Source organism: Mucilaginibacter sp. OK283 (genome assembly GCF_900110415.1).
Taxonomy (GTDB): Bacteria; Bacteroidota; Bacteroidia; order Sphingobacteriales; family Sphingobacteriaceae; genus Mucilaginibacter.
Map to the genome: position 1 here is coordinate 1 of NZ_FODR01000011.1, position 115,343 is coordinate 115,343.

Here is a 115,343-nt window from a genome sequence, read left to right on the forward strand (position 1 = left end):
TGTGAACTTCCTAACTTCGTTTTAATCAATAGTTCAAAGAACGGACGAACAGGCTCACGTCTGTATAATAGTCTCAATAGTTGCGCAACGACCACTAACCGGTAAATGGGGATTGTGCATTTACGGCAAGTTTTAACTTTGTGCTTTGACGCTTCTTTAGTACTTTGGAAGTTCGTTTGATCAACCATGAAACTTACACTAAGAGAGGAAAGCACCGGCGGCGAATTGCTGCTTTTTAAAGAAGAAGCGGGTTTTGACCGCCTGTTTTTTAGCAGGGATAGGTTCAATAAGTATTTTACCATCGCCTGGAACCCCGGAGAACGCCAGACTGTTACCATTGACGGCACCAAATATGATTTCCCGGCCAATTCCCTGCTGACCCTTTTGTTTAACCAAACTTTCAGCTTTGAAAATTCTGCAGGCATCGTTGCCTGGCAGTTTAACCGGGAATTTTACTGTATCATCGATCATGACAGCGAAGTAAGCTGCGTAGGCTTCCTGTTCAGCAGTACCGATCATATGTTTGTTCAGTTAAATGACCCTGCACAACAAAAGCTAAAATTGCTGTCAGATGTTTTCATCGACGAATTTCAAACCTCAGACAATATTCAGAATGAAATGCTGCTGGTACTGCTCAAACGCCTCATCATTTATGTGACCCGGCTGGCAAAATCCGGTTATATACCGGTCAAAAAGTTGCAGGACGAAAGGTTTCATATCATTAGAAAATTCAACCTCCTGGTCGAAGCTAATTTCAAAACAGAGCACTCCGTTAGTTTTTATGCCGATGTGCTTTGCAAGTCGCCTAAAACCTTATCCAACCTTTTTGCCATTTTCAATCAGAAGACCCCATCACAGATCATCCAGGAAAGGATCACGGTAGAGGCTAAGCGGCTTTTGTCCTATACCGACAGGTCGGTAAAGCACATTACCTTCGAACTCGGGTTTGAAGATGTGCCCTACTTCTCCAACTTCTTCAAAAAAAATGCCGGCCTATCGCCATCGGACTTCAGAAATTCGCCAAAAGATTCCAAAGAAGGGAAATAGTCACAACTAACCGGGAATTGTGCCTATGGTCTCCGGTCGCTTTTCACCGCAACTTTGTATCGTTGATCCAAACAAAAAAACTCAACGACAAAATCATGAAAAAGCAAACATTAAAGAATTCATTAAAAGGCGGCATTGTAGCCTTAACAGTTGCGTTAGCTACAGTAACAGGCACAGTAACTGAAGCAGCTGCACAAGCAGTAAAAAATGTAGTATTGGTACATGGTGCCTTTGCAGATGGTTCCGGGTATAGAGCCCTGTACGCCGTACTAACCAAAAAAGGATACCATGTAACAGTAGTACAAAATCCGCTGACTTCGCTCGAGGACGACGTAACTGCCACAAAAACAGCCCTGGACAAACAGGATGGCCCTGCAATTTTAGTAGGACATTCATGGGGAGGAGCTGTAATTACAGAGGCGGGTAATCACCCTAAGGTAGCTGCCCTTGTATATATCGCCGCTTTCCAGCCAGACAATGGCGAATCTGCCCTGCAATGGCTTCAAACGGCCGCTCCGGCTCCGGAAAACGGCGTTCTTGCTCCTGATGATAAGGGGATTGTATACTATGACAAAGATAAATATCACGCCGGCTTTTGTGCTGATATCAGTAAAGAAGAAGCAGATTTCATGTATGCTTCCCAGGGCGCCTTCTACGCAAAGGGTTTTATAACGCCCATTACTCATGCTGCATGGAGAGACAAACCTGCTTATGGCCTTATTGCCACAGAAGATAAAAGCATTGCCCCGGAAATTCAACAGGCGATGTACAAACGTTCCAATACCAAAGTTACCGAGATAAAGGGGAGCCATGTCATATTCATGTCGCAACCCGAAAAAGTGGCGGCAGTTATTATAGAAGCCGCAACAAAAGGCGCTCAGAAAAAATAACTTAAGCTGGTGTTAAGATGGGTGAACTGCTTAAGACAGTCACATGTTCGATATACTGACAGCTATAAACATAATTTTAAAAACTGCAGATGACTAGTTCTGCGGTTTAAATAATGGTAAAAGTCTCTCTTAAATTTCCAATTCGTCGCAACTTCTCAATAAATTGGTTAAAAAAACACCGCTCTCTGAAGCTTAAGCCCCGCACCTCTGCGAGGCTTTTTTTATGCCTTATGGATTTCTGCATTTATATCCTGCATTATCTCCCTTATTTAAAGGTCAGAACGGGAAAAGTCATTACCGAATTAAGCAATGGCAAAATTTGAGAAAATGGCATTTTATCGTGCCTCTTTTTAAGTTGCCCCAACAATGCCCCCCTTTAGGGATGGCGCTTACAAAATATTAAGCCATCCAGGTGCCTTTATTACAGTTTAGGCGCATCGTCGCGCATAAAATCGCAATCGATTGCGAAAAATAATTCAAAACCTACCTTTTTAGCGCTTCTATAGCTGAAATTAATCTATTATTTATTTTTTATTAATGATCGCCTCTTCTTTTGTGTTAGTAAAACAAACCAATTATAGCACCTGCCAGCACTCATAAAGGCCCAGGTGATTTATTAACCAACCAAATTAAGATCATGTACCGTTACGCACCTAACCCGCCGTAAGTATGCCGCTGCACGCGCTATTTATTGCCCTAACGAGGTAACCAAAACCAATTAAACTTAACCATTAACAGAGAGACAATATGAAAAAACTTAGATACTTACTTATACTCCTCTTCCTTTTCCCGCTTGGTTTGTTAGCCCAGCAAACTTCTATCAGCGGAAAGGTCATTGATTTAACCGATGGGTCGGCGCTTCCGGGGGTAAGTGTAAAAATTAAAGGCACTACCGCCGGTGCCATAACTGATGTTGCAGGAAAGTTTACCCTGAACGTTACAAACGCCCAGGTGATTTTGCAGGTATCATATATAGGTTACCTTACCAAAGAGGTAGTTGTAAAAGATATAAAAGGCGGTATTATCGCTTTAACTGCAACTAACAAAACCCTTGATGAAGTGGTAGTTGTAGGCTACGGTGTTCAAAAAAGAGCAACCATAACCGGTTCTGTATCTACACTACAAAGCAAAGAGATTGTAACAACCAAAAACGAAAGTGTTATAAACATGCTTAGTGGTAAAATACCTGGCGTACGCATTGTTCAAACAACTGCCGAACCGGGATCTTTCGCCAACAATTTAAATATCAGGGGCTTCACAAGCGCTCCATTGGTTGTAATTGATGGTGTAATTGGCGGCGACCAATCAACAATAGGCCGGATGGACCCCAATGAAATTGAAAGTGTTTCTGTGCTGAAAGACGCTGCTGCATCTATATACGGTATAAGGGCTGCAGGCGGTGCCATTTTAATAACCACAAAAAAAGGCGGAAAAAACGGCAATATCAACATCAATTACTCAGTTAATAATGCTATCCAAACCTTTTTAGGTATGCCGCAGGGTGTAGGCGCTGTTGACTACATGATGCTGACCAATGAAAAAGTTAAACGCGATTTTGCCAATAATTTTGTATCCAATGTAACTCCGCAATATTCATATGCCGATATAAAACCATGGCTTGATGGCACTTACAAATCGGCCGACTGGATAGGTATGGTTTTCAGGAAAACAGCCAACCAAATACAGCATAATTTAAATATTGATGGCGGAAACGACAAAATAAGCTATTTCTTCAACTTTGGTTATCAACGGCAGGATGGTGTTTTTAAAACCGGGGATTTAAACTATAATAAGTATAATTTCCGCTCAAACGTTACGGCTAATATAACAAAAGGGCTAAAAGCGCAGGTATTAACATCGGCCTGGATGGATGAAAAAAACATGCCTTACACCGATGAATGGACTATTTATAAATACACCTGGAACCAAATACCTACACACCAGATATATGCTAATGATAATCCTTTATACCCCGCTGTAATTGATGATAACATGAACCCTTCTATCATAACCGATGCCGACAAAGTAGGTTCAAAAAGAAGCCGGAATAAAAGCATTACCAGCCAGCTAAACTTAACCTATGATATTCCAGGTATAAAGGGATTAAGTGCAAAGGCCTTATTTAATATTGATTATGGGGTTAATGATTACAATCAAATAAAAAAGACATTCTCTTTATATACTTACAAAGCAGCCGATGATACGTATATACCAAGTGTGGTTAATTCACCTTCGGGCATAACCCGCGCTTATTATACCCACTTGAATACCTTAAGCCAGGTAACGTTAAATTATGCCCATACCTTTTTTGATGACCACCACATCACAGCTATGGCTACCTATGAGCAAAGCCATGAAACTGCCGATAACTTTAATGCTTACCGGGATACCGAGATTCCGGTAGAATATTTGTTTGGCGGCCTTCAAAATTCCAATATGTACGGTGGTATGGATGCCAACGCTTTACAGGACCAGGCCCACAGGAGTATTATAGGACGGTTCAATTATGATTTTAAAGGAAAGTATCTTGCCGAATTCAGCTTTCGACGGGATGGCACCAGTTTGTATAAACCGGGCGCCGATCAATATGGTTTCTTCCCGGGCGCGTCAGTGGGCTGGGTTTTAACCAAAGAAAACTTTTTCCGCAAACTGATTTCAGAAAACATCCTTTCCAATTTAAAGCTCAGGGCTTCTTACGGCCGGGTTGGCGACGAGAAGGGTAACGCATTCAATTATGTTAACGGTTATACCTACCCGGTAAACAACTACATTTTTGGTGCAAGCGCGGTAAATGGGTCAGCGCCAAAACTTGGCAACCCTGGTTTAACATGGCCAATAAGTACTATAAAGAATATAGCCGTTGATTTTGGTTTGTTTGGTGGAAAAGTTGACGGAACTATTGAAGTTTTCAGAAACGACAGGACCGGATTACCCGCCACACCTTCGGTTGCATTACCCGGAACAGTGGGTGCAGCTGTGCCACAAATCAATTATGAAAGCGACCGGGTACAGGGTTTAGATTTTAACCTATCGTACAGGAACACCTTTGGCCAGGTGGGCGTAAACCTTACCGGTAATATAGGCACAACCCGCCTGAAGAAAATGAAAGTTCTGCGCAGTAATTCGGGTAACGAGTATTTAAACTGGAAAGAGAACCAAACAGACAGGTATCAGAATGTTTGGTGGGGGCCGGAGTATGCCGGGCAGTTTACCACCTACAAGCAAATTTATAATTATGGCGTAAACACAGGTGGTGGCAATAACAATACAATTCCCGGCGACTATTACTACAAAGACTGGAATGGTGACGGCGTTATAGATGATAAGGACAGCCACCCTATTGCAACTACCGATATCCCCCTGTACAACTATGGTTTTACCGTAGGCTTAAGCTACAAAGGTTTTGATATGAACATGCTGTTGCAAGGCGCTGCCGGTGTTTACGTACAATACGGCGAACAATTTGCCGAGCCGCTGATGTATGGCAGAAGCGCTTTAACACGTTTCCTTGACAGCTGGCACACGGCAGACCCTTCGGCAAACGTTTTTGACCCCAATACACAATGGGTACCAGGCTATTACCCTGCAATGGGTTCGCCTGCCGCACAGGGCACAAAAGCTATACAAAACGCCAGTTACCTGCGTATAAAAACATTGGAATTTGGTTATTCATTATCTCCTGCAATACTGAAAAGCATAGGCGTTAGAAAACTCAGGGTATATGCAAACAGCTACAACCTGCTAACATTTACCGGGTTAAAGAATTACGATCCTGAGCACCAGGGCCCCAACCCAAGAGATAACGGTGATTTCAGCAAAGCTTTCGCAGGCTACACCTACCCGATGAACCGGACTTTTAACCTGGGAGCAAACGTTTCCTTTTAAACTGCTGAGCATCTCATGAGCGCTTTTAAAAAGCGAATTATTAACGAATAACTATTGACACATGAAAAGTATACATAAATTTATTATAGCAATATCTATCAGCGTAGGAGCTTCGCTAACTTCCTGCCAAAAGCTGAATATTGCGCCAACCAATATCTTTACCCCCGATATTATATATGACAGCGAGGCCGGTGTTAAGTCGTTTTTAGCAACCATATACCAGAATTTGCCTATTGAAGACTTTAAATACCGGCCCGACCAGGGATTTAAAACAGGGGGCAACGATTGGGAAAACTTTTACAATTCGGCCTCGGTTACTGGCGAAGAAGTTGGCCCTTTTGGAGGGATGGACATTGGCGGCGGCTTTGGTTACTGGCCATATGGCGATATCAGGAATGTAAATATCCTGATAGACGAACTGCCTAAACATGTGGCCAAGCTAAGCCAGCCAACTGTAAATGCCCTTTTGGGCGAAGCCCATTTTTTAAGGGCATACTATTATTTTGGCCTGGCCAAACGTTATGGCGGCATTCCTATTATAACCGTGCCACAGGATCCGGGCGCCCCGCTGTCAACACTCCAGGTACATCGTGATAAAGAACAGGCCGTATGGGATTTCATAGGGGCCGAACTTGATTTGGGTTACCAGATGATGCCCGAAACCAGTGATGCTGGCAGGGCCAACAGGTATGCCGCAGCCGCATTAAAATCAAGAGCAATGCTGTATGCGGCATGTGTTGCCAGGTACGGCTCGGTAAACTTTGTTGATGGGCCTGCGCGTACGCAAGGTCTGGTAGGCATCCCTGCAGATAAGGCAACCGCCTATTTCCAGGCGGCCTATGATGCCGCCAAATTGCTGGAAGGCCATTACTCCCTTTACAATGCAAATTCAGACAAGGTACAAAACTATGTTGATCTGTTCTTAAAAAACACAAGCCCCGAAAATATTTTTATAAAACAGTATTCTATCGCTACCCACACTGCACATAGCTGGGATGCTACCATGTCGCCGCGCTACATGACAGCCAATGCGCTTTCGCGTTCATACCCAACGTTGGATTTTGTAAGGCTTTGGGGAGAGTTACCGGTAACTAACGGCGATGGTACGCCCAAGCGTTTTGATAACCGTGCCCAATTGATGCAGGGCCTTGAACCAAGATTGCTGGCCACCGTTTATTTCCCCGGGGCAACCTTAAGGGGGCTCATGTTTGATATGCAAAGGGGCATTTATCCGGCTTTTAGCGGCACAGCTGCCGCCGAGGTTGCAAAACCGGCCAATTCCCGCTCATACATACTTGCAGGCGACACAAAAACATTGTACCAGGGCAAACAGGTAATTGGCTTTACCGGCCCATGGACAGGTGGCGACGAACTAACACGTACAGGCTTTTATGTGCGCAAATATGTTGACTATAACAAACCCCAGTCGGCAGTTGACCTTAACAGGAGCGAACAGCCCTGGATTGACCTTCGTTATGGCGAGATTTTGTTAAACCGGGCAGAAGCAGCTATGGAATTGGGCAACACCGGCGATGCATTAACCTCGGTTAACCTGATCAGGAGTCGGGCCGGTGCAAGCCCTTACGCTTCTATCGATTTGAATAAAGTCCGTAACGAAAGGCGCATGGAACTTGCCTTTGAAAACCAATACTATTGGGATTTAAAAAGATGGCGAACCGCCGATGTGGTGCTTGACCGTGCGCATTTTAAAGGCTTGATGCCATATTACGTATTGAATGAAAATAAATTCATCTTCTTAGCAGAACCCGAGTTGTTTAACCGCGAATATTCTTTCCAGAAGCAATTTTATTATGAAGGAATTCCGGGAGGCGAAATCGGAAAGAACCCTAACCTGCTCCCTAACAATCCAAATTATTAAGAATTTAAAATTTAAGATATGAAAAAACTGATTAGCAGAATTTTGGTGGGCGTAGTTATACTGGCAGGTTCTGCATGTACAAAAACAGACAATTACGATGGCCCAAACGCCTCATTCCAGGGTAATATAATTTCTTCTGAAGGCGGTAATTTACCAACGTCGGGCGGTAGCACTACAATAAAGCTTCAGCAAATTGGCTGGACCACCCCACAAACTATCCCAAGTAAGTTTGACGGTACATTTCAGGACACCAAACTTTTTAAAAGCGCATATAAGGTTGTACCTACCGGGGGCGCTTTTTGGCCAGTTTATGATACCCTGACGGTGAATATTGATAAAGGCACTAAACACGATTTTGTTGTTACTCCGTACATCGTCATTAAAAACTTTACCACCAGTTTAACCGGCACAACCTTAACCATAAAGTTTGATATTACCGCACCCGTTATTGCAGGGTTGCCAACCATTAAGGATGTGCAGCCTTATGTAAATACAACAAGGCTGGTAGGTACAGGAGCTTCTATCAGAGACTTCTCGGATTTAAATGCTGTAACCATCAATAAAGAATTTATTGACCTGACTGATGCCCAAAAATCTATCACCTTAACTGTGCCCAATCTCATTCCGGGCCGCACATTTTTTGTACGTGCCGGGGTGCGTTTAAGCGATAGTTTCAACAGCTCAAATTTTTCGGAAATAGTGCAGATAGACGTTCCTAAATAATTTAACCTTAAACCAAAAAAGGAAATGAAATTCATTAAAACAACGATGGTATGCGCCATCCTCATGGCAGGCCTTATAATTGTGGGCTGCCAAAAAGAAAAATATGTTTCGCGGGATACATCAGGCCTTAAACCGCCTCCCCCTGTTGATACAACAACACCTCCGGTTATCGATACATCTGTTGTAATTGACAATTGCGATAAAACCGATGGCTGGCAGGTAGCAGGCGGAGATCCTGTTTTAGCAACAACCGGCAAAAAGGAAGGTACAGGCTATATCCAGGCAACAATTAAAACGGGACAAGACTTTATGCAGTTTATTAAAACCCTGCCCGCCCCTGTTAACACAAAAGTAAGCTTAAGTACCGGCGAACTAAAACTCTGGTTTTATGTTCAGGATGTTTCTTTGCTTAAAGTAGATGGCCAGATACAATTTAGCAGCGCCGCCGATCCGGATAAAAAGCGCATTGGCTGGGGAATGGATAAAATTATCCCAACATTAACAAATGGCTGGAACCACCTGGAGCTGAAATTTACCGACGGATATGTATCCGGAGATGGCGGCCCGGATTTAACAGCTATGAACTTTATAAAGATATTCTTTTGGACCGCAGCCAAAGCAGCTACCGACCAGAATTTTGGTATCGATGATATCAGGGTTGCTGCCTTGCCGCCGCCGCCACCTGTTGTTTTTGATGCCTGTGACTCAAAAGACGGCTGGCAAACAGTAGGCGAGGTAAATATTACAACTACCGGCCAAAAAGAAGGTACAGGTTATATCAAAAATACCATTGCAAATGGTGGCGACTTTATGCAATTTATTAAAGACGTTGCTACACCAGTTAATACAACCTTTGCCGAAAACACCGGCAGGTTCCAGTTCTGGTGGTATGTATCTGATGTATCACTGATTAAAGCCGATGGCTCCATTGAGATTACAAGCTCCGGAAAATCGGATGCAAACGAATCGGCCTGGGATATAGCTCCGCTTATACCGTCGTTAAAAAATGGGTGGAACCTGGTAAAACTTGATTTTGACAAAGCTATAAAAACAGGCGATGGCGGTGCCGATTATACGGCGATTAACCACTTCCGTATCTTTTTCTGGACTGATAGTAAAACACATACCGACTTGGTTACCGGCATAGATGACCTGAGGTTTATATCAAAATAATTGTCCCCTAACCCTTCATTAATTTATAAACATCAAAATGGCGGAGAAAGTAATTTCTCTGCCATTTAAAAAAAGAAACAGCATCCTGATGATAAAGCATAATTTAATAAAAATATCGGCTATACTGGCCATAAGCCTGGGAACATTATCAACCTCTTTGTGTATTGCCCAGGATAAACCGGCCGATACCACAGCTGTTGGAACCCCATTTGTTACTGATATTTACACAGCCGATCCATCTGCCCATGTGTGGAAAGACGGCCGCCTGTACGTATATCCATCGCATGACGTAGCCCCGCCACGCGGCTGCGATTTGATGGACAGGTACCACGTTTACTCAACCGACGACATGGTACATTGGAAAGATCATGGCGAAATACTAAACGCCAGCCAGGTTGAATGGGGCCGCCCCGAAGGCGGTTTTATGTGGGCGCCCGATTGCGCTTACAAAAATGGCACCTATTACTTTTATTTCCCGCATCCAAGCGGCACCGCGTGGAACAGCACCTGGAAAATTGGCGTGGCCACCAGCAAAAGCCCGGCAAGCGGGTTTAAATCACGGGGGTATATCAAAGGACTGGAATCGATGATAGATCCATGTGTGTTTATAGATGACGATGGCCAGGCTTATTTTTATTATGGTGGCGGCGGCACCTGCAAAGGTGGCAAGCTAAAAAGCAATATGGTTGAAATTGATGGAGAAATGCAAAAAATGGAAGGCCTGGAAGATTTTCATGAGGCCAGTTGGGTACATAAACGGAACGGCATTTATTACCTCTCCTACTCAGATAATCATGATGTTAATGGCAAACACAACCAAATGCGTTATGCCACCAGCAATAGTCCATTAGGCCCCTGGGTTTCGAAAGGTGTTTATATGGACCCTACAGATAGTTATACTAACCATGGTTCCATTGTTCAGTTTAAGGGGCAGTGGTACGCGTTTTACCATAACAGTTCGCTCTCCCACCAGGATTGGTTACGGTCTATCTGTGTAGATAAGCTTTACTATAACGCTGATGGTACTATTAAAAAAGTAATACCAACCGGACCTATCAAAAAGTAAATAATATGAATAGGAAGATAGTTCATGCGATACTTTTAATTACCCTTGCGGTGGCAATAAGCAGTTGCTCAAAAAAAAGCAACACTACCAGCGAAACCGCAACAGTGGTTATTGAAGACCCAAAGGGCGATGGTTTTAAAAACCCTTTTATTACCGATATATACACTGCCGATCCTTCGGCACATGTTTGGGCTGATGGCCGGTTGTATATATACCCTTCTCATGACATCGATCCACCGCGTGGCTGCGATTTGATGGATAAATATCATGTATACTCCACCGATGATATGGTACACTGGCGGGATGAAGGACAGGTATTACAGGCAAGCGACGTTGATTGGGGCCGCCCCGAAGGCGGTTTCATGTGGGCGCCCGATTGTGCTTATAAAAACGGCAGCTACTACCTGTACTTCCCGCACCCCAGCGGTACCGAATGGAATACCACCTGGAAAATAGGCGTAGCAACCAGCAAAAGCCCGGCAAAGGACTTTAAATCGCAGGGATACATCCATGGGCTCGAATCATTGATAGATCCCTGTGTGTTTGTTGACGATAACGGGCAGGCCTATTTGTACTACGGCGGTGGCAACATCTGCAAGGGCGGCAAGCTGAAGGATAATATGATAGAGCTTGATGGCGAAATGAAAACCATGCAGGGCCTTACCGATTTTCATGAGGCAAGCTGGGTACATAAAAGAAACGGAATCTACTACCTGTCATACGCCGATAATTTTAACGAGGCCGGTAAATTCAATCGCATGCGCTATGCAACAAGCAATAACCCGCTTGGCCCCTGGACCTATAAAGGCGTATACCTTGACCCTACCGACAGTTTTACCGATCATGGTTCAATAGTTGAATTTAAAGGGCAATGGTATGCCTTTTACCATAACAGTTCGCTATCGCACAACGATTGGCTAAGGTCTATCTGCGTAAATAAATTATACTACAATGCCGATGGCACCATCAGGAAAGTGATTCAGACGGATATTAACGGATTGAAAAAATAAAAGATATAAACAAATAAAACAAGGGACATGAGAAGAAGATCATTCAACGCGTTGCTACTGATAACGCTGATAGCGGCGAACACCAGTTGTTCAAAAAAAAGTACTAATACCCCAACCCCGCCGGTAACGCCAACCGATACCATCGACCGCACCCCCTCGCCGGTTGGCGATGTAGTTGGCAAGGTAGTAGTAGGTTACCAGGGCTGGTTTGCAGCGATAGGCGACGGATCGCCGATAGACAGGTACTGGCACTGGGCACAAACCTGGGAACAGCAGCCATCAACAACCAATAAAGCTATTTCGGCCTGGCCCGACGTACGCGACTATACCAGCACCTTCCCTACCAAATTTGCCAATTTAGGCAATGGGCAGCCGGCAACGGTATTCTCTTCATTTTCAGACCAAACTATCGATACCCAGTTTAAATGGATGAAAGACTATGGTATTGACGGTGCTGCGCTTCAACGTTTTAACCCAAGCGGACTGGAAGGCCCTGTACGCGATGCCATGGCAGCCAAAACCAAAATAGCAGCCGAAAAAAACGGTGTTAAGTTTTACATTATGTACGATGTAAGCGGCTGGACAAACATGCAAACCGAGCTAAAAACCGACTGGACCAATAAAATGTCGCAATATACTTCGTCGCCTGCCTATGCAAAGCAAAATGGCAAGCCGGTGGTATGTATCTGGGGATTTGGCTTTGCCGATAACAACCATGATTTTACCGCGGCAAACTGTCTTGAAGTGATTAAATGGTTTAAAAGCAAAGGTTGTTATGTTATTGGAGGTGTACCTACAAACTGGCTTACGCAAACCAGCGATTCGCGCCCCGACTTTTTAAATACATATAAGGCATTTGATATGCTTTCGCCCTGGATGGTCGGCAGAATTGGCAATGCCAACCAGTCTGACGGCTTTTTTGTAACTATCAATAAAGCCGACCAGGCCTATTGCAATGCCAACGGCATTGATTACCAGCCCTGTGTACTGCCCGGCGATCTATCCGGCCGGCAGCGCGCCCACGGCGACTTTATGTGGCGCCAGTTTTACAACATGACCCGGGTCGGCGCGCAGGGCATCTACATCTCGATGTTTGATGAATATAACGAAGGCAACCAGATAGCTAAAACTGCCGAAAGCCAGGCATTTATACCGGCAGGCTCCGGCTTTTTGGGACTTGATGAAGACGGCACCGCCTGCTCTGCAGATTACTACCTGAGGCTTACCGGCGACGGGGCTAAAATGTTCAAGAAAATAACTCCGCTTACGGCAACAAGGCCTACAAAGCCGGTGTTGTAATAAAGGTTATATCTATGCAAAAAAAGGCCGCTGGAACCATTGGTGCCAGCGGCCTTTTTTTGAAAACCATTAGGATAGTTTTACTGTCCTGAAAAAGCATACCCTAATTGAAGCAAAAAAAGTGTGCCCGTATCTCACCCCGGGCACACCGGTTACCAAACACCTGGTAACATCAACTAAACCCCGGTTATTTTTTTACCGGCGGTGGTACATTTTCCCGTAAAGGCAGCTGCCGCCTAAGCATTTTGGCAGCATAACCCGTAAGGTATAAATAATAATCATTGGGGATATCATCCTCATATTTAACAAACGTGCTGAGCCCTACAGGTGGGTTTTTGGATGCTTTGAGGATGGCGGTACCCTCATCAACCTCATCAAACATGGCAACGTACAGCATGTCGGCGCCGCTTTTTATAGCACCGTTAATTTGTTTCCAGTAAAAGCTTCCCCGGTTGCGCGGAATCTGGTTTTGAGGCGCCCGCGGATTCATATTATGCCAGCTGAAGCCCGGGAAAATTGTAGGCACATAGTCCACCTTATTGGCTTTACACCAGGCAATATCATCCACTATCCGGGCCTGAAATTTGGGGTAAGCATCCTCGTTAAAACGGCCTACAAACCATGGGTGTACAATATCCACCTTACGCAACAGATCATGCAGGTGTTGGTCTTTCTCGGTATCGCTTCCAAAATCGCGCCAATAAGTTGGTACACCAAGCAGTACGGCACATCCGCCATAAACAGGGTCATTCTTTAAAAAATCGATGATTCGCTCAGCTTCGGCAAGGCCATATTTCCTATTATCGTTAAAGCCTACACCCCAAACGGCTACCAGGGGCTTACCGTTATGGTATAGCCAGGTTTGCTTATTGCCGCGGTTGGTTAATTTCATGCTGTCAACCAAATGCTTCCAATCTTTTATTACCAGCGAATCGCCTCCGGCACCCATCCCCGAAAGATCGTACATTACCGAAATTGCCCTACGATACTTTTCCGAAAACTTAAGCGCGTTGCCCAAAACCACATCATTATGGTTACGCCCTCTGCCCCGCTGTACATCGGCAATAAAACGCTGCACAAACACACCGTCTACGCCATATTGCTGCATCCATTTAAAATGGGTTTCAACCGAAGAGTCATCGTATGAACTATAGAGGTACGCATTACTGCCATCGGCCAGTTTAAAGGGCGATTTATAGGTCTTTTTATATTCGCTCACATCGGGCCATATATCAATATTGGTAAAGCCAGGTTCAAACTTACCATGTGATAAGTAATGGTTCCACCACCGGCCTGCCTCATCTTCCGGGGCATTAAACCAACCCTGGTAGCCGGCCATTACCAACCCCTTATAACTTTTAAATGCGGATGTTTTGCCGTGTTTTTGGCTATAAGCAACAGTGCATAGCAGTAGCAGCAAGATGCTGAAAACTTGTTTTTTCATCAGGATAGTGGTTAATGTTTTGTTTTGTTGATTAGATCAAATACCCCAGTCTTTATTTGGTTTTGGGCCCATTTCCAGTTCGAGGGTTCCACCGGCCGTCAGTTGCTCATGAGTAAACCATGGTTTATTTAAAATTTCGCCGTTAAACCTTGCGCTTTGGATATACTTATTAATCACCGAACAGTTATTTGCGATCAATTTAAACTGCTTTCCGTTTGGCAAACTGATAGTAACCTTACTAAAAACAGGGCTTCCTATAGTATATATAGGCTTGCCGGGTGTAATTGGATAAAAGCCCATAGATGAGAACACCACAAAGGCCGACATTCCGCCACCATCCTCGTCGCCTGGGATACCGAAAATGTTATCCTTATACCATACATCAAGCAGGAAACGGATCCGTTTCTGTGTTTTCCAGGGGGCACCTACATAATTATATAGATATGGTATATGGAAACTTGGCTCGTTGCCCATTGAATACTGGCCAACCAAACCAGTAGCATCCGGAAATTTAGCCCAGAACTGGTACTTACTGCGATCAAGGCTTTCGCGAAATGTTTGATCCAGCTTCGCCTCAAAATTAGCTTTGCCACCCATTAAACCGATCAATCCGGGTATATCATGTTGTACCTGCCAAAGGTAAGTCCAGCCGTTATTTTCATCATAAAAATCACGGCCACCCAGGCCACCATCAAATTTAGGGTCGATATTTATCCAGTTGCCGTCTTTATCCTTTGGAAGGAACATCTTTTTATCGTCGTTCCATAGGTTTTTATAGTTAGATGCACGTTTTGCGAATATGGGCTGATCATCTGTCTTTTTCAATTCAGCCGCCAGTTCGCCAACAGCCCAATCATCATAACTGCCACCCAAGGTTACCGCAACAGCTTGTCTTTTCTCGAATGAATGCACAAGGCTTACTGTTTCTTTTTCGCCTTTTTGCAGGGCGGGGAAATAACCTTTGTTGTAATAGAAATCATCCAGCTCGCATTTGGGGCCGTTCTCCCAGGGCAGCATGGTGGCCTGGGTTGCATTTTTCAGGATACCTTCATATGCTTTTTCCACATCAAAGCCACGGATCCCTTTGCGATAATCGTCCAGGAACATCACTGTAGAGTGGAAACCATTCATACAGGGGTTATCGCCAAATAAAACCGGGAAGGTAGGCATCCAGCCACTTTGCCGGTACATGTTCACGTAAGAGTTCAGCATGTCCGATTCCATGGCAGGGTTTAATATTGACCTGAGCGGGTGCAATGCCAGGTAGGTGTCCCACACCCAGTCATCTACATAAAAAGGCCGGTTACTGTCGTGCACTTTTTTATCGTAGCCGCTGTAATAATGCCCATCCTCATTAATATCAACCATGCGCTCATTACTGCGGTACAGGGCAGTATAAAACGACCGGCGCTGGGCTACTGTCCCCCCTTCAACCTGTACCTGGTTCACTACTTTTGCCCACGCATTTTTAGCAGCTGCCATTAAAGTCGCAAAGTCAACCCCGGTAAATTCATCTTTAAAATTCTGCCTTGCCTGCTGTGCGCTTACGTAAGATATAGCGTATTTAAATTCAATATTATCCGGAGCATCACCTGAAAATGTAATAAATGACCGGGCATCCTTACCTTCTATTGATGTTTGTTTGGTTAAAACACCATCCTTAATTACCCCGGCCGTTCCTTTTGCACTAAACTGCCCATAAACATATACTTTAATATCATCATGATAAGTTTCTGTGCCGGTTACTTCATTGTCACCGGTAAAGTTCCAGCTGGCCACCCCTTCGTTATATACGTTAAAGAGGATGCTTTTAGCGGCTGTTTTTGCAGGAAAGGAGAACCTGTATATACCTACTTTTTTTCCTGGGGTAAACAGCACGGTAATCTCCTTATCAATAAGGTAAGTTGAATAATACCACGGCCGCGTTATTTCCAGATCATGATCATAAGGCATTTGCTCGTTCCAGGAGTCGGCGGTGAGCGGTTTATCATCGGGCTTTATGGCAAAAACCTCGCCCAGCCTGTGCGAAACCATATTGAGCGGAAAGCTCGATACCTGGTCGTCAATATAATCGGCCCGTTTAGGGTACATCCTAATCATTTGGTTGGGCAGGTGCATGGTAGGCCGGGTGGGCTCCAAAAGTTGGCCCACATTGCCAATGCGTGGGTCAATGTATTCTAAATTACCATCGGCGCTTTGCGCATAACTTGTACCAGGGTGTGTAACGCTCAATAACGCAAATACCGGAACCGACTTTAACAATCGGGAAAAATGATTAACCATCTCAGAAAATTTATATTTGGTTTACAGTGTCAAAATTGCCCATAAAACTTAATGAACTATTAATAATTGATTAATGGGGCAAGAAAATAGCTTTTGTAACAGATTTATTCCAAAATTGAATTGAAATCGCGGTCAAAAGCTTCGCCATAAATCACTTTATACTCTTTATTAAAACTCTCAAAAGTGTTTTTTGCCAGCGAATGTTTACCAATATGTGCAAGAGCTTTACATTTCAATATCATGGCTTCCTCGTTTACAGGGTCGAAGTAGAAAATATCATTGGCCAGTTTTATTAAAAACTCGGGGTCGTCGGCAATTTGAACACTGTTTGCAAATTGAATGTATGAGTCGATGATTTCGTTAGACACTTCCGATTTAAAAGCATCAAGCCACTCATATTCAATGTTCGATAAAAAATTACCTCTTTGGGTGATATGAGTAAGCTGGATTATTCTTTGCTTGTTCAACCTGGTTTTGTTGCACACGATATTCAGGTAATTGTGATAATCAACCAATATATTGGTATAATCAATCTCTATCTTCCAATAACCGGTATCCTTTGATAAATGGCAATGCCCCATTTTATCCAGCAGCGATTTAAGTTTTGCAATATTTACCGAACGGTTGTTACGTGCGCTTTTTTCTGATTTATCAAACCAAAGTATCTCGTTCAACTTTTCGGAGCTTACCCCCCTATCCAGTTTTACCGAGTACAGTAATATCACAAGGAACAACTCTTTTAATAAAGGTGTAAAATATTTGGTTATCTCGTTCCCATCAGGGGTAAAAAGCTGAAGATCGCCAAATAAAAATATGGCATTACTGTTGCTGGTTCGCATGTGATCATCTTCTTCTACGAACTCCGGTTCGGTGTGGCGAGCAACTACAGGCAAATCGTTAACTGTCTTAGACGGTACCGGGACGATTCCTTTTTTACGCCGACGGACAATGACAGTAGCCAAAGTTAACACTAAACCAGCAGCGCATACGCCGCCTATCCATAAGAAATAATTGACGTGGCTAATCTCAACCACTTTATCTGCCAACGGCTCGGGTGGGCTTAACAGAGAATATATCTTGATTCTTGTCCGATCGTTTTCCCTGAAAAGCGTTATAGCCAAAAACTTACCGCTGTGCGGAAAATAACCCAAATCGGCATAAGAGTGAATATCATGAAAAAGAAAAGGGATAGTATCACCTACCAAATGATAGCTTGCCTTATCCAAGGATCCCTGGATAAGCTGAATGCTTGAATTAAATTTGTGCTGGGGAAAAATGAGCCCATAGTACGACCTGCTTTTTTCGTTGATGACCAAAGAGTTTGCAAATACAAAATCTTCACCTTTAACATCGATAGTAAACAGCTTTTTAAAGGATTTGTCTTTAACCGAAAACCGCATCATATCGTACAAATTGCGCGGGTTCACTATCTGCTGCCCCGAAGCACTACCGTACCCGCCTATTACATAAGCGGTATCGCCGGTTTTATTGACGCCCAGGCCCGCCAGGTATCGGGGGGTAAAGGTATCGCCTTTCACTGCTACTTTTTGCCAGCTATTGGTAACTACGTTGTAACATTTCACGCTATCCTTATATATCAGCTGACCATAGCCGCCAATGGTATAAATGCAACTATCCTTTTTATTGTAAAACTTATTCAGATGCCCATTATTGGTTGCAAGGCTTTTGAAACCTTTGTTCCACCGTCCGGTTTTAAAATCATAGGTAGCAACGGCCATCTGATCGATATACAAATAATATAGTTTGTCGTTATCAAACAGCGCCTGATCGCCGGGCACCAGCAATTGCCTGCCCGAATTGTAAGCCGTACTTTTTAACTGCGGCGTTTTATTCACCGAAAATGTAACTAATGAATCTTGCGAGATTATGTTAACAACTTCATTAGCCCCATCAAAAGCAACGCTGGCATCGCCAGGCACCGTAAACTCTTTTTCCATTTGCCAGTTACGATGGCGTGCTTTTATCCATAAGGGGTTTGTTATTGTTCCATTGTTTTGGTTCACGCTTTCATTGGCAACACAGCCCTCCCATTCGTTAAGTGGCCAGTTGGCCAACAGCGTACCGCTTTGTGTTACATTAACATCCCTTAATTTTAACGGCGGAAGATCAGTTGTTTGATATTGGCGGTAAGCATTGGCACCAAAAAGTAGTTTGTAATTTCGACTTTGCTTCAGGTGAACACCCGACTCCGAAAATGATTCCCGCCCGGAGAATATAATGATCCTATCATTCTTATAATCAATCAGCAAGCGCAATTTGTTCCAACGCTCAAACAGCATCTTATCGTCAATATTAAACGAGATTTTTGAAAGCCGGTCGCCGATGATGATCTTAAAATGCCGGGTGTTAGCCTGGTTATCATAAACTAAATCGATGTTTTGTTTATTATCGTCAACAATCCTCAATATATAACCAAAATATATTTCATGATTGGGCATGAAAGACAAGTCGAATGAAATTTCCAGGTTTTCTTTTGGGGAGACATTACTCAGGCTTAAATCTAAAGTAGTACGCTTATCCTGCACCACTTCGTGGCTATAAAACCCAAGCCCATACGATTGCGCATTAACTGGCAATACAAATAGGATATTTAATAGAATAACCGTTATAGTTCCCGATAAAAAAAATCTCATGTTGGTAAGTACACATTAAGCATTAAAACTTATGTACCCGGCGTATAGTTTATAATTCAGGTTATAAAAACATGCAGTATTATTAGGTTACATGTGATGTACCGGCTAAATTACAATAAAAACCATACAGATTCAAGGAATATAACTTTATATAAGGCTATAATGTCATTGAAATTTGAGCCAGATAACTGGCATAAATTTAACAAATAACAATACTAATTTAACATCTATTTTTCGACATTAGGCGTGGAATTTGCGCGGCTATAAGGATAATGTTTAAAACCGGGCTTATATATTTGCAGCTATGCAGGTTACTTTAATTGCAGCTTACCTGTGTGGTTAGGCATAAAACTAAAATTAGGCTCACAATAAATTTCATTCTTGTTTTATTCTGGTTTAGTCATATCAGTTACATCGGCCATTCGGCTTTCAGGGCTAACTTTCAAGTTAATCAGCTTTCCATTTTCAACCCTCCCCTCTACAGTTGTGTTATATGGTGCATTTAGTTTAAAATCGGCATCCCAGGCGGCAGGCCAGGCAGGTAAAAGCATTATCTTTTTGCCGTTAACCTGCATTAACATTTGCTGCAATCCGTTTTCGCCGTTACCTCCGTTATCTTCATCAGGCATATAATCATTACCCTTATCCCAAAATGCCGGAAACTTAAGGGTTGGGTCTTTACGTGTAAGGGCAAAACTCACATATTCTTTGGCCACATCGGCCTGGCCTAACATGGCTGCCTGTATAGGATCTTGCACCCAGCAACCTTTTGAGCGCTGTTTGCGTGCATTAAACGTATTTACAGCTACGTCAAGATCCGGCTTTCCTAAGCCATAAATACGAAACGGGTATATTGCATATAATTCTGGATTTTCACTGTTAAATGATTTTGCCGTTTGAGGCCCCGTGTAAGGCAGCAATACCTTTTTGTTGTTATTATTGGATATTGGCAGTGGCGGCAGCTCGTCATAGAGTTTTTCCCATTGCGAAAGAGTCTTTTCATCTACCATACCGCCAGGTAATTTTATCATACGGCTAAGTACAGCTTGCAGGCCGGCAATATCAGGTGCCGGATTGTGCACCTTCCAAAACATTTCTATTGCGTTATCCGGATCAAGCAACAACTTCCCCGTACTATCGCGGCCAAAATGCTGATCAAAAAATTGTAGCCCGGCAGTGGCAACTGGTAATAAGGTTTTCTTAACAAATGCGGTATCACCTGTATATTCATAGTAATCAAGCATCATCATGCTTAATTCCAATATGGGCGTAAAGTAATGATTGGTATAATTGGCTTTAACATCAGGTCCCATAAAATCCAAGCCGCCCCAAAAAGGTGCGGTTTCTGCAAAATAAGCCCCACCATGATGGTAATATTGCTGAACCTGCGCGGCATTAGCCGGCAAAATACTGGCGTACATCCTGAACAAAGGCTGCATCATATCAAAATCGCCGGCCATAAGCCTTGGCCAGTACATGGCCCTGGTGTTTTGAAACCAATACTGGCCGCCCCAGGCACGAAAATCGGCATTCTCATTTTTAGCCGGGTTATCTGCCACGAAAATAGATCCATTAAATTTTATAGGATAAGCCCCCCTACCCGCGCATGCGGTAACAAAGCGTTGCAAAACATAACCCTGGGTAACATTACTTGCCTGTTCATCGCCATGTACAAACACCCAGCTACGCTGCCAAAATTGCTGCCACCATTGCTGATGGGTTAGTCGTGTTTGTTCAAGTTTTAGCTTTTCAATCTGGTTTACTTTCCTTTCGAGATCAGACAGCCACCGGTCTCCACTGGCCGAAACCGATGTTAGAGGATAGATAGAGATTAGTTGTGATTTAACCTTTTTACCCGACTGTAAGGTTAGGTTATCCATATTCTCCAACCCTTTACCTTTAATAATTGCCCCAAAGGTAAGGTTGGCCAAATGAGGGTCAGCAGTTGATGAGTTATGATGATACCAGGCTATGCGTTTCCTTTGATTATTTAAGATGGTATCCGTTAAACCCGCGCGCCAGCTTTCAAGTTTTACCTTTATAGTTGCAGGTTTAACACTTTGAGTTTCTACCCTTATTACCGGGTTATTGGCATCAACCCAAACCCGCAAGGTTACAAGAGATGTGCCCTCGCCTTCCTGTATCACGATTTCGCCTGTTTTTAATTTAAGCACCTGTTTAAAAACCGGACTATTAGCTAATGGATCAGGGCTTATAGAAACCCTGATGGCCCCCAGCTTCATCAGCACGCCCCCCTGTTTCATCCACTCATCTTTTTGGGTATCCGGTTCGCCTCCCCATGCATCCGTTTTACTGATGTAGAAAACCAGGTCGCCGTTTTTCTCAACCCAAACGTTAAGTCCAATATCCCCATTTCCCAAAGGCATCGATTGTGCCGAACCCGGGCCCGGGGAATTCCAGCTCACGTTATATTTATCAAGCAAAGTATCAACCACAGCTCCTGGTTTGGCAAAAACCGGAGAAACTATTATCAAAAACAAGATTGTGATAATCAATAAGGTGTTCTTTTTCATTTTTTATTTGGCAGATGATCAATTGAGGAAACAATTTAGCTTGCATAACCAGCTTTGCGCAGGATGTATACAATTACCGGAATTATTTAGGTTAAAAATAAAAACCGATACTCTCCAATTTTCTCCTAACACGGAAAGAGCTCATTAAATGTAAATACAAATAAAGCTGTATAACTTAATAAATTATTAAAAAAGCATTAACAATAAAGGTTGCCGTTAGCCGGTTGCTTAAATATTGTATGCCATACGGATCGCATCTATTTGGCTGTCTTATAGTTCCCATTTTCTCCGATGATCATTGATATCCACAAGAAAATTAATGTTCAATTTTCGAACCCCTTCATAGTTTTTTATTGCCGCAGGAAATAATTACAAACCTAAAAGAGGTTAACAGCAAAAACGCATTTAAGGTTATAAAAAAATAAAAAACATTTGGAGGTGTCAAAAAACTCCTTACCTTTATTAAAGAATAGAACAGAACAGAATAACCAATTATTCAAAACCAAATCAATTATTATGAAAAAAAAAGTACCACCTAAAAAACTGGGCATGTATTTATTGTGCCTTATTTTGCTGCTTTGTTACCAGCAGGGTTTTGCCCAACAAAAAAGAAGTGTATCGGGCCATGTAACCGACGAACACGGCCAGCCCCTTCCCGGAGTAAGTATTTTGCTTGACGGAACTGCTGAAGGCACAAGTACCGATGTGAACGGATTTTACAAGATCAGCGTTCCCGAAACCAAAGCAAAGCTCTCGTTCTCCTTTATCGGTTATTTGAAAAAAACAGTCGCAGTTACCAAAGAATGGAATGGAGATGTAGCCATGGCACCAGACAAAACCTCGGGAAACCTTGGTGAAGTAGTGGTGATTGGCTATGGTACCAGGAAAAAAGCAAACCTTACCGGAGCTGTAAGTACCATTAAAGGGACAGAACTGGAGAAATCGCCCGTTGCTAACGTATCCAATACGCTTGCAGGCGCTGTACCGGGATTAATTGTTAATACCCGTAGCGGCGAGCCCGGCGCTGATGATGCCAGTATCCTGGTGAGAGGAAAAGGCACCCTGGGTAATACCAGCCCACTGGTTGTAATCGATGGTATCCCCGACCGTGGCTTTAACCGCTTAGATCCTGCCGATATCGAATCCTTCACCGTTTTAAAGGACGCTGCCGGGGCTATTTACGGCGCCAGAGCGGCAAACGGTGTTATATTGATTACTACGAAAAGAGGCACAGCAGGAAAAACCACCTTATCATTTACGTCCAATTTTTCTATGACGCAGCCTACCCGGGTCCCCAAAATGTTAAACTCCTGGGAGTTTGCTCAATCGGCTAATGAATATGACGACCTGGTTGGCCAGCAGCACGAATACACTGCTGATGATATTCAAAAGTACAAAGATGGCTCGGACCCGCTTGGTCACCCGAACACCAATTGGTGGAACGCAGTAATGAGAAACTGGGCGACTCAAACCAACAACGTGTTAACATTAAGAGGCGGGTCCGATAAGGTAAAGTATTACATCTCGGGCCAGCACTTGTTCCAGAACAGTATATATAATAGCGGCACCGATTATTACAAAAATGACAATGGCCGCGCTAATATCGACATCTCGGCTACCGATAATTTCAAGATTGGTGTGGACGTGATGTACCGCGCTGAATACAAAAACGGCGAAGCGCCAGGATACGACGCCAATGCCATATTCAGCCAGTTGTGGAATGCCTATCCTTACCTGATTCCAGTATATCCAAATGGTAAAGTCGGCGTAGGTATTGGTGGCGGTCCTGCCACCAGTATGGTATATATATTGAATTGCGACCTGGGCTATACCCATAACAATTATAACTTTTTGCAAACGAAAACATCGTTCAGTTGGGCATTGCCAAAGGTAACGCCAGGCCTGCACCTTGACGGCTATTTTGCATACGATGTAAACTCAAACCAGTATAAAGGGTTCAACGCGCTGCCCCCTCCTGCTTATAGTTATAATAAAACAACAGCCAATTATGATGAGTTTACCTCTACCGTTCCTCCTAATTTATCCATTACCAATAGCCAAACTGTAAGCAGGCTGGCTAACATTAAACTGGGCTACGAGCACAAATTTAAAAAACATGGTATTGAAGCATTTGTAGCCTACGAGCAGCAACAACAAACGTATACCGAGCTGGATGCCTACCGTACCGGGTTTTTAAGTAATAATGTAACTGAATTATTTGCGGGCAGCACCGTAGGTCAAACCAACAATTCTATAACTACACAATTTGCCCGTCAAAACTTCATTAGCCGGTTATCTTATAACTACGACGACAGGTACCTGCTGGATTACAATATGCGTTATGACGGCTCTCCTAACTTTCCGGCAGGCAAACGCTTCGGTTTCTTCCCTTCCTTATCAGCCGCCTGGCGCATATCACAGGAAAGCTTCTTTCACTCGTCTGTAATTGATGATCTGAAACTGAGAGGATCATGGGGCAAAACCGGTAATGATGCGGTTAATGCCTTCCAGTACATCCAAACCTATGGCCTTCAGGCAGGCCAGATATCACAATACCTGGGGGCAGGCTATTATTTTGGCCCCAACGCTACCCAGGTGCCTGGCTTCTCCTTAGGCCCGACACCCAATACCAATATTACCTGGGAAGTGGCCACAACCACCAACCTTGGGATTGATGCGCAGTTATTTCACGCGCTATCCATCAGCGTAGATGTTTTTCGCTCGTCAAGGAATAATATACTGGTTGCACCGAGCGCCGCAGTACCCGATTATACAGGGCTTACCTTACCCGATGTAAACCTGGGTAAAGTAAATAACAAGGGTATGGAGCTGGACCTGGGCTACAATAAAAAACTAAACGAAGATTTCTCTTTCAATATTAACGGCAATATGACCTATGCGGTTAATAAGGTGATATACGGTGCCGAACCGGCAAATGTACCGGCTTACCAGCGCGTAACAGGTTATCCCATTGATTCATGGTTGCTGTACCAGGCCGATGGCATCTTTCAAAATACCACTGAATTGAATGCCTCGCCACATCCAACGGGCACAGGTGTTGGCGATATAAGGTATAAAGATATAAACGGAGACGGTGTGATAAACGACCTTGACAAGGTAAGAAGTACGCTTTCAAACACCCCGCAGATCCTTTACGGCCTCACCCTTGGCGGGCGGTATAAAAACTTCGATCTTACTATATTTTTCCAGGGACAGGCCAAATCAAAAGCTATTTTGTTACCAAGCGGATTGAATATGGCCGAAGAATTTTTCACAGGTCGCTGGCAAAAAGAAGGGGATGATACCTACCCCCGCACATTTAATGGTCCAACAAGCCGCACTTTTGGTTCAAACGCTTATCCCTCAACTTTTTGGCTTCGTAATGATGCTTTTCTGCGCCTTAAAAACGTAGAGCTTGGCTATAGCTTTTCTAAAGACTTGTTAGCCCGGATAAAAGTAAAGGCGGCAAGGGTATTCGTAAGCGGAAATAACCTGTTCTCCATTGACAGCTTTGGCCCTTCGTTCGATCCTGAAAGTGCTACCGGTACCGTTAATAACGGCAGGATCTATCCGCAGCAACGGGTCATCAATCTTGGGGTAAATGTTACATTTTAAATGATTTACGCAATGAAAAAAACAGTCAATATATTCAGTTTAGTACTGCTGCTGTGTACAGGCATCTCCTGTAAAAAAGTACTCGACTTGCAGCCAACCAGCTCCTTTTCAACCAATACCGTTTGGACGGATCCCGCGCTTATCCAGGTATTTGTTAACCAGATATATAAAGAATCGGTATTTGCGTTTAAAGATGGCGGCTTTGGATGGGGCTCGCAAACAGATGAGTTGTACAGTAACTTTAACTGGTGCCATGAAAATACCTACGTGCTGGGGCAGGCTACTCCAGATAACCAGGGCAGCTCTTTCCCTTTAAATTACAGTTCTACCCTTAATTATTGGACAACTTTGTACAGCACCATCCAAAAAACCAACCAGTTTTTTCAAAATGTGGTACAGGCAGATACCGTGGGCCATGGTGCACAGCTCAACAATATGAAAGGTGAAGTTCACTTTTTAAGAGCGCTATGTTATTTTGAGTTGTTAAAACGTTTCGGCGGTGTACCGTTGATCACCAAAGTTTACACGGCTAATGATAATACCTTTAATGAGTCGCGGGCTACCTGGGACCAGACCAGAGATTTTATCCTGACCGATATTGCCGCCGCAGCTGCCATACTTCCAAAAAGCTACAGCAGTACCGATAATTATGGCAAGGCCACCCTGGGTGCTGCGCTCGCGCTTAAATCGCGCCTGTTGCTGTATGCGGCAAGCCCTACTTATAACACAGGCAATGATGCAGGCAGGTGGCAGGCTGCTTCCGATGCGGCAAAGGCAGTTATCGATCTGGGCCAATATTCGTTGCACGGCAATTCCTCAACCTATAACACCATTTTTACCGATTTTTTTAACAGCGAAGTAATATTTTCAAGGGTATTCAACGCAACCGTTCAGGAAGACAGGTACAACACGCTTTACCGGGATCTTAGCCCGAATGGCTATAACGGTTATAGCGCTTATAACGTACTGGAGCAAATGGTGGAAGACTTTGACATGGCCGACGGAACGCCGTTTAACTGGGCTACCAGCGGTGCTAACCCCTACCAGAACAGGGATCCACGGTTTTATGCAGACATCCTGTTTAACGGATCGCCTTTTCAGGGGCGTGGCGCACAGTTTTATGAAGGCGGCCTCGATTCAAAGGAAAGTCCTTTATCTCCCTGGAATGCTTCAAAAACAGGGTATACCATGCGAAAAATGGTTGATGAAAGCTATAATTTTAATATTCAGCCGTATAGCGCCTGCCAGTGGGTATCGTTCCGCCTGGCCGAAATTTATTTAAATTACGCAGAGGCACAAGCTGCGCTTGGCAACAGCGGGCAGGCGTTACTTTACCTGAATAAGATAAGGGACAGGGCCGGGATGCCGGCGATTACCGCTACGGGCGCCGCTTTAACAGACGCCATCCGCCATGAAAGACGAATAGAACTGTGTTTTGAAGGCCACCGTTACTTTGACCTGCGCCGCTGGGGCATGGCCGAAATTGGTTCAAAGGATGGCTTGGGCATTACTATTACGCCAACCTCGCCTGCCAATACTTCCTTTACCTATAAGGTAGTTACCATGCAAAAAAGAACATGGGTGCCCAGTTTTTATTACTATCCTATTCCCCGCAAGGAGATACAGATTAACCCTAACCTAAAACAAAACCCCAATTACAACTAAAACACAATACCAGTAAAAAAGGCAGCAAAGCAGCTGCCTTTTTTTGCTTACTTTGCCTAAAACTACACGCACTCAATGGATAGAATTTTCGAAGAAATAAGGAAGCTGGCCGAAATCCCATCTTACTCAAAGCACGACCGCTTTGTACAGGGAATTATTAATTCTATAGATGAAAAAATAATTGGCCAGGACGAAATGCTGCCATCCGTAAACCGGCTGATTAAAGAGCTTGGTTTTTCAAGGGAAACCATTGTGAAAGGCTATAAAGATTTAATTAGCCGCGGAATTGTGGAAGCGAAGAACCGTTTGGGTTATTTTGTAGGCAATGGCAATACGGGGCAAACTTTAAACGTAGCCTTGCTGATGTATAACCTGGATACCTTTGAAGAGCAGTTTTACCGAAACTTCAGGCATGAACTCGGCGAAAATGTGCAGCTGACTCCTTATTTCCATCACGGTAATATCGAAATATTTGAAACGATCCTGCTACAAATAAAAGGCAAATACGGCATGTACGTAGTTGCTCCTATTCCTCACCCCAAAACAAAAGAATTATTGGAGACCATCCCCCGCAATAAATTCCTGATGTTTGACCGCTTTGAACAATTGGACGGCGACTTTAACCACATTACCCAGGAGTTTGGGGATGCATCTTACGCTGTTTTTTCAAAGCTCGCACCGAAAATAAAACAGTTTGATGAATTTATATTTTATCATTCGGCAAATTCATTAGATCCGAAAGAGATTGTAGATTCATTTAAAAAGTTTCTGAAAGAATTTAGTATCAAAGGCCGGATAGAGGAAGAATATCTTCCGGGTTCGGTTGAAAAAGGTAAAGTATATTTTACGCTGGATAACTTTGCCTTATGGCAAATTATGCGCGATTGTAAAACCCAAAAACTTAAGCCGGGTAAAGACCTGGGTGTGTTATCACATAATGATGAGCCCGCTAAAGAGATCATCGGTATCACCACCTTTTCTGCTGATTTCTCGAACATGGGAAAAATGGCCGGCCATGCTGTTTTATCAAAAGAAAAAATACAGCTTACCGTTCCTATGAACCTGTTTGAGAGGCATACGCTTTAGGCTTTGTTATGAGCGCCAGCATGATCATCGGCTTTCTATTTTTTACCGGGATAGTGGCTTTTGCTTTCTGGTACAAATCTGGCAAAACCAAGGTCAGTACATTAAATGGCCTCTTTTTTGCCAACAGGAGCCTTGGTTTTTTAATGGTTGGCGGCGGCCTGTTGTTTACTAACATCAACACAGCATCAATTATTGGCGAAAACGAACTTACCTACACCAATAACATGACGGTTATGGCTTGGGGAGTGAGTTCGGTATTAGCCATGCTGCTGGTATCAGAATTTATTATGCCACTGTATATTAAAATGGGTATAGCAACCACGCCCGATTTTTTGACCGCAAGGTATGGGGGCGGCGTTGGCAAATTGGTTTCGGTTATATTTTTGGTCAGCTACGTATTCAACCTGCTCCCATCAGTATTATATGCCGGGGCCGTGGCCTTTAACGGTTTATTTCACTTTTCGGACGTTTGGAAAATAGAATACTCAACGGTTATCCTGATCCTGGTTTGGATCATGGGAACAATCGGCTGCCTTTTTTCTATGCTGGGTGGCTTAAGGGCAATTACCAAACTGGATATCCTGCTTGGGATTGGCTTTTTTACCTGCGGAATCCTGCTGCCATTCTTCGGGTTAAAATATATAGGCCATGGCGATATCCGGGCAGGTTTACACCAGGTGCTTACTGTGCATAAGGAGCATTTGAATAGTATTGGCTCGCCATCAGATGCTATCCCTTTTGGCACATTGTTCACCGGCATGCTACTGGTCAATCTTTACTACTGGGGTACCGAGCAATATATTATCCAGCAGGTGCTTGCCTCAAAAGATCTTAAAACTTCGCAAAAAGGCTTGGCCGTAGCCTCTCTAGGAAAACTGATCTCGCCCCTGCTTTTAAATATACCCGGTATTATAGCAGTGCATGTTTTTTCGAAAATGCATAATACTGCCGAAGTTTTTCCGCGGCTGGACAGCCTGGTATCCCCTCCTTTTATTGCTGGCTTTATTGCCGCTGTGATATTTATTGCCGCCCTTACCACTTTTAATGCGGGCCTTAACAGTTCCAGTACATTGTTTATGCTGAATATTTATAAGCCCTGGCTACAGAAGAATTCGAAACAGGTACCCGAAAAAAAGCTATTAAGAACAGCCAAGCAATTTGAAATTGTGGTTTGCCTGGCAGCCATGTTTATAGCGCCACTTATCCTGTTTGTAAAAAACGGCTTTTATACTTACGTGCAAATAGTTAACGGCTTTTTTAACGTGCCCATATTTACCATTATGTTCATGGGCTTTGTTACAACCAAGGTCCCGGCAATTGCGGCTAAAACAGGGCTGATCTTTTTTATTGTATGCTATGCCCTTTCGCAGTTAGTTTTTGATACGCATATCCATTTTCTCCATATCCTGGCCATTTTATTTGTGGTTACCTGTGGTACTATGCTGGTTATTGGCAAATTGTACCCCATGCCCGTTCCGTATACACTGAAGCTTGATAATGCGGTAGATATAAAGCCCTGGAAAAACCGGCATTATTATACCGTGATATTGCTTGTACTTATGATTGCATTATTTGTTCTTTTTTCACCGCTTATTCTTGCAAAATAATTTTGGCACTATAAAAATATTTAATAATTTTATAGAATAGAACAGAATAGAATTTTTCCAAACAGGCGGAGTTTTATTCGATGATCAAATGGCGATCATACAAGTTCAAATTTAGTTTACCAATTCACTTAACCTGATAATTATAACTTACACAACATGGTTTTGCTTAAACACAAAGCGGCTTTGCTTTTATTTCTTTTGATTGGCTACAAAACTATTGCCCAGGAAAAGGAGGTCACTTTTAACTCATCTGATAAAGAACTTGTGCAGTCATTCAACTGGGCCAAGGAAACAGCATTACATTATAAAGGCGCTGATACCGACCCAGTAGGCCCCTGGTATGAATCTGCCCTGCCGCCCAGATCAGCATTTTGTATGCGCGATGTATCTCACCAATGCATCGGTGCCGAGATATTAGGATTGAGTCGCCAAAATATCAATATGTTTAACCTCTTTGCAGCTAATATATCCCAGTCAAAAGATTGGTGTACCTATTGGGAAATTAACAAATGGGCAAAGCCGGCACCAGATGATTACCGGAACGACAAGGAATTTTGGTATAACCTGCCTGCCAATTTCGATATTTTAAATGCAAGCTGGCGGATGTACCTTTGGACCGGCGACAGTTATTATATTGATGCTCCTGCTTTTGTCAATTTCCAACAAAAAACGGTAAAAAAATATATAGACGCCTGGGTACTTTCACCAGACTCTTTGCTCACAAGGCCCACCCATCCTAATGCACCGCTGCCTTATAACGAAAACGATTCTTTTCACAGATGCCGCGGGTTACCTTCTTACTCCGAAGGCGTGCCGAATTTAAAAACCGGGGTCGACCTGGTTGCAGCCTTGTACCGGGGAATGTTTACCTATTCGGAAATTTTGACAACAAAAGGAAAGCTTAAAGAAGCGGCACTTTATGAGCAAAAGGCACAACAGTACCGGAAACACCTGGAAGCCGACTGGTGGAACGAAAAAGATAATCAGTACTACACCTATTACAGCAACAACAACCAATTTGGTATGCAGGAAGGAGAAACCTTTCTGCTTTGGTTTGATGCTTTGAAAGATACTGTAAGAACAAATAAAACCATTAAGCGTGTAGCTGCCTCGAGGTGGAATGTTGAAAACATGTCCTACTACCCTTACCTGCTTTATAAATTTGGTGAATGGGAAAAAGCAAGGGAATATATCGTATTCCTATCTAACCCATCAACAGCAAGGCGTGAATATCCCGAAGTATCTTATGGTATAATTGAAGGAGTTGTGCAGGGCTTAATGGGTATTGCTCCCGATGCGCGAACCAAAACGCTGGGTACCATTTACAAAACTAACAGTACAGGCAACGCTTCCGTTGATCACTTATCTCTTTTAAACACCAGTATCAGTTTGGCACATGTAAACAGGCAACAATCAACCATTACTAATACAGGGAACCAGTCATTTAAATGGAAAGCGATGTTTTATGGTGCATTTAAACGGGCTAATATTAATGGAAATGCTGTTATCTTAAAAAAAGGGGCTGATGACCAAAACAGGGTGATATCTTTTGTTGAAACAACCATAACTCCTGGTCAGAAAGTAAACGTTAAAGTGTATTAATCTTATCGCAATTTCCATCGTCCATCTTTATGAAATTTTCAAAAAAATTGTTTTTTTCAATTTTAGCTATCCTGTTTGCTCATTTAACAATCTATGCACAGCAACAAAATTTACCGGTACAAAATGACAGGTGGACCATCCAAAAAAACGGCGCCATATCCTGGAAAATAGATAGCAGGCTTCCGCATGCAGACAATATCGAAATGTCAGGCGAAAAAGTTTCCCTTTGGGTTGGCTACCGGGTAGATACGCCTGGTTTAGCTAATGTTACCCGCACGGTGGTTTTCCCTACCTTCAGGATGCTGCCCGATGATACCCGAAGCCATATAGCACACACCTTTCAGGATAATGAACTGCCCCATATCTATATCGATAATAAACTGCTGACAATCAATAATGCCACCCAGGGTGTAGCGGCCGATGATATATCCCTGAAGGTGAAAACCATTAGCCAGCGCGGTATTATGCGCATATCCGCGCAAGCCGGGAACACCAGGCTGGTAGATATTGAGCGGAGCCTGTTTCCATCGATAGATAAACCATTAGCCATAGAAAGATTTAAGCTGACCAACGTTAGCAATAAGCCGGTAACCGTTTCGATGGAAAAGTTAAAACGGGAGATAACAACAGACCCGCTTACCAGCAAATCATCGCCACATACCGTCATCATTAAATCGGTTAATGACGGTAACCATGTATTGCAGCCCGGTAAATCTTTCAGCTTTTCGATTTGCTTTCTCGCCACCGACCATCCTGATGCCCTACCGCCAGTGAATCCTGATCTGGAAGAAAAAGCCAGGGAAAAACGGATAGCAGAAATCGTGAAACCCCTGCAGCTACAAACCCCGGATAGCATACTAAATACCGAATTTGCCTTTGCCAAAATACGCGCTACAGAAAGCATTTTTAAAACCAAAAGCGGTTATATGCACGGGCCGGGCGGCCTATCCTACTACGCAGCTATCTGGGCCAATGACCAGGCAGAATACGTTAGCCCATATTTTGCTTTTTCGGGCGATAAGATAGGAAACTTATCGGCCATGAATTGTTACCGGTTATTTGCCCGGTATATGAATCCGCAGTATAAACCGATACCAAGCTCCATAGTTGCCGAAGGCGATACTACCTGGAATGGTGCTGGCGACCGCGGCGACCAGGCCATGATTGCCTATGGCGCATCAAGATACGCCCTTACTTATGGAAACATTGATTCGGCCAAAAAGCTGTGGCCCTTAATAACCTGGTGCCTGGAATACAGCCGCAGGCACATTAACCAGCAAGGCGTAGTAACATCCGATGCAGATGAGCTGGAAGGGCGGTTTCCTGCCGGCAAGGCCAATTTATCTACCAACTGCTTATATTATGATGCATTGATCTCCGCTGCTTTTCTTAGCGAACAACTTCATCTGCCAAACAAAATAGCTGCCGGCTATAACCAGGAGGCTGCCCGGTTAAAAACAAATATTGAGCAATACTTCGGGGCAACGGTTGATAATTACAAAACATACAGGTATTATGAAACTAACAATAAATTACGCGCCTGGATCTGCATGCCCCTGGCCATGGGAATTTTTGACCGAAGCAAAGGCACCATCGATGCACTATTTTCTCCACAGCTATGGACAGCCGATGGTTTAGCTACCGAACAGGGAAAAGATACTTTCTGGGATCGCTCTACCCTATATGCTTTACGGGGAGTTTTACAGGCTGGTGAAACAGGTAAAGCACTTACATTTTTACATTATTATTCGCGAAGAAGGCTTTTAGGCGAGCACGTTCCCTACCCCGTTGAAGCCTACCCCGAAGGCAATCAAAGGCACCTATCGGCCGAAAGCGGCTTGTATTGCCGGATTTTCATTGAAGGGCTATTCGGGATCAGACCCACCGGATTAAATAACTTTAACTGTACCCCCAGGTTGCCCAAAAATTGGAAAAAGATGGCTTTAAATAATATTCATGCTTTTGGTGCCGAATTTGATTTAAAGGTTACTGAGCGAAGCGACGGCAAAGTTGCAATATCTATTCTAAAAGGGATAAACAAGCGTACCTACATTATTCAAAACGGAGAAACTGCACATATCCAAATATAGTTTGCTTGTGTGGATAATACGATTCCACCAACCACCTATTCCGGAAAGTAAAAGATCAACAATTATAAAGCGAAAAATGCTGGTCAGTTGAAAAACAGATAGGCTACCATTAAAATGACCGGCTATTAATAAGCCGGCCATTTCAAAAAGTTTAATCCCGATCTGGTTGTTTATTGATTTACCCGAAACGATTCATAAGTCTGGGCAGCGGTGCGATTACAGGTCATGGCCTGCGTACCGTTTTCGCTCGAAACAAATTTGGCGTTGTTTCCTCTTAGCGAAAATGTGCCATTCCCATTGTTTACCCAATCAAATTGTTCCCATGCCCCAATCGACGTTCGGTTGCAATTTATTGCCTGGGTACCATTTTCAGAAGATACATATTTACCCTGGCTCATCAGGGCTACCTTACCTCCCCCGGCATCAACAATGGTAAACTGCTCCCAGCCCTGGGCGGTAGCACGGTTGCAATTCATCGCCTGGGTACCGTTTTCGCTGCTTACATAAAGGTTATTATTTCCCTTAATGGTAATTGTTTGCCCTATTGGCGCAGGAACACTGCCCGATACAACCGGTAGCGTAGGGCGCGTGGATGTAAGCCCAATCTGGCCTTTCAGCATCCTGCCACCATCGCCTGTAAGGCGCAAATAATAATCTGCAGAACAGGCTGTACCATCTTCATCCAACGAGAAAAAGCCCAAACCAGCGGGTGTGTAGGCCGACGTCTCGGTAGTTTTGGCAATCTGGTTACCCTCATTATATTCATCAAACATGGAAATATAAATACCCTGGGCGCCCAGTCTTACCATGTTATAAAATTGCCTCCACATAAAATCACCGTGTACTCTTTGGTGTTTTTGCAAATCTCCCGGCAAAACACATGGCTGGTAATCAATACCGTTAGCATTACAATAAGCCTGGTCCCCAACATTATGGTCGGTGTAGAAACCATCGGCTTCCGAGGTATTTGAAATCTTCCCAATCATCCAGGGCGAGATCATGTTCAGTGCATTATAAGTTGCTAAAAAGTCGGGCCTTACCTCGGTGCTATTTGTATCGCGCCAGTAAGCAGATACGCCGCCAATTATATAACAACCCTGGGCTTTAAACCAGTTAATAACATCAAGACATACGGCTGCCGACCAGGGGTGATTATTATCATTAAAACCGAAACCCCATATACACACAACGGGCTTGCCATTTTGTTTAGCGTAAGCCGATGATGAGGTATAGGCGGCCATTTTGTTGGTCCAATCTGTTTTAATTTCAGATTGCATGTTTGTCCACCCGCCCACATCATACATAATGTAAAATTTACGGCCATAGGTCTCGGCTGCCGTTTTAACTTTAGCAGTAATAGCATCACGGATTGGCCCTTCCTGTCCGTTGGGGTTAAATCGTTGTAAGGCCGCTCCATCAATATTGTTTTGTTGCATCCATAAAAAATGGGTATTTACTGTTTGATCATTAAACGAAGAGAACAATTTGGCGGGCTGGCCATTGCCCAGGTTGCCAAAGTTGGATGCCGTGTAGGTGCTGGTATATTCACGAACATCGGGCCAGGATATGATACTGGCATTAGTTGGCGTGGGGACACCAAAAGGGTCGCCCGAGGCATAATGCCACCAGGTATTAAGGGGCGAGCCGTCGCCGGGCGCTGCGAACCAGCCCTGGTAGCCTACGATTACTTTGCCAACAACATCGCCGACGGAAGAAGCCGTAGTTTTGAGCTTGGGTATCTTCCCATCCGAAGTTGTAGAAGGGGGACTAAGTTTGTTCTTGGAACAACTGATGATAACAGCTGCGCAAGCCATCATCAAGATAAGATTGGTTTTTTTGAAATTCATAAATAATTGGTATTAAAATTTAATAATTGGTTAAACGACGGACTTGCGTACCAGCTATGGGGGTACAAAGAGTTTCCTTTTCATAGATGCAGATTAATTTGTTTAGCAGATTTGTGAAATTTTCACATGGATAATTGATTGCTTATAAAGTAAAGCGGAGGTAATTAATAAAAGCTTAATTATTGCTTAACGTGCAAATTCGAAAAGCACGACTGGTAACCCGGCGAAATTTAGAGCATCGGGATATGCTCCGCAACTAAGAAGACCTTATTTTGGCAGGGAATTACCGCATCACTAAATGACAGCATGTACCGGCTTAATGGGGATGACAAAGATCAATACATACATTTGCGGCAAAATAGTGCGGGACTCATCTATGACTTTAAACTTAGCCAGCGATGGAAATTGAACCTGATTGCCGGTCATACTTTTTCGCAAAGACTGGAAATATTTAATATGGATCAAAAAGTGCCCTTCGAAGGGTTCTGCAAACTCAATAACCGGGTAGCCAACGTGTCTTATCGTCAGAATTCATTTATATTCCATGGCGGAATCAGTTATGAATTCTGACGAAAGGATACCTTGACTACCCAGAAAGATGGAAAAAGATAATTGTCTTACGTAATAACCCGAAAGTTCGGTCACAGACATATAGCCGGTGAAATAAAGCGACCTTATGATCACTATCTGGCAACAAGTAACGATGCCTTAAAATTGACATTATAAACCATTAAAAAGTTTATCGGCCAAATAAAGTTTAAAATCTTTAATCCTTCCGGTTTCCATATCCTGCCGCGGCAGCATTTTAATACCACTTATGGTTGTTTTACCTCCCAGGTCTATAACAACCTGGTGCGGGTGTTTGGTGGCATTATCCTTCCATTGGGTATGCCAGATACTGGTGTACTGCAGGTCGAACACGTTTTCTGATTTGCCGTCTTCGCCTTTCAGTTCTTCGCTATCGGCATAAACCACTTTCCACAAGCCGCGGGGTATTTGATTTCCGTTCTCATCCAGCAATTCGAGCTCGGCCAATGAGCTAAACTGATCGCCCACAAAGTTGTTTAAAGCTTCCAGGGCAATATAACGACCGCTTTTTATGGGGAACGTAAATGTTTGCCATTTAGTAGAATTTTCCATTACTCCCGAATATAACAAGCTATTCAAATTATTTCCGAACTGTTGCCCGGCTTTACGATGATTGCTGCTCATAGCTTTTATTTCTGTAAGACTATCCAATATTGGTTTATCCAAACCTTGCAGGCGGGCAGCAGATGGCTGGTGCATATCCAATACCACTACTTCATTTTTCCCATTATTTAGCCATACTCCGGGTACATACATGGTTTGGGTTGGCCCAATGTTCCAGTACCGGCCCAGGCAATGCCCGTTTATCCAGGTAACACCTTTTTTAAACCAGCGCATATCCAAATAAAAATCATCCTTGCTTTTTACATTAAAGTATCCTTTGTAAAACGCGGGCTCATTCAACTTAGCTACGGCATTAATTGGTTTATATTTAAATGCAGGGTTGCCTTCGCCCAATGGAATGGAATAATGTTTCCAGCCCTTTAACATCACTTTTTGCCCCCCTGTTATGTTATAAACTTCGCCTTGCAAGCCCTTACGGTCGTGCAGGTAATAACCGTAATTAACCCGCCCCATGGCTTCAACAAAAACCCTGAGCCTGGTACACTTAATAAGTGAAGGAATTTCAATTACATGGTCATTTTTTACCCGGTTTAGTACACCAATAAGTTTATCATCAATAAAAACTTCTGCATAATCATGTACTTCGGTAAAATCCAGTTTACTTTTCGGGCCAGCCGGCAATGTTGTTTCATAAACCATCATTCCGTAACCCTGGTTCAAATCTTCCATAAAAAGTGTGGTATCACTTAATACAGGTTTTCCCAGTTGACTCATTATTGGGGCTACCATGGTAAGATTAAAAGGCTGTATTTTTTGTACCGGTAACGCGGCGGGCACGTCCGTCAATACCTCGCCTGGCTGAAGATACTTTTTAAGCGTGTTACGCAACTCATCATATTTTGCAGTTGCAGAGCCATTTTCGCTTATAGGCGCATCATAATCATAACTCGATGTTTCGGGGGCATAAGGCTGACAGTTTGCGCCTGCCCATAAGCCGAATGATGTGCCGCCATGGATCATATAAATGCTAAAAGACGCCTTATGATCAAGCATCCAGCCAATTTCTTTGATAAGATGATCATTTGAGCCCGTATGGTGCGGCGCGCCCCAGCTGTCAAACCAGCCCGGGTAATATTCGCCGCACATCAGCGGACCGGTGGGCTGTACCTGGCGCAAGGCCTTAAATCCGGCTTCGGGATTATTGCCGAAATTCACGACGGCAAAAATATCTTTCTGAACATCGTTTTTTAGCTGAACAGTGCCATCGCAGGTAAACAAGGGAACGGTAAAGCCTGCCTCCTTTAAATAGTCCCTTATTTTTAAAATGTATTCCTTATCCGTGCCGTAACTTCCATATTCATTTTCAACCTGTACCATTAGTATGGGGCCGCCTTTAGTTATTTGTAAAGGGCTTAACACACGGCCAACTTCTTTTAAATATCGGCGGCAACGTTCCATGTAGTAAGCGTCCTGGGTACGTAATTGAATGTCCTTCTTTTTTAACAGCCACCATGGCAGGCCGCCAAATTCCCACTCGGCACATGAATATGGGCCGGGGCGCAATAAAACATATAAGCCTTCTTCCTGCGCTATTTTACAAAATTCGGCTGCATCAGCCTGCCCTTCCCAGGTAAACTTCCCAGACTCTGTTTCCTGGAAGTTCCAAAACAGGTAAGCGCATACCGCGTTTAAGCCAACAGCTTTCGCCATTTTTAGCCGGTGCCTCCAATACGCCCTGGGTATACGCGCGTAATGCATCTCGCCACAACGAATAACAAAGGGCTTACCGTTCAATATAAATGACTCCGTGCCAATTTTAAACGGCTCGTTAATTTCCTGCTGACCAAAGGCGGATCGGGAACTCAATCCGGCTAATAATAAGAGTAACCAAACAATACTTTTCTTCATTAAAAAAAACAATTTTAAAATCGTGTTATAAATTTATAAGGGGCAATAGCTGTATCACTATTAGCAAAATTTTAAGCCTGTAGCTATTTGATCCAAAATCGGTCAATCCTTTTTTAATTGGAGTGTTATCACAAATGGTTGGCTAAACTTAGCTTCTCCTAAATGCAGGTAATATTCGTTTCCATACGTTTTCTCGATTGTAAATTTTTGAAGGCTATCAGTTAAAAGCGAGTTATCTGCAATACTCGTTTTTTCAGGAAGCTTTAATTTTAATGCTTTTGATACAGGTATATTAAAAACTACCATGTAAAGCTTGTCATCACCCGGCTTTTGTGTAAAATAGCCCCAGTCCTGCTTTTCCAGGCCTGCGTTATCGCAGCCATATATCGCAGCCGAATTGGTTTTCATCCATGCGCCAACCTCTTTGGCCAGGTTTTGCTCATAGGTACGGATAGTACCATCGGGCTGGGGGCCAAAATTGAGTACAAAATTACCACCCATCGCGGTGCAGGTGGCCAGCATTTCTTCTATTTCGTAAGCAGTTTTTGTATGCCCCAACCATATTTTGTGGTATCCCCACTGATTTTCCGGAACGGTCATACAGGCTTCCCAGTCAAAATCAAGGCTTTTTACGTTTGATGGTAAACGACGCTCAAAGCTGCCGTCAAAATCGCCAAAATGCCGTCTTTTATAATCATGATCTACATGTCCCTGCGCATCTGTACGAATGCGGTTATTGAGAATAATACCCGGTTTTAATGCCCGGCAATATTGCTCCAGCTCATAACCCATTTTGTAGTTCTTTTTATACGATGCTTCCCATTGCCCGTCAAACCAAAGGCCTTTAATACCTGGATAAGTGGTTATCAGCTCTTTCAGTTGATTTTTAACGAATGCAAAGTACCGTTCAAAAGCCTTTTGATCATCATCCGATTGTATAACCGACCGGTAATCGGGATGATGCCAGTCAAGGATAGAATAATAGAAATAAACATCAATCCCCTCCTTTTGATAGGCCTTTACAAAAGGCATCAGTAAATCTTTTTTATAAGGTGTTGATGCTATAGAAAAATCTGTAAAGGCACTGGGCCACAGGCAAAATCCCTCGTGATGTTTAGTTGTCAGGATCACATATTTTACACCCATATTTTTAGCAATACGGGCCCATTCTGTTGGGTTATATTTTTGAGGATTAAACTGATGGATGAGTTCGGCATATTCTGCCGCGGAAATGTGCGCATCGGCTTTTAACCATTCAGCAGCACCCGGATAATCTTTACCCTTCCACTGCCCGCCAGGCACGGCATACAAACCCCAATGGATAAATTGCCCGAATCTATTGTCGCGCCATTTTTGCATCGCGGCATCGGTACGCTTGCTCAATATCGTAGCCCCCATCAATGAATCGGCAGAGGTTGTTGTTTGCGCAAATGAAACCACACTTACAACTGTGCAAATGATAAGGCTGATTATGATTTTCTTCATTTTATAAGATGATTTTTAACGATGAAAGGGGCGCCATTTGGTAAAATATGGCCTTTGAGATACAATGGTAGCAAAATAATAATCGAAAAAAATAGTGAAAACTTACGCAACCGTTTGCGCATGCCGCAACAAACGTTTGCGTAAGTTTTATGCAGCAACAGCGCCGGGCTGCGCCTTATTTTCTATTTTAATTTTAGTTAGTTTCGAGGATGTTAACCCTAAAAATCAATATTTTTATATGCGAAAACTAACTTTTCTGCTTGTTCTACTTTTGCCTATACATCTTTTTGCCCAACAATTTGAACCGGTAAAAGCACTGGTTAAAAGGCGTGCTCCCTGGTTAAGTGATCATATTATTTTCAAGACCTTAAAATCTCCCGACTCCGAAATAGCCCAGCTACAAACGGTAAAAAACAAACTGGTGATCAGCGCTTCAGGGCCTAATGCAGCGGCAGTTGGTGTAAACTGGTATTTAAAATATTATTGCCACAGATCCATGTCGCACATGGGCGATAACCTGGCACCTGTGTTTCCGATTCCGGCTGTTGGCAAAAAAGAGACTGTAAAAGCGGAGGCTAAGTATCGTTATGCATTAAATTATTGTACGTATAACTATACCATGAGTTTTTATAGCTGGGCCGATTGGGAACGGGAGCTTGACTGGATGGCGCTAAATGGTGTTAATACGATGCTTACCGTTGAAGGTATGGAAGCGGTATGGCAAAATACATTGAGGAAGATAGGGTATAACGAAAATGAAATTAACAACTTTATAGTTGGCCCCGCTTATACCGCATGGTGGCTGATGGGCAATATTGAAGGCTGGGGCGGGCCGATGCCACAAAGCCAGATTGACAACCGCAAGCTGATTCAGCAAAAAATGATAAAGCGAATGCAGGAACTGGGGATAGAACCTGTGTTGCAGGGCTTTTATGGAATGGTGCCAAGTACGTTAAAAAATAAAAGCAAGGCACACATTATAGACCAGGGTAACTGGGGGGCTTTTAAACGACCCGACATACTTGACCCTACTGACCCTGAATTTAGCCGCGTAGCGGGTATATATTACAGCGAAATGCAGGCATTATATGGTAAAAACATCCATTTTTTTGCAGGCGATCCTTTTCATGAGGGGGGTAAAACCGACGGTATTGATCTGAAAAAGGCCGGGGCAAGCATACAGGCATCAATGCAAAGTTATTATCCGGGCTCGGTATGGGTGTTGCAGGGCTGGCAGGATAACCCTAAACAAGCCATGCTTGATGGTCTTGACAAATCAAAAGTATTAGTACAGGAACTTTTTGGCGAGTTTACCAACAACTGGGAAAAACGTAAAGCCTATGATAACACACCGTTTATATGGTGCAGTGTTAACAATTTTGGCGAACGCCCCGGTGTATACGGCAAATTACAACGCTTTGCCGATGAAATTTACAGGGCCAGGGAAAGCACTTACAGCAATTATCTTAAGGGTGTTGGTATAATGCCCGAAGGCATCAACAATAATCCCCCAGACTATGATTTGATGCTCGAACTGGGCTGGCGCACAGAACATGTTGATACCCGTACCTGGATTAATAATTACGCCAAATACCGTTATGGTGTAAACAATGCGCATACAAGTAATGCCTGGCAGGGCTTTTTACAAACCATTTATCAAAGCCTTCCCGGTTATCAGGAAGGGGCCGGCGAATCTATTTTTTGTGCAAGGCCCGCGCTTAAAGTTAAGTCAATCTCCAGTTGGGGCACGCTTACCCGGAATTATGATACTGTACAATTTGAAAAAGCGGTAAAAGAATTTGCACTGGCTGCACCCGGGCTCATGAATTCGGCTACTTACAAAATAGATCTCATCAACATGGTTAGGCAGGTGCTGTCAAATAAAGGAACTCTTGTTTTTAATGACTTGGTAACAGCTTATAACAACAAGGATTTACCGGCCTTTAACAAGGCAAGTGAAAAGTTTCTGCACATGATAAAATTGACAGACGACTTGCTGAATACAGATGGTTACTTCAGGCTCAACACCTATCTCAAACAATCCATAGCCAACGGAAACACTGCTGAAGAGAAAGCAAATAACTTAAAAAACGCTTTAATGCAGATTACTTATTGGGGAGAAAACATACGTACCGAAGATAACCTGCATGAATATGCCTATAAAGAATGGGCCGGCCTGATAAATAGTTATTACCTGCCCCGCTGGGAAATTTATTTTGATTACCTGCGTGGTAACCTGCAGGGCAAAAACGCTCCCGAGCCCGATTACTTTTCCTGGGAACGCAAATGGGTGGATGAAAACCAGAAGCTAAATCCCGAAAAACCACACAGGCCTTTACAGGAAGTGGTTAACCAAATTTTATCGATGTAAACTTAGTATACCTAATTTAATTCAAACTAACAGACCGCTATGCGTCAACTCAAAAAAACAGTCTTAATTACGTTATTAATATCCCTGGTATTTTCCTCCTCGTATGCCCAAAAGAAAATAGGAACAGAAACACCCGAACAAAAAGCTAAACGCATGGCCTGGTGGACCAACGATCGGTTTGGCATGTTTATTCATTGGGGGCTTTACTCACAAGCCGCAAGGCACGAATGGGTAAAAAGATGGGAACGCATGACCGATAAGCAATACCAGCCTTATTTTGACGAGTTTGACCCGGACTTGTTTAACCCTAAAGAATGGGCAAAAAAAGCCAAAGCAGCCGGAATGAAATATGCCGTACTTACTACCAAACACCACGAAGGGTTTTGCCTGTTTGATTCAAAATACACCGATTATAAAGCCACCAATACCGCAGCTAAACGAGACCTTGTAAGAGAGTTTGTAAATGCATTTAGAGCCGAAGGCATAAAAATAGGTTTCTATTACTCGCTGTTGGATTGGCATCACCCTGATTTTACGGTTGATGTTTTGCACCCATTGCAACCGGCAAGCGAAAAGGACGAGGATTACGATAAGTTGAATAAAGGCCGGGATATGGCCAGGTACCGCACCTACATGCACAACCAGATTAAAGAACTGCTTACCAACTACGGTAAAATTGATATGCTTTGGCTCGATTTTTCATACACCGACATGGGAAAACGTGGTAAAGGCAGTAAAGACTGGGGATCTGTTGAATTGGTTAAAGAAATAAGAAAACTACAGCCCAATATTATAATTGATAATCGCCTTGATATAAACGAATACCAGGACGGATGGGACTACCTGACACCCGAACAGGTAAACTTAACTGAATGGACCCAAAAAAACGATTACAAAACTTATTGGGAAACCTGCCAAACGTTTTCTGGTTCGTGGGGGTATTTCCGTGACGAAAACAGTTGGAAAAGCACCAAACAGTTAATTACGATGCTGATAGAGGCTGTAAGCAAACGCGGTAACCTGCTGTTGAATGTGGGCCCTACTGCACGTGGTTTATTTGATAAACGTGCCAATGAAAGGCTTGACGGAATAGCAGCCTGGATGAAATACAACAGCCGCGCTATTTATGGATGCACCGAAGCACCGGAAATATTTAAAGCCCCTGAACATACCATGCTTACTTACAATGCCAATACCAGGCGTTTGTATATGCATTTGTTGGAGTACCCGGGCAAAACAATCACTTTACCAGGATACAAGGACAAAGTAAAATATATACAGTTTTTGCACGATGCCTCAGAAATTCAAACGGATAGCAAATCAAAAAATGCAGGAAATGACCTTGTGTTAAATCTACCGGAGACCAAACCTGATACCGAGATACCGGTAATTGAATTGATACTGAACTAATGCAATATACCCTGCTATTAAAATATATCCATTTATCATGATCCAAAAATTCATACTTGGCCTCTGCTTGTTGGCTTGTGGCCAGGCGGCGCTCGCGCAAAACGAGCACGAAATGTCCACTACGTACCAGGCTCCTAAAGACTCCCTGGTACGGAAAAAGCTTGCCCAATGGCAGGACCAAAAATTTGGTTTGTTTATGCACTGGGGCACCTACAGCCAATGGGGCGTGGCAGAAAGCTGGACTATTTGTCCCGATGACTGGGTTACACGTACCGGCCCCTATAGTGCTGATTATTTCACCTATAAAAAAGCCTATGAAAACCTGCAAACCACGTTTAACCCTATAAATTTTAACCCCGAAAAATGGGCTAAAGCCGCAAAAGCGGCGGGCATGAATTACATGGTGTTTACAACCAAACACCACGATGGCTTTAGCATGTTTGACACCAAACAAACGGATTATAAAATTACGGACACCAAAACCCCTTTCTCGAAAAATCCGCGTAGCAATGTGACGAAAGAAATATTTGACGCCTTCCGCAAAGATAATTTTATGATCGGGGCATATTTCTCCAAACCAGATTGGCACAACCAAAACTATTGGTGGTCGTACTTTCCCCCTAAAGACCACAATGTTAATTATTCCCCGCAACGCTACCCCGAACGCTGGCAAAAATTTAAAGATTTTACTTATAACCAGATTGAAGAATTGATGACGGGCTATGGCAAAGTAGATATTTTATGGCTCGATGGAGGCTGGGTAAGGCCCTTGCCAACAAATGATAACGATCCGCAGCACTATAACCAGGATCTTGATATGGCCAAAATAGCCAAAATGGGACGTAGCCATCAGCCAGGCCTTATTATGGTAGACAGAACAGTTGCCGGCGAATTTGAAAACTATACCACCCCAGAACAGGAAGTACCGGATAAACCTTTATCGTACCCATGGGAAACATGTATGACCATTGGTAAATATTGGAGTTACGTGCCGGATGATGAATTTAAACCCAGTCGGCAACTGGTGCAAACATTGATAAAAATAGTTTCGCGCGGCGGTAACCTGCTGCTTAATATAGCACCGGGACCTGACGGCGACTGGAATCCGGTTGCCTATCAAAGATTGCAGGATATTGCGGATTGGATGAAAATTAACGGGAAGGGTATTTATGGTTCAGAGCCGGTAGCCCCCTACTCTGCCGGGAATATTTATTTTACTAAATCGAAGACCACGAAAACGTTATATGCTTTTTGGCTGTCTGAAAAAGATATGGTAAACCTACCGTCCAACGTAAGTTTTCCGGTAAATAACATTAAACAAGTTAAAAAAGTAAGCTTGCTGGGCAGTGTTCAAAAACTGAAATGGGATTATAAAAACGGACTGTTAAGCATTAAAACACCTGATGCTTTACAAAAAAGTACCGCTTTAAAGTATAGCGGCACTTTTGTATTGGAATATTAAAAAATGGGGCTTATGCTATAAAATTAACCGGGTGAGATATCATATTTGAATCAAATACAACCCGGTGAAAGCCAGGGATTGATGGAGTTTCTTTAGCACGGTCGTCAATTAACTTGAAAAGTATTTCTGCAGCTTTTACGCCCTGCTCTTTAGGGAACTGTTCGATAGATGCGAGCGGCGAATTATCCGTAAAACTCCAGATAGGCGAATTGGCAAAACTAATAAAGCTGATATCGCGATTGACTACCAAATTGTGGGTTTTTACCTGCCCCATTGCATCCCGGGCCACATAATCGTTAAAAGTGATGACGGCTGTGGGCCTTTCCGCCAATGAAATAAGCTCGTCCATGGCCTGCTGATTTCGCTCACGCGATAGGTCTGAATACACAACAAACTCTGGCTTTATGTCAATTTGATGATCGCTAAGCCCTTTTTGATAAGCCTCCAAACGTTCTTTACTTGCTGCTAACTGCCATGGGCCATTAATTAACCCAATATTGCGGTGCCCTTTTGCTATTAAACACTCAATGGCCTGTAACATTCCCGATTGGAGGTTACAAGCCGAATAATGTATATCTTCCATGTCGGGTATACGATCAACAAATACGATGGGGATATTATATTTTTTCAATTGGTTAAACACTTCATAATCGGTAGTATTTTTACTTATAGATATAATGATGCCATCTAACCGGTGATTCCTCATAGTTTGCAGGATTCCTTTTTCTTTATCGGGGTTTTCTAATGACTGCCCGATAAAAACATTGTAGTTTTTTTTACTCGCATAATCTTCAATGCCGCTAAGAGCCAAAGAAAAAAAAGCATCAGAAAAATCAGGAAGAATAACACCGATAGTGAATGTTTTTCGTTGCTTAAAAAAAACCGCGGTTTGATTACGCTCATAATTTAATTCGTTTGCTACCTTATTAACCCTCATGGTTGTTACCAGGCCAATACTGGGGTGCCCATGAAGGGCCCGGGATACCGTTGATGCATTTACTTTTAAGCGTTTAGCTATCTCTTTAATTGTCGGGATCTTTTCCATTTGATAAACGAGATTAAAACAATGGGTATTTATTATCTATTAGTCTTAGTCCAAAAAAATCGTTGAAGTCAAATAATTAAAGGGTTAACGTCACCCGTGTATTGTTCTATAATTGCAAAACCAAAGCCGTATGCGTAACCTGCATATACAACTAATGGTTATTGATAAGCACCTTTGCTTATTTGCTGATTAACAATACGCGCGTTGCCATCAAAATCTGTATTACCATTAACAACATCTGATATAACCTGCCCGCTATTTTTTGCAGTAGAAGATGATTGCAAACGAAGATTGAGGCCGGATGTATTTATGAATAAAGGATCGGCACCAGTTGTAGAATTAGCATCTCCGCCACTGGCGGCCTTCCAGGCATTGTAATCGGTGTAGGATACGCCGTTCCAGGTCCACTGTGCGGCACCCGTGGTATAATACAGATTGTAATCAATAACGTTTCCGGATCCTTTAGCCGTGTACTTATGAACAAACATATCTGATGCACCTCCATAAATAACATTGTTCTTAATCACATTATTAGTGCAATCTTCCCTGATACTAATTTCCCCTTCTATTTCACCAAAAGCGCCTAATGCCTGATTATTATTGTATAAGGTGTTATTTACAATGAATGAGTTACTTGTTCCCGCGCCGGTATAATTCAAATACCCCCCCATGTAAATACCCGAGCACCAACAGTTGTATACCAGGTTGTTCCTTATGGTAACGTGATCAGTAGGAAATCCATTTGTTTCGCTTACGGCGCCAATCCCCCTATCTGTAACAGATACCCTGTTCTTTTCTACTACCACGTTTCTGCCGCCATCTACATAAATACCTATAGCGCCATGCCCGCCAAGCGGCCCTCTTTTGCTTTCAATATTATACAGGGTGTTACCGCTGATGACCCCGTTTCGCGCATAATTAAGTGCAGGGTCGGCATTGGCAGCGTAACCGCCGGCAGCATCAATACCAATATTTTGCGCGTTATAGATGGTATTGTTTGTAATGGCGAACCCGTCAACATACCCATTAACAGTCAGATTTTCGCCGTATCCGGTTTTACAATCATGTATGGTGTTCCCGGTAACGGTAATATTAGTTACCGGATCGGACGTGTTCCCGATAATTAAAATGGCGTTGCCTCCGCCGTTCAGCGGCAGCTGGGTATAATCAATACCATATATAGTGTTGTTCTTTATGGTGATGTAGTCAGATCCGCCCTCAACCATAATGGCTTTAGGATCGCCGGTAGATGTTTTAAAATTGCGTATTTCAAATCCATCAACCACAATAAACTTAGCTTTATCAATGGTTACCAGCGCCTCGCGGCCATTAACGCTAAAAGCGCTGCCGTCAATAACCGGTTTCTCGCCACGGTAGGCTTTCAATGTAATATACTTATCCATTACTCCCGACTTGGGGAATACCACTTTTTCACTATACGTCCCACTTCTTACAATTACTGTATCGCCGGGGATGGTATGGCTTAGCGCGTTATTAATGGTCTGAAAAGGCGCATCAATCGTTCCCTTATTCGATTCTAATCCGTTGGCAGATACATAATAAACATGAGCATTGCCAGAAGGTGTTACTACTGCTGCACCGTTTTTTTTACTGCAACCAAATACCTGCGCAGCAAAGCCAAGCATTAAAAAAATATTGATATTACGTTTCATTGCCGTTCGTTTTAAATTAAAAACCTTTACTGCTGCGCACCCTTGCTTATTTTGTTGTTCACAATCCGCGTATTGCCGTCAATATCTGTCGTCCCGTTGATATCGGCTGAAATTACCTGGCCCGAATTTTTTGCAGGGGATGATGACTGTATATGCAAATCAGGCTGCGAAGTACTCTGTAATAACGGGTTGGCGCCATTTATTGAACTGGCATCGCTGCCGGTGGCGGTCTTCCACGCATTAAAATCGGTATATGGTGTACCGTTGGTACTATTCCAGATCCATTGCGGCGTGCCTGTGGTATAGTACAAATTGTTATCAATTATATTATTGCTCCCAGTTGAAGTATACTTGTGGATAAATACATCAACCGGCCTTGCATACACAATATTGTTTTTTATTACGTTGTTGTCGCAATGCTCCGTGAGCCTTATCTCGCCTTCAATCTCACCAAATGCACCCACAACACGATCATTTTGATACAGCGTATTGTTTACCACATAGCAGTCTTTAGTTCCGCCGGATGTATAGTTTAAATAATCGCCCATGTATATGCCTGTACGATAGCAGTTGTATACAAAGTTGTTTCGCACAATGGTGGTTTTGGTGGCATATACATTGCTTTCGCTTACCAACCCTATCCCACGATCGCTGTTATATACTTTATTACGCTCTATAATGGTGTTAGCGCCGCCGCAAACGTAAATTGATATGGCGCCATACCGGTCGGGGCCCCAAATTTCCGGCGTTTTGATCATGGAGTTATCGTGAAACTCATTATCGCTTATTACCCCGTTACGGGCGTAATTGGTAGCAACTGCCCCATTTTTATTAAGGTTATCGCCACCGGCAATAATTATCCCTATGTTTTCAGTATCGTATACTTTATTATGGCTAAAAACAAAGCCGTCTATATTACCTGCCAACGTTACGTTTTCGCTTGTACCGGTCTGTGTATCATGTACGGTACATCCGGTGATAACCAGGTTGGTAATAGCCGTAGTTCCGTTACCTATTACCAGTATAGCATGAGCGCTTCGCCAATCGGCTAATGACGCGTTGCTTTTTATGTTATAGATATTGCAGTTTTTGATGGTGATGTCGCGCGAATCGCCGTTAATGGCTATCCCCTCCGGATCAGTATTAAAAGTTGCACTTGTAAAATTGCAGATATCGAAACCCTCCAATGATATATACTTTACATTGCTTAGGGTAATTAATGAGATCCAGCCCGAAACTATTATTTTGCTTCCGTCTATTACAGTTTTTTCTCCGGGATACGCCTTTACCGTAATTACCTTATTCATTATTCCCGATTTCGGAAACACCACTTTATCGTAATAAGTGCCCCCCCTAACCATAACTGTATCACCAGGCACGGCACGGCTTAATGCAGTATTGATGGTTTGAAAAGGCGAACTAATTGTGCCTGGATTAGCGTCGGAACCATTAGCTGATACGTAATAAACGTGAGTACTGCTCAAGGGTACTACATTGCTGCCGGCAGTTTTTTTACTGCAAGCCAGCGTTTGTACAGCCAAAACAGATACTAACAAAATATTGATACAAAATTTCATTGCGGTTTTTTAATTAAGAAATGTGTGCTGCTTTTTGCTTCCTGATAAATAAAGCTGTAAAGTATAGCCCCTGCAGCAGTTAGGTGTCTGCTACGGGGCACTATACAAACCAAACAATCATAAACTACTACTCAAATGACTTTCCGAATAATAAAAGGAGTGCTTGTCGGAAACAGATGATCAATGATTTACAGCATTGATTCGGGAAACTATTCAGCGTGCTGATTGCATTATTCTGAAACTATTTTCCTTATTCTGTTATTATTTTTATCCAGCACATACACTGTTCCGTTTTTGTCGACAGCGACACCTGTTGGCGCACTAAAAAGTGCAAAGCCTCCAATTGCATCGGTATAACCTGCTGTGCTGCTTCCGGCAAAGGTGCTTACGTCAAACGTACCTGCCTGTATATAGCGGATACTTTGGTCCGGATGGCTGATATCGCCATAAACGGTCCCGTTACCTGCAACATATACATTGTTATTATTATCTACAGCGATGCCCCAGGGCAACGAAAACTTTGATACTGCTGGCCCTCCGTTCACATACCCGGCACTCCCCTGCTGCCCGGCAATGATACTGCCTTGCCAGGTGCCGGCGGTGTATTTTTTAATAACGTGGTCTCCGTTCATTGATACGTATAGATTACCGGTTTTATCAAACTTGATGCCTGCGGGATAATTGAGGCCTGATATAACTTCTTTAGCAGTCCATTGAGCCGATACCTGGTAAATGTTTCCCGGGCTGGAGCAGCTTGAATAATAAACATAGCCGGTAGTTTTATCAACAGCCACACTCCAGGGCGATTGGTTTCCCCAGGCCCAGGTAGTAGCTGTACCGTCGGGAGATATTTTACGGATGTCCCAATTCCCGGGATCGACAGAATATACGTTGCCCTGGGCGTCAACAGCCACATCATAAGGCAAAGAAAAAGTTGCGGCTGTGCCTTTTCCATCAGAATAACCAGAAACTCCCGGATTACCGGCCAGCGTTGTAACGTTTCCGCCGGTATCAATTTTCCGGATACAGTGATTCCCGGGATCGGCAACATAAACGTTCAGGTTATCGTCAACAGCTACGCCACAACTCCTGTACCAGCCCTGGCCATTAAAATCAAACTGGGCATCCGCTCCCTGGCCATTGGCAAAACCGGCTTTACCCGACCCGGCCAGGGTAGTTACAGTCCTGGTGTATTGATAAGTAAAGTTAGTTGTGCTTGTAGCGGTTCCTTTACCTATAGTTACAACAATAGGTCCGCTGCCTGCTTTTTTGGGTACTACTACCATCATTTGTGTGGTATTGGCGCCAATAATCTTCAGCTTTACACCATTCAGGGTAACAGCAATTTGCGAAGTGTCTGTTGAAAAATTTGTACCATTAATCAATACTTCTGTGCCGCCGCCGCCCTGCGCCGGGATAAAGCTATTGATGCTAATTGGCGAATTGGCATTATGCGCGGGAGCTTTATCTTTTTTACAACTTATAAAAGCCAGCATTATAAAAACCCCGCCGGCAAGTAAGTATTGATTTATACTTTTTGCCATTATGTTTATGAATGTCTTCATTTGAATAATTACTCTTTAATTATTTATTTTTTTATACACCTTTTATTGCCTTTTGGGCAAATAAAAACACACATTTACCAACCGGGATTTTGTACTAATGCCCTATCGCGGTCTAACTGGTACTGGGAAATTGGGAACAGGTACATTTTATTGTTCCATACTCTTTTTTGGAAAAGCGTTTTGTTATAAAAAGCTCCAAACGAAAATCCCTGGCCCTGATCGTCGGTATTTACATTTAGTCCATAAATGGTTTGGTTTTCGTCGGCACCCAATGATAGCCTTCTTATCAAGGTATAGTATCTGTCGCTTTCAAAGCACAACTCTACCTGCCTTTCCCTCAAAATGTATTTGCGCATCAAATCTTTGTTTCCTATAGCACCTGGGTAAACAGTTTCTATACCGGGCAAGCCAGCCCTGCTCCTGATCTGGTCAAGGTAAATCACAATATTTTGATTAGCCGGATCGTACTCATTTAAAGCCTCAACATAATCCAGCAAAATTTCGGCATACCTTATCAATATAAAAGGGCGGTAATTGGCAGTCCACTGCCTTATGTTATCAGCAGGGCTTACATTTTTCAACACATCATACCCGGTGATATTATTACTGGCACCACTTGCCTTTGCACCCGCCTTGCCATTATAATAAAACTCGGCACGGCCTGTTCCATCAATATTTTCGGTTGAGGAATAATAGTTTTTATCATCAACAGTTGGTGCAGGTAATACCGGGCGGCCGTTATATTGAATGTAAGCGTAAAACCGTGGTTCGCGGTTGGCGTACATATTCCACTGCCCCTTCTTGTGTTCCCAGTACTTTGCGCCATTACTTTGCACAAAATTGCTTGCAACATACCCAGACTGTGGGTCGTCAATGGTTCTGCCATTATTCATGTAAAATGCGTCCACAATGTTTTGGGTAGCATTATACATGCTATAACCTCCGGCTCCCGGTGTTACGCATTTTGTATATCCCGCGTAATTCCATGAATTTCTCGAAAATATAATTTCGCTGTTCCAGTTGGTAATGAATAGATCTCTTACCGACAGGTAAGGATCAAACACGGTTCCGCCATTGTCAAGATTGGTAAACAATTTATAGGAGCCAAGGTCAATTACGGCTTTGGCGGCATCCGCAGCTACTTTCCATTTATTAGCGTCATATGCTGTTGGTGCCAGCTGCTTACCATCCTGGTTTTTAAAAGACGCAAAGGCCGAATTACCATTCCATAACGGACTGGCTGCCAGCAAAGCAATTTGTGCTTTTACCGCAAGGCAGCTGCCTTTTGTTGGCCGGCCATAGTTACTTGTTGTGCCCCATTCGGCAGGTAAGCCCGCCGCGGCCTGGTCCATCAATTGGTTAACATAATCCTTACATTCATCAAAAGATGATCTTGGGTATTTATTGAAGTCATCATTTAAGCTTATTGCCTCAGTTACTTTTACAACCGGTCCGTATTGTTTTATCAGCTGCCAGTAAAACCAACCGCGTAAAAAACGGGACTCTGCTTTATATTGATTTTTTAACGTTACGCTTAACTGGCTCAGCGGGACCCTGTCAATATTAGCTTCAAAAATAAATGACGACCGTATTCCCCTGTAATAGTTATCCCAGTTGTCAAAATAAGCATTTACCGGACTCCAGTTGCCCGCAACCATCTGCCGTACATTTGTACCCGGGATAGATACAGATGATTCATCACTTGCTCCCATGGCGCTAAAATCGCCTCCATCAGTCTCAACAATATATCCATATATATTGTACAGGTATGATTCGGCATTGGCCCGGGTGCTCCAAATCAGATCAGATGTCAGCAGGTTATCGGGTTTTTTATTGAGATAATTACAGGACGATAAACTGGCACTCAGGAACCATACCCCAACCGCCATAATTAGTATATTTTTTTTCATTGGAAAAACTTTAAATACTTTTAAAATTGATTTAAATCCATTATTTCTAAAACGCAGCCCTTAATCCAAAAGCAAGTATTCTTACCGGTGGATAGCCCGCGCCATTAGAGCCGAGTTCGGGGTCCCAAAGTTTAAATTTGGAGAATGTTAACAGGTTTTGGCCTGTTAAATAAAGGTAAATCGAGTTAACACCCGCATTTGTAAGAAACTGTGGACTAAGCGTATAACCTAATGTTGCCTGTTTTAAACGAACAAAACTCGCATCTTTAGACCACCAGGTACTTGGCTGATAGTTGTTACTATTTTGGTTGGAAATACCTAATCGTGGATAATCTACATTTTGGCTGGGGTTTTCAACTGTCCACCTGCTTTCAAGATTAGCAAGCATACCTGATGGATATGTACCCATACCCGTAAACGGCACAATACCCGCACCACCGGCACCTGCGCCGGTTATGGCCGAACCATTGGCCATTATAATTACATTGGAGGTTCCCTGGAAGAAGAGCGAGAGATCGAACTTTTTATAACCAACCGTAAAGCCGGCGCCGTATAATATAGTAGGTATATCAGATTTACCGGTGTATACCTTATCAAAGCTATTTATTACACCGTCGTTATTTACGTCTTTATATTTAATATCGCCAGGCCTTAAAATTGCTCCAAACTGACCCGGGCTTTTATCAACATCTTCCTGGGATGTAAACAACCCTTCGGCAACGTACATCAAATTATCGCCATACTTGCGCCCTGTTGACTGCTGATAAGCGTACAGCTGTTTAGGTTCGTCTTTTTGTACAATTTTATTATTGTTATAAGTAAAGTTACCATACAGACGAAGGGATACTTTACCTATATTGTCGTTATATTCAACGTTGCCTTCAATACCATGGTTGTTCATTTCGCCCAAATTGGCAAATACGGCCCCGCTTACACCCAATATTCCCGACAGTGAACTGCGTTGAACAAGGATATTGGTCCTTCTTTCTTTATAAGCGTCAATTGTAATGTTCAGTTTGTTAAACAGCCCTATTTCTAACCCGATATTATCTTTGGTTGCCTTCTCCCACGTAAGGTTCTCTACCCCAATTACGGTTTCGGTAGTGCCGCCATATACAGTTCCGTTTAATCCTAAACCCACAGATCCGCCGCTGCCATATTGATTGATGTAGGGGAACCTGGTGATGCCATAGGCAGAGCCAATCTGATCGTTACCTACAAGGCCATGTGAGCCTCTTATTTTAAGTAAATTAAATGTCTTTGAAAGCCCCTTAAAAAAAGGCTCTCTTGAAATTACCCAGCCGCCTGAAACGGAGGGGAAAAAGCCGAATTTTTTACCTGCTTCAAAATTTTCTGAACCTGTATAACCGGCATCAAACTCCAGCAAATATCTGTCGGCGTATGCATAAGTTACCCTGCCCGCCAGGCCCTGGTTATTATAAGGAATAGAGCCAATAACGCTCCCGGCCGAACTAACCACCCTCGACCTCATGTTATATAAAAACAATGCGCCGACATGGTGTTTACCAAAAGCCCGGTCGTAATTAACGTTTGTTTCCAGGTACATTGTTTTTTCCGCAGAGGACGATTGTGTATACCCCAAAAACTGGCTTCCGTACCGCGATTGGCCAAATACCAGATTACCCTGCGGATCTCTTGATGTGGCTAAAAAAAGGTCATTGGTTCCGGTCCGGCCATTATCATTTTCGCTATAAGAATCGAACGAAAACCTGGCCATAGCGCTTAAACCGTCTGTAACGGCATCCAATTTTTGGTTAATAGAAAAAACAGACTGGATGGTAGGGCGAAACTCGCTGGAATAGCCTGAGTTTTGAATATCATTTACCGGGTTTGAACCTCCGTTGTTAAACGGACCTGCCCATATGCCCCCCGGATATTGTATCGGGAATGCATTAGGCGGTGTTAAATACGATTCATACCAGATACTTGATGCCGATAAGCCGGGATAACGGCTGCTCACCAGCATCGCATCCAGGTTCATCGACAATAAGGTGGTTTTACTTAAATCAATATCAAGATTTGATCGGAAATCGTACCTTTTAAAGTTAAGATTGGGGTTGTAGCCATTTTGCTTGGTAACTTTATAACTCCCGTCCTGATCATAAAAAGAAGCAGAAACATAATACCTTACAGCTGATGCACCACCGCTCACATTCAGGTTGGTATTATAGCCTGGGGCCCAATCCTTATAAACAGATTTTATCCAGTTAACATTAGGGTACAGGTATGGGTCTAAGCCGCTTGCCGTTTTTTGAATAGTTTCTTCAGAATAGGCAGGCAGGTTACCGTCATTTGTAGTTGCCTCGTTGTGCAGCCTCATCCATGATACAGCATCCAGCATTTTTGGCGTTTTAGTGAGGCCCGACATGCTCATTTCGCTTTTTAAGGAAATTTTAGGCTTACCTGCAACACCTCTTTTGGTAGTAATAATCAAAACGCCGTTGGCGCCTTTGGCACCATAAACTGCCGTTGACGAAGCATCTTTTAACAAAGAAATACTTTGAATATCCTCAGGATCGATGTTGTTATAAGCTCCTCCATAAGTGCTGTTTACATCATCGCGCTGCACACCATCTATAATAATAAGCGGGTTTGAATTACCTGTAAAAGTACCTATACCCCGGATGGTAAATGATGCGTTATCGTAGCCGGGCTCTCCGCTTCGCTGCATAGATATAACCCCGGCAACTTTACCCGCCAACGCGTTAGATAGTGAGCGGTTTGGAGTAGTCACATCGGCAACGCTCACTGTTGTTACAGCCCCTGTTATGGTCAGCTTTTTTTGTTTACCATAACCTACAACCACAACTTCATTTATGCCCTTGGTATCGTCAAGTAATTGAACAGTAAGGGATGATGTTGCCCCGGTAACCGTAATTTCTTTAGTTATAAAACCTGCAAATGAAATAACAAGCACGTTATTAACATCGGCATCGATAGTAAACCGGCCCTCGCTATTAGTTACTACACCTTTGCCGGTACCCTTAATACGCACGCTTGCACCTGGCAAAGTAAGCCCCTTTGAATCGGTAACAACACCCGAAACTTTTATAACGGGTGTTGACTGAGACGGCGTTTCAAAAGGTTTAGGTTTGATAATAATTGTTTGCTCGCTTATACTATAAACAAACGGCTGACCTTTAAATGTCAGTTTTAATACTTCCTCTAATTCGGTATTCAGAACACTAATACTTACAGGGTTAGCCTGCTTAATCAATTTTGAATTATAGAAAAAATCATATCCGCATTGTTCCCTGATTTCTTTAAGAACTTTTTCTAATGGGGCGTTTTTTTCTGATAATGTAATTTTTTGCGCGTAACCTGAAGCACTTGCCTGAAGTATGGTTGCTACCAACAGTATGATGGATAGTTTCATAATCAACAAAGCTTTATTTTTTATACAGGGGACCCTGCATAAACTTATTTCATAACATTTCATACATTTGAACTTGTTTGGGTTTAAGGTGTAATTGGACTACGAATTTAGTTTCATGGTAAGCCCTAACTTTTTAGTCGGGAGTGTTCGAGCACTTCCGGCTTATTTTTAGGTTACCTTAATGTGGGGGTAATTATCACGGCATAATGATAACTCTCCTTCCTTCAATTTTAGTTTTAATATTTCCTGTCTGTTCAATAATCTTCAAAGCCTGGGCTAAGTCCCTTGATCGGGAAACCATCCCCCCAAATCTTAAATTATCTACGTTGGCGGCGTATTCTACGTCAACATTATACCAGCGGGCAAACTTGCTCATAATGCTTTTCAGGTCTTCATCAACAAAAAGGAAATAGCCATTTTTCCAGGCCACCACCTCTTCTGTATTTACCTCTTGCACAGATAATGAGCTATTTAAGTAACTGATATTGGATTGCTCGCCCGGTTTCAGCAATTTTGATCGGTTTGATTTGGTGGATAATACCTTAACAGAACCTTCTAATAAGGTAGTTTTAACCGAAGTGTCATCGATGTACGAACTGATGTTAAAATGCGTACCTAAAACCTCAACCACCTGGTTGTTACTCACAACCCTGAATGGTTTTTTAGCATTTTTAGCAACCTCAAAATAAGCCTCGCCTGCTAATTGAACGCTGCGGATGTTACCATTAAAATTTGTTGGGTACTTTAGCGAAGAACCTGCATTTAGCCAAACTTTTGAACCATCCGGTAAATCAACCTGGTACTGTCCGCCCTTTGGCGTTTCGATGGTGTTGTAGGCTATTGGGCCAGATGTGGCTGAATTGGATGATGTATTTTCGACAGTGTAAACCAATTGGCCATTAGCCGCTTTGGCTACTTTTACGCCGGATTGTTTGGCCAATTCGCCGGTGGCGGCATCATCTAAAATAATTTTCGAACCGTTAGCTAAAGTTAATAAGGCTTTATTGCCTCCGGGGGCAATAGTGTTTTTAATTGGCTGTGTTTTGTTTTTAGTTGATAAAAAAGAATTGTCATTTTTTAAATAAAAGAACAATGAAGCGGAAACACCCAGTAACAAGGTTACGGATGCTGCTATAAACCACCTCCTCATAAAAAAAACCTTTTTTGATGAAGATTCGCGCGCTTTTATCTCTGATAATACTTTACTGTAAAGCTCAACCCTGGCTGTATTTTCATCACCCATTTCAAGCTCATCCCATTTCAACTCATTTTTTTGGAGTGTGCTGTAATAGCTTAACAATAGTTCTTCCTCTTCGGCCGTAGCCTGGTTTGAAAGGTATTTGTTTATTAAGTTCAGCAGTATTTCTTTTTCCATTTGGCGTTAATTATATGTAAGTACCCTAACACAGCAGGTACCCCCAAAGAAATTTCAAATATTTCTATATCATTAACAAATCATGAAGTTTTGGGAATTTATTAAGGGAGAATGTTAAGAAAAGAGTCTGGACAAAATCTGCAAAAAAGGATCAAAACCACCGTATGCATAACATAACGGCGGCTATGCAAACAAAATCGCCCAGTGTTTTACGTAAACGGCCCAAGGCTACAGTTAGTTGATTTTCAACCGTTTTTGGCGCTATCCCAAGCCGTTCGGCAATTTGTTTGGTTGATAAATGCTCCTTACGGCTCATGATAAATATTTGCCGGCACTTTTCGGGCAATTCGGCAACGCCCTGATCCAGCAAACGGTTAATATCTTTTTCAGACAGCAGATCCTCGCCGCCGTTATTGCTAAAAAGTTCTTCGAGGTGATTAAAAAGATCTGCCCTTACTTTGCCGGAGCGGATAACATTAAACACCTGGTACCTGACAGATGTATATAAATATGCGTTTAAAGAGTTAAGCTGAAGGCTGGCCCGTTTTAACCACAGGTTTACCAATACCTCCTGTGTAACATCCTCAGATACCTGCCTGTCCCTGAGAATATTGTATGCCGATAAGTAGAGTTTTGACCAATATTTATTATAGATGCGTTCAAATGCCGTAAGATCATTCTCCCGGATCAAGGCTATAAGCCGCTCATCTGTCAATATATGGGTCTCAACGCAATTCATTCCGCATGTGAAATTTTAAATTTGGCAACTTTAAGAAAGTGTTTTTATCGTTTTAAATATTAAAATAGTACCTTTTTGTATTGGCACCGAAACCAGCATTTTGTTTAACTCCTCATCAAAAAGTTGTAGAAAAAATTCAAAAAAAATCATTTTTAAACTAAAAACTTACAAGTTATTTAAACTCCTTTGCGCAACATCCAAAACTTCATCCGCACGCTTGCCCTTCAGCTCACCGATGTCAAAACCGCTCAATAGTTTTTTAAGCTGATGTAGTTTGTCTTGTTGGTTGCCCTTTGTAAACTCCCCTTTCAGCACATTAATTTTTTCGTAATCCTGGATGCCTTCAATCAACCGTTCAAAGCGGATAGACGACCGCAGGCCCGGGTAAACCAAATAAGCATCCCCCGATGACCATGACCCAAACCGCGTGTCGCGCAAAGCATCCTTCGTCCAGCAATTGTAGGCCCACCTCAGGTACCCGTCATATCCCTTATAGGCTGCATACCATGCCAGCCAAACAGATTCGGCGGGTGCAGAAAAGGTAAATGTATTGGGATGCCCCTCTGTACAGCAGGTATAGTAAGTAGTGTTAAGCCCCGCCTTTTTGCGTGCAAGCATGGTTGGGCTATCTATTACCTGGTTCGAGGCCACACTGTAATCTGCTAAATCGTTCTCAATTTCGGGATGGTAGTTACCGGCCAGCGAAATTTTAAAATCCTTATCGGCGCTTTTGATTAACGCTATCGCCTTTTGCATATCGGCCATCGATCTTTCGTCCATAGCGATAGTGGTTTTGCCAAACCACCCTTTTTGTTTAAGGTGCCTGGCAAAATCGGTAAGCATGGGGCGCCAGTGGGTATCATATTCCGGCGTACCGGGTTTGGCAATAATGGCGGTGTCTTTCCCCAGTGCTTCGTCGTGATAATAGAATTTCAAATTCCAGGGGATCATGCTATAACAGTTGATAAACTTATCAATCCCCAATGCCATCATAAAACTTACCCATTTATCAAAAACCGTATAGTCATATGTCCAGGAGCCATTTTTGTTCCGGGTCCATTTGATCATAGATCCATAGATATCGTAGGTTTGGCTGTTCCAGGGATCGTGGATAAGTGTGGTAGTGATTGATTTTTGGCCGGCATCAGCCAGCATTTTCATGTAAGGGCGCATAGCATCAAAATGCTGCTTAGACCAGGGTTTTACACCGTACACGCGCGAAACCGAATAGGGATTTTGCCAAAGGTCAAGGTGGAATTTCCAGTTCTTTGGTTCGGGCAGCGTATGGTTAAGTACTTGTATTGTATAATGCAAAATCGCGGGATACTTGCTTTTTCCATCTTTAACTTTCACGTAGCCGCTATAAGTACCTTCAACCGCATTGCCCGGAACTTTAATGCTCAGCCAAACAGGCCGGGTAGTATTTTTAGCAACCGGCAGGTATTTTACGTTATCAATTACATCCTCAACCAATGACGAATCATGACCGGCCTTAATACCGCAGCCCCCGCCTTCCTCATTCAGGCCATCGGCCATCACGTAACGTACAAAGTTGGCACTGATATTTTTTACCGGAATTTGATGCCCTTTACCATCATCAAGCTTGCTCCATTCAAAACTCAGCTGTTGCAAGTTACGGGTAACCCACACCAGGAATTGGGTATGCACTTTTTCGCCTTTCCATGCTTTGGCCCGCCAGTGGGTTTGCAAGGGCGATATAGCGGGTGCATCACGTTTATCGTAACGGATATCAGCCGAAGCAAAACTTACATAAACACCCGGTTTCAACACGTTCCAGCTTTGTTGCTGAACCGGTTTAGCGTCCGGGAGTTCCTGGTAGTACCCGCCGGTTTTTGATTGCGCCGAAACAAGGGCGCTATATAACAGCAGCAGTACAGTAATTTTCAGTTTCATGCTTACGTTGTTTTTGCTTTGAAGTGGCTAAATATCCCTGTTGCTTCCCGAATTTGATTTTGCCAAAAAATTCAGGCAGGTGAAAGTCAGGATCGGCGGATTTAATATGGTTCCAGGTCAAAAAATGGGGGTCGGGCAGGTCATCGCCGCATTTGTAAAAATTGGCCCTGCATTGCCACCCGTCTACTGATTCGAGCGAATGGTAATAAAATGCTTCCAGCGGGATCATCAGGGTAAGTTCCCAGGCTATATTGCCTTCGCCCTGGTTGTTCACCACTTTTAATTGTGCATGGTGCCTTATCATCCTGATAACGGGTTCCGGTAATAATTTGCGATCTTCCCGGTTTGCCCCAAAACCCACCAAACAAGTACCGGCACAGTTAAACTCAAAATTGTAATATTCCTTTTCGTCGCCAAAGGCCACAAAAAATTCTACGCAGCTATCTTTATAAACCGGCTGGTTAGGTTGGCTGTAAACTGCCCTCACCGTTTTTTCGGTTACGTAATACTTTATAAAAATGCAGTCGCTTCCATAAGCTATCGTGAAATTAACATCAGGCTTATATCCGTAACGCGGCCACGGAACCATTCCAATAGTGTTAGTTTGATAGCTATCTAACAAAAAAGACAAGTGGGCTATAGGGCTACTTCTGCTTACATCCCTCAAAAATGGTACTGTGAGTTCTTTCATTTAGTTTCGGAGGCTAATTGTCTGGATGTTTCTGCTACGTTTTGAATTACCTGGTCTAAAAGGTCATATTTTTCTTCCAGCTTTCTGAGCAATTGAAACTGCGCCCTGGTACGCTGCAAATTATGGCCGGCAAAATGCGTTTTGTAATAAACATCGCCCGCTATATAATCAGTCAGGAAACGCACGCCCTGCATGTAAGGGATTAACAAAACCCCCATCGAAAGCGATTTAACTTCCGTATCTGTTAAAAAACCGCCGGCACTTTCAAAATACCCTTGCGCGTAAGCTGTAAACAACGGAATGCTGAGGTCGATTTTGGTAAGGTCTTCCTCATCTTCGGATGCCGTATTGATAATGGTGCGGATAGCATCGCCAAAATCATATGCTACATACCCCGGCATCACAGTATCCAAATCTATCACACACTGCCCATGATCATTGGCATCAAGCAATATGTTATTGAATTTGGTATCGTTGTGTATAATACGCAGGGGCAATTTACCTTCTTTTCCTAAATTGATAATTGTAACCATCTCCTGCGACCTTTCCATCACAAATGTAAGTTCGGGCAACACATCTTTAACCCTGTTTTCCGGGTCGGCCAATACTATTTTATTTAAACTATCAAGCCGCACGGTAATGTCATGAAAACCTTTTATAGTTTCATAAATTAACCCGGCATCCAAATCTGCCAGCAGTAACTGGAATTTACCAAATGCCTTGCCCCCTTCATAGGCTTGCTGTTCGGTTAATACCAGGTCGTAACTTTTGGTATCTTTCAAAAAACAATACATTCTCCAGTAATTTCCTTCCGCGTCGCAAAAAAAGCATTGCCCGTCTTTTGCCAAAACAATGGTAAGCACCTCCTTATCGGGGTTTGACCCTGCTACAAGGGCCAGCTTTTTTTTGAGGTGACCGGTTACCAGCTGAACATTTGCCATCAGGGCAGGCACGTTTTCAAATACATGATGATTGATACGCTGAAGCAGGTAGCCGGGCAATGCAACGTTGGTATTCTTCAAATAAAAGGTATCGTTAATGTGGCCAGATCCATGCGGAACAATAGTTTCGATATTTCCCTCGATGCAAAAATTAGATGCTATTTCAAAAATGTTATAAGCCTTTTTTTCTTCGTTGTTCATTTTAAATTAATCTTCAAATCCTATATCGCGTAAACGCGCTACAGCTTCATTTTTATTGAACCCGGCCTGGTAAAACAACCGGGATGTTTTTGTTTCTGCCTGCTAAACGTTGTTAAAATTAACAACTATGGCATCGGGAGCACCGCGACCAAATGAGAACAGGGAATAAAAGTTGCGTACAACAACTATCGGCAGATAGCTGTGACATGCGTAAAATAAATGACTTTACAGGCAGTAGTATGCGCACACATTAAACTACTAAAGTATAGCCACATACAAATATAAAAATATTTGCGTGTTCGCACACATCTTTGTTAATTTTATTTAAAATAATTTACAACATGATAAATGATACAGAAGATATGCGAGATGTTATTTAGGATTGGAAGTTAAATTTGGCCGACTAATGTTTTCATACTTCTAATGAAGCGCATATCCACGCATGATTGCGGGTATAATGAAGGGTGGTCCTGGAAAAAATGGGGATGACGTGTTGGCTTTAGATGCCCACAACCTATAATACGAGCGATAGCGCGGCAATCGCAAGGATGCAAAGCGGATCTGGACAGTTCGCGATTGCTTTGTGCCTATCCATGAGCTGTTTGGTTTTACATAAACATTCACTTAAACGCAGACCACGACTCACCCCGGCTACGCTGCGCTGGCCGACCCTCTCTCCGGCTAAAGCCGCAAAGAGGGTGAAGTTCGATTTTGGTTTTATTGCCCCCGTATGCGACGCAGTCGGAGGGGCAGACGGGCGCAGCCTCGTCGGGGTGAGTCGACTCGCCGACATGCGATATACGTCATTCTTCCTTCAGAATTTCGCAAAATTTTACCACTCAGGATGACAGAAAAATTACATCAGCTTCTTAAATATTCAGATAAATAGTATCCTCATCATCTACATAATAGTTCATGTTTTCTTTCGTCACTATGTCCAGCGGAAGATATTTGATGATGGGGACTTCCTTTTTAAATACAAGATGATCGGTTAGCTGGTAAATGCCCCAGTAGCCCTGGCCCTTTGGGTTTTGGTTAATTAAAAAACTGATTGCTCCTTTATTCAAAAAATGCAAATTGGCGGGCATCAAATCATAGCCTATTATTTTGATATGCTTTATATGGCGTTGCTCCAAATGCCTGGCAATTTCATGCGCCTTAGATGTTGTTACAAAAATACTGGAAATATCGGGCGTGCTATCAATAACATCATCCAACTGCGTTATAAACAACGCCGGGTTCGACCGGTTTAACTCAATCCTTAAAATTTTATACTGGTGCTCCAGGTTATTTTGGGCAAAGTAATTACGGAAACCCTGTTCTTTTTTCAAAAGGTGGGCGGCGTTACTTATCTCTTCGTCAATATGGGCAATCAGGATTGAACAGGGATCGGGCTGGCCGTATTGAATGAGTTTACCAGCCAAAAAACCACTTTGGTATGAGTCCTGGCCAATATAACTTATGGGCTCGCACTCGGCAATTTGGGTATTAAACAATACAAATGGTATTTCGGCCGCTTTCCATTTCTCAAAAAACGGCAAGGTTTCCCGGTAAAATATCGGGGACAGAATGATGCCATCCGGATTATCTTTGGTTAGCTGGTTGGCTTGGGTAATAAATGACTCTACATCATACGGATTAAAAATATATTGCTGAACAACGATGCCATATTGCTTCAGGTCTTTCTCGGCCTTTTCAATTCCGGCTTTTGGGGCGTACCAATAGGAGTCGGTTTTATGATCGGGTATTAAGGCAGCAATCTGGTATATTTTATTAGAACCCAAGGCCCTTGCCATCAAATTGGGCTCATAATCCATCTCTTCGATGATTTTTAATACCTTTTCCTCCACTTTTTTTGATACCCGCCCCCGCTTGTGTAATACGCGGTCAACTGTACCTGTAGAAACTTTCGCTTTTTCGGCAATATCTTTAATGCGTACAATTTTATTCTTCATATTGGCCTTTTGTATAAAAAAGATAGCAAAGGTAATTTAATATAGTTTTATCACATTATCCTGTTATAATTTTGCCGGGGAGATGTGTTGGACGTTTTATACCTCAGCATGACGGTCTTTTATTTTTGTATGTCATTCCACCTTCGTTGTTTCGCGAAATTTTACCACTATCTATGACATATCCCATTTCCCTGTCATCCTGAGGTACGAAGGATCTGTCAGCTGTGCATGACCGATAGAAAAGTTGGCGAATAGATGCTTCGTTCCTCAGCATAACAGTCTTTTATTTTTGTATGTCATTCCCCCTCAGAACTTTGCAAATTTTACAGCTCAGCATAACAGCCTTTTTTATTTAAGGTAAGAAACCAAAGCAACTGCCAGTTTTTGATACCCCACCTCGTTAGGATGCAGGCCATCGCCAAAAAGGGACTCATCAATATTCCCGGCATTATTAAGGAATATCTTTCCCGGGTTAATAAAACGCACACCGGTTTGCGCGGCCAACTTAGCAACAGCTTTATTAAGCGCCCCTACCCTTTTTTCCAGCGCCCTTCGTGGCAACAGGCCTGATAAAAGAATTTGGGTTTGGGGCTGGCGTACTTTTACAGCCTGTACCAATAATCTTAATCCTTCAATTATCTCCTGGTCGTTGTTAATTGAAAGGTTATTGGTGCCTATCATAATCATCACCTTATTGGCTTTAAAACCATCTAATTCCCCGTGATATACTCTCCATAACACATTTTCTACCTGGTCCCAGCCAAAACCAAAGTTTTTTACACCTAAGGGTTGCAGGTATTTGTCCCATGATGTGGCTCCCCTTGCTAAAGGCGCCTTTGGCGTTCCGCCCCAATAATTCAGGATGGAATTACCCAGGAATACAATTTTAGGTGCATCTGTTTTAACAAGCGTTAGTATTTCGTTATGCCTGTTCCGCCAATCGTAATAACCATCCCTGCTTTGCACAACCGGCAGTGTTGTTGAATATGGGCCTGCTGGCTCATTAATAATTACCCGGATGGCTTTTTCATAAGCATCGGCATATTTTTGCATCCCGGCATCATTAGGGTGCACGCCATCAACCGTTGAGTTGATATCAAAAGCAATTTCCTTATTGGTTAACAAATAAATGTTTTTTGCTCCGGCCGCAATCAGCCTGGAGTAAGTTTGGTTGAGCACTTTATTTACCCGGTTATAATCGGTATTCCTGCCCGTATCCAACAGGCCATCTACATTACCCTCGCTATGCTCCACAAGCAGTATAGGCGTTAGCGGATGCTTCTCTTGCAAGCCTTGTATAGATGCCGATAAACGTGTTTCAATCTCCTGGTCGGGAAAGCTGATTAAATTGGGCATACAATCAAGCACATAAATTTTTGCGTCCACCTCGGCCATCAGGTCGATCACTGATTTTTCGAGCCGACCCGACCCGGAAAAACCGAGATTTATGAGCGGGCGGTCAAGCGCGCGCTGTAATAGGGCGGTCCATGCCAAACCGGGCCTTGATGCACAGGCACCCTGGGCAATGGATGTACCATATACCAGCACCGGCTTTTCTTTAGATAAAGACATAAAATTAAGTGTATTGCCGACCGGCACACCTACCTGAAGCCAGGATACTGAATTGTATAGCGGCAAAAAAAGCCTGTACTCATAGCTTCTGCCCGGAAAGGTTTTGCTTACCTGTATGTTTGAAAAGCGATAAGTGATGGTGTCTTTAAAAGTAAAACTACCGGGTGCCAGGCACCATTTCCCATTAGGGTCCAGCGCATACAGGTCAACGCCGCTTACCCCGGTGGCCGGCATGTGCGACATGGCCAAATCGCCCTTTACTTTATAACGGATAACCAGGTTTGGCGCATCTGTTTTAAACTTGATATACAAACCCGCACTACTGTGCGATATGTTCCACACATTGGGGTTAAGGCTTTTTTCGGCACGCGCCGGGAACCTGTCGTAGGTATTTGCAGTTTCTGCCGGCCATGCCTGCCCCTCAATAACCGGGAAGCCGGCGGTAGCTGGGTCGAGCCATTTATAGCTTGCCGTGGTTTGACAAAAGGATGCTGTATTGAAAAAGCAAAAAGTTAATAAAATTACTATCCGTTTCATTTGTATTTTTTTTGCGTTGAGTTGCATTGGAATGTTGAGTTGCATTGGAATAAGGGTTAATTTAAAGCACATATTCGTTTCATCAAATTATGTCATTGCGAGGAACCACCAGCACGATGTATTTTTTATTCCCCTCTCGAGAGGGGGCGGGATGGGGAGTGCGTTGGCAGGGGTGTGTTTTTCCGCGTTTCATTGCGCGTGCATAAACACACCCCTCCGCCCCTCCCGATAGCTACTGTGTGTACACAGTTTTTCGAAGTGTGTCACTAAACAAAAACGGTGTCATTTCGAACGAATCAGAGGTGGATTTAAGCGGTGGGGTGAGGAGAAATCTTCGACAATATGCTATACAACGATGCCAAGTGTATGCAAATCGTATAAGATTTCTCTTTCGCGCCCCGCTCTTTTCCGTCCCAGGCTCTATCGAAATGACATTTTCGTTTCTTAAAAAGATATGTACACACAGTAGCTCTCAAGAGGGGAATCGCACATTCCCACCGCTTTTTAAAGGTATCCGCAATATATCATTGCGTTCACAACAGCCCCTTTTACAAAACAGGCCTGGCGTTTAATACCATAACTTCAAATGGCTGCAGCGTAACAGTAAAGCTGTCCCCTTTAAATAAAGGAGCTTTCGCTTCATTGCCGCTTACTTTGGCGTTATAAAAAACATAACTGTATTTACTATTTAAAGGCAATTCAAAAACTTTACCCGTGTTAACCTCAAATGTTTTTGCTTTATCTGAAGGGTTTCTTAAAGTAAGAATAGCTTTTTTGGGCGACCAGGCCGCAAATCCGTAAACATCGCCCCTGGCCGGGTCGCCGCCTACCCAATGTGTATCGGGCATGATGTCGGCATTTTCCCGCGACCATTTTATCGCTTTGGCAAGGCAATCCCAGTTAGCAGTATTTAATTTATGCGGATTAATATACAACTCCTGCAAACTTGTTCCCGATCCAAAAAACGACCAGATCTCGTCGGCAATATCTTTATCGTTTATATCAAATTTGGCAGGTGGGCCATTATCGGCAATACAAACGCCATGATACATTAAAGCGCTTATAGGATATAGCGGCGCACGCTGTACAATATTTTTATATACTTCGCCATCGCGATAATTGAGCCATTGCTGCCTGGTACCCCCCTGCCCTTGTGTATTGGTATCCCAGCCGTTTCGCCAAATTACATCGCCATATTTAAGCCAAAAGGGCGACGGCCATGTACCTATGGTCATGCTGAAATAAAGATCTGACTTTACTTTACGGAGCGATGATACCAAGTTTAGGAGCGATTCCATATCCGTTTGATATTCAGGCGTAGCGCCTGTTGATTGGTCTCCCGCCCCTACACCATCGAATTTAAACATCGAGACACCGTATTTGGTAACAAAATTAGCGGCCGCATCCTTAAACCTGCCGGAATAAACGGCGCCCGAAAGTGAGAACCCATGCGAATTGGTTTCAAACGGAGGGTTTTGTTTCCTGCCATATTCCAGCCTTTGCTCTTTTGCCTGCTCGTATCCGCCCCATGGCGACATCCAAACTCCCAGCGATGCATTGTATTTATTGGCCATCGTTTTCATATTATCAAAACCCGCCGGAAAATTAGTTTTACTAATTTGCCATAATGTTTGATTATCGTCCCAGCCATCATCAAATAAAAACGCGTTTAGGTTAAGGTGGCGCTTTACTGTAAGGCTATCGCCAAAGGTTTTAATACGGTCAAGGCAACCTGCTTCGGTCAGTTTACGATCGGCCCATGATATATCATACCAGGAGTTATAATGAAGCATCTGCCTGTATGGAACAACCCGCTCCCGTTCCAGGTAATACAAAAATCCCCGGCGAAGCTGGCCTTGCGGTGCAACGCCCCAAACGGTAGAACCTGTTAAATCCAGGGCTGGCTCCTGGCGTTCAATATAGCTGCTAAACCAGCCGTTATCGGCCTTGTATTTACTTATAGGGCTTTCAGATGCAAAAAAGTAATTACCACATACTATCGGTGAGCCATCAACAACACCCGATGGCTTAATACCCGCTTCCGCCGGAAATTTTATGAGTTTCAATTTAGCTACCCTTAATGAATCTTTGAGGCTGTGAAAATTAAAGGCTTGCCTGATATAATTGGAGTTATCTTTTAAAATAGCTTCCCACATTACGCGGATACCATATTTTACGTTCAAAAGTTCGGCAAAAACCGCTGCCCCGTTTTCCTTTTCTGAAAGTTTAACCGCTTTGGGATTGCCTTTCGTCAGCATGATTTTTGGAGGGGCGCTCAATTGAAAATCGGCAGAATTAATTACAGTGCCGTCCTTAAGTTCCAGCTCAAACATGGGCGAGCCTTTTAAGGTAATCTGCTTATTATTTTGCGCGACAAATTCGTTTATCGCAACGGACTTTTTATCGGCCAGCCATTTTACAGATAAGCAGTTGTTTTTTAAAGTTAATATCCCCTTGTTGGAAGATACCAGCGCTTTGCCCGGCTTTATACCCGAAAGAAAGATATCCTGGCCCCTGGCAGCGCCTGCTGAGCCGATACAAATTAAAAGCAATAGTTTTTTTAGCATGTTTGATAATTTACAGGGGAAAACACAAAAAATAATTTGCGTGTGCGCACACAAATATAGATTTTAATTTTTCTATTAAAAACAGGCTGCAGAATATTGCCCCCTTTGAATCACGAAAAAAACGGGAGATTATCTATTAATGGTCAAAACAATCGTTTGCGCTATTTTTGGGGTATGGATGGTGTGTAAATAAATTATTATCCCCCCTCTGTTAATGCATGGCGAATTGTTGTTAAAAAAGATGAAATCTCGAACCATCTGCCAACAACAGGTTTAAGTTTACCGAATATGGGTAATCTGCGGGTTATTTTGCAAAATAATTTTGCCCTCTATTGCAAAAACCAATTACAATAAATAAATTTATAGTGCCTGCAATAAGGCAGGCATGCACAAAACCTGATAACTTATCACAATGGAAGAAACAGCAACCATAACCCAGAATACGTTTGACCAAATGTATCAATATGCGTACAACCTGTTTATGGCAGGCCAAAACGTATTTGAAGTAAAAGCCGCATTGCTTGAACGCGGCTTAGATACCGAAAACGCCGAATACATTGTTAATATGCTTCAACAACAGATTGTAGAAGCAAAAAAAGATAAAGCAAAAAAAGATATGCTTTACGGCGCCTTATGGTGCGGCGGTGGCCTGATACTGACACTCGCCCATATTGGCTTTATATTTTGGGGCGCGATAGTTTTTGGCGCGATACAATTTTTCAGGGGAGTGGCCAATTTAAACTAAACACTGCCGTTTAGTTTACCGACATAATCCCCACTTTTACCGACAACTTTTACCATTCTGCAAACTTTGGGTTTCGGCGGCTATTGCATTGCCTATTTTTGTTCGACAATCAACTCAAAAGGATATGAACACTTTATCAAGAACCATGAGCCCAAAAACCGACGACAGCATCAATACAGCAACTATTTTCGGCGAGATAAAAAGAACCATTGTTACAAAGGATTTTAAAGGCGGCAACGTAAAAAACGTTTTTGGTGACATTGAACTGGATTTTACAGGAGCAGATATTAACGGCACGGCAGTGCTTAATATATCGCAATTATTTGGGCAGGTAACCATTGCTGTGCCGGTTGATTGGCAGGTAGAAGCAGATGTAACCCATATCCTTTCAGAAATGGAGGATGACAGGAGTTATCTTATCAGGAAACAACGGTCAAACAAAGTGCTAACGCTTACCGGCCTGTCTGTTTTTGCAGCAGTGGAAATTGTGAACGACCTGGAGAATTAAAAAATTGCTTTTTTCGGGGCTATTTGTACGGTTGTCGCGGATTAATACGTCCATTCAACCAATTTCTCATCCGGCGTGTAGTCAAAAACTTTCCTTTTTAAAGTATCCACATAAATCCAGTTATCACTTACTAACCTTGCGGCGTCTTTGTCCTCAAGATCATGTCCGATGTTGTAAACCAGGTAGCTTGCCGAATCCGTTTTTATCTCCTGATCAAATAAAGCCTCTTCATGCACAGACCGATCTGTTGGGGATAGGGCAACTAAGGCATTGCTGGAATAATGGATATATCGAGAAACCAATGAATCGACACCTGATGGCATTCGCCCGTATTTCATTCTCTTTGATGATTTTATGCCGCGGTTGTTCGATATGCTGTTTTTTTTCAGCCCTGCTGCAGCCCACTATCGTTCCGGTAATAAGGTAAAGGGTTATTTTTTCATTCTCCTAATGTGCAAACATATTACTCTTGACGTTTATTTATTAAAAAAGTTATCTTTTTAAAGCAAAACTAATTCCTAAATTTGTTATCCATAATTCAAATGAAACTAACAGCAAATAATAATTGGCAACCGCGCAGTATAAATTTATTGTAGCAGTTTAAATTATTATTTATAGCGTAAATACTTTAAGGCCTGCTTACTTAGCAGGCTTTTTCATTTAAATCATTTTCCATGTCGTTTACTTTAAAATCTGTAGTCCCATGGGGACGTACCTTAACGGAATACCAAAAAATGTTTGGTCTAACTCCTGCCGATTTAAATCTTAACTTTTTAAGCGTTGGTGATGGGCCGGCAAGCTTTAACGCCGAATTTACCCGTATGCAAGGACGCGTAACTTCAATAGATCCTGTTTACCAGTTTTCCAGAACGGAGATAGAACAGCGGATCATTGAAACCAAAACCGAAGTTATTGAACAAATGACCAGCAACTACGACAAATTTGTATGGAACGAAATAAAGACGATAGATAATCTTGTTAGCATTCGCATGAACGCGATGAAAACCTTCCTTGCCGATTTTGAAAAAGGCAAAAATGAAGGCCGTTACGTAACCCATATGATGCCGGATAAAACACCTTATCGCGACCAGCAGTTTGATATCGGATTAAGCTCGCACTTCCTGCTATTGTATGCAAATCTTGGTGTCGATTTCCACATTGCAACCATACAGGAAATGTTACGTGTTTGTAAACAGGTACGAATTTTCCCGGTTTTAAACCTTGATGCACAAAAAAATCACGTTATCGATACTGTATTAGACCACTTTGCAAAACACTCTGTTTTAAAATTGGTAAAAGTAGATTACGAGTTTCAAAAAGGCGGCGACCACATGGTTCAAATTCATGCTTAAGTTAGCCGTATAACTATCACCTTTAAATTTTATGTAACAAAGTGTTTGCAATGAAGCCGGGTGAGGCATAAATTATCAATGCCTCCCTCCTTTTACCTAAATTAGGTTCATGAAACACATTAACCTAAATTTCGGCCTGCATATGTGGCACAAGGCAAGGCCATTTGTAGTGGTCGCTTTACTTTATAGTGGTGTTGCCAGCGCGCAATCTGCCAATCCTGTTATCAACAACATCGTGACCGAAGAAACCGGCAACTCGCAATTGGAAAACCTGGCCCACCAGCTTTTTGACGGCATAGGCCCGCGCCTGGTTGGTACGCCGCAAATGAAACAGGCCAATGATTGGGCTGTAGCCAAATACAAAAGCTGGGATATACAGGCCCACAACGAAAAATGGGGCGAATGGCGAGGTTGGGAACGTGGTGTTTCGCATATAGATATGGTATCGCCGAGGGTAAAATCATTAGAAGGCACCCAACTGGCCTGGAGCCCCGGCATGGGCAAAAAAACGGTAACAGCAGAATTGATCATCCTGCCCGACCTGGCCGATTCAGTCGCTTTTCAGCAGTGGTTGCCCAACGTAAAGGGTAAATTTGTGCTGATATCCATGTGCCAGCCAACCGGCAGGCCTGATTATAACTGGACAGAATTTGCCACCAAAGATTCGTTTGACAGGATGAAAGCCGCACGTACCGCCCAAACGGATGCCTGGAAAAAGCGCATCAGCAAAACCGGATTTACCAATAAAACATTACCTGTTGCACTTGAAAACGCCGGCGCGGCAGGTATTATCACCAACAACTGGTCGGCAGGTTTTGGGGTTGATAAAATTTTTGGCGCGTACACCAAAATAGTCCCCACAGTTGATATCGCGGTAGAAGATTACGGAATGCTTTATCGCCTTACCGAATCGGGCAGCAGCCCTAAAATTAGCATCCACTGCGAATCAAAGGAACTGGGTGTAGTACCAACTTTTAACACCATTGCCGAAATTAAGGGCACAGAAAAACCTGACGAATATGTAATGCTAAGCGCCCATTTTGATTCATGGGACGGCGGCACAGGCGCTACCGACAACGGTACTGGTACGCTTACCATGATGGAGGCTATGCGCCTGCTCAAAAAATATTACCCACATCCAAAACGCACCATTTTAGTTGGCCACTGGGGCAGCGAGGAGGAAGGGTTGAATGGCTCACGCGCATTTGTAGAAGACCATCCCGAAATAGTTAAAAACCTGCAGGCCTTGTTCAACCAGGATAACGGCACAGGCCGTGTGGTTAATATCGGCGGCCAGGGTTTTGTTGAATCAAAAGATTATTTAACCAGGTGGCTTGCAGCCGTGCCAGATACGATAAAAAACAGGATTAAAACCAACTTTCCAGGCCAGCCGGGCGGCGGCGGCTCTGATTTTGCTTCGTTTGTAGCAGTTGGCGCTCCCGGCTTTTCGTTAAGCTCGCTCAACTGGTCGTACGGGTCATATACCTGGCATACCAACCGGGACACCTACGACAAGGTAGTATTTGATGACCTGAAGAATAACGCCATGCTGGCCGCTATAATGGCTTACATGGCCAGCGAAGACCCGGTAAAAACAACCAATACCAAAACCGAAGGCATCAAATGGCCGGCACAAACCAAAGCCACGCGAAGGGGCGGATTGGATAAGTAATTGGTTAAAATAAGCACCATATACCGGGCAACGGCAAGGGTTTTAACATTGTACATTTATCGACACATTATATTAAAAGCTTCCGGTTTGGGCCGGGAGCTTTTTTGCTTTATCGCATTGTGTAACAATGTGTTTTTCATTAAAACTTTTTGCGTTTTTATAGCTTGTTGATTAAATAAACCAACACATAGAATTATGAAACATGCATTTATTTTTGGCACCACCATCTTTTTAAGCGAACAACGTACGCTTACCGTAAATGATGGTAACAACAGCACGGAGTTTTTGCGGATACTAACTTATTACAATGAGCAAAAAGGCAATATAAATCAGCCGCTCCGCATTGATGCACACATTGCCACTACCGATGGCAAGGCATTGAATATTACCGATAATGCCGTTGCCGACAGAGCTGACATCCGCGTGGATTTAAGCAATTACCGCATTAAAGTTTACCAAACGGGCCATGAGGAGCCGGTGCTTGATGTTTACCAAATGGATAAACACGAATTTCATGGGCTGTCAAGCCACATTCTGAATGAGATTAATGCCCAGCATCCCGACCGTGTAGTTACCATAAAAGGTAATTTTAACGTAGGCGAAGTGCATTTCTTTATTGAAAACGAAAAAATGTTTGTTGATAATAATGGCTATGCAAACGGTGTGGTAAACGCGCACCACGGCATTATCTTATCGCCGGTTGATCATGATTTTGATTGATTTGCAAGTACCATAAAGCAGCCTTTGTATTTTTGCAAAGGCTGCTTTTGAACAAAATATTTATTGGTAAAGCAGTTTAATATCAGACCAGGTCACTCCTGCTCGCCGCCACTGCACTTATTGGCACAGTCGGCTACATGCTCAATGTATAATACCGTGCTAAACTCAGCTTAAAGTCTTTAAAACCTTAAAAGTTCTTTTTTTGAATTTTTACTTTTGAATTTTGAATTTAATACCCCCACGCCAGGGGCGCATCGGTAGGTTTAATGCCCCAATTTTTGTTGGGTTTCGGCCCCATTACAAATTCCAGTTTACCGCCGCCGGTGATATCATTTTGGGTAATATAAGTTTTGGTATAGCTTTTACCGTTTAATTTTACCGATTGGATATAGGCATTTTGTTTGCCCGCGTTTTTTACATTAACTGCGAATACCATACCATCCCCCATGTTGATCTCTGCGTTTTTTAATATAGGCGAACCGATAGCATAAACCCCGTTAGCCGGGTTAACCGGGTAAAAACCCATAGCGCTAAATATATACCATGACGACATTTGCCCACAATCTTCGTTACCCGAATAGCCTGATGAGGAGTTATTATACAATTCATTCAGCACTTTGGCTACATACATCTGTGTTTTCCATGGCTGACCGGCATAGTCATACAAGTAAGCTACGTGGTGGCTTGGCTCGTTGCCATGCGCATACTGGCCAATAAAGCCGGACGCATTGCCGTTTACCTCGCCGGGTTTATCCTTTGTAGAGAAAAACAGGTCGAGCTTTTGGTTGAAAGCGGTATTCCCTCCTACTAAATCAATTAAGCCGGATACGTTTTGCGGCACGTACCAAAAGTACTGCCATGCATTACCCTCGGTATACGGGCTGCCGCCATTGCCGCCATAGGCCAGCGCATCAAAGGGTTCCTGCCAGTTGCCATCCTTCTTTTTGGCCTGAAAAAAGCCTGTTTTGGTATTGTACAAGTTCCGGTAGTATTCAGATCGTTTCATGAAGTGGTCATAATCTTCGGTTTTGTCCAGCTTTTTGGCTAATTGTGCCACGCACCAGTCGTCATAAGCCATCTCCAGCGTTACCGAAACCGACTGCGATTCGATATCTTCAGGAATATACTGGTATTTTTCCCAGGTAGTAAAAGGCGAGCCGGGATGATCTGTTATGGATGAACCTTTAACCGCTTCGTAAGCCTTCTCCTGGTTAAAACCTTTAATATCTTTCAAAGCCGCATCGACAATAACCGGGATGGCGTGATTGCCTATCATACAATAATTTTCATCGCCCCATAATTGCCATATAGGCAGGTAGCCATAAGTATCATACTGGCGCATCATGCTGTTGATAAAGCCGGCAGTTTTTTCCGGTTGAATCAGCGTATACAAAGGGTGCGCCGCCCTGTAAGTATCCCACAACGAAAAGGTTGAATAATGCGTTTTATCAGGCGCGTTGGCAATGGTTAAATCTGTAGCCTGGTAGTCGCCGTTTACATCGGCCATATTATTGGGCTGGGTAAAAGCGTGATACATGCCCGTATAAAAAATCTGTTTTTGCTCCAGCGTGCCTTCTACTTTAATTTTGCCCAGTTCATGTTCCCATTGCAGGCTGCTTTGCGTGCTGGTATTATCAAAATCCCAGCCCGGCAGCTCGGCTTTTATATTCATACGGGCATTCTCGGTACTTACGGGCGACAGGCCTACTTTTACCAATACTTGTTCTTTATCCTTAGTGCTAAAGTTTAAAGCAGCCTTCAGGTTTGTGCCGTTGATGATTGACAGATCGGGATAGCGTTGGCTGCCGCTGGCCAGTACACTACTGGTGAATGGTTTTGAAAATTCGGCATGGAAATAAATTTTTCGCAATTTGGCCCAGCCGCTTAAAATACGATAACCTTCAATGGTGTGGTCGTCTATTACGCGTATTTGCGCACTCACAATTTTACACGACCAGTAGCCCCGTTTTTTGTCAAGCGAGTGGTCCATATCAATAATCACATGCGATTCATCACTTTTAGGAAAAGTATAGCGGTGCAAACCAACGTGCGATGTTGAGGTAAGTTCGGCATTGATGTTATAGTCCTTCAACATTACCTGGTAGTAACCGGGCCGGGCTGTTTCTTCTTTATGCGAGAAGGCGGAACTGTAGCCGCTACGGGGCTTATCTGCGCTGCCAGGCGCCAGGTTAATTGCGCCGTTGGTTGGCATCATCAGCACATCAAACAAATCGGCAACCCCGGTACCGCTCAGGTGGGTGTGGCTAAAGCCGATGATGGTTTTATCATTATAATCATAACCGGATGCCGGATCGTCCGGTGCTTCGCGGGTATCGGGGCTTAGCTGTACAAAGCCAAACGGGACAGTTGAGCCGGGAAAATTACTGCCAGATAAACTGTTTTTGTCAACAGCGCCGGTACCTATAAAAGGGTTAACATACTGTACCAAATTGCCCGGGGACGATTTTTTTTGGGCAAACACAATGGGACATAAACAAACGAAGCCAATACTTAAAAGTTTTTTCATTAATCAATAGGGTTGATACGGCTAATATACCGCACAAAACTAAATTTAAATGTATCTACATATTTTTTTTATAAGTATATTGGCCAACAACAGGCACAAATATTTGGATGCGCCTAAATTGCGTACTCAGTTTAGTGTTAACCATGTTAAAATACAAAATATTGATTATCAAATATTTATAAATATTTTATTTGAAATATGTTAAGTTATGTTAACCCAATTTGATGCGCTTGCCATGGGTCTTCCCTATCACTTAACCAATTGCTACACCATAATAACACGGTTCATCTGGGTTTAAGGCCCTCATCAGGCCCAGTCAAGCAAGCCATTTTTATGAAATATGGGCATCCAAAGAAACACATCTGCCAATAATTCGGACGGGGGTATTTTATTAAATGATGCTGTCGCGGTTATGGCATCGTATAGGTTATCCCCTGCCTGGCATAACGAAAGCAAGGTATATTGCACTTCGGTAACATCGGTCATCGTGACCCTGAAATTCTTGCGGCTTACTGCGATGAATGTTTTTTGGGGCGACGGCAGTTCATAATCCTCATCCCGGTAAACCGCGGTAAAAAACGGGATCATGGGAAAATCCAGTTCCAGCAATCGCAGGCAATCGGGGGTAATTATTTTAGCCGTGTTAAAAAGGACATTCTGGATACTGATCTCCTGGTCACGTTCGGCAGTGCCCTCAGTTCCCGGCGCACGTACGGCTTCCTGCCGGGCACGTTCCAGTTTGGCAAAGGCTACAGGCAGGTTCATAAAATCATTTATAGCCGATTCTTCGCCCGAAATAACGGGAGGCTTTGTTTTAGCCAAAAATCCTGGAAATGCGGCACCCAGGTCATACAAAGTAAACGAGGCGGATGGATGATATAACAGGTAAGCTTTAGCAAAGCTATCAAACACTTCATCGCCCATAAATTTCCGGCTAACGGCATAATCGGCATAAATGCATTCCAGCAAACGCAGTAAATATCCCGAGCTATAAACGTTCAGGCGGGTATAAACCGATGCTGTACCCTCATCGGCAACAACTACATCGGCTTCATCAAGCCCATGCAGACGCCATGCCTGCCCCAGTTTTTGAGGCAAGTGGCCCGGCGTCATCACTACGGTTTTGAGCCAGTTTTGCAATAATGCTAATTTTTGTTCTTTAGCCATTTGCTGCCAGCAATTGAAATTCAACCGGGTTTGATACAGGCTGATGTTCAGATTTATTAACACCCTGAACGGGGATATTTCCTTTTAAAGCTTCACGGGCCTTGTAAAGTTCAATAAGCAAATCAGGATAATCGGGTATTTTTGCATCCCATTCCAGCAATGTGCTTACACCACCCGTTGATTGCTGGGCCTGGGCATACAATTTCCAAACTTCTGATGGTACAGGTTGGTCATGGGTATCTATCAGCAAATCGCCGCAATCGGTAGGCCCGGCAATATGCATTTGCACAATATGTTTATGTGGCAGGTTGTTGATATAATTTGGTGCATCAAAACCATGATTTGTTGCCGATACAAATACATTGTTTACATCAAGCAACAACCCACACCCTGTTGTAGCAGCCAATGACGATAAAAAACCCCATTCAGAAATTGTCGACGCTTTAAACTGCAGATAAGTTGACGGGTTTTCCAATATCAGTGGCCGTTTTAAATAATCCTGTATACGCATTACGCGTTCGCAAACGTGGGTAAGGCTTTCCTGGGTCATGGGCATTGGCAGCAAATCATGTGTATTGGTATAGGCAACACCCGTCCAGCATAAATGATCTGATATCCACTCCGGCTCGATAGCTTCAGCTAATGCTTTTAACTTTTCCAGGTATTTAAAGTTAATAGGATCGGTACTGCCAACAGACAATGATACCCCGTGCATTACCACAGGTACCTGTTTGCGCACATGCATCAGCACGTGGCGGGCAAAGCCAAAATCATCCATAAAGTTTTCGCTGATGATCTCGAACCAGTCTACCTGCGCCGGGTTGTGCAGCAGGTAATTAAAATGCTTGTTTCGTAAACCCACGCCAAGGCCCAAATTTGGCAGGCCCAGGCGTGGTAAATTATTATTATTCATAAAAATAATTTTCTTTAGGTTGACGGCGGGAAGGCCAAACGCAAATCACTTGGTTTTGGCTTTTCGGGTACGGGCAATCCCCTCTTCTCTAAAACTGCCCGATAGGCTTTCCAGGCCACGTCATAAACCAGCTCTCCTTTTTCATAATCAAGAATACCAAATGATTTTGGTTTAAAACCGGGCTTGTCTCCAAAATCATACAGTTGCATCCGGTACTCCTCCCCATCTTTTACAGCAGGATACATTTGTGATGCCGAAATAGGTACAGCACAGCCCCCCAAAGCTTTACAGGCATTATCTGCCGGCGGACTAAAAGGCAAAGCATTTGCTGCCGGCCAGCCGGGTTGTGTTTTATAAAACGCTGTAGCCTTGCCACCGCACAGCCCACCGCCAGTAGTTTTTTGAACAAAGCCGCAACCACCTTCGGTTTTACAGTCGTTTGATCCTTTGCAGGTATGGTAAATGGCTGTTGTTGCACAGGTTTCCGGGTTATCTTTCAACACATCATCCAGGCTCATTCCCTGGCAGGCATGGTAAAGGTGTTGGGTACGGTCTATAGGCTTATCGTCTGGCGATGTTACCCCAAGGCTAATATCAGGCGCTTTGCCAAAAATAGCCCAGCAGATAGACATCCTATCGCCCGAGCCCCCCATTGACGGGTACGGGAATTGCGTTTTGGGGTTTTTAAAATAATCGTTAAGTACTTTGGTTACACCTGCTATAGCGCCTGTAGAGGCACGGCTAAACAGCTCAAAGTTTTTAGCATTGGCAGTATCATTAAGCTTTAACCTGTTTAAAGCACCGGCAATATCGCCCGAGGGCGGTAGCTGCGGATTATGTGTAGGATCATAAGCTGCGGTTTGTAATGATTCGGCCGACCATGAATTACCTTTTGCATGCCATTGGTCCCAGGTCTCAATCTGTCCCTCCATCAGCAAATTCATAACAAAAGCAAAAGTTTCAAAATGATCCATTTTGCCAAATGTATCGCGGGCATCCGCTTTGGCCGATGGCGCATCGGCTCCGGTAGCTGTAAATGATGGATATTTATTTTTCAAAACCGGGCAGCTTGGCCTAAACTGGTCTTGTACGACGCTTAGGTTAACATGCTCATGAGCACCCCTGCTTTTATTCATCCTGTCCAGGATTTGTTTAATTACGCCCCCACCTTCGCCCTGATCGGTAATGCCGTTAATCATGTTCATGGCATCCAGCAGAGCAGCTTCCGATTCGGTATTCTGGATACTGGTGGCAATGCCCGGGTATTCATCATCACCCGGATCCTTCGGATCTGGTGCTAATTTAGGGTTAAGCCTTTCGGGATTAAAAATTTCCTTTTGTAGGGCTACATCACTACCCGCTTTTCCCTTTTCAAAAACAATATCCCAAAGCGTTACGCCATCGGTATAAGTTATAGACAGGTAATTCCACAATTGCAGGTACATGTTTCCTATCGATCCAAACAAAGGCAAATCGGTACCGGGCTTCCAGTTATCGAAAGGAGCTTTCTCACTGTATTTAGCAATTTTATCAGGGTCGAGCACCTTTTCGGCATCAGTTTCGGTTTGCTCAATAGCCAAAAACAAGCGTACCTGTTCTTTATTCATTGCCCCTGTTTTAACTTTTACCTTGTCGAATGGTGCAATGCAATCTTTAAAGTCGAGGATGTGCGGCAGCACTGTTTTATCATCGCCATAACATTTCCAGGCATAAGTTTGCTCGTCCTGTAAAGGCTCGCAGGTAAACTTAGGTTCATAGCCAATTACTTTGGCAAGGTTTGATACAATTTGCAGGTGCAGCATTTCGGCCACAAAAACACTAAAAACAGCATTAAATGCTTTTTCGTTTGCCGTTGCAGGTTTGGCCGTTGCCGCCATGCCCGGCCAGGTGCGACCCAGGTAAAAGTTATTGCCTTTGCTGTTTATCTCATGCATACCTTGCAGGGAGTACAACGAGGTCATGTACAAAGGGATGGTAAACAACTCGACGTTGACCGCTGCCTGTACAATAGCGTGCAGGGCCTGTTCGTCAACCTCCTTAAAGGAAACCGGGCGGTTTTTTAGCCGGTCGTCATGCGTAAACAGTAAGGTACTTTTCATGGTTAGGGTTTTATTCTGGTTTATAATAGTTTATTGCCGGTTACATTTCCAAACCGGTAACTTATGCTTACTTCATGGGTGGTGATATTAACGCCCCCCAGGTTATTTGATGATGTGCCAAACTGGTAGCTATACCCTACCCTGAATGCTTTACCAATTACCGATAACATAGCCGCTGCTTTTTTATCGGTTCGGTAATTTAAGCCTATGCCCAATTGTTCCTTAAGGTACAATGTGCCCGAAATATTTGCCAAAACCGCCGATCCGTTTACATAGCTAACCAACGTGGCTGGTTTAACCTTTACATCGTCGCTTACATCGGCCAGGCAGGCCCCTGTAAAGTAATAATGTGTGCGCAGGTAATTGGCTTGCTGTTCTGATGCGGTGCCCAGGCTACGGATGGTAAATTCGGGAACTGATAAACCCAGGTAATAATTGGCGCTATACAACATCACCCCGAAACCGATGTTAGGTTTCGTTTCGCGCACATCATTCATAAACTGCGGGTCGGTAGCATCCAGTTGCGAATAATTGCCTACATAATTACGTACGCCTAAATTTAAAGCCACAGCCAGGTAATCGGTTTGGGTAAGCTGCACGCCTTTAGCAAAAAAAACGTTAGCCTCGATTTGTTTCTCTACAGCAGCCTGGTCATTCAGTACATACAAACCGGTTGCGCCGTTGATAGATTCGATAGGAAAATTGGCATTCAGCATTAGGCTGCTTGGCGCACCATCTATACCTATAAACTGCTTGCGCCCCAGCACGCTTACAGACCCGGCCTTATCAAGTATAGAATATGCCGGGTTAACTGCAGTAAGGTTATCTGCATATTGGCTGTAGTTATAAATCTGTTGTTGCGCAAAAACCTTACTGCAAATTGTAAATGCAAGTATCAAGCTTAGCTTTATCGTATTTTTTTTGATGAACATTTTTTGTAATCCTGGTTAGCCAGTGTGTTTAGTGGTATGGTATTACTCTTTCATCTTAGGCAGATTTGCTGAATTTACCCCGCAAACCCGCCTATGAAAAACTAAGTAATGATAGCGTGAATTATTAGCTTGTATACAGGGATTATTAGCCTAAATTGTAGCCATTCACCAGCTATTTTTACCCTTCTTTGGCAGATAAATTACAGTAAACCATGGTTACCTGTCTGCTAACGGTAACCATGGCCAGTAATATTCCTTACCAGGCTTCTATTCTATTCCTGTTAATATTTCAGGATGATATAACCTGTCTTACGTTTGGTTTCATTACCATCCTTGTACTCTAACGAGTAGTAGTAAGTGCCCGGCTTTTGCATAGCCGAGTTCTTGTTGGAGTGGCCGTCAAACACATTGCCATTACTGCCATAGCCTTGTACATCGTATATCAGTACACCGCCGGCGTTCATGATGCTCAGGTGGTTATCGGCATAGTTTTCAATACCATCAATGATGAACACATCGTTAATGCCGTCGCCGTTTGGCGACAGGGCCTGGTGAACGGTGATATTCCTGGTGCTTATTTCATCTGGTTGCTTTTCAATTCCGATGGCCGGGCTCAAAGCCAATGAATTTAAGTTCATATTACCCGGATCACTTTTATTTACTACAATGGAATAGGTGCGCACGCTGGTGCCATCTGCAGCTGTTATTGAAAGGTGGACGGTTGTGGACCCGCTTGCATTAAGGGTTATGGGCGCTGATTCACTTCCGCTTGACACCACATCACCTTCAACCCGTATAACCGAGTTTAGATCTGATGCTGTGGCCTTAACAGTTATACTGGAAGTGACTGCCGATACCGAGGTTTGATAATTGACGGTGCTGCTACCGGTTGTAAGTGTCAGCACCGAGACCGGGCTCAATGCTAACGAGGTTAACGCAGTGTTGCTGGAACCATTTTTATACACAATAATGGAATACGTACGCAAGCTGGCACCATCCGCCGCTGTTATTAAAAGATGAATAGTTGTGGGGGCGGTTGCGTTCAGGGTTATGGGGGCAGATATCCCGCCGCTGGCTACGACATTACCCTCAACCCTTATAACCGCGTTGGGATCTGATGCTGTTGCCTTAACAGTTATGCTGGTTGTGGCTGCGGATACCGAGGTTTGATAGTTGATGGTGCTGCTACCCGTTGTAAGGGTCAGCGTTGAGGCCGGACTCAATATTAACGAGGTTAAAACCGTGTTACTGGAACCATTTTTATATACAACGATGGAAAAGGTTCGGGTAGTGACGCCATTCTCGGCTGTTACAGAAATATGAACGGTAGTAGTTCCCGTAGCATTCAGTGTTACCGGATCCGATGTACTACCACTTGACACAATATTCCCTTCAACCCGTATCACCGAGTTAGGATCTGACGCGATAGCCTTAATAGTTATGCTGGATGTGCCTGCAGATACCGAAGTTTGATAATTTACGTTACTGCTGCCGGTTGTAGCCGTGAGTGTGGAGGCCGGGCTTAATATTAGGGACGTAAGCAAGGCATTACTTGACCCATTTTTATTTACAGCAATCGAATACGTTCGGACGCTGACGCCATCCTCGGCTGTTATTGATATATGGATTATTGTAGAACCGGTTGCATTCAGCGTTATTGGGCCGGATGTAACCCCGCTGGCTACGGTATTGCCCTCAATCCGGATGACTGCATTTGGGTCAGAAGTTGCAGCTACAACGGCGACAGTGCCGGCTGTCACCGATACCGAGGTTTGGTAATTTACGTTACTGGCACCCGTTGTTATTGACAATGGAGTTGACGGGCTTAATGCCAATGAACTTATTGCGGTATTACTCGATCCGTTTTTGTACACGGTAATGGAATAAGTACGAACACTTACCCCATCTGCAGCCGTCGCAGAAACATGGATGATAGTAGCTCCGGTGGCGTTCAGCATTATCGGGGCAGATGCACTTCCGCTCAATACCACATTTCCTTCAACCCTGATTACCGCGTTAGGATCTGCTGCTGTAGCGGTAACCGTTATGCCTGGTGTCGAAGCCGATACCGAAGTTTGGTAATTTACCGCGCTGCTGCCTGCTATAGCTGTCAGCGTGGAAGTTGGGTTCAGGCTTAACGAGGCCAAAGCGGGGTTACTTGACCCGTTTTTAGACACTACGATGGAATAAGTACGAATAGTGGCACCATCCTGGGCGGTTATAGAAACATGAACAGTAGTAGACCCGGTAGTATTCAGCGTTATAGGGGCAGATGTACTACCGCTGGCTACCGTATTGCCTTCTACTCGTATCACCGCGTTAGGGTCTGTCGTGGTGGCTGTAACTGTTATGCTCGATGTCGGGGTCGATACTGAAGTTTGGTAATTTATGGTGCTGCTGCCGGTTATAACCGTCAAGGTGGAGGCGGGGCTTAATCTTAATGCGCTCACACCTACATTAGTTGACAATCCGGCAGCAGAACGATTTACTGTTAATGTATAAGTACTGGTAGTAGTGCCGTCCTGCGCGGTTGTTACTATACTTATAATATTTGAACCCTCGTTCAATGATATAACTGATGATAATGCGCCATGGGGAATTACCGTGCCATTAGCTGTAACTGCTGCATTGGCATCATTGGTGCTTGCACCAATTTTTATAGTATTCACCGCATAGGGCACATTTAGCGTATAACTGCTCACAGCCTGATTAAATACCGGGTTTAAAGATCCGGCATTGGTAGTTAAACCAGTAAGTGTGGCATCGGCGGATACAGGCCTGCTAACCGTTATTGTATAGGTATTTTTAGTGATACCATCGGCCGCAGTTATTTCAACAGGTATGATGGTATTGCCGCCATTCAAGGTAACAGGGGCGGAAGCCACGCCGGACAGGACTGCTGCCCCATTTACTTTTACGGTTGATGTTGTATCGCTAAGGGTTGGCGTAACCGTTATCGATACATCGCCGATGGATACAGCAGCCGTATAAGCGTTAGTATTGGCATCAAAAACGGGGCTTAAGCTTCCTTTGCTCAAAGTAAGATTAGACAGGCCGACATTCGATTGACGGGTTGCTATTAAACTATAAGTTTTGATGGTCGTGCTATCCTGGGCCTTTACCATAATAGTTATGGCATTAGCACCCACGGTTAGCGGGATATCGATGGTGCCGCTAACATCCAGGTTGTTGCCGTTTACAAGTACCGTTGCATTAATATCATTTGCAAATGGGGAAAGTGTTAAAGTACCTGTGGCGTTGCTTACTGTGGCTGAATAAGCTATTGTACCGGCATCGAATAAAGGGCTTAATGTGCCGTCGCTTAAACCAAGGCCGGCCAAAGTTGCATCGGTTGATGCTGCCGCACGGTTAACAGTCAGGTTGTAGGTTTTAGTGGTAATACCATCTTCGGCGGTTACTACAACCGGTATTGGATTACTGCCTGCGTTTAAAGGCACACTCAAACCAGATCCGGATGCAGCAGATATACCGCCTATCGTAATTAACGCGTTGGCATTGGCTGCGGCCGGGGTTATGGTAATTGAACCCGTTGCGTAATTCACGGATGTTGTATAAGTATCTATACCGCTGCTAAACACCGGGCTAAGGGTACCGCTACTGAGGCCTAAGCCGGTCAAAGTAGCATCTTCAGACGGCACTGCCCTGGTAATAGTCACCGTATATGTTTTGGTGGTACTGCCATCCTGTGAGGTTATTGTTGTTGTTACCACATTGGCGCCTGCATTTAGCGGGATTAGCGCCGATGGCGTGGCTGGAGTAATAGTGGTTGTATTACCCCCATTTGTTACGGTAATAACAGATGTCGCCTCGGCAGTTACCGGCGTAAAGTTAACAGACGATACATTACCTGCAACCGAAGCTGTATAATTTACAGTATTGCGGGAAAATACAGGCGATATCGCTCCGCTGCTCAAAACAATGTTACCCAGGAAAGCCTGGCTTGCCGACGGACGAAGCACATTTAAAGCGTAGCTTGTAAAATTCACGCCATCCGGAGCAGTTACCCTCACAGTAATGCGTTGGTTGCCTACAAACAACGCACTGTTGGTATATGAAGGAGTTGAAGCATTAATGGTTTGTCCGCCGGCTGTTACGCTTGCATCGGCTGCCGAAGCCACCGGTGTAACCGTAATAGCATTATCACTGGCGGCTACAACCACCGTATAGCTTGTTACAGCCGGTGAAAACGCGGGTGCAAGAGCGCCTTTATCTACCGCTAATGAGCTGAGCGTAACATCTACAAACGGCAGCCTTATGGCATGTACGGTATAATACTGTGTATTGGAGTTATCTGCTGCTGTAATACCTATGGTAAATAGATTATCACCTACGGCAAGGGGCAGGTTATCAGATGCGCCACCAGATATTGCATAGCCGTTTACTGTAATAACCGTACCGCCAGGGTCAGACGCGTTAGGACTTAGCCTTATAGCCGTCACATTATTAGGAATAGTAGCGGTAAGGTTATTAGTGGCCTGGTTAATGATAGCCGAATATCCCGCGTTACCTGAAAGGATAACATTAATTAAACCTGCATCTGATGAATATGCCCGGTTGATAGTAATATTATAGGTATTGTTACCACCGCCAAATGAGTATACATTTACAGGAATAACGTTCACACCGCCCTGTAATGCTACAAACTTAAATGCACCTGTGCTTACGGGTACCCCGCCTACTCTTAGTTCGGCACGGCTATCCTGTGCTACGGGTGCAATTACGACGCCGGTTACATTAGGGTTGCTGATGATCATCGTATAGTCATTCGTCGCCGGGTCAAATACGGGGATTAACGGTGTTATTGTGCCGTTGATGTTCATCGTTAAGCTTTGCAGTAAGTTATTTGTCGAGAAGTTCCTGGTTACATTTATGGTGTAGGTTTTTTGAGTTACCCCATCGCCGGCAGTAACAACGATCACCATAGGCTCAACAGCCGAAAAGTATTGGAGTGTGGTGGCGTTGCCAGTGGCAGTATTTAAAGCGGTGCCGTTGATGGTTATCGTTGCGCCGTCGTTGGTTGCAATTGGTTTCAGGGTGAAAGCCGTTACATCGCTGGTTACTGTGGTGTTATAAGTGTAAGTACCACTATCAAAAGGCACGTCCAATCCCGAAATGGTGGTCATGATACCCAGATTGGCTAATGTAGCATCGGTCGATGTCGCCCTGTTTACTGTTATGTTATAGGTTTTTGGTGTTCCGTTTTGTGCAGTTACAGTTACAGGTACCTGGTTATCGCCTATAGCAAGTGTGCTTGTAAAAGCCGCTCCTGATGGTGCGGGCAAGCCATCATGAGTTCCGTAGGCTGTCGCATCAAATGTGGGTGTAATATCAATAGATTTGGTTGCATTGCTCACCTGCACAGTGTAGTTAAGCGTAGCGCTGTCAAATGCCGGGCTAAGTGAACCTGCGCTTACAGCCAGGCTGTTCAGCAGGTTGTTTGATGAAAAGGCGCGGTTAATTACTATACCGTAGTAGCTTTGCGTAGTGCCGTCCTGCGCGGTTACTACTAAATTGTATGCATTGTCGCCCAAATTAAGCGGTAGGGTAACCGGCGTGCCCGACGTTGCAGGATTGCCGTTGACTGTTATAGTGGCATTGGGTTCATGAACTACAGCGGTAACATCAAAACTGGTTACCGTATTTGCTACGCTTGACCGGTATACATTGTATCCATCGGGTGTTGGCGTACCCGTGCTAATGGTAAAGTTATTTAATGTTGCATCTGACGAAGGCAGGCGGGTTACTGTAACATTATACGGGTTGGTGGTGGTACCATCCTGCGCGGTTACATTCACCGGGATAACGTTGGGGCCAACATTTAAAGAAATACTGCCCGATGACATGCCGGATGTTACCTGGCTGCCATTCACAGTTACCCTGGCGTTAACATCAGATAAGGTTGGCGTTAAAATTAACGATGTAACACCTGTTGCAACTGTTGTCGTATAATTATTAGTGCCCGATGCAAACGAGGGCGATAAACTGCCCTGGCTGATAGCTAAACTGCTCAGGTTACCATTGGTTGATAAGAATATAGAAAACGCCGAAGCATTTGAAGCATCCTGTACAATGTTATAATTGGCCGAGCTTAACCCTGCGCCATCAATAGCATATGTGCCAACAGGTGTACTTGTTGTTGCAGTTGTACTAAAGCTAAGCGTGCCGGTAGTAGCTGATGCCTGGGTATCGCCATTTAAAAAGCCTGTTACTGTACCAGTTACCGATGGGTTGGCCGTATTAAATGCCCGGCTTACCGGAGTGGCCACGTAACTCAGTGTGTTTTTGGTGATGGTTAAGGCCGTATTGTTAACTGCGGCAGCTGTTATGTTATAGTTGGCTGCTGACAGGCCGCTTAAAGTTATAGGGTAACTGCCCACACCGCTGGCTGTGCCGGCCGTGGTACTATAAACCGGCGTACCTGTTAAAGCAGTTGCAGCGGTTTCGTTATTTACGTAACCGGTAATAGCACCGCTTAATGTAGGATTGGTTTCACCGTAATGTTTGGTGGCTGCCTGGGCTGTAAAGATTAAATCGGCCTTGGTTACAGTAAACGCAGTGGCATTGGATGATGCAGCAGAAAACGTGTAGTTGAGTGCATCGAGGCCGCTAACCGTAATGGGATAAGCGCCAACCGGGCTGCTAACTGTGGCTGTGGTAGCGTACGAAAGGGAATTAAGTACCTGGTCAATCGTCTGACCGTTTGCCATACCGGTAAACACTACATTCAATGCCGGGTTTACGGCACCATAAACTTTGGTTGCCGGTTGTGCGGTATAGGTAATAACAATTTTATTAAGCGTTAATGCTGTAGTATTTGCCGTAGCCTGTACAAAGCTATAATTGGCCGAGTTAAGCCCGCTTCCTACAATTCCGTACTGGATAACATTTGTGTTATTAGTAGTTACAGGAGATGTAGCATCTGCTGCCGAGGTAAAAACCATGGTACCGGTTGTGGCGGTTGCCTGGGTATCGCCATTCACAAAGCCGGTTACCGAGCCTCTAAAGGTTGGATTGGCTGCGCCGTAATCGCGCGATACAACGTTAGCGGTATAGGTTAATACTGCCTTGTTTACAGTTAGCTGCCTGCTTACATTTGATGCCGCAAGGTACGTAGTATTGCCCTCTTGTGCTGCCGTAATATTTACGGTACCGGCACCCACAATATGCACAAGGCCGGCACTGGTTACAGTGGCTACATTGTCGTTATCGCTGGTATAAGTTATCGGCAGCGTGCTGGCTGCTACAGCGCCTAAAGTAAAATCCGCCGCCCCATAGGTTACTGCCGGAATACTATTAAAAGTGATGGCCTGAGGGGTTTTGTCCTTGGTAATAGTGGTAGTATACGTTTTTGTGGTGAAACCATCCTGCGCGGTTACTATGGTGGTGATGGTATTACTTCCCGGGTTTAAACTGAGCGCACCGGATGCTGAACCGGATGCTACGGTTGTATTATTAATTTTCGCTGAGGCATTCGCCTGCGCAACCGTTGGGGTAATGGTTAACGACGTTACATTATAAGTCACATTTGCAGTATAGGCGGTTGTATCGGGTGCAAATACCGGACTTAAAGTACCGGAGCTGAGTGTAAAACTTGTAAGATTAGCGTTGTTGGATAAAGTTGTGAAGCTTTTTACATCCCCGTACGAAGTACCCGCGCTACTTATTGCGTATGCCCGGGTATAATAAGTTGCCACAGGGTTAAGGCCGGTAATACTTGCCGAAAAAGCACCTATACCATTGCCCATTACCTGTTTGGTATCGGTGCCTATAACCGGCAACGCGTGTACCGAGCTATAAACCACTCCCCTTTCTGTAACCGCTACATCGCTCCGGGCTATATTACCCCCGATTGTTACCGAGCCCGACGATATAACGGTGGCTGCTGTTGTTGTAAGCGATGCAAGTTTAGGTACCCAAAGCCCCGGAGCAACCGCAGTTGATGGCAGGGATTGAATAGAGATTACCTCTGTTGTGTTGCCGGTGGTGAGATCAACTGAGAATATTGCCCTATGGGTTGAAAGATTGTCATAAATATACGCTTTGTTGTTACCGGCATCAAGCGCCATCTGGTATGCGGGAGCATTGATAATTGACGACTTTATAGCAACCTGGCCGGTACCGTCAGAATGTATCTTATAAAGTGCGTCATTGGCAGTTTTTGAACCTGTATTATCTGATGTTAACAAATAAATATAATCTGTAACAGGGTCATAATCGCAATCGACGCCTACAATAGAGCCTGATGCAGCGGTTGTTGGCGATACCCTGGCCACCGAGGCAGTATAGCCTGACAAACTGAGCGTTACAAATCCATGGTCGGCGAATAAATTTTCATAAACAAATACCCGGCTATTGGCAATATCGAGCGCAAGGAAAGACGGGTTTTTACAAAACCCGGTTATGAGTGTTGTCGAACCAGTGCCATCGGGCTTTACCCTTACAAGTGCGTCATTTGCAGTTGCTGTTGATGGCGTACCATCCTGTACTACATAATAAATATAATCGTTGACAGGATCGTACTTTATTGATTGTATCCTGCCGGTTAATGTAACCGGGATAGTTGTTGTTACAGCGCCGGTGTTTAAATCAATTACCTTTATACTTAATCCGTTTGGCGGGGTTAATGAATATGTTTCGTATACAAATGCCCTGTGGTTAGGCAGGTCGACCTGTAATATCGTAGGTGAATATGCAATGCCTGAAACCAGGCTGATTCCCTCAGAGCCATCTGCCTTAACCCTGTATAGCGCGTCATCAACCGATTTGGTATCCTTGTTGGCGTCATTGGTTAAGTAATATACCTGTGCATGGCTCTGCGCGGCAATGCCAACTAAAACCAAAAGCAATAAGGCCGTTAAAAGGTTACGAAGCTTATTTACCCGCGGGCTTTTTAATAAAAGTAAAGGTTTCATCATAAAAAATTTATTGATATCTTGATTATTTTAACCGGCCTATTGCCGTTAACATTTGTTATTAAAAGCCCTGTGTTCGTATTTTTATGTCCATGCGGGCCCATTGCAGATGTTGGTTATCAGAGTTTACTATACCAACTACAGTAAGCGGCATAAATTTCGTGGTATACTTAACAGACGTGATATAGTACAACCCCTGCCTTATTGTAAAGCAGGGGTTAGTTCTTTTTGGTAAACCAGCCTTATTCAGGCCACCGGGTTATAATTAATACTAAGGCCTTGGCGGATAGATACCTTCCAGAGCTATAATGAAAGTTATGGCCAAAACAGGTTGAACTAATTTTACCGCGGTTGCACCTCCAACTGTTGATACCGTACCTGCGTTTAAAGTAACGTCTGGCGCAACATCTGAATACAGGTTTGTACTTTCGCCTGAAACAGAGTCGATAAGGGCCGACGGGTAAAAATTTGTTGGTAAAACCTGGTTGGCGCCGGTTGAATTGGCATTGATAAGGTGTGAGTGAGCAGGCATCTGGTCTTTTGAAAGTACAACAGATTCTGAACCATCTTTTTGACCGAGATAGTAACCTGATGTAATGCCAGTGCTTGCACCTGCATTAACCGGTGCGCGGCCACGCAGGTCGGGCACGGCAAAATAGCTTGCACCATCACCGCCATAATAGGTCTGGATGATCGAAAATAATTTATCCCACTGATCAATTCTTAATAAGCTGCCATCGCAAAGCGCCCAGCCACGGGGGGCAAAATCGCCTGCAAACATTCTGATCTCGCCAATGTAAGGTTCCATAGTAATAAGTTTTATAGTTTAAATAATAAGTTAGTTTTAGGGGAGGAGTGAATTAGTTGTTTTGGTTTAATCGGTTATAAATATATGCCATTATATCAAGCGAAAAATTTTATCTATAGTTAACATTCAAAACCAATTGTTATGAGCATCAGCTTAATTATCAATATTTTATAATAATATACCATTAGTTAATTTAATTACAAATTCCAGTGTGCAGCCACTACAACAAAGCATTATTATTGCTGCCAGGTTATGTTTAAATATTGCATCAACACACGTAACAAAACCGTTACTTCATTTTCTTTGCTTTTGTATTACATCACAAATGTCTGTTATAGTTAAAAGGTAGTATAGGGTATAATCAGCTTTTTTAAAGGTGTTTTTAAGGGTAAAAAAAGGTTTAATATAGATGTTGTGGTTCTACACATAATTAAGCACTTTCGATAAACTCAAATAACAATATCATGATCAAAAAAATTACCCTAATTACGTTGACTATTGCCGCTATTGGTTTTAGCGCATGCCAGCAAAAGCAAACCGCCGGCCCCTCGGTTGTCATCGACCCGGACACTTTAAGCCGTGAAGTTGCACTAAAGTATGTTGCCAACTACGGAAAACACGCCGGTACCGTAGATTCGACCATAACCGATGCCCAGGGCTTGGAAAAGAAAAAACAACTACCGAATACCAGGGCCATTTATTTTAGTATTGAGCGTATGGAAGCTTTAGTTAAAAAGATTAAGGACGAAGGCGGTCAGGGTATACGCTTTTACCTGGCTGCTTATGACAGCACTTATACTAAAGGCTTTAATGGCCGTAAGCCTGCCAAAGATTATTGGGGCTATAATACTTTGGTAATGGTATCAACAAAAGATACTACCATAAATGGTACATTATACCATTGGGATTATTACAACCAAAAACCGCCGGCTGGCAAAAACGGAGGCCTGCAAGGTTCTATCATAGGCACCACTCCCGAAAACCGTGGCGAACAATGCCCACCGCCGGCTACATGCTCTACAACCGGTGCAACACTGGTGCAACCCTAATTAACAAAACAAATGATGTTCATCACCATAAATACCGGGTGTGAATTTATATGCTTCCTGGCTGCCCTCATCTTTTTAATAAAAGATAAGGATACAGCCTGGAAGCTGTTTATCCCATACCTGCTACTTACATGCCTTGTTGAAATGACCGGTGTATACATGCGTAAAGTAGCACACGTGCCTAATTATAACCTGTACAACGCTTTTTTAATGTTTGAATGTGGCGTTACCAGCTATACATTTTATAACTTATATAAACCGTTTAAAAACACAGGTAAATGGCTTATTGCCTGGTATGTATTCTTTATAGCAATGTGCACAACTGAGCTGGTGATGACTCATTTTAAAGCATTTGTTTCTATAACGGCAGTCGTTATGTCGGTTGTATTTGTACTGGCAAGCCTGTATTATTACTACCTTAAACTGATGGATGAAAACTTTGAGCGGCTTTCATTTTCGGCACCGTTCTGGTGGGTAAGCGGCGCGTTATTTTTTTACTTCGGCAGTACAACCTGCAACATATTTTTCGATTATCTTTCCAGTTTAAAACCTATCAATAATCAGCTTTCAATCCGTTACTATATCTTTATTTTACTAAACATAACACTATACTCATTTTGGTCATACGCTTTTTTATGCAGATATCTTCGCAGGAAATCATCTTCCTGATAGGATTAACTTCCATCATTTTTTTGATTGCCCCCCTGTTTCTGATCATTTATGTAGTTTCATATAACCGCAAAAAAAAGAAACACCAGGAGGAGAAGTTGCTGCTGCAAAAAACTTTTGAAAACGAGCTGCTTAAAAGCCAGATAGAAGTACAGGAACAAACGCTTAAAACCATCGCTTACGACCTTCACGATAATATAGGGCAGTTGCTGAGTATCACCGCCATCACCTTAAGTTCTATCGACCTGAACAATACCGATAAAACGACCGAAAAACTTGCATTTATTGAAGACCTGACCACCCGGTCGATCAAAGAAGTAAAAGCCCTGTCGCGCCTGTTACATGGCGAAGAGCTGGTAAATCGCGGGTTGGCCGCGGCTATTGAATTTGAACTGGAATGGCTGCAGCGATCAGACAAGTTTAAAATCAATTTCGATAAACGGAATCTCGGCTCATTTAATGCCGACAGCGGTAAAGAAACCATCCTGTTCCGGCTGTTCCAGGAGATTATAAATAACATTATACAGCATGCCAAAGCAACGGAAATATTTATAACTTTAGAGCAGATCGAAAATTCGTTTCAGTTAACAATCCGCGATAATGGGAAAGGTTTTAATGTAGAAGAAACACTGAAACGAAAAAACGGGATGGGCCTGCACAACATCACCAAAAGAGCGGCCATGATAAATGGCACCGCTTTTATCAACTCGGCCCCCGGAAACGGATCTGAAATTATCGTAACTATACCCTACTAAGTATAAGTTAATAGAACCAAGTTTTGAGTCAAAAGCTGGATCTATCCTTTTTCGACTTAGAACTTAAGACTTTCGATTAAAAACTACCAATTATTGCACAATTAACATAACCTAAATATTAATGGACGCCGATAAAATAGACATAGCCATTGTTGATGACCATACCCTTTTTCGCCAGGGCCTGGTGAGCCTGCTCAGCGATTCGGGCAAGATAAATGTAATTTTTGATGCCGAGAACGGCCAGGATATGATCCATAAGCTATCTCGCCATCCTATACCCGAGGTAATCCTGATGGATATTACCATGCCCCAGATGGATGGTTACGAAAGCACCAAATGGATTAAAGAAAACCATCCCGAAATTAAAGTATTGGCTTTAAGTATGTTTGAAGAAGACAAGCCCATTATCGGCATGCTTAAAAGTGGTGCCGGCGGTTATATGCTCAAACAATCAAGGGCGTCTGATCTGGTTGATGCCATAACCGGTATAGCCAAACAATCTTTTTATATTAATGAGCTGGTAAGCGGCAAATTATTACGCAATATTCAAAACAATCAACCCGTAAAAACGCTACAGGTTGAGGTAAATGCCAACGAACTAAAATTCCTTGAACTGTGCTGCAGCGACCTCACCTACAAGCAAATAGCCGACATGATGAACCTGAGCCCACACACTATCGATAATTACCGCGAAGCGCTGTTCCAAAAATTTGAAACCAAATCAAGAACAGGCCTGGTGATTGCCGCGTTAAGGCAGGAATTGATAAAGATATAAGGGGCCTGTTTTAACTATCCGAAGTCATGCCGATTACTTGTTTCGGCATGACTGAAGTATAACGCGAAGAAAATGTCATCCTGAACTTGTTTCAGGTTCCCTACAGGACGGTAGCCGTCATGGTGTTCACCTTGCATGTGGGGTGCCGAAACAAGTTTGGCACAACTGTAGTGTAACGCGAAGAAAATGTCATTCCCCTGCCATCTTCCCGGTTTTATCTATCACTTTCTATAATAAGCTGCCCCGGCTGCAAACCTTCTGCTGCTGCGGTTATACTAATTTTACCTGACTTATTATTCGATTGAATAATAGCCAACCCCAAACCATTAAATACCCGGTGCTGATTGGAAACAAATGGATCAAGATCTGTTTGCGAGCCATTATCAACCGCTTTTAAAATCCCCTGCCCCCCTACTTTAAATTTAATGAGCTGACCGGCATCCGGCACCGGAACATGATTTTTATCCAGTATGGTAACCGTAACATACGAAAGGTCTTTACCATCCGCTTTAATATGGCTCCTGTCGGCTTTAAGCTGTATGCGGTATGGCTCACCTGCCGTAACAACCTGTGTACTCATAATGACTTTGCCATTTTTGCGCGAAACCGCCTTCAAGGTACCGGGCTCATATTTAACCCGCCACATTACATGCAGGTCATCGCCGGTTTTCTTCCGGATGCCTAATGATTTGCCGTTTAAATAAGCCTCCACCTCATCGGCATTATTATAATAAGCCCAAACATCAATAGTTTGACCGGCGCTCCAGTTCCAATGCGGCAGCAGGTGCAATACCGGCTTAGTTGTCCACTCGCTTTGGTACATGTAATAAACATCCTTGGGAAAGCCTGCCAGGTCAACTATCCCAAAGTATGAGCTGCGTGCTGGCCATAAATATGGGGTAGGTTCACCAATATAATCAAAACCAGTCCACACAAATAAGCCCGAAAGGAAATCGTATTTTTTGATGATCTTCCAGGTTTCTTCATGTGTTGAACCCCAATAGGCCGATACATTGTCATAAGCCGATACCGTAAAATCGGGATTGCCATCTTTTAAAGGTGTTTTGCCATCCTTTGGCCAGCGCCTTATGCTATCCGAGGGCATATCATAATGCCCGCGGGTAGCCAGTGCCGACATATTTTCGGTGCCGATAAACTTTTGGCCGGGGTAATTCTTTTGAAAATTGGCATACACCTCCTGATGGTAATTTAAGCCAACCAAATCGAGCGCGCCGGATTGATAGATGAAATTCTTTTTAGGATCAGCCTCGCTCAGGGCCGATGTAACCGGCCTGGTTTTATCCAGCTGCTTCACTATGCCAACCAATTCGCGACTGATATTGATGCCGGTACTGTCAAATTGTTCCCTTATCTCGTTACCAATGCTCCAGGCAAAAATCGACGGGTGGTTACGGTCTCGTAACACCTGGTCCTGCAGGTCTTTTACATGCCATTTATCCCAATCCTGGTGATAATCATATTTACTTTTCTTTTTTCGCCACATATCAAAAGCTTCACCCATCACTAAAAAACCCATACTATCGCACAGGTCAAGAAACTCAGGTGCGGGCGGGTTATGCGATGTGCGGATGGCGTTACAGCCCATAGCTTTCAGTATCTGCAGCTGGCGCTCCATAGCCCTTACATTTACAGCTGTACCCAAAGCGCCCTGGTCATGGTGCAGGCAAACGCCTTTTATTTTCATTGGCTCGCCATTTAAAGTAAAGCCTTTATCGGCATCAAAGTTAAAATAACGAATCCCCGTGTAAATTAACTGGTCATCAAGCACTTTACCATTCTGCAGCACTTTTATTACTACTTTATACAAATATGGCCTTGTTACCGACCAAAGCTTCGGTTTGCTTACTGCCAAAGTTTGATGAACAACAATCGAAGTGTCTCCAGTATTTTTCACCGGGGATGTTTGGGAAACAACAACTTTACCTTCGGCGTTGTAAATGGTAGTTTGCAGGCTTAACTTATTTTTTGGCGACGGCTGATGTACCCCAATCTCCAAAGCCACTTCGGCGGCTTTATTATTTACATTAGGTGTTGTTACAAAAGTTCCCCAGTTTGTAAGGTAGGTTTTAGCCGTGGTAACCAGCCACACGTTACGGTAAATACCCGAGCCTGTATACCAACGGGAATTAGGCTGATCGGAATTATCTACACGTACCGCGATCACATTTTTTTTGCGGCCAAAGTTAAGGTAAGGTGTAATAGCATACCTGAAAGAGATATATCCATTTGGGCGTTTGCCCAGGTAATGCCCGTTTACCCAAACCTCGCTGTTGTGGTAAACACCATCAAAATCAATAAATATATTTTTGTTTCGGGCTGATAAAGGCAAGGTAAAACTTTTACGGTACCAGCCAATGCCCGCGGGTAAACCACCCTCGGCCTGTGTAGTCTGATTTTTCTGATCAAAGCGGCCTTCAATGCTCCAATCATGAGGCAGCTGCAGGCTGCGCCATTGTGCATCATCAAAGGTGCTGTTTTGGGCCCGCGGCTCATCGCCTAAAAAAAACTTCCAGCCGGTATTAAAACTTTCTGTTTTACGCGCGTTTTGTGCATCAGCCGCAGCGGCACAGATTAATAAAGTAATGAGCAAAAAATAATGGTAACGCATAATTAACCCCCCTCTAAATCTCCCCCTGAAGGGGGAGACTTTTTGATTTGCATATTTTATGTTTTGTTTTTTAAAGCCCTCCCCTTCAGGGGAGGGTTGGGTGGGGTTCCTATTTCTTCTTTTTAACCGGTGGTGCAACAAAATTCAATTCGCTTTTGCCCACATCTTTTGATGTGGCTACGGCTATACCACGCTGATCGGCTTTGTTTACCGCGCAGTAGTAGTGGTATACCACACTCTTATATTTTACCACAAATGATTTGTGGGCAAACATATGATCATAAGGTTCGGACGATTCAATCAGCTTATCGCCTGCCCAGTCAGTCCAGTGAACCAGGTCGTACGAACAGGCAAAACGATTAAACACACCCGTTGTTCCGGTTTTCCAAAAGGCGCCGAAATAGAACATCACATATACATCGCCTATTTTTTGAATATACGGGTCGCCGGTAATGCCGTCGCCATGGTTCAGCACCGGATCTTTACCAAAACGCTGCCAGTGCAGCATATCATCAGATACAGCCATACCAATGCGCTCGGCGCCGCGCTTTTTGTTTACACTATCGCCATTGGCATTGTAATACATTACAAATTGGTGCCCGGTAAGCTTTGCCTTATCCCATATCACCGTTTCTTTGTATTGGGTATGGTTATCCCACCAGCTTACATCTTTATCGATACTTGATATTACCGGATGATCTAACCGCTGCCACTCGTGCGGTGTTGATGGATCCTTGTCGGTATTAGCAACACTGATTGATAGCAGCCCTTTCTCGTACCCCCGGCTTTGCCCGCCGAAATACGACATCCAGTATTTATCCCGGTATTTTTGCAGCTGGTAACTGCCGCCCCATTTGTAATCCTGTAAAGCGATATAACCAGCCTTTTGATTGCTATCCCACTGCGTGGTATCAGAGAATGACAAGATACGGCCTCGGGTTTTCCAATGCAGCAGGTCTTTACTATCAGCCAGCCAGGTTTCGTAACCGCGGCCGTTAAAAACAAGATAAGTCATGTACCAGTTGTTCCTTTTCCTGAAAACACTGGGGCAATCCATTTTTTTTGAATTGCTATCGGGCACCATCACCAGGCCATATTTATAAGGGGTTTTTACCTGCTGGTAAATATCCTGCATTACCTTATTGGACACCGTGTTGGTTTGTGCCGATAGTTTTATTGCCGGTAACAGGCAAATGAATAGTGTGAAGCGTTTTAATGTATGATTCATGATTTCTATAATTCTTAAAAAGAGACCGTCATTGCGAGGTACGAAGCAATCCCCGACTTACAGAGCAGCCTTGCAAATCCGATCTGCATAGTTTGGGATTGCTTCGTTCCTTATAATGACGTGTTCGCAAATCACTGATTGTCAGTCTATTTTTTAATATAATCTATGTCATTGCGAGGAACGAAGCAATCGCATGCTATACAGGGCGGACCTACACACAGTTCGCGATTGCCGCGCTGCGCTCGCAATGACATGGGTGTTGCCAGGGCCTAAACCCAACAGGTCATCCTCATTTTTTTAAACCGCTCCTTAAATATTCCCTTACCTAACCACGAACAAATAACCACCCGACCCCACCTTAACCAAAGCCTTACCATTTTTGTATCCCATAAACTCCATGCCTTTTCTGTTCCTGATGCTTTGCCCGCCAGCGGTGATCATAGCCGCTTTAGCTGCCGGCAAATAAATGATGGCCGTTGTATTAGCCGGAATGCTTACACTCAGCTCAAACTTACCTGCCTCCTTTTTCCAGCTGCTTGAAATGGTACCGTAAGGCGATTGGTAGTTTGCCTTTGCCCAGGTTACATCGCCTACAACTTCGGGCCTGATCTCTATTTTGTTAAAGGCGATGGCATCATCTGCCGGGCGGATGCCAGCCAGTCCGCTGTAAAACCACTCCATTAAATGGCCCAGCATAAAGTGGTTGTTTGATACCGATGGCAATGCCGCCCATGATTCCGTCAGAGCTGTTGCCCCATGCGCCAGCTGATACCCATAACCAGGCACATCCGCACGGCTATTCATATCAAATATCACATCAGACCGGCCTTCATCATCCAGTACCCTCAGCAGGTAGCGGTAACCAATATCACCGGCGGTAAGGCTGTTGCCCCTGCCGCGGATATCCTTTACAATATTGTTCACCACAGCGGTTTTATATTGCGGTTCAACCAAACCGGTATAAACCGATATGGCATTTGCAGCCTGGCTGCCGGTACCGTATTGTTTGGTTTCGGCGTTAAAGAATTTTTTATTGTAAGATTGCTTTACCTGGGCGGCTAATTTATTGTAAGCTGCAGCGTCTTCGCTTTTCCCCAGTAAGGTGGCAATTTTTGTCGCGATATCCAGGTCGTAATAATATAAGGCTGTGGCTGTGATGCCTTGTGGTGTTAATTGCGATACGCCGGGCGGATTGGGACCCAAATCGTACCAATCGCCTAAGCCCTGCATTAAAATATTACCATCTGCTTTTTTATTGAGGTAAGCCAGGTAGCGTTTTATCATATCGTAATTTTGGGCCAATACACCCTTATCGCCATACCATTGATAAACGTACCAGGGCAGGATAACGGCGTTGCTGCCCCATTCGGGCGAGTCGCGGAAGGGCTCATCAAACTTTACATATTCAGGAGCTATCTCCGGTATCAAACCATCTTCGGTTTGCGAAATTCGCATATCGTTGATGCACTTACGCGCCAGCCCAACTATATCATAGTTATAATGCAGGGAACTCCCCACCAAATGTGCTTCTTCCAGCCAGCCCAGTTTTTCGCGGTGCGGGCAATCGGTAAACACACTGGCCATATTGCTTTTCATGGCCCAGTCTATCAGCCTAAAGGTTTTATTAAACAGCTCATTTGAACAGGCAAAATCGCCAACCGTGGCAGCGGCATTACGCGTATGCAGGCCTTTTATAGCGACAATAACCGGCTGCTGTTTGGCATTAGTCTCATTTTGCGGAGCCGCACCCACCACCTGTAAATACCTGAAACCATAATAGGTAAACTGCGGCTGCCAGGTTTCGGCACCATCACCTTTTAAAATGTAATTATAATAATGCGGCCCACCCGATCCTTTTTGATTGGCACTTCCATCAGCATTAACCAGCTCGGCGGGAATTATCTTTACCGTATCTCCTTTTTTACCTTTGACCGTAATTTGCGGGATACCCGAAAAGTTTTGCCCAAAGTCATAGATCCAGGCTCCTGTGTTTAATTGTGTTTTGTTTTGGGGGATAAACTCCTGCATTACTTTCAACGGGTCGGCCGCCTGGGCGTTTAGCGTCGGCGGGCCATCCACCAGTATAACCTTATGCCAGGTTTTATCATTAAAGCTATTGGTGTTCCATCCGGTTTGCTCCAGGTTGGCGTTATAGTCCTCGCCGCCATAAATACTGCTGAAGGTTACCGGGCCGGGGCCTGTTTTCCAGGTGGTGTCGCTTACAAGGTTATCTACCCTCCCATCCTGGTACTCCATAACCAAACGGCAGATCATTTTGGGGTAGCCATATCCACCGGTAAGTTTACGGTAGCGTTTATCGCGGGGGATATAATAAAACCCGTTACCCAACATTACCCCGATGGTGTTTTTACCGGCTTTTAGCTGACCGGTAATATTAAATGGCACGTATAGGGCCTGCTTGTCATATTTTGTCCAGCCGGGGTCAAGGAAATGATCGCCTACTTTTTTACCGTTCAAACTCAGGTCGAAATGACCCAGCCCGCAAATATAAAGTGTAGCTCTTTTAAGCTGATTGCCCACATTGAACGTTTTACGCAGCAATGGCAGCACATCATTGGCTATCCCTAACTTTTTAGGGCCTTTACCATGATAAAACGGAACAATAACCGAAGTATCGGGCAGTTTATCATAGGCTATCCAGCTGGCTCCCTGCCAGTCGGTTTGGGTAAGCAAGCCCATTTGCCAACTGGCGGTACTACTCCAGGCTGATTGCTGGTGATGGTTATCCCAAACCATTACTTTCCAATAATAAGTTTTGGCCGGCTGCAATTGCCTGCCCTTGTAAGCCACTTGCAAAGATGCCGGCGAGTTCACTTTTTTTGAGTCCCATATGTTGCCCTTATCATCGTCCAGCTTCTGCGGATCATCGGATACCAATACCCGGTAAGCCGTTTGGATAGTGTTGACTTTACTGCTTTTCAACTGCCAGCTTAGCCCCGGCGATACCGACTCAATCCCTTGCGGATTTTGTTTGTAATCGCATTGCAGACCTGCCACTTTTAGTTCCTGGGCGAATAATCCCAATGGTAATACCAACAGCAAAAACAAAATGATCTTTTTTAGCATTTTTCTATATTTTTCTCAATTTTTCTACTGCATTTCTATCCCGGATATATATAAACCTGCACATTTTTCACCCCTGATTACCAGTTTATAATTGCCCGCGTTAATACTCGTCCCCGTTGTGGTAGCCACCATTCCCGACTTGTTTTTGGCTACCGGTTTAAAGTTTAAATTCTCCTCTTTCATCATTGTTCCATCGGCGGCAAGCAACTTCATTTTTGCAGTAAAGACCTTATCGGTTGAGTTGTAATACTTTATGCGCAAAGCATACAAATCAGCCACGCCGGGGGTAATAGCGAATGATGCCGCGCCGCCCTCATCCTTTTCAAACCGAATCACTTTTTTACCGGCCAAGGTATCCCTGGTTATGCCATCACCCTGTATATCAGCGATTTCAGCTTTGTAGCTTATGATTTTACGCAGATCGGTTGCCGGTTCAAGTGTAGTTACCGGCAAAACAGCTGCGGTGTACATGTATTTTCCGTTGTTCGCACCTAATTGCACCATACCATCCTTTTTAAATCTTTTGCGGTATACCGGGAGCTTATGCCCGCCATTGGCATCATTTTCTATGTACAAACCGGTAACTTCATAATCGCTTAACCATTCGGGCCTTTGTGAAGGGGCAGTATCCATCGCCACAAATACATCTGCATCGGCAGTTACATTAAACGAGGCAAACTGCTTATTATCAGTAGGATCTGTACAAATCCAATCAGCCCCAAAAAGTACAGGCGGCAGGTTACTGAAGCTGATATCAGTGTTCACATATTGCTTCTGGCCTACATCCATCCAGCTTTGCAGTGTCCACCCACCGGCTGATTTTAAATGTGTTATGATACCGCTGTTGTTTGGCACTGCATGTACCTTGCCATTTAAAGTACTGATAGCCACTGCAGATATGATAGCTTCCCCAGCCAGTACATTGGGGAAGCTTATGCTTATTTTACCGCTTGTGATGTGGGCAGTAATTGTTTTCTTTAGTGCGCAGGCATAGCCCGCTTCTTTCCAGATATCCAGGTTTTTGATCTTTATTTCACCGTTAACAGCTACATCAAATAAACGCCACCCTGTACAGTCCATTCCGCCGCCTGTGCCATACCATGGTTCGGTAAAATATAATTCAATGCGGTAATCGCCATCAGCTACCGGGAAGTTAAACTGCAATTTATCCATCCCATACCTGAATGTTTGAAACAATGGACTATCATTTGTTTTACCAATGTTATCAAATGTGCGTTGCTGGCTGGCAAAAAGGGCGGGCATGCCCGTATAATCGTCGGTCCATGATAGTGAGCCCGGTTGGTTTTTATTATGTTGATGCCTATCTGCTATCCATAAATTACCAAAGCTGTCTTTATAATCGGGGCCTCCGCAATTTAACCTGTACACGTAATTGTAACCGGCTGCAGGTTTAAGAAGCGCCGAATTTGCAGACCTATACGTATTTAAATGCGGGGCAGCGGGTAAATGATTGAGCACCACCTGGTCATGCGCAACGGCTTTGCCATTTACATAGCCAACGGTGTACAAAACATTATATCTTATATCCACACCATCCCACTGAAAATGAGTACCTATCCTACCTTTTTTCTTTTTACCCAGCGAAATATCCTGTACATCGTTAAACAATTCTACCTCATCACAATTGGAGTAAACTGTAATACTATCTTTTTTACCCGCTGCCACCCAGCGGTCGGGCCATGTATGGGATACGATATAAACCATCGGCTCTTTATCTTTTGGTGCATAATTGGCCCGGTACATATAAAATGCATCGGTTGGCTGGCCCCAGGGTGTAAATAAGCCCTTATAGTTAACCGGCCCTACCCTGTCCAACTCCCGCTGACCTTCGCCACCTTGGGTGCGACCCGGATTTTCATGTGAGTACAACAACCATTGAAAATGCCCCGCAACCTGGTCTTTTACAGAATCGGCCAGGCGCACTTTAGTCTCCATCAATTGTGTCATTCGGTCCTCACTAAGCGGACCGTTTTGGTTAAATGTACCTTCTGTATGTAAACCAAGGCTTCTCCAGGCGCCATATTCGCCCACGAGAATCTGTTTTTTGAGATCTTCGCCATAGGTTAAAGGGTTGCCGCCGTAGGTGCCGGTCCAGTTTTGGGGCACATCCCAATCGGTGCCCTGGCCACCATTACAGGTGGTTATTTTACGCTGCGATGATGCTGTAGGATCAAGCTTGCGGATGATTTCGCTGCATTCACGGGCAAAGTCAGCGGGTAGCTTACTTTCATTTTGCAAGCCCCACAAAATAACTGAGGGGCTGTTACGGCGCTCTTTGACCCAATCAACCAACAGGGCCTTATAAGTAGCCCTAAACTCTGGTGTATCAAACCAGATATGCGCCGAATATTGCGGCCACCAAAGAATACCCAGCTTATCCCAATATGTTTGATATGCCAGATTATGCGGCTGGTGCGCATCCCTGAAAGCATTAAAACTTGCAGCCTTTACCTGCATCACTCTTGCTTTGATTTCCTCACCGGTAAAAGCCTGGCTCTTGCCCATCAGGTGTTCATACTCAGCAATGCCATTGATAAACACCGGTTTACCATTCAAACAAAAACGATTATCGCCATTATTACGACCAATTGGCCAGCTTATCCAGCGAACGCCATAGGCTGTATTTGTTTGATCCTGAAGTTTACCATTTTGCCAAACCCGGGTAATTAAATTGTATAAATACGGATTTTGTAACGACCACAAATGTATACGGGCTATATCTTTAAGTAATTGCTGTACAATAACAGTTTCACCAGGTTTAACTTCCTTTGAAGTGTTAACTTCTGCAACTACTTTTCCAGTTGCATCAACCAGTTTATTACTTACACGGATAGGAGATGACTGCTTACCGTAATTTTTTACCGCTGTTTCGAGGTTAAGCGTGGCTGATTTTTCGGAGACGGTGGTATCATTCCAAATATGTACACCAAAAGGCTCAATACGTACCGCGTTGGTGACAATCAAACGTACCGGTCTGTAAATCCCCATAGGCTGCGATCCTTCCGAAAAACCCGGATCGTCCGAACAGCCGCCACAAACCCAGGGCAGGTCATTTATAAAAGCCGGATGATCTGTACGAACACAGAGCAGATTTTCGTTACCTGTTTTTATCGCGTCGGTAACATCCAATGTAAACGAAGTACGCCCACCTGCATGATAGCCCACCGGCCTGCCATTAAGCCAAACAGTAGCATAAGAACCCACACCCTCGAACCATAAAAAGTAGCGCTTATTTTGCTGCTTTGTAGGCAGAGCGAATATTTTGCGGTACCAGGCATACCCATGCCTGTTGCCATGTTTTAAACGGCGGTAACCTTCATATTCATCCCAATTGTGCGGTATGTTTACCGTTTTCCAGCCTTTATCCTTAAAGCTGGCCTGTTCAAAACCGGGATAAGCCTTTACGTTATTATCATCGGCTATGGTATGCCAACCAGCGTTTAATAAAATCTCCTGCCTGGTGTTATTTTGCGCAAATGCCGGAGTTATCAAAAAAGTAAATACCAGGCGTATAAAAAGCATTAAAACCGGTTGATGGTTGAACCCGGGAAGTTGTTTTTTAATATGACCATTGTTTACCTGCATGCTTCTTATAGCTGTTTCAAATCAGCGTTAAATTGGTACGACTCACCTTTTTGCGTATTGATGCTGATGGTTTTATCATGATAACGCAACCGACAAACTCCACCCATTTTTGATAGCACTTGTACCCCCTGCAGCTGCCCTTTTTGCCAGTTAAAGTTCAATTCAAAACCACCACGGGCGCAAATGCCTTTTATACTTCCCTGCGCCAAAGCAGCCGGCAGCGCTGGCAGCAGCTCAATATCATCGCCCTGGCTTTGCAGCAACATTTCTGATAACCCGGCGGCTCCGCCAAAGTTTCCGTCAATCTGGAAAGGCGGATGTGCGTCGAACAGGTTATGGTAAACGCCCCCTTTTTCTTTGCCAGAGCTCACATCAGCAGGCGAAAGCAGTTTGGTGAACATCAGGTAAGCATGATCGCCCTGCTTCATCCTGGCCCATATATTTACCTTCCAGGCTATACTCCACCCGGTTCCTTCATCACCACGGTATAGCATAGATTTTTCGGCTGCATGCATCAAATCCGGAGTTTTCCAGGTGATATCTGTACCGGGGAACACACCCCACATGTGCGATACATGCCGGTGGGTATCGACAGTATCGTCCTTATCTTCCATCCATTCCTGCAGTTGACCGTATTTACCAATCCTGTTGGGAGCTATCTGATCATATTTTGCTTTTAGTGTATCGGCAAAATCCTTGTCAATTCCTAAAACGGCTGACGCTGCTATGCAATTTTTAAATAAATCGCGGATGATCTGGTGATCCATAGCAGGTCCCGCTACCAATCCGCCATGTTCAGGCGAATTGGAGGGGCTGCTGATAAGGTAACCGGTCTTAGGGTCTTTCACTAAAAAGTGCACAAAAAACTCCGCCGCCCCCTTCATTTCGGGGTAAGCGCGATTTTGTAAAAAACTTTTATCCTTAGTATACAAATAATGCTCCCATAACTGGTGACAAAGCCATGCACCGCCGCTTACCCAAATACCATGATTGGATGCATTTACCGGAGCAGTGCCCCGCCACAGGTCGGTATTATGGTGCAGCACCCAGCCGGGTGCACCGTAATGTTCTTTTGCCGTTTGCTTACCTGTTTTAGCCAGGTCATCAACTATACTAAAAAACGGTTCGCTGCAGGCCGAAAGGTTCAACACCTCAACAGGCCAGTAGTTCATCTGTAAATTGATGTTGGTGGTAAATTTGCTGCCCCATGGCGGCGTAAGCAGATCATTCCATAAGCCCTGCAAATTGGCCGGACCATTGCCGGCACGAGAGGACGATATCAACAAATACCTGCCATATTGCGTGTACAGTGTGATAAACGATGGGTCGGGTGTATCCCTGAACTTCAGGATCCGCTCATCTGTAGGCAAATCAGCATTGACGCCTTTACCCAGGTCAAGGGAGAATGTTTGGAAGTATTTTTGGTAATCCTTTATATGATCTGCTTTGATAGCCGGGTAGCTTTTATGGGCGATAACCGCTATTTGCTTTTTGCAGATGGCTTCCGGGTTGCAGGATAAATCACGGTAATTTTTGAAATTTGTAGCAGCGGTTAAATATAACGTAGCCTCATTGGCACCGGTAACTTTAATATTGTTTGCTGTTACCAGCACTTTGCCGCCAACAGCCTGCAGATGCAGGTAACTTACCCCGCGTAATGCCCCGTCATGTACTTTTAACGATAATGCCAGGGTATGACCGTCAACCCTGCGGGTAATAAAATTTTTATGCAGACTTTTCATCAGGGCTTTTACCGTAATGCTGCCGGGCTTATCGGCAGTTAAGTGAATAGCTATTAGCCGACCGGGGGCGCTTGCCAGGTACTCGCGGGTGTAGTTTATTCCATTAGCCTTATAGGTAACATGCGCTGTGGCATTTGTGATATCAAGGTCGCGTTTGTATTCACTTATTGTTTGCTTAGGGAATTGCAGGTACAGATCTGCAAAAGGTTGGTAATCGGCGTTGTAGTGTGGATATGCCGGCGGGTTATCGTCCTGGATCCGGTATTTCCAGGTTCCGTTTAATTTTATAGGAGTTACAATACTACCCCCTTTATCAACCGCGGTTGTTATTTCACTGCTGGTTATTCCGCCTTTGAGGGTAGTAGCCTCAAACCCTTCGGGATAGATCAGCATTTCTTTTTCCGGGCTGGTTAAGCCACCTTTATCATTAAAATTCAATACCTGTATAGCTAATAAATTTGTTCCTGTATGTAGCTCTTTAGCCGGGATGATATATTTACGATAAGTGGTTCCGGTGGTTGTGCCTATCTGGGTGCCATTGATATAAGTAAAATCCAAATCCCGGATGCGGCCCAAACTAAGCACCAGGTTTTTTCCTTTCCAATCAACGGGTACTTCAAAAGCTGTCCTAAACCAAACCGCACCATCTAACCCCTCAAAGCCAGGTGTTGTTTCCCAACCTTGCTGAGTGGGTAATGTGATGGATTTCCATGCGCCATCGTGAAACTCAACACCTTGAATCTCCTTTATACTCCGCATCATTTTAACCCAGCGGGCAGAATCGGCAGCATACGTAATTTCATTGCTTTTCATGCCCATGAAATGTTTTTCGGCAAGGGCTTCTGCTTCGGCCTGTTTGCCATCAAACAAAAGCTGGCGAATAGGTTGCAGGTATTTTACAGCCCCCTGCCGCTCATAGGCGCGCGGGCCGCCCGTCCATAACGTTTGTTCATTAAACTGGATTCTGTCTTCTTCCACCCCTCCGAATATCATTGCACCTAAACGTCCATTCCCAATTGGTAAGGCATCCGTCCATTTTTGTGCAGGCTGCCTGTACCAGAGTTTAAGGTCTGATTGGGCCCGGGTTAAATGCGTGGCAAGCACGAGCGTAATTGCGATAAATAGATATTTTAAACCCGGTAATTTGGAGTTTTTCATAGCACTGTTTAGTTAAACAACCAGCGTAAATCTTTAATGTTACCCATATTGCTCAATCCGGCATCGTAAACCGGGATATACGCATCATCATTAACAATACCTAAAATTAAACAGGCGCCTTTACCCAGTGTAAGCGTATTGGTGCCCGCCTTAAACGAATAGGTATGCACATTTACCGGTGGTAAGCCTTCTACCTGTATGGCATTGGCAATCTTTACATCTGCCTGGCCGTAATCGTTAGCGCTGGCATCGGTTTCCAGTTGTGGTTCTGGCAGGTACTTAGCATCCTTCTCATTAAAAAACCCCACCAATACTTTAACCGGTTTGGCGTTGGTAAAGCTCAGTGATGAACCATTTTTTAGCTGATCTGCCTTAACTAATTTAAAAGCCTGCAGGTTTTGCAACTCAGCGGCTACATTTTTAACAACTACAGTAGTATCGCTAAATACCTGCTGGCCATTACTTAATTTGTAGACTTGAATACCCTTTGTTTTAATCACCGTCTGTCCATTGGTCAATGCAATTCTTATAGCTTTTTTTGCCGCCGCCTGTGGCGATTTCACCGAATCGATATTCCGCTTAAAATTATCGAGTTCTTTTTGGTAAACCGGCAATAATTCTACCCAGGTTTTCATTTTGGCATCATTACCGCCAACAGGAATTTTACGTTGTTTGGTTTGCATGCTATTGGCATACAGGTAAGTATCTTTGGTTAGATTAACCAGCTGCTTGAAATAATCCAGGCTGGTTTGCAATTCAGGCAAGGCCTTTTCCAGGTCGGCAATGTTATCCGAATATTTATACCGAAGCACCCATAATGCCGCTTTTGCTTTATAAGCATAACTGTTTGCCAAAGCATTATAGCAATAAATATCATTTTTTAACCTGCCGAATTCAGCCTTATCTTTTGTTATTTGTGCCGATGCCCGATCAATAGCCTCGACAGCTTTACGGCCCTGCATTATTACACTATCAATCACTTTCACAGGTGTCTCACCGATATGCGGCTGGTGCTTCCATTCCTTTTCAGCGTACTCACTCATCATTTCGCCAACCGGCCCTTCAGAGTTGTAAAGTAATGTGAACAAACCATATTTTTCGGGATTAACCAACTGGCTCATCAGCATACCTAATGTCATGGTTTGCCGGTTGCCGTCGGTAATACCAAAGCGCCTGAGCAGTTCCGGGGCTATTTCGCCCGATTGCTCATAAGCAGCTAAAATATCCTTACCATGGGTTTCATTGCAACCATACCTGGCGGCCAGCTGACCTGCCCAATACGTTATTTCCCCATCCCTACCGCGGTTGCTGTTCCAGGCATAGCGCGACCAGGCCTTGTACCAAATCCAATCACGATCCATCTGCAATAACCGCTGCCCACCGGTATTGTCCGCGGTATATGGCCAGTCCCAATAAGATGCCTGGGGATAAAGGTGCAGCCCATTGGCTCCATAAATGTGGTGCATGGCCTGTACACATTTCTGTATAAAATCTGCCGATCCATATCGAAAAGGTTCCAGGTTAGCCATAATATGAACATTTTCAATTTGTACGGTACCAATACTGCTTAGTTTGCGGTGCAGGTCGGCCCAGGGGCCATGGGGTTCGTAGGTAGTAAGCGCCTCACCATTGTACTTGGCTTCGGTGTATAAATTCTTGTAAAGTGGCTTGGCATACTTCATAACTTCCGGGGCATCGGTATCATGTGCACGCAGTACTATGGGCGGTTCGTCGGTACGGCCAAGCGCTTTTAAGCCATCCTTTACGCCGGGAATTATAGTTTTTGTAAACCAGTCGATATCGTCCTGCCCTACGCCTTCCATAGCTTCACCCAGGGTGATCAGCAAACCAACATTCGGATATTTTTGGACAAAAGCAGCTATCGATTTACGGGTGTAATCGGCAATAATGGGCACTATATGGCGGTTCCTGTCCTGCGTTTTCAGATTATTTTTTTCGGCAAAGGGCTTGGATACAATAATGTTATAAAAGCCCTGTATGAGCCAAATACCGCGTTTATCAGCCTCGCTGGCCAGGAAACGATAGATCTCCTCATTCTTTTTAAAAGTGGCGTCATCCACCTCAACTGCATATGGATATTCCTTTACTTTAACCAGTGATGCAAAAGGATGACCGCTCCATAAGTATAAAGAGTTCATCCTGTTTTCGGCCAAAGAATCCAGGTACCGCAGCCAAAGTGCTTTATCATAAAACCAGGGGAAATTTTCGGGCGTATAAGGATATTCATAAGTGCCCCTGCCGGGTAGTAATGCTGGCTTTTGCACCCCTATACAGGTGCCACGCAAAACCATTTCGGGTTGATCGGTTATTTCCAGCTTCGCAGCCAAATCATGTGCACCTTTTACCCTTGCGGCAAGTTCCAGGCAACCATATAAAGCACCCGAGTTATCTGCACCTGCTACGATGGTTACATCATTTACACTATTAATGATAAAGCCCTCTTTGCCAGGAAATTTGACACTGTCAGGATACCGCTTTACCAACGCTTTTTTGATTACAGGATCGTTTAAAAGCCCAACAAAAATGGCATTACCAGAAATCGCTTGTGTATTTTGCTGTATAGTAACCACATAACCAACTTGTTGCAAAGCCAGTTTTAGCTTTTGAGCGCCATAATCCAGCCGTTGGTGATGTATTGCGGCTAGTACTATGGTTATTTTTTTATTGGTGTCTTGAGCCTTCAATGAGGAATGAAAACAACTGAATAAGAGTATCAGAAGCGCAATGTAGCTATGGGTTATTCTCATTTTCATGTTTTTACATCATTTGCTACAAGCCATTTCAGGGGCCAGACTTGGTATAGCAGGTTATGTTAAGATGGTATTAAGGTTGAACTTAATTGGTTGTATAACATTCAAAAATATCAGTATAGCATGGGAGTTTCATCTGATATTTTTCCCAGCTACTATACGATATTACCATTATTGCAGCCTTTGCAATCCATGAAAGAGAGAACGTAAGCTACTAATTAAACAGGCATCCTTACCAATACATGCTTAAACCGTGTACTGCGCATAATTATTTTACCATCGGCATAAATTATAAAACCTTTGCCTTTATGATATTTGGTGCCTGTTTTATCCCATAGGATACTGATGCGGTGGCCGTGGTAAAGCACATTATCCAATGCAAACCATTTCCATTGATTTTTAGGGATAAGCGGAAAAATCTCCAGCATATTATCGGCGCGGGGCTTTAAGCCAATCAGGTCGTTAATCACCAGGTCGCAAAAACCGGAGTGGTTATAATAGCTGCTGCGCGGGTTATCGCCTTTAAGCCAATAGCCGGTTTTTTCATCCTGGTACTCACCGAGATATGGTACCCCTCTTTTTATGTGCGATAGGGCATATTTACGCAGTTCATTATAGAAAACAGCTGGGGTCATGCTGCCTTTGTTTTGATAATTGGTAAGCAAATTTGCCAGTCCTTTTAGGGTTTGGGTAGTAGCAAATGGCCAAACTGCTCCATCCCACTCGCAGCCATGCCCGGTACCATGTGTGCGGAACAGGGGGTGGCGTCTTTCGGCTGTGGTAATACCCCATGGTGCATTAAAACCTTTATCATCAGTTAACTGATCCCATTGTTTGGCAAAAGCAGGTTTATCATCGGGCAGGTTAAAATACCATGGGATAAATCCCAATTCTTCACGGGCGCCGGCCATGCTCCCATCAGGTCTGCGTGCTTCAAAAAATGAAGCAGAATCGTTCCATAAACTATCCTGTACCAATATTTTCAGTTCAGATGCCTTTTGGCTGTATTTATTCTTCAGCGAGTCGACGCCCAGCACTTCGGCCATTTTTGATAGGGCCATAGCGTTGCCATACATATAGCTGTTAATAGTGGGGCGCTTGTTCTTTGCTTTTCGCGAGCCACTGATAGATTCTTCCATGGCGTCCCTTACATCAAACTGCCAGAACAGTTTTGAGGGTAGTTGCTTTTCGGTTTCCCATTGGCTGTAATCGGTATTTAAAGCAGGTATTACCTGCGCTACAAAATTTTTATTGAGGTTAACCAGGTAATAATTATAAACGGCATCAGCAAGCCAGCTGCTGAAGGCGTGCAAATGAGGTTTCTTTTGCTTTGGATCAACATAGAGCCAGAATTTGATATAGTCGTTTATATATTGAGGATCATGCAGCCAGCGGCCCTCATAAATTTGGTGACCAAGCGCACTGCTCGAGCTGTTGTAAACACCTGTAAAACTTACCGGCGTAATAAACTCTGTAAAAATAAAGCCATCAGGTGTTTGTTTCAGGTGTTTACGGAACGTCCACCAGCGGTAATAATATATTTTTTGGATGGCCGAATCGGGACATTCAAACAGTGGTATGTTTTTGGCCATCCAACCATAAGCACCATCATTGGTTACATAGTTCTTTACCGTCTCGGTATCTATTGCATTAAAGTAACTTACATAGGTTTTTAGCTTATTATAGCCTAACAGCGGCTTTTGCTGCGCATAAGCACTATCTGCTGCAAAAGAAAGCAAAACGGTTATAAAACTGAACGTAAAAATTCTCCTGATCATACTCTCACCTCAACCATAGCTTATCAATATATTTATAAGGATACACCTCTTTTCCATGGGATAAAATCATCCTGGCCATGCCTTACTGCGCTTACTTCAATTTCGCCGCTCGCCACTTTAACTACGTAGTCCAATATCCTTTCGCCTGCCTGTTCAATTGTTTCGTCGCCTTCTACTATGGTACCTGTATTGATGTCGATGATATCGCTCATCCGGTTAAACAAAGTAGTGTTTGTGGCGATTTTAACAACCGGGACTATCGGGTTGCCGGTTGGCGTACCCAGGCCGGTTGTAAATAAAACTATATTAGCTCCAGAACCAACTTCGGCTGTGGTTGATTCCACATCATTACCAGGGGTACACAGTAAATTCAATCCCGGTTTGGTAACTTTTTCGGGATAATCAAGCACATCTGCCACCGGCGATGTACCGCCCTTTTTCGCGGCCCCGGCAGATTTAATGGCATCAGTTATTAAACCATCCTTTATATTGCCCGGCGACGGGTTCATATAAAAACCAGAGCCCGCTTCTTCGGCACGCTGGCTATAGCTGCTTACCAGGCTGGCAAAACGTTCGGCTTTGTTTTTATCCAAACAACGGTCAATCAGGTTCTGTTCAACACCGCACAGTTCAGGAAACTCGGCCAGGATAACCGAACCACCCAGCGCCACCAGCAGATCGGACGTGTAACCGATAGCGGGGTTTGCCGAGATACCCGAAAAACCATCTGAGCCGCCACATTCCAATCCTATAACGAGTTTACTTAATGGTGCCGGCTTACGAACGTACGTATTGGCCTGCATTAAGCCAGCCAGGGTTTGCCGAATGGCCAGTTCCATTAGGTCGGCTTCCTTGCCGGTTTTTTGCTGATCCAGTATGTACAATGGCTTATTAAAGTTTGGCGAACGCTTACTGATCTCTTCTTGCAACGTCTTCACCTCGGCATTCTGGCATCCCAGGCTTAGTACTGTAGCGCCCGCAACGTTAGGATGGGTAATATAACCCGCCAGCAACCCGCACAAGGTGGTTGAGTCCTGCCGGGTACCTCCGCAACCGCCGGTGTGCGTTAAAAACTTAATACCATCAACATTAGGGAACAGCTTATTACCGGTTGCCTGGGCTGTATCGCCGTCAATTTCCGTATACAATACTTCATTGATCTCTCCGCCAGCTTTAATCATGGTTATCAACTGCTGCGCTTTTATTTCATATGTTTTTTTACGTCCGTAACCTAAGGGCTTTACAAGCGCTTCCTGCAATACCTCAATATTACGGTTCTCGCAAAACACCATCGGGACCACCAGCCAGTAGTTAGCTGTACCCACGCTACCGTCCTCCCGGTGATAGCCGTTAAAGGTTTGGCTTTGCCATTTGCTTACATCCGGTTTATGCCAGTCGGTATGGCTGCTGCCGGTTAAAAAGCTGTTGGCCGCATGCACTACATTGCCGGTTGATAACAAACCACCAACCGGGATAGGGCTTTGCGCTTTACCTACTAAAACCCCATACATAATAATTTCGCCGCCCTGGGGAATATCGGCAATTGCAAATTTATGCTTGGCGGGTATAAATTCGAGCACTTTATAACTATTCCCCTTATATTCAACCTCTTCGCCTGGCTGCAAATCGGCCAGTGCTACCAGTACATTATCGGCAGGATGTACTTTTATAATCCGTTGTTTCATCGTTTTAATTTTTTAATTAGTGCAGCAATCTGTTTATCCTTTATTCACCTGCTTAAATTGCTCAATCACAGCTGCTGTAAAACCCGGTAAAATGTCCAGGTCGGCATCCCACAAATCTTTATTTTTTAATATGTTTTGAATTACAGCATCGCTATCCGGATTTTCCCACACCTTTGCAAAATAGCCAGCCTGGCCATCTGTAACTTTATATTCCTCATTGTTGATGGTACCGGTATATTGCCCCTCATCGCCTGCTTTAACGCGCATAAAACGGATAAAGGCGGCAAAACCCTTGGCCATGCATGCCGGTACAGTGTTGTTTAATTTATAATAGTTTAATAATAACGGAATAACACGCATTTTAATTTTAGTGGAGTATTGTACCGAGATGCTTAACCACTCATGCCTGATATACGGATTGCGGAACCTATCCAAAACCTTGTTTGCAAAATCGGTGGCTACAACATCATCAATTTTATAGGGGATGGCAGGCCTTATCTCATCAAACACCAGCTGCGTAATAAACTTTGTAAACTGCACGTCGTCCATTGCATCTTTAACGGTTTTAAAACCCGATAAATAGGCAAAAGCACAGCACAATGTGTGTGTGCCGTTTAGTAACCTTAACTTTAACTCCCTGAATAATTCAATATCAGGTGTTATTACCACGCCTTCATCCACCTGGCCAAATGATAATACTTCTTTTATTTTATCATCGCCCTCAATGGCCCACAAACTATAGGTTTCGGCCATAATACCAAGGTTATCCGTATAGCCGTTTTTAGTCTCTAATTCTTCATTCAATACAGCATCCGGCCGACCAGGCACAATCCTGTCAACCAATGAGTTACAAAAATTATTGCTACTTTCCAGCCAATCCATAAAGTCGGGTTCCAGTTTGTTCAAATGGGCCAATTCTAATATAATCGCTTCCAGTTTTTTACCGTTATCAACAATAAGCTCGGTTGGGATAATTACCAAACCACTATCCGGGTTACCGTTAAAAGCCATGTAACGCTCATACAAAACGGCTAAGAGCTTGCCGGGAAATGAAGCCGGCGGGTGTTTCCGTACATCTTCTTTTACGAGCCTAATGCCCACTTCGGTGGTGTTGGATATGATTACTTTTAATTTAGGTTTCCTGGCCACGTCCAAAATCTCGTCCCATTCATTAGTTGCCGAAAGCACC

At 43.7% G+C, this 115,343-nt stretch carries 65 protein-coding genes (1 of these 65 running past the window's edge); 27 read left to right on the forward strand and 38 right to left on the reverse strand.

All coding sequences use genetic code 11. The features are described 5' to 3' along the window. The first annotated feature begins 186 nt into the window (after window positions 1–186). From BMX56_RS22120 to BMX56_RS22160, 9 genes are all read left to right on the forward strand, one after another. On the forward strand, window positions 187–1,047 hold the full coding sequence (locus BMX56_RS22120) for a helix-turn-helix domain-containing protein (protein ID WP_090651875.1): 861 nt from the start codon (window positions 187–189) through the stop codon (window positions 1,045–1,047). Between the two features lie 95 nt (window positions 1,048–1,142). Then, window positions 1,143–1,937 carry an alpha/beta hydrolase gene (locus BMX56_RS22125; RefSeq protein ID WP_090652044.1) on the forward strand — a complete coding sequence of 265 codons (795 nt, stop codon included), beginning with the start codon at window positions 1,143–1,145 and terminating at the stop codon, window positions 1,935–1,937. A gap of 747 nt (window positions 1,938–2,684) precedes the next feature. Then, window positions 2,685–5,822 carry a SusC/RagA family TonB-linked outer membrane protein gene (locus BMX56_RS22130; protein ID WP_090651876.1) on the forward strand — a complete coding sequence of 1,046 codons (3,138 nt, stop codon included), beginning with the start codon at window positions 2,685–2,687 and terminating at the stop codon, window positions 5,820–5,822. Window positions 5,823–5,883: 61 nt separating this feature from the next. Further along, a complete protein-coding gene (locus BMX56_RS22135; RefSeq protein ID WP_090651877.1) occupies window positions 5,884–7,701 on the forward strand; it encodes a RagB/SusD family nutrient uptake outer membrane protein in 1,818 nt (605 codons plus the stop codon). An 18-nt stretch (window positions 7,702–7,719) separates the two neighbouring features. Further along, on the forward strand, window positions 7,720–8,424 hold the full coding sequence (locus BMX56_RS22140) for a DUF3823 domain-containing protein (RefSeq protein WP_090651878.1): 705 nt from the start codon (window positions 7,720–7,722) through the stop codon (window positions 8,422–8,424). Between the two features lie 24 nt (window positions 8,425–8,448). Further along, on the forward strand, window positions 8,449–9,597 hold the full coding sequence (locus BMX56_RS22145) for a hypothetical protein (RefSeq protein ID WP_090651879.1): 1,149 nt from the start codon (window positions 8,449–8,451) through the stop codon (window positions 9,595–9,597). 37 nt (window positions 9,598–9,634) lie between these two features. Then, window positions 9,635–10,663 (forward strand): family 43 glycosylhydrolase, encoded by a 1,029-nt coding sequence (locus BMX56_RS22150; protein ID WP_090651880.1) that lies wholly within the window; start codon window positions 9,635–9,637, stop codon window positions 10,661–10,663. 5 nt (window positions 10,664–10,668) lie between these two features. Further along, the gene (locus BMX56_RS22155; RefSeq protein WP_090651881.1) at window positions 10,669–11,673 is read left to right on the forward strand and encodes a family 43 glycosylhydrolase; all 1,005 of its coding nucleotides are present in this window, start codon (window positions 10,669–10,671) and stop codon (window positions 11,671–11,673) included. A gap of 27 nt (window positions 11,674–11,700) precedes the next feature. Next, on the forward strand, window positions 11,701–12,972 hold the full coding sequence (locus BMX56_RS22160; RefSeq protein ID WP_090651882.1) for a glycoside hydrolase family 99 protein: 1,272 nt from the start codon (window positions 11,701–11,703) through the stop codon (window positions 12,970–12,972). Window positions 12,973–13,159: 187 nt separating this feature from the next. On the opposite strand, the gene BMX56_RS22165 is transcribed toward BMX56_RS22160, so the two are convergent. From BMX56_RS22165 to BMX56_RS22180, 4 genes are all read right to left on the reverse strand, one after another. Beyond that, window positions 13,160–14,416: a glycoside hydrolase family 99 protein gene (locus tag BMX56_RS22165; RefSeq protein ID WP_090651883.1), complete on the reverse strand. Its 1,257-nt coding sequence runs from the start codon at window positions 14,414–14,416 to the stop codon at window positions 13,160–13,162. A gap of 36 nt (window positions 14,417–14,452) precedes the next feature. Then, window positions 14,453–16,699, reverse strand: a complete 2,247-nt coding sequence (locus BMX56_RS22170) for a GH92 family glycosyl hydrolase (RefSeq protein ID WP_090651884.1) — start codon at window positions 16,697–16,699, stop codon at window positions 14,453–14,455. Window positions 16,700–16,803: 104 nt separating this feature from the next. Continuing rightward, window positions 16,804–19,353 carry a Kelch repeat-containing protein gene (locus BMX56_RS22175; RefSeq protein WP_090651885.1) on the reverse strand — a complete coding sequence of 850 codons (2,550 nt, stop codon included), beginning with the start codon at window positions 19,351–19,353 and terminating at the stop codon, window positions 16,804–16,806. A 386-nt stretch (window positions 19,354–19,739) separates the two neighbouring features. Continuing rightward, the gene (locus BMX56_RS22180; protein WP_090651886.1) at window positions 19,740–21,887 is read right to left on the reverse strand and encodes a DUF5703 domain-containing protein; all 2,148 of its coding nucleotides are present in this window, start codon (window positions 21,885–21,887) and stop codon (window positions 19,740–19,742) included. Window positions 21,888–22,403: 516 nt separating this feature from the next. Between BMX56_RS22180 and BMX56_RS22185 the strand changes: the two genes are divergently transcribed. The 6 genes from BMX56_RS22185 (at window position 22,404) to BMX56_RS22210 (ending at window position 33,552) form a co-directional block, all read left to right on the forward strand. Beyond that, window positions 22,404–25,502, forward strand: coding sequence for a SusC/RagA family TonB-linked outer membrane protein (locus tag BMX56_RS22185; RefSeq protein ID WP_090651887.1), 3,099 nt, complete (start codon window positions 22,404–22,406; stop codon window positions 25,500–25,502). 12 nt (window positions 25,503–25,514) lie between these two features. Beyond that, window positions 25,515–27,167 (forward strand): RagB/SusD family nutrient uptake outer membrane protein, encoded by a 1,653-nt coding sequence (locus tag BMX56_RS22190; RefSeq protein WP_177183883.1) that lies wholly within the window; start codon window positions 25,515–25,517, stop codon window positions 27,165–27,167. Window positions 27,168–27,242: 75 nt separating this feature from the next. Further along, the gene (locus BMX56_RS22195; RefSeq protein WP_090651889.1) at window positions 27,243–28,253 is read left to right on the forward strand and encodes a winged helix-turn-helix domain-containing protein; all 1,011 of its coding nucleotides are present in this window, start codon (window positions 27,243–27,245) and stop codon (window positions 28,251–28,253) included. Between the two features lie 8 nt (window positions 28,254–28,261). Continuing rightward, complete coding sequence (locus tag BMX56_RS22200) at window positions 28,262–29,860, forward strand: solute:sodium symporter family transporter (RefSeq protein ID WP_090651890.1); 1,599 nt, start codon at window positions 28,262–28,264, stop codon at window positions 29,858–29,860. A 156-nt stretch (window positions 29,861–30,016) separates the two neighbouring features. After that, complete coding sequence (locus BMX56_RS22205) at window positions 30,017–31,462, forward strand: trehalase family glycosidase (protein ID WP_090651891.1); 1,446 nt, start codon at window positions 30,017–30,019, stop codon at window positions 31,460–31,462. Window positions 31,463–31,491: 29 nt separating this feature from the next. Next, window positions 31,492–33,552 (forward strand): hypothetical protein, encoded by a 2,061-nt coding sequence (locus tag BMX56_RS22210; protein ID WP_090651892.1) that lies wholly within the window; start codon window positions 31,492–31,494, stop codon window positions 33,550–33,552. Window positions 33,553–33,722: 170 nt separating this feature from the next. Here BMX56_RS22210 and BMX56_RS22215 read toward each other — a convergent pair whose 3' ends face one another. The 3 genes from BMX56_RS22215 to BMX56_RS22230 all read right to left on the reverse strand — a co-directional run bounded on the left by BMX56_RS22215 (window position 33,723) and on the right by BMX56_RS22230 (window position 39,944). After that, on the reverse strand, window positions 33,723–35,399 hold the full coding sequence (locus tag BMX56_RS22215) for a lectin (RefSeq protein ID WP_090651893.1): 1,677 nt from the start codon (window positions 35,397–35,399) through the stop codon (window positions 33,723–33,725). Window positions 35,400–36,119: 720 nt separating this feature from the next. Then, complete coding sequence (locus tag BMX56_RS22225) at window positions 36,120–38,459, reverse strand: beta-galactosidase (RefSeq protein ID WP_090651895.1); 2,340 nt, start codon at window positions 38,457–38,459, stop codon at window positions 36,120–36,122. 102 nt (window positions 38,460–38,561) lie between these two features. Continuing rightward, window positions 38,562–39,944, reverse strand: a complete 1,383-nt coding sequence (locus BMX56_RS22230) for an alpha-L-fucosidase (protein WP_090651896.1) — start codon at window positions 39,942–39,944, stop codon at window positions 38,562–38,564. Window positions 39,945–40,038: 94 nt separating this feature from the next. On the opposite strand from BMX56_RS22230, the gene BMX56_RS22235 reads away from it, so the two are divergent. Genes BMX56_RS22235 through BMX56_RS22245 form a run of 3 tightly spaced genes read left to right on the forward strand, consistent with a single transcriptional unit; the run spans window position 40,039 to window position 45,187 of the window. Next, window positions 40,039–42,315: an alpha-N-acetylglucosaminidase gene (locus BMX56_RS22235; protein ID WP_218152468.1), complete on the forward strand. Its 2,277-nt coding sequence runs from the start codon at window positions 40,039–40,041 to the stop codon at window positions 42,313–42,315. Between the two features lie 39 nt (window positions 42,316–42,354). Then, window positions 42,355–43,725: an alpha-L-fucosidase gene (locus tag BMX56_RS22240; RefSeq protein WP_090651897.1), complete on the forward strand. Its 1,371-nt coding sequence runs from the start codon at window positions 42,355–42,357 to the stop codon at window positions 43,723–43,725. A 37-nt stretch (window positions 43,726–43,762) separates the two neighbouring features. Continuing rightward, the gene (locus tag BMX56_RS22245) at window positions 43,763–45,187 is read left to right on the forward strand and encodes an alpha-L-fucosidase (RefSeq protein ID WP_090651898.1); all 1,425 of its coding nucleotides are present in this window, start codon (window positions 43,763–43,765) and stop codon (window positions 45,185–45,187) included. A gap of 10 nt (window positions 45,188–45,197) precedes the next feature. Here BMX56_RS22245 and BMX56_RS22250 read toward each other — a convergent pair whose 3' ends face one another. The 14 genes from BMX56_RS22250 to BMX56_RS22315 form a co-directional block, all read right to left on the reverse strand. Further along, window positions 45,198–46,232: a LacI family DNA-binding transcriptional regulator gene (locus BMX56_RS22250; protein ID WP_090651899.1), complete on the reverse strand. Its 1,035-nt coding sequence runs from the start codon at window positions 46,230–46,232 to the stop codon at window positions 45,198–45,200. A gap of 158 nt (window positions 46,233–46,390) precedes the next feature. Beyond that, window positions 46,391–47,905 (reverse strand): right-handed parallel beta-helix repeat-containing protein, encoded by a 1,515-nt coding sequence (locus tag BMX56_RS22255; RefSeq protein ID WP_090651900.1) that lies wholly within the window; start codon window positions 47,903–47,905, stop codon window positions 46,391–46,393. A 26-nt stretch (window positions 47,906–47,931) separates the two neighbouring features. Then, a complete protein-coding gene (locus BMX56_RS22260) occupies window positions 47,932–49,482 on the reverse strand; it encodes a right-handed parallel beta-helix repeat-containing protein (RefSeq protein WP_090651901.1) in 1,551 nt (516 codons plus the stop codon). 230 nt (window positions 49,483–49,712) lie between these two features. Continuing rightward, complete coding sequence (locus BMX56_RS22265; protein ID WP_090651902.1) at window positions 49,713–51,026, reverse strand: IPT/TIG domain-containing protein; 1,314 nt, start codon at window positions 51,024–51,026, stop codon at window positions 49,713–49,715. 95 nt (window positions 51,027–51,121) lie between these two features. Further along, window positions 51,122–52,957: a RagB/SusD family nutrient uptake outer membrane protein gene (locus BMX56_RS22270; protein WP_090651903.1), complete on the reverse strand. Its 1,836-nt coding sequence runs from the start codon at window positions 52,955–52,957 to the stop codon at window positions 51,122–51,124. A gap of 46 nt (window positions 52,958–53,003) precedes the next feature. After that, a complete protein-coding gene (locus BMX56_RS22275) occupies window positions 53,004–56,354 on the reverse strand; it encodes a TonB-dependent receptor (RefSeq protein ID WP_218152469.1) in 3,351 nt (1,116 codons plus the stop codon). Between the two features lie 196 nt (window positions 56,355–56,550). Further along, window positions 56,551–57,729, reverse strand: a complete 1,179-nt coding sequence (locus tag BMX56_RS22280; protein WP_090651905.1) for a FecR family protein — start codon at window positions 57,727–57,729, stop codon at window positions 56,551–56,553. A gap of 151 nt (window positions 57,730–57,880) precedes the next feature. Next, a complete protein-coding gene (locus BMX56_RS22285) occupies window positions 57,881–58,468 on the reverse strand; it encodes an RNA polymerase sigma-70 factor (protein ID WP_090651906.1) in 588 nt (195 codons plus the stop codon). A 165-nt stretch (window positions 58,469–58,633) separates the two neighbouring features. Beyond that, entirely contained in the window at window positions 58,634–60,382 is a 1,749-nt protein-coding gene (locus BMX56_RS22290) for a DUF4091 domain-containing protein (RefSeq protein WP_090651907.1), read from the reverse strand. Beyond that, window positions 60,345–61,073 (reverse strand): carbohydrate-binding family 9-like protein, encoded by a 729-nt coding sequence (locus BMX56_RS22295; RefSeq protein ID WP_090651908.1) that lies wholly within the window; start codon window positions 61,071–61,073, stop codon window positions 60,345–60,347. The genes BMX56_RS22290 and BMX56_RS22295 overlap by 38 nt, the downstream gene beginning before the upstream one ends. Beyond that, the gene (locus BMX56_RS22300) at window positions 61,070–62,215 is read right to left on the reverse strand and encodes a phosphotransferase enzyme family protein (RefSeq protein ID WP_090651909.1); all 1,146 of its coding nucleotides are present in this window, start codon (window positions 62,213–62,215) and stop codon (window positions 61,070–61,072) included. Before BMX56_RS22300 ends, BMX56_RS22295 begins: the two co-directional genes overlap by 4 nt. 869 nt (window positions 62,216–63,084) lie before the next feature. Next, window positions 63,085–64,170, reverse strand: coding sequence for a substrate-binding domain-containing protein (locus BMX56_RS22305; RefSeq protein WP_090651910.1), 1,086 nt, complete (start codon window positions 64,168–64,170; stop codon window positions 63,085–63,087). A gap of 348 nt (window positions 64,171–64,518) precedes the next feature. Beyond that, the gene (locus BMX56_RS22310; RefSeq protein WP_090652046.1) at window positions 64,519–66,279 is read right to left on the reverse strand and encodes an SGNH/GDSL hydrolase family protein; all 1,761 of its coding nucleotides are present in this window, start codon (window positions 66,277–66,279) and stop codon (window positions 64,519–64,521) included. 548 nt (window positions 66,280–66,827) lie between these two features. Then, on the reverse strand, window positions 66,828–68,846 hold the full coding sequence (locus BMX56_RS22315; protein WP_090651911.1) for a hypothetical protein: 2,019 nt from the start codon (window positions 68,844–68,846) through the stop codon (window positions 66,828–66,830). A gap of 412 nt (window positions 68,847–69,258) precedes the next feature. On the opposite strand from BMX56_RS22315, the gene BMX56_RS22320 reads away from it, so the two are divergent. Both BMX56_RS22320 and BMX56_RS22325 read left to right on the forward strand, forming a co-directional pair. After that, window positions 69,259–69,591: a hypothetical protein gene (locus BMX56_RS22320; protein WP_090651912.1), complete on the forward strand. Its 333-nt coding sequence runs from the start codon at window positions 69,259–69,261 to the stop codon at window positions 69,589–69,591. A 145-nt stretch (window positions 69,592–69,736) separates the two neighbouring features. Then, window positions 69,737–70,099 (forward strand): LiaF domain-containing protein, encoded by a 363-nt coding sequence (locus BMX56_RS22325; RefSeq protein ID WP_177183884.1) that lies wholly within the window; start codon window positions 69,737–69,739, stop codon window positions 70,097–70,099. 41 nt (window positions 70,100–70,140) lie between these two features. On the opposite strand, the gene BMX56_RS22330 is transcribed toward BMX56_RS22325, so the two are convergent. Beyond that, window positions 70,141–70,437, reverse strand: coding sequence for a hypothetical protein (locus BMX56_RS22330; RefSeq protein ID WP_143065506.1), 297 nt, complete (start codon window positions 70,435–70,437; stop codon window positions 70,141–70,143). A gap of 336 nt (window positions 70,438–70,773) precedes the next feature. Between BMX56_RS22330 and BMX56_RS22335 the strand changes: the two genes are divergently transcribed. The 3 genes from BMX56_RS22335 to BMX56_RS22345 all read left to right on the forward strand — a co-directional run bounded on the left by BMX56_RS22335 (window position 70,774) and on the right by BMX56_RS22345 (window position 73,843). Continuing rightward, the gene (locus BMX56_RS22335; protein ID WP_090651915.1) at window positions 70,774–71,451 is read left to right on the forward strand and encodes an SAM-dependent methyltransferase; all 678 of its coding nucleotides are present in this window, start codon (window positions 70,774–70,776) and stop codon (window positions 71,449–71,451) included. Window positions 71,452–71,560: 109 nt separating this feature from the next. Then, complete coding sequence (locus tag BMX56_RS22340) at window positions 71,561–73,123, forward strand: M20/M25/M40 family metallo-hydrolase (protein WP_255369893.1); 1,563 nt, start codon at window positions 71,561–71,563, stop codon at window positions 73,121–73,123. Window positions 73,124–73,318: 195 nt separating this feature from the next. After that, window positions 73,319–73,843, forward strand: a complete 525-nt coding sequence (locus tag BMX56_RS22345) for a hypothetical protein (RefSeq protein ID WP_090651916.1) — start codon at window positions 73,319–73,321, stop codon at window positions 73,841–73,843. A gap of 229 nt (window positions 73,844–74,072) precedes the next feature. Here the strand turns inward: BMX56_RS22345 and BMX56_RS22350 are convergent, their stop codons facing one another. The 7 genes from BMX56_RS22350 to BMX56_RS22380 all read right to left on the reverse strand — a co-directional run bounded on the left by BMX56_RS22350 (window position 74,073) and on the right by BMX56_RS22380 (window position 91,222). After that, the gene (locus tag BMX56_RS22350; protein ID WP_090651917.1) at window positions 74,073–76,370 is read right to left on the reverse strand and encodes a GH92 family glycosyl hydrolase; all 2,298 of its coding nucleotides are present in this window, start codon (window positions 76,368–76,370) and stop codon (window positions 74,073–74,075) included. A 306-nt stretch (window positions 76,371–76,676) separates the two neighbouring features. Next, entirely contained in the window at window positions 76,677–77,537 is an 861-nt protein-coding gene (locus BMX56_RS22355; RefSeq protein WP_090651918.1) for an HvfC/BufC N-terminal domain-containing protein, read from the reverse strand. After that, the gene (locus BMX56_RS22360; protein ID WP_090651919.1) at window positions 77,530–78,450 is read right to left on the reverse strand and encodes an MNIO family bufferin maturase; all 921 of its coding nucleotides are present in this window, start codon (window positions 78,448–78,450) and stop codon (window positions 77,530–77,532) included. The genes BMX56_RS22355 and BMX56_RS22360 overlap by 8 nt, the downstream gene beginning before the upstream one ends. 14 nt (window positions 78,451–78,464) lie before the next feature. Then, window positions 78,465–80,549, reverse strand: coding sequence for a ferritin-like domain-containing protein (locus BMX56_RS22365; protein WP_090651920.1), 2,085 nt, complete (start codon window positions 80,547–80,549; stop codon window positions 78,465–78,467). A 20-nt stretch (window positions 80,550–80,569) separates the two neighbouring features. Continuing rightward, entirely contained in the window at window positions 80,570–81,481 is a 912-nt protein-coding gene (locus BMX56_RS22370) for a PorP/SprF family type IX secretion system membrane protein (protein WP_090651921.1), read from the reverse strand. A 281-nt stretch (window positions 81,482–81,762) separates the two neighbouring features. Further along, complete coding sequence (locus BMX56_RS22375; protein ID WP_090651922.1) at window positions 81,763–90,417, reverse strand: cadherin-like beta sandwich domain-containing protein; 8,655 nt, start codon at window positions 90,415–90,417, stop codon at window positions 81,763–81,765. A 268-nt stretch (window positions 90,418–90,685) separates the two neighbouring features. Continuing rightward, window positions 90,686–91,222 carry a phage tail protein gene (locus BMX56_RS22380; protein ID WP_090651923.1) on the reverse strand — a complete coding sequence of 179 codons (537 nt, stop codon included), beginning with the start codon at window positions 91,220–91,222 and terminating at the stop codon, window positions 90,686–90,688. Window positions 91,223–91,686: 464 nt separating this feature from the next. Here BMX56_RS22380 and BMX56_RS22385 point away from each other — a divergent pair, with 464 nt between their 5' ends. From BMX56_RS22385 to BMX56_RS22400, 4 genes are all read left to right on the forward strand, one after another. Further along, complete coding sequence (locus tag BMX56_RS22385) at window positions 91,687–92,271, forward strand: hypothetical protein (RefSeq protein ID WP_090651924.1); 585 nt, start codon at window positions 91,687–91,689, stop codon at window positions 92,269–92,271. A gap of 12 nt (window positions 92,272–92,283) precedes the next feature. Continuing rightward, a complete protein-coding gene (locus tag BMX56_RS22390; RefSeq protein WP_143065507.1) occupies window positions 92,284–92,940 on the forward strand; it encodes a hypothetical protein in 657 nt (218 codons plus the stop codon). Continuing rightward, a complete protein-coding gene (locus BMX56_RS22395) occupies window positions 92,907–93,695 on the forward strand; it encodes a sensor histidine kinase (RefSeq protein WP_090651926.1) in 789 nt (262 codons plus the stop codon). The genes BMX56_RS22390 and BMX56_RS22395 overlap by 34 nt, the downstream gene beginning before the upstream one ends. Window positions 93,696–93,816: 121 nt before the next feature. Continuing rightward, complete coding sequence (locus tag BMX56_RS22400; protein ID WP_090651927.1) at window positions 93,817–94,470, forward strand: response regulator transcription factor; 654 nt, start codon at window positions 93,817–93,819, stop codon at window positions 94,468–94,470. 214 nt (window positions 94,471–94,684) lie between these two features. Here the strand turns inward: BMX56_RS22400 and galB are convergent, their stop codons facing one another. From galB to BMX56_RS22445, 9 genes are all read right to left on the reverse strand, one after another. Then, complete coding sequence (gene galB / locus BMX56_RS22405) at window positions 94,685–97,099, reverse strand: beta-galactosidase GalB (RefSeq protein ID WP_090651928.1); 2,415 nt, start codon at window positions 97,097–97,099, stop codon at window positions 94,685–94,687. A 109-nt stretch (window positions 97,100–97,208) separates the two neighbouring features. Then, window positions 97,209–98,327 carry a glycoside hydrolase family protein gene (locus BMX56_RS22410; RefSeq protein ID WP_090651929.1) on the reverse strand — a complete coding sequence of 373 codons (1,119 nt, stop codon included), beginning with the start codon at window positions 98,325–98,327 and terminating at the stop codon, window positions 97,209–97,211. A 321-nt stretch (window positions 98,328–98,648) separates the two neighbouring features. Continuing rightward, window positions 98,649–101,414: a family 78 glycoside hydrolase catalytic domain gene (locus BMX56_RS22415; protein WP_090651930.1), complete on the reverse strand. Its 2,766-nt coding sequence runs from the start codon at window positions 101,412–101,414 to the stop codon at window positions 98,649–98,651. Between the two features lie 24 nt (window positions 101,415–101,438). Next, entirely contained in the window at window positions 101,439–104,957 is a 3,519-nt protein-coding gene (locus BMX56_RS22420) for a malectin domain-containing carbohydrate-binding protein (protein ID WP_090652048.1), read from the reverse strand. Between the two features lie 68 nt (window positions 104,958–105,025). Next, complete coding sequence (locus tag BMX56_RS22425) at window positions 105,026–107,920, reverse strand: glycoside hydrolase family 95 protein (protein ID WP_090651931.1); 2,895 nt, start codon at window positions 107,918–107,920, stop codon at window positions 105,026–105,028. 8 nt (window positions 107,921–107,928) lie between these two features. Then, entirely contained in the window at window positions 107,929–110,694 is a 2,766-nt protein-coding gene (locus tag BMX56_RS22430; protein ID WP_255369894.1) for an alpha-d-galacturonidase, read from the reverse strand. 215 nt (window positions 110,695–110,909) lie between these two features. Beyond that, window positions 110,910–112,469 carry an MGH1-like glycoside hydrolase domain-containing protein gene (locus BMX56_RS22435; protein ID WP_090651932.1) on the reverse strand — a complete coding sequence of 520 codons (1,560 nt, stop codon included), beginning with the start codon at window positions 112,467–112,469 and terminating at the stop codon, window positions 110,910–110,912. 32 nt (window positions 112,470–112,501) lie between these two features. After that, entirely contained in the window at window positions 112,502–114,154 is a 1,653-nt protein-coding gene (locus BMX56_RS22440) for a UxaA family hydrolase (protein WP_090651933.1), read from the reverse strand. A 33-nt stretch (window positions 114,155–114,187) separates the two neighbouring features. Further along, window positions 114,188–115,343, reverse strand: partial view of a tagaturonate reductase gene (locus tag BMX56_RS22445; RefSeq protein ID WP_090651934.1) — the 3' portion only. The gene runs 314 nt beyond the window's last position; the window shows 1,156 of its 1,470 coding nt (coding positions 315–1,470); the start codon falls outside the window, past its right edge; it ends in the stop codon at window positions 114,188–114,190.

What these genes read in the sequence shown, in the direction of transcription:
- BMX56_RS22120 (WP_090651875.1), top strand. Translation starts at nt 187, where the DNA reads ATGAAACTTACACTAAGAGAGGAAAGCACCGGCGGCGAATTGCTGCTT.
- BMX56_RS22125 (WP_090652044.1), top strand. Translation starts at nt 1,143, where the DNA reads ATGAAAAAGCAAACATTAAAGAATTCATTAAAAGGCGGCATTGTAGCC.
- BMX56_RS22130 (WP_090651876.1), top strand. Translation starts at nt 2,685, where the DNA reads ATGAAAAAACTTAGATACTTACTTATACTCCTCTTCCTTTTCCCGCTT.
- BMX56_RS22135 (WP_090651877.1), top strand. Translation starts at nt 5,884, where the DNA reads ATGAAAAGTATACATAAATTTATTATAGCAATATCTATCAGCGTAGGA.
- BMX56_RS22140 (WP_090651878.1), top strand. Translation starts at nt 7,720, where the DNA reads ATGAAAAAACTGATTAGCAGAATTTTGGTGGGCGTAGTTATACTGGCA.
- BMX56_RS22145 (WP_090651879.1), top strand. Translation starts at nt 8,449, where the DNA reads ATGAAATTCATTAAAACAACGATGGTATGCGCCATCCTCATGGCAGGC.
- BMX56_RS22150 (WP_090651880.1), top strand. Translation starts at nt 9,635, where the DNA reads ATGGCGGAGAAAGTAATTTCTCTGCCATTTAAAAAAAGAAACAGCATC.
- BMX56_RS22155 (WP_090651881.1), top strand. Translation starts at nt 10,669, where the DNA reads ATGAATAGGAAGATAGTTCATGCGATACTTTTAATTACCCTTGCGGTG.
- BMX56_RS22160 (WP_090651882.1), top strand. Translation starts at nt 11,701, where the DNA reads ATGAGAAGAAGATCATTCAACGCGTTGCTACTGATAACGCTGATAGCG.
- BMX56_RS22165 (WP_090651883.1), bottom strand. Translation starts at nt 14,416, where the DNA reads ATGAAAAAACAAGTTTTCAGCATCTTGCTGCTACTGCTATGCACTGTT.
- BMX56_RS22170 (WP_090651884.1), bottom strand. Translation starts at nt 16,699, where the DNA reads ATGGTTAATCATTTTTCCCGATTGTTAAAGTCGGTTCCGGTATTTGCG.
- BMX56_RS22175 (WP_090651885.1), bottom strand. Translation starts at nt 19,353, where the DNA reads ATGAGATTTTTTTTATCGGGAACTATAACGGTTATTCTATTAAATATC.
- BMX56_RS22180 (WP_090651886.1), bottom strand. Translation starts at nt 21,887, where the DNA reads ATGAAAAAGAACACCTTATTGATTATCACAATCTTGTTTTTGATAATA.
- BMX56_RS22185 (WP_090651887.1), top strand. Translation starts at nt 22,404, where the DNA reads ATGAAAAAAAAAGTACCACCTAAAAAACTGGGCATGTATTTATTGTGC.
- BMX56_RS22190 (WP_177183883.1), top strand. Translation starts at nt 25,515, where the DNA reads ATGAAAAAAACAGTCAATATATTCAGTTTAGTACTGCTGCTGTGTACA.
- BMX56_RS22195 (WP_090651889.1), top strand. Translation starts at nt 27,243, where the DNA reads ATGGATAGAATTTTCGAAGAAATAAGGAAGCTGGCCGAAATCCCATCT.
- BMX56_RS22200 (WP_090651890.1), top strand. Translation starts at nt 28,262, where the DNA reads ATGAGCGCCAGCATGATCATCGGCTTTCTATTTTTTACCGGGATAGTG.
- BMX56_RS22205 (WP_090651891.1), top strand. Translation starts at nt 30,017, where the DNA reads ATGGTTTTGCTTAAACACAAAGCGGCTTTGCTTTTATTTCTTTTGATT.
- BMX56_RS22210 (WP_090651892.1), top strand. Translation starts at nt 31,492, where the DNA reads ATGAAATTTTCAAAAAAATTGTTTTTTTCAATTTTAGCTATCCTGTTT.
- BMX56_RS22215 (WP_090651893.1), bottom strand. Translation starts at nt 35,399, where the DNA reads ATGAATTTCAAAAAAACCAATCTTATCTTGATGATGGCTTGCGCAGCT.
- BMX56_RS22225 (WP_090651895.1), bottom strand. Translation starts at nt 38,459, where the DNA reads ATGAAGAAAAGTATTGTTTGGTTACTCTTATTATTAGCCGGATTGAGT.
- BMX56_RS22230 (WP_090651896.1), bottom strand. Translation starts at nt 39,944, where the DNA reads ATGAAGAAAATCATAATCAGCCTTATCATTTGCACAGTTGTAAGTGTG.
- BMX56_RS22240 (WP_090651897.1), top strand. Translation starts at nt 42,355, where the DNA reads ATGCGTCAACTCAAAAAAACAGTCTTAATTACGTTATTAATATCCCTG.
- BMX56_RS22245 (WP_090651898.1), top strand. Translation starts at nt 43,763, where the DNA reads ATGATCCAAAAATTCATACTTGGCCTCTGCTTGTTGGCTTGTGGCCAG.
- BMX56_RS22250 (WP_090651899.1), bottom strand. Translation starts at nt 46,232, where the DNA reads ATGGAAAAGATCCCGACAATTAAAGAGATAGCTAAACGCTTAAAAGTA.
- BMX56_RS22255 (WP_090651900.1), bottom strand. Translation starts at nt 47,905, where the DNA reads ATGAAACGTAATATCAATATTTTTTTAATGCTTGGCTTTGCTGCGCAG.
- BMX56_RS22260 (WP_090651901.1), bottom strand. Translation starts at nt 49,482, where the DNA reads ATGAAATTTTGTATCAATATTTTGTTAGTATCTGTTTTGGCTGTACAA.
- BMX56_RS22265 (WP_090651902.1), bottom strand. Translation starts at nt 51,026, where the DNA reads ATGGCAAAAAGTATAAATCAATACTTACTTGCCGGCGGGGTTTTTATA.
- BMX56_RS22270 (WP_090651903.1), bottom strand. Translation starts at nt 52,957, where the DNA reads ATGAAAAAAAATATACTAATTATGGCGGTTGGGGTATGGTTCCTGAGT.
- BMX56_RS22275 (WP_218152469.1), bottom strand. Translation starts at nt 56,354, where the DNA reads ATGAAACTATCCATCATACTGTTGGTAGCAACCATACTTCAGGCAAGT.
- BMX56_RS22280 (WP_090651905.1), bottom strand. Translation starts at nt 57,729, where the DNA reads ATGGAAAAAGAAATACTGCTGAACTTAATAAACAAATACCTTTCAAAC.
- BMX56_RS22285 (WP_090651906.1), bottom strand. Translation starts at nt 58,468, where the DNA reads ATGAATTGCGTTGAGACCCATATATTGACAGATGAGCGGCTTATAGCC.
- BMX56_RS22290 (WP_090651907.1), bottom strand. Translation starts at nt 60,382, where the DNA reads ATGAAACTGAAAATTACTGTACTGCTGCTGTTATATAGCGCCCTTGTT.
- BMX56_RS22295 (WP_090651908.1), bottom strand. Translation starts at nt 61,073, where the DNA reads ATGAAAGAACTCACAGTACCATTTTTGAGGGATGTAAGCAGAAGTAGC.
- BMX56_RS22300 (WP_090651909.1), bottom strand. Translation starts at nt 62,215, where the DNA reads ATGAACAACGAAGAAAAAAAGGCTTATAACATTTTTGAAATAGCATCT.
- BMX56_RS22305 (WP_090651910.1), bottom strand. Translation starts at nt 64,170, where the DNA reads ATGAAGAATAAAATTGTACGCATTAAAGATATTGCCGAAAAAGCGAAA.
- BMX56_RS22310 (WP_090652046.1), bottom strand. Translation starts at nt 66,279, where the DNA reads ATGAAACGGATAGTAATTTTATTAACTTTTTGCTTTTTCAATACAGCA.
- BMX56_RS22315 (WP_090651911.1), bottom strand. Translation starts at nt 68,846, where the DNA reads ATGCTAAAAAAACTATTGCTTTTAATTTGTATCGGCTCAGCAGGCGCT.
- BMX56_RS22320 (WP_090651912.1), top strand. Translation starts at nt 69,259, where the DNA reads ATGGAAGAAACAGCAACCATAACCCAGAATACGTTTGACCAAATGTAT.
- BMX56_RS22325 (WP_177183884.1), top strand. Translation starts at nt 69,737, where the DNA reads ATGAGCCCAAAAACCGACGACAGCATCAATACAGCAACTATTTTCGGC.
- BMX56_RS22330 (WP_143065506.1), bottom strand. Translation starts at nt 70,437, where the DNA reads ATGAAATACGGGCGAATGCCATCAGGTGTCGATTCATTGGTTTCTCGA.
- BMX56_RS22335 (WP_090651915.1), top strand. Translation starts at nt 70,774, where the DNA reads ATGTCGTTTACTTTAAAATCTGTAGTCCCATGGGGACGTACCTTAACG.
- BMX56_RS22340 (WP_255369893.1), top strand. Translation starts at nt 71,561, where the DNA reads ATGAAACACATTAACCTAAATTTCGGCCTGCATATGTGGCACAAGGCA.
- BMX56_RS22345 (WP_090651916.1), top strand. Translation starts at nt 73,319, where the DNA reads ATGAAACATGCATTTATTTTTGGCACCACCATCTTTTTAAGCGAACAA.
- BMX56_RS22350 (WP_090651917.1), bottom strand. Translation starts at nt 76,370, where the DNA reads ATGAAAAAACTTTTAAGTATTGGCTTCGTTTGTTTATGTCCCATTGTG.
- BMX56_RS22355 (WP_090651918.1), bottom strand. Translation starts at nt 77,537, where the DNA reads ATGGCTAAAGAACAAAAATTAGCATTATTGCAAAACTGGCTCAAAACC.
- BMX56_RS22360 (WP_090651919.1), bottom strand. Translation starts at nt 78,450, where the DNA reads ATGAATAATAATAATTTACCACGCCTGGGCCTGCCAAATTTGGGCCTT.
- BMX56_RS22365 (WP_090651920.1), bottom strand. Translation starts at nt 80,549, where the DNA reads ATGAAAAGTACCTTACTGTTTACGCATGACGACCGGCTAAAAAACCGC.
- BMX56_RS22370 (WP_090651921.1), bottom strand. Translation starts at nt 81,481, where the DNA reads ATGTTCATCAAAAAAAATACGATAAAGCTAAGCTTGATACTTGCATTT.
- BMX56_RS22375 (WP_090651922.1), bottom strand. Translation starts at nt 90,417, where the DNA reads ATGATGAAACCTTTACTTTTATTAAAAAGCCCGCGGGTAAATAAGCTT.
- BMX56_RS22380 (WP_090651923.1), bottom strand. Translation starts at nt 91,222, where the DNA reads ATGGAACCTTACATTGGCGAGATCAGAATGTTTGCAGGCGATTTTGCC.
- BMX56_RS22385 (WP_090651924.1), top strand. Translation starts at nt 91,687, where the DNA reads ATGATCAAAAAAATTACCCTAATTACGTTGACTATTGCCGCTATTGGT.
- BMX56_RS22390 (WP_143065507.1), top strand. Translation starts at nt 92,284, where the DNA reads ATGATGTTCATCACCATAAATACCGGGTGTGAATTTATATGCTTCCTG.
- BMX56_RS22395 (WP_090651926.1), top strand. Translation starts at nt 92,907, where the DNA reads ATGCAGATATCTTCGCAGGAAATCATCTTCCTGATAGGATTAACTTCC.
- BMX56_RS22400 (WP_090651927.1), top strand. Translation starts at nt 93,817, where the DNA reads ATGGACGCCGATAAAATAGACATAGCCATTGTTGATGACCATACCCTT.
- galB (WP_090651928.1), bottom strand. Translation starts at nt 97,099, where the DNA reads ATGCGTTACCATTATTTTTTGCTCATTACTTTATTAATCTGTGCCGCT.
- BMX56_RS22410 (WP_090651929.1), bottom strand. Translation starts at nt 98,327, where the DNA reads ATGAATCATACATTAAAACGCTTCACACTATTCATTTGCCTGTTACCG.
- BMX56_RS22415 (WP_090651930.1), bottom strand. Translation starts at nt 101,414, where the DNA reads ATGCTAAAAAAGATCATTTTGTTTTTGCTGTTGGTATTACCATTGGGA.
- BMX56_RS22420 (WP_090652048.1), bottom strand. Translation starts at nt 104,957, where the DNA reads ATGCTTTTTATACGCCTGGTATTTACTTTTTTGATAACTCCGGCATTT.
- BMX56_RS22425 (WP_090651931.1), bottom strand. Translation starts at nt 107,920, where the DNA reads ATGAAAAACTCCAAATTACCGGGTTTAAAATATCTATTTATCGCAATT.
- BMX56_RS22430 (WP_255369894.1), bottom strand. Translation starts at nt 110,694, where the DNA reads ATGAAAATGAGAATAACCCATAGCTACATTGCGCTTCTGATACTCTTA.
- BMX56_RS22435 (WP_090651932.1), bottom strand. Translation starts at nt 112,469, where the DNA reads ATGATCAGGAGAATTTTTACGTTCAGTTTTATAACCGTTTTGCTTTCT.
- BMX56_RS22440 (WP_090651933.1), bottom strand. Translation starts at nt 114,154, where the DNA reads ATGAAACAACGGATTATAAAAGTACATCCTGCCGATAATGTACTGGTA.